General features: G+C 63.9%; 107 protein-coding genes and 2 riboswitches (1 of these 109 only partly in view). Of the genes, 48 read left to right on the top strand and 59 right to left on the bottom strand.

The genetic code is table 11. The features are described from left to right. The 3 genes in view from ACFY68_RS14225 to ACFY68_RS14215 are tightly spaced (at most 16 nt apart) and all read left to right on the top strand, a layout consistent with a single transcriptional unit that may run on beyond the window. Positions 1–504, top strand: partial view of a TolC family protein gene (locus ACFY68_RS14225; RefSeq protein WP_387528261.1) — the 3' portion only. Its footprint begins 750 nt before the window's first position; 504 of the gene's 1,254 nt are visible here — the last part of the coding sequence; its start codon lies beyond the left edge, outside the window; it ends in the stop codon at positions 502–504. Next, a complete protein-coding gene (locus ACFY68_RS14220) occupies positions 497–1,693 on the top strand; it encodes an efflux RND transporter periplasmic adaptor subunit (protein WP_387528259.1) in 1,197 nt (398 codons plus the stop codon). The genes ACFY68_RS14225 and ACFY68_RS14220 overlap by 8 nt, the downstream gene beginning before the upstream one ends. A gap of 16 nt (positions 1,694–1,709) precedes the next feature. After that, positions 1,710–4,856, top strand: a complete 3,147-nt coding sequence (locus tag ACFY68_RS14215) for an efflux RND transporter permease subunit (RefSeq protein ID WP_387528256.1) — start codon at positions 1,710–1,712, stop codon at positions 4,854–4,856. Positions 4,857–4,953: 97 nt separating this feature from the next. Here ACFY68_RS14215 and ACFY68_RS14210 read toward each other — a convergent pair whose 3' ends face one another. Then, the gene (locus ACFY68_RS14210) at positions 4,954–6,291 is read right to left on the bottom strand and encodes an MFS transporter (protein ID WP_387528254.1); all 1,338 of its coding nucleotides are present in this window, start codon (positions 6,289–6,291) and stop codon (positions 4,954–4,956) included. Between the two features lie 235 nt (positions 6,292–6,526). On the opposite strand from ACFY68_RS14210, the gene ACFY68_RS14205 reads away from it, so the two are divergent. After that, the gene (locus ACFY68_RS14205) at positions 6,527–7,255 is read left to right on the top strand and encodes a class I SAM-dependent methyltransferase (protein WP_387528251.1); all 729 of its coding nucleotides are present in this window, start codon (positions 6,527–6,529) and stop codon (positions 7,253–7,255) included. 7 nt (positions 7,256–7,262) lie between these two features. Here the strand turns inward: ACFY68_RS14205 and ACFY68_RS14200 are convergent, their stop codons facing one another. Then, positions 7,263–7,946, bottom strand: coding sequence for a FadR/GntR family transcriptional regulator (locus ACFY68_RS14200; protein WP_346612935.1), 684 nt, complete (start codon positions 7,944–7,946; stop codon positions 7,263–7,265). 278 nt (positions 7,947–8,224) lie between these two features. Here ACFY68_RS14200 and ACFY68_RS14195 point away from each other — a divergent pair, with 278 nt between their 5' ends. The 4 genes from ACFY68_RS14195 to ACFY68_RS14180 are packed head-to-tail and all read left to right on the top strand — an operon-like array spanning position 8,225 to position 11,063. Beyond that, entirely contained in the window at positions 8,225–9,010 is a 786-nt protein-coding gene (locus tag ACFY68_RS14195; protein WP_387528248.1) for a transporter substrate-binding domain-containing protein, read from the top strand. Between the two features lie 19 nt (positions 9,011–9,029). Next, complete coding sequence (locus ACFY68_RS14190) at positions 9,030–9,695, top strand: amino acid ABC transporter permease (protein WP_387528245.1); 666 nt, start codon at positions 9,030–9,032, stop codon at positions 9,693–9,695. Then, positions 9,692–10,342 (top strand): amino acid ABC transporter permease, encoded by a 651-nt coding sequence (locus ACFY68_RS14185; RefSeq protein WP_346613196.1) that lies wholly within the window; start codon positions 9,692–9,694, stop codon positions 10,340–10,342. The genes ACFY68_RS14190 and ACFY68_RS14185 overlap by 4 nt, the downstream gene beginning before the upstream one ends. Beyond that, complete coding sequence (locus ACFY68_RS14180; protein ID WP_387528242.1) at positions 10,329–11,063, top strand: amino acid ABC transporter ATP-binding protein; 735 nt, start codon at positions 10,329–10,331, stop codon at positions 11,061–11,063. The genes ACFY68_RS14185 and ACFY68_RS14180 overlap by 14 nt, the downstream gene beginning before the upstream one ends. Before the next feature lie 168 nt (positions 11,064–11,231). On the opposite strand, the gene ACFY68_RS14175 is transcribed toward ACFY68_RS14180, so the two are convergent. From ACFY68_RS14175 to ACFY68_RS14150, 6 genes are all read right to left on the bottom strand, one after another. Beyond that, on the bottom strand, positions 11,232–13,379 hold the full coding sequence (locus ACFY68_RS14175) for a TonB-dependent receptor (protein ID WP_387528239.1): 2,148 nt from the start codon (positions 13,377–13,379) through the stop codon (positions 11,232–11,234). Between the two features lie 68 nt (positions 13,380–13,447). Continuing rightward, a complete protein-coding gene (locus ACFY68_RS14170) occupies positions 13,448–13,855 on the bottom strand; it encodes a DUF2946 family protein (RefSeq protein WP_346612940.1) in 408 nt (135 codons plus the stop codon). Positions 13,856–13,919: 64 nt separating this feature from the next. Next, positions 13,920–14,696 (bottom strand): ParA family protein, encoded by a 777-nt coding sequence (locus tag ACFY68_RS14165; RefSeq protein WP_346612941.1) that lies wholly within the window; start codon positions 14,694–14,696, stop codon positions 13,920–13,922. 154 nt (positions 14,697–14,850) lie between these two features. Then, positions 14,851–15,270 (bottom strand): hypothetical protein, encoded by a 420-nt coding sequence (locus ACFY68_RS14160; protein ID WP_387528235.1) that lies wholly within the window; start codon positions 15,268–15,270, stop codon positions 14,851–14,853. Between the two features lie 88 nt (positions 15,271–15,358). Then, a complete protein-coding gene (gene uvsE, locus ACFY68_RS14155; protein ID WP_387528232.1) occupies positions 15,359–16,375 on the bottom strand; it encodes a UV DNA damage repair endonuclease UvsE in 1,017 nt (338 codons plus the stop codon). A 105-nt stretch (positions 16,376–16,480) separates the two neighbouring features. Next, positions 16,481–16,960 (bottom strand): hypothetical protein, encoded by a 480-nt coding sequence (locus tag ACFY68_RS14150; protein WP_387528229.1) that lies wholly within the window; start codon positions 16,958–16,960, stop codon positions 16,481–16,483. Positions 16,961–17,100: 140 nt separating this feature from the next. Between ACFY68_RS14150 and ACFY68_RS14145 the strand changes: the two genes are divergently transcribed. Beyond that, positions 17,101–17,601: a GNAT family N-acetyltransferase gene (locus ACFY68_RS14145; RefSeq protein ID WP_387528226.1), complete on the top strand. Its 501-nt coding sequence runs from the start codon at positions 17,101–17,103 to the stop codon at positions 17,599–17,601. A 104-nt stretch (positions 17,602–17,705) separates the two neighbouring features. Further along, entirely contained in the window at positions 17,706–18,008 is a 303-nt protein-coding gene (locus tag ACFY68_RS14140; protein ID WP_387528223.1) for a hypothetical protein, read from the top strand. Positions 18,009–18,137: 129 nt separating this feature from the next. Here ACFY68_RS14140 and ACFY68_RS14135 read toward each other — a convergent pair whose 3' ends face one another. The 7 genes from ACFY68_RS14135 to ACFY68_RS14105 form a co-directional block, all read right to left on the bottom strand. Continuing rightward, positions 18,138–19,475 (bottom strand): OprD family porin, encoded by a 1,338-nt coding sequence (locus tag ACFY68_RS14135; RefSeq protein WP_387528221.1) that lies wholly within the window; start codon positions 19,473–19,475, stop codon positions 18,138–18,140. Continuing rightward, positions 19,472–19,906 (bottom strand): pseudoazurin, encoded by a 435-nt coding sequence (locus ACFY68_RS14130; protein WP_387528218.1) that lies wholly within the window; start codon positions 19,904–19,906, stop codon positions 19,472–19,474. Before ACFY68_RS14130 ends, ACFY68_RS14135 begins: the two co-directional genes overlap by 4 nt. A 17-nt stretch (positions 19,907–19,923) precedes the next feature. Beyond that, positions 19,924–20,712 (bottom strand): ABC transporter ATP-binding protein, encoded by a 789-nt coding sequence (locus ACFY68_RS14125; RefSeq protein WP_387528215.1) that lies wholly within the window; start codon positions 20,710–20,712, stop codon positions 19,924–19,926. Then, positions 20,709–21,725 carry a FecCD family ABC transporter permease gene (locus ACFY68_RS14120; RefSeq protein ID WP_387528212.1) on the bottom strand — a complete coding sequence of 339 codons (1,017 nt, stop codon included), beginning with the start codon at positions 21,723–21,725 and terminating at the stop codon, positions 20,709–20,711. Before ACFY68_RS14120 ends, ACFY68_RS14125 begins: the two co-directional genes overlap by 4 nt. After that, positions 21,725–22,735 carry an ABC transporter substrate-binding protein gene (locus ACFY68_RS14115; protein ID WP_387528209.1) on the bottom strand — a complete coding sequence of 337 codons (1,011 nt, stop codon included), beginning with the start codon at positions 22,733–22,735 and terminating at the stop codon, positions 21,725–21,727. The genes ACFY68_RS14120 and ACFY68_RS14115 overlap by 1 nt, the downstream gene beginning before the upstream one ends. A 110-nt stretch (positions 22,736–22,845) precedes the next feature. After that, positions 22,846–23,044, bottom strand: a riboswitch (cobalamin riboswitch). Positions 23,045–23,072: 28 nt separating this feature from the next. Next, the gene (locus ACFY68_RS14110; protein WP_387528206.1) at positions 23,073–24,239 is read right to left on the bottom strand and encodes a DUF1624 domain-containing protein; all 1,167 of its coding nucleotides are present in this window, start codon (positions 24,237–24,239) and stop codon (positions 23,073–23,075) included. 337 nt (positions 24,240–24,576) lie between these two features. Then, the gene (locus tag ACFY68_RS14105) at positions 24,577–26,703 is read right to left on the bottom strand and encodes a TonB-dependent receptor (RefSeq protein WP_387528203.1); all 2,127 of its coding nucleotides are present in this window, start codon (positions 26,701–26,703) and stop codon (positions 24,577–24,579) included. A 109-nt stretch (positions 26,704–26,812) separates the two neighbouring features. After that, a riboswitch (cobalamin riboswitch) is annotated at positions 26,813–27,019 on the bottom strand. 161 nt (positions 27,020–27,180) lie between these two features. Between ACFY68_RS14105 and ACFY68_RS14100 the strand changes: the two genes are divergently transcribed. After that, positions 27,181–27,927 carry an outer membrane beta-barrel protein gene (locus ACFY68_RS14100; RefSeq protein WP_387528200.1) on the top strand — a complete coding sequence of 249 codons (747 nt, stop codon included), beginning with the start codon at positions 27,181–27,183 and terminating at the stop codon, positions 27,925–27,927. Positions 27,928–28,016: 89 nt separating this feature from the next. On the opposite strand, the gene ACFY68_RS14095 is transcribed toward ACFY68_RS14100, so the two are convergent. From ACFY68_RS14095 to ribBA, 5 genes are all read right to left on the bottom strand, one after another. After that, positions 28,017–29,165 carry an ABC transporter ATP-binding protein gene (locus ACFY68_RS14095; protein ID WP_387528198.1) on the bottom strand — a complete coding sequence of 383 codons (1,149 nt, stop codon included), beginning with the start codon at positions 29,163–29,165 and terminating at the stop codon, positions 28,017–28,019. Positions 29,166–29,184: 19 nt separating this feature from the next. Next, positions 29,185–29,994 (bottom strand): ABC transporter permease, encoded by an 810-nt coding sequence (locus ACFY68_RS14090; RefSeq protein ID WP_387528195.1) that lies wholly within the window; start codon positions 29,992–29,994, stop codon positions 29,185–29,187. 6 nt (positions 29,995–30,000) lie between these two features. Beyond that, entirely contained in the window at positions 30,001–30,918 is a 918-nt protein-coding gene (locus tag ACFY68_RS14085) for an ABC transporter permease (RefSeq protein ID WP_387528192.1), read from the bottom strand. Next, entirely contained in the window at positions 30,915–31,940 is a 1,026-nt protein-coding gene (locus tag ACFY68_RS14080; protein WP_387528189.1) for a polyamine ABC transporter substrate-binding protein, read from the bottom strand. The genes ACFY68_RS14085 and ACFY68_RS14080 overlap by 4 nt, the downstream gene beginning before the upstream one ends. A 240-nt stretch (positions 31,941–32,180) precedes the next feature. Then, positions 32,181–33,302: a bifunctional 3,4-dihydroxy-2-butanone-4-phosphate synthase/GTP cyclohydrolase II gene (gene ribBA, locus ACFY68_RS14075; RefSeq protein ID WP_387528186.1), complete on the bottom strand. Its 1,122-nt coding sequence runs from the start codon at positions 33,300–33,302 to the stop codon at positions 32,181–32,183. Between the two features lie 78 nt (positions 33,303–33,380). Here ribBA and ACFY68_RS14070 point away from each other — a divergent pair, with 78 nt between their 5' ends. Next, a complete protein-coding gene (locus tag ACFY68_RS14070) occupies positions 33,381–33,674 on the top strand; it encodes a DUF1330 domain-containing protein (RefSeq protein WP_346612961.1) in 294 nt (97 codons plus the stop codon). Between the two features lie 74 nt (positions 33,675–33,748). On the opposite strand, the gene ACFY68_RS14065 is transcribed toward ACFY68_RS14070, so the two are convergent. Then, the gene (locus ACFY68_RS14065) at positions 33,749–34,768 is read right to left on the bottom strand and encodes an alpha/beta hydrolase (RefSeq protein ID WP_387528183.1); all 1,020 of its coding nucleotides are present in this window, start codon (positions 34,766–34,768) and stop codon (positions 33,749–33,751) included. 146 nt (positions 34,769–34,914) lie between these two features. On the opposite strand from ACFY68_RS14065, the gene ACFY68_RS14060 reads away from it, so the two are divergent. The 6 genes from ACFY68_RS14060 (at position 34,915) to ACFY68_RS14035 (ending at position 39,015) form a co-directional block, all read left to right on the top strand. Then, positions 34,915–35,799 (top strand): LysR family transcriptional regulator, encoded by an 885-nt coding sequence (locus ACFY68_RS14060; RefSeq protein WP_387528180.1) that lies wholly within the window; start codon positions 34,915–34,917, stop codon positions 35,797–35,799. A gap of 79 nt (positions 35,800–35,878) precedes the next feature. Continuing rightward, the gene (locus ACFY68_RS14055; protein WP_387528178.1) at positions 35,879–36,280 is read left to right on the top strand and encodes a hypothetical protein; all 402 of its coding nucleotides are present in this window, start codon (positions 35,879–35,881) and stop codon (positions 36,278–36,280) included. A gap of 109 nt (positions 36,281–36,389) precedes the next feature. Then, the gene (locus ACFY68_RS14050; RefSeq protein WP_003256222.1) at positions 36,390–36,611 is read left to right on the top strand and encodes an MbtH family protein; all 222 of its coding nucleotides are present in this window, start codon (positions 36,390–36,392) and stop codon (positions 36,609–36,611) included. Further along, positions 36,608–37,327 (top strand): thioesterase II family protein, encoded by a 720-nt coding sequence (locus ACFY68_RS14045; protein ID WP_387528173.1) that lies wholly within the window; start codon positions 36,608–36,610, stop codon positions 37,325–37,327. The genes ACFY68_RS14050 and ACFY68_RS14045 overlap by 4 nt, the downstream gene beginning before the upstream one ends. A gap of 57 nt (positions 37,328–37,384) precedes the next feature. Continuing rightward, the gene (locus ACFY68_RS14040; protein ID WP_387528170.1) at positions 37,385–37,936 is read left to right on the top strand and encodes a hydrolase; all 552 of its coding nucleotides are present in this window, start codon (positions 37,385–37,387) and stop codon (positions 37,934–37,936) included. Between the two features lie 26 nt (positions 37,937–37,962). Beyond that, positions 37,963–39,015: a DUF1615 domain-containing protein gene (locus ACFY68_RS14035; protein WP_387528167.1), complete on the top strand. Its 1,053-nt coding sequence runs from the start codon at positions 37,963–37,965 to the stop codon at positions 39,013–39,015. Between the two features lie 125 nt (positions 39,016–39,140). Here ACFY68_RS14035 and ACFY68_RS14030 read toward each other — a convergent pair whose 3' ends face one another. The 9 genes from ACFY68_RS14030 to ACFY68_RS13990 all read right to left on the bottom strand — a co-directional run bounded on the left by ACFY68_RS14030 (position 39,141) and on the right by ACFY68_RS13990 (position 46,707). Then, a complete protein-coding gene (locus ACFY68_RS14030) occupies positions 39,141–40,010 on the bottom strand; it encodes a metal ABC transporter substrate-binding protein (protein ID WP_387528164.1) in 870 nt (289 codons plus the stop codon). After that, positions 40,007–40,906 carry a metal ABC transporter permease gene (locus ACFY68_RS14025; RefSeq protein WP_346612970.1) on the bottom strand — a complete coding sequence of 300 codons (900 nt, stop codon included), beginning with the start codon at positions 40,904–40,906 and terminating at the stop codon, positions 40,007–40,009. Before ACFY68_RS14025 ends, ACFY68_RS14030 begins: the two co-directional genes overlap by 4 nt. Continuing rightward, a complete protein-coding gene (locus tag ACFY68_RS14020) occupies positions 40,906–41,652 on the bottom strand; it encodes a metal ABC transporter ATP-binding protein (RefSeq protein ID WP_387528160.1) in 747 nt (248 codons plus the stop codon). Before ACFY68_RS14020 ends, ACFY68_RS14025 begins: the two co-directional genes overlap by 1 nt. Next, positions 41,649–42,551, bottom strand: a complete 903-nt coding sequence (locus tag ACFY68_RS14015) for a metal ABC transporter substrate-binding protein (RefSeq protein WP_387528158.1) — start codon at positions 42,549–42,551, stop codon at positions 41,649–41,651. Before ACFY68_RS14015 ends, ACFY68_RS14020 begins: the two co-directional genes overlap by 4 nt. 17 nt (positions 42,552–42,568) lie before the next feature. Continuing rightward, complete coding sequence (locus ACFY68_RS14010) at positions 42,569–43,138, bottom strand: DUF6162 family protein (protein ID WP_387528439.1); 570 nt, start codon at positions 43,136–43,138, stop codon at positions 42,569–42,571. Between the two features lie 11 nt (positions 43,139–43,149). Further along, positions 43,150–43,470, bottom strand: coding sequence for a hypothetical protein (locus ACFY68_RS14005; RefSeq protein ID WP_387528155.1), 321 nt, complete (start codon positions 43,468–43,470; stop codon positions 43,150–43,152). Beyond that, positions 43,467–44,006 carry a thiamine pyrophosphate-binding protein gene (locus tag ACFY68_RS14000; protein WP_387528152.1) on the bottom strand — a complete coding sequence of 180 codons (540 nt, stop codon included), beginning with the start codon at positions 44,004–44,006 and terminating at the stop codon, positions 43,467–43,469. The genes ACFY68_RS14005 and ACFY68_RS14000 overlap by 4 nt, the downstream gene beginning before the upstream one ends. Beyond that, on the bottom strand, positions 44,003–45,196 hold the full coding sequence (locus tag ACFY68_RS13995) for a PepSY-associated TM helix domain-containing protein (protein ID WP_387528149.1): 1,194 nt from the start codon (positions 45,194–45,196) through the stop codon (positions 44,003–44,005). Before ACFY68_RS13995 ends, ACFY68_RS14000 begins: the two co-directional genes overlap by 4 nt. Positions 45,197–45,372: 176 nt before the next feature. Further along, positions 45,373–46,707, bottom strand: coding sequence for a lysine N(6)-hydroxylase/L-ornithine N(5)-oxygenase family protein (locus ACFY68_RS13990; protein ID WP_387528147.1), 1,335 nt, complete (start codon positions 46,705–46,707; stop codon positions 45,373–45,375). A 200-nt stretch (positions 46,708–46,907) separates the two neighbouring features. Between ACFY68_RS13990 and ACFY68_RS13985 the strand changes: the two genes are divergently transcribed. Beyond that, the gene (locus tag ACFY68_RS13985; RefSeq protein ID WP_387528145.1) at positions 46,908–47,357 is read left to right on the top strand and encodes a hypothetical protein; all 450 of its coding nucleotides are present in this window, start codon (positions 46,908–46,910) and stop codon (positions 47,355–47,357) included. Between the two features lie 47 nt (positions 47,358–47,404). On the opposite strand, the gene pbpG is transcribed toward ACFY68_RS13985, so the two are convergent. The 3 genes from pbpG to ACFY68_RS13970 form a co-directional block, all read right to left on the bottom strand. Continuing rightward, entirely contained in the window at positions 47,405–48,331 is a 927-nt protein-coding gene (gene pbpG, locus ACFY68_RS13980; protein ID WP_387528142.1) for a D-alanyl-D-alanine endopeptidase, read from the bottom strand. A gap of 242 nt (positions 48,332–48,573) precedes the next feature. After that, on the bottom strand, positions 48,574–48,756 hold the full coding sequence (locus tag ACFY68_RS13975; protein WP_387528139.1) for a hypothetical protein: 183 nt from the start codon (positions 48,754–48,756) through the stop codon (positions 48,574–48,576). A gap of 94 nt (positions 48,757–48,850) precedes the next feature. Beyond that, positions 48,851–49,186 carry a hypothetical protein gene (locus tag ACFY68_RS13970; protein ID WP_387528136.1) on the bottom strand — a complete coding sequence of 112 codons (336 nt, stop codon included), beginning with the start codon at positions 49,184–49,186 and terminating at the stop codon, positions 48,851–48,853. Positions 49,187–49,347: 161 nt separating this feature from the next. Here ACFY68_RS13970 and ACFY68_RS13965 point away from each other — a divergent pair, with 161 nt between their 5' ends. Then, entirely contained in the window at positions 49,348–50,169 is an 822-nt protein-coding gene (locus ACFY68_RS13965) for a shikimate 5-dehydrogenase (RefSeq protein WP_387528133.1), read from the top strand. A gap of 100 nt (positions 50,170–50,269) precedes the next feature. Here the strand turns inward: ACFY68_RS13965 and ACFY68_RS13960 are convergent, their stop codons facing one another. The 3 genes from ACFY68_RS13960 to ACFY68_RS13950 form a co-directional block, all read right to left on the bottom strand. Beyond that, the gene (locus tag ACFY68_RS13960) at positions 50,270–50,512 is read right to left on the bottom strand and encodes a hypothetical protein (protein ID WP_387528131.1); all 243 of its coding nucleotides are present in this window, start codon (positions 50,510–50,512) and stop codon (positions 50,270–50,272) included. Between the two features lie 109 nt (positions 50,513–50,621). Next, positions 50,622–51,149 (bottom strand): lactoylglutathione lyase, encoded by a 528-nt coding sequence (gene gloA / locus ACFY68_RS13955; RefSeq protein WP_387528128.1) that lies wholly within the window; start codon positions 51,147–51,149, stop codon positions 50,622–50,624. A gap of 221 nt (positions 51,150–51,370) precedes the next feature. Next, the gene (locus ACFY68_RS13950; protein WP_387528125.1) at positions 51,371–51,730 is read right to left on the bottom strand and encodes a histone-like nucleoid-structuring protein, MvaT/MvaU family; all 360 of its coding nucleotides are present in this window, start codon (positions 51,728–51,730) and stop codon (positions 51,371–51,373) included. Positions 51,731–52,085: 355 nt separating this feature from the next. Between ACFY68_RS13950 and ACFY68_RS13945 the strand changes: the two genes are divergently transcribed. Together ACFY68_RS13945 and cobF are read left to right on the top strand one after the other, a co-directional pair. Continuing rightward, positions 52,086–53,375 (top strand): OprD family porin, encoded by a 1,290-nt coding sequence (locus ACFY68_RS13945; RefSeq protein ID WP_387528122.1) that lies wholly within the window; start codon positions 52,086–52,088, stop codon positions 53,373–53,375. A 65-nt stretch (positions 53,376–53,440) separates the two neighbouring features. Beyond that, positions 53,441–54,187: a precorrin-6A synthase (deacetylating) gene (cobF, locus tag ACFY68_RS13940; protein WP_387528119.1), complete on the top strand. Its 747-nt coding sequence runs from the start codon at positions 53,441–53,443 to the stop codon at positions 54,185–54,187. A 52-nt stretch (positions 54,188–54,239) separates the two neighbouring features. On the opposite strand, the gene ACFY68_RS13935 is transcribed toward cobF, so the two are convergent. Further along, complete coding sequence (locus ACFY68_RS13935) at positions 54,240–54,590, bottom strand: response regulator (RefSeq protein WP_387528116.1); 351 nt, start codon at positions 54,588–54,590, stop codon at positions 54,240–54,242. Positions 54,591–54,839: 249 nt separating this feature from the next. Here ACFY68_RS13935 and ACFY68_RS13930 point away from each other — a divergent pair, with 249 nt between their 5' ends. The 5 genes from ACFY68_RS13930 to ACFY68_RS13910 are packed head-to-tail and all read left to right on the top strand — an operon-like array spanning position 54,840 to position 61,342. Continuing rightward, positions 54,840–58,307 (top strand): response regulator, encoded by a 3,468-nt coding sequence (locus ACFY68_RS13930; RefSeq protein ID WP_387528113.1) that lies wholly within the window; start codon positions 54,840–54,842, stop codon positions 58,305–58,307. Then, complete coding sequence (locus tag ACFY68_RS13925; protein WP_346612989.1) at positions 58,304–59,125, top strand: protein-glutamate O-methyltransferase CheR; 822 nt, start codon at positions 58,304–58,306, stop codon at positions 59,123–59,125. The genes ACFY68_RS13930 and ACFY68_RS13925 overlap by 4 nt, the downstream gene beginning before the upstream one ends. Next, positions 59,122–59,697: a chemotaxis protein CheB gene (locus ACFY68_RS13920; protein WP_387528110.1), complete on the top strand. Its 576-nt coding sequence runs from the start codon at positions 59,122–59,124 to the stop codon at positions 59,695–59,697. The genes ACFY68_RS13925 and ACFY68_RS13920 overlap by 4 nt, the downstream gene beginning before the upstream one ends. Next, positions 59,691–60,917: an ATP-binding protein gene (locus ACFY68_RS13915; RefSeq protein ID WP_387528107.1), complete on the top strand. Its 1,227-nt coding sequence runs from the start codon at positions 59,691–59,693 to the stop codon at positions 60,915–60,917. Before ACFY68_RS13920 ends, ACFY68_RS13915 begins: the two co-directional genes overlap by 7 nt. Positions 60,918–60,964: 47 nt before the next feature. Then, positions 60,965–61,342: a response regulator gene (locus ACFY68_RS13910; protein ID WP_176511937.1), complete on the top strand. Its 378-nt coding sequence runs from the start codon at positions 60,965–60,967 to the stop codon at positions 61,340–61,342. 50 nt (positions 61,343–61,392) lie between these two features. Here the strand turns inward: ACFY68_RS13910 and ACFY68_RS13905 are convergent, their stop codons facing one another. From ACFY68_RS13905 to ACFY68_RS13895, 3 genes are read right to left on the bottom strand one after another with little or no spacing between them, the layout of a single operon-like run. Beyond that, on the bottom strand, positions 61,393–61,974 hold the full coding sequence (locus tag ACFY68_RS13905) for a TetR/AcrR family transcriptional regulator (RefSeq protein WP_387528104.1): 582 nt from the start codon (positions 61,972–61,974) through the stop codon (positions 61,393–61,395). 12 nt (positions 61,975–61,986) lie between these two features. After that, on the bottom strand, positions 61,987–62,835 hold the full coding sequence (locus ACFY68_RS13900; protein ID WP_387528101.1) for a 3-hydroxybutyryl-CoA dehydrogenase: 849 nt from the start codon (positions 62,833–62,835) through the stop codon (positions 61,987–61,989). Positions 62,836–62,848: 13 nt separating this feature from the next. After that, on the bottom strand, positions 62,849–64,033 hold the full coding sequence (locus ACFY68_RS13895; protein WP_387528098.1) for an acetyl-CoA C-acyltransferase family protein: 1,185 nt from the start codon (positions 64,031–64,033) through the stop codon (positions 62,849–62,851). Between the two features lie 168 nt (positions 64,034–64,201). Between ACFY68_RS13895 and ACFY68_RS13890 the strand changes: the two genes are divergently transcribed. Continuing rightward, entirely contained in the window at positions 64,202–65,212 is a 1,011-nt protein-coding gene (locus tag ACFY68_RS13890) for an AraC family transcriptional regulator ligand-binding domain-containing protein (protein WP_387528095.1), read from the top strand. Positions 65,213–65,338: 126 nt separating this feature from the next. On the opposite strand, the gene ACFY68_RS13885 is transcribed toward ACFY68_RS13890, so the two are convergent. Continuing rightward, positions 65,339–65,776: a carboxymuconolactone decarboxylase family protein gene (locus ACFY68_RS13885; protein ID WP_387528436.1), complete on the bottom strand. Its 438-nt coding sequence runs from the start codon at positions 65,774–65,776 to the stop codon at positions 65,339–65,341. Between the two features lie 201 nt (positions 65,777–65,977). Here ACFY68_RS13885 and ACFY68_RS13880 point away from each other — a divergent pair, with 201 nt between their 5' ends. Beyond that, positions 65,978–67,174: a cyanate transporter gene (locus tag ACFY68_RS13880; protein ID WP_387528092.1), complete on the top strand. Its 1,197-nt coding sequence runs from the start codon at positions 65,978–65,980 to the stop codon at positions 67,172–67,174. Here ACFY68_RS13880 and ACFY68_RS13875 read toward each other — a convergent pair. Continuing rightward, positions 67,167–68,600: a PLP-dependent aminotransferase family protein gene (locus ACFY68_RS13875; protein ID WP_387528090.1), complete on the bottom strand. Its 1,434-nt coding sequence runs from the start codon at positions 68,598–68,600 to the stop codon at positions 67,167–67,169. The genes ACFY68_RS13880 and ACFY68_RS13875 overlap by 8 nt on opposite strands. 308 nt (positions 68,601–68,908) lie before the next feature. Continuing rightward, complete coding sequence (locus ACFY68_RS13870; protein WP_387528087.1) at positions 68,909–69,247, bottom strand: hypothetical protein; 339 nt, start codon at positions 69,245–69,247, stop codon at positions 68,909–68,911. Between the two features lie 172 nt (positions 69,248–69,419). Here ACFY68_RS13870 and ACFY68_RS13865 point away from each other — a divergent pair, with 172 nt between their 5' ends. After that, positions 69,420–70,001, top strand: coding sequence for a flavin reductase family protein (locus ACFY68_RS13865; RefSeq protein ID WP_387528084.1), 582 nt, complete (start codon positions 69,420–69,422; stop codon positions 69,999–70,001). A 91-nt stretch (positions 70,002–70,092) separates the two neighbouring features. Here ACFY68_RS13865 and ACFY68_RS13860 read toward each other — a convergent pair whose 3' ends face one another. The 5 genes from ACFY68_RS13860 to glcD all read right to left on the bottom strand — a co-directional run bounded on the left by ACFY68_RS13860 (position 70,093) and on the right by glcD (position 76,560). Next, on the bottom strand, positions 70,093–72,261 hold the full coding sequence (locus ACFY68_RS13860) for a malate synthase G (RefSeq protein WP_387528081.1): 2,169 nt from the start codon (positions 72,259–72,261) through the stop codon (positions 70,093–70,095). 111 nt (positions 72,262–72,372) lie between these two features. Next, on the bottom strand, positions 72,373–72,771 hold the full coding sequence (locus tag ACFY68_RS13855) for a heme-binding protein (protein WP_387528078.1): 399 nt from the start codon (positions 72,769–72,771) through the stop codon (positions 72,373–72,375). Continuing rightward, positions 72,764–73,999, bottom strand: coding sequence for a glycolate oxidase subunit GlcF (gene glcF / locus ACFY68_RS13850; RefSeq protein ID WP_387528075.1), 1,236 nt, complete (start codon positions 73,997–73,999; stop codon positions 72,764–72,766). The genes ACFY68_RS13855 and glcF overlap by 8 nt, the downstream gene beginning before the upstream one ends. Positions 74,000–74,008: 9 nt before the next feature. Then, on the bottom strand, positions 74,009–75,061 hold the full coding sequence (glcE, locus tag ACFY68_RS13845) for a glycolate oxidase subunit GlcE (protein WP_387528072.1): 1,053 nt from the start codon (positions 75,059–75,061) through the stop codon (positions 74,009–74,011). After that, positions 75,061–76,560, bottom strand: a complete 1,500-nt coding sequence (glcD, locus tag ACFY68_RS13840) for a glycolate oxidase subunit GlcD (RefSeq protein ID WP_387528069.1) — start codon at positions 76,558–76,560, stop codon at positions 75,061–75,063. The genes glcE and glcD overlap by 1 nt, the downstream gene beginning before the upstream one ends. A 195-nt stretch (positions 76,561–76,755) precedes the next feature. Here glcD and glcC point away from each other — a divergent pair, with 195 nt between their 5' ends. Further along, complete coding sequence (gene glcC, locus ACFY68_RS13835) at positions 76,756–77,523, top strand: transcriptional regulator GlcC (protein WP_346613005.1); 768 nt, start codon at positions 76,756–76,758, stop codon at positions 77,521–77,523. A gap of 123 nt (positions 77,524–77,646) precedes the next feature. Here glcC and ACFY68_RS13830 read toward each other — a convergent pair whose 3' ends face one another. From ACFY68_RS13830 to ACFY68_RS13820, 3 genes are all read right to left on the bottom strand, one after another. Next, complete coding sequence (locus tag ACFY68_RS13830; protein WP_387528065.1) at positions 77,647–78,879, bottom strand: M20/M25/M40 family metallo-hydrolase; 1,233 nt, start codon at positions 78,877–78,879, stop codon at positions 77,647–77,649. 133 nt (positions 78,880–79,012) lie between these two features. Continuing rightward, positions 79,013–79,330, bottom strand: a complete 318-nt coding sequence (locus ACFY68_RS13825; protein WP_346613007.1) for a DUF2388 domain-containing protein — start codon at positions 79,328–79,330, stop codon at positions 79,013–79,015. Positions 79,331–79,419: 89 nt separating this feature from the next. After that, complete coding sequence (locus tag ACFY68_RS13820; RefSeq protein WP_387528061.1) at positions 79,420–79,971, bottom strand: GNAT family N-acetyltransferase; 552 nt, start codon at positions 79,969–79,971, stop codon at positions 79,420–79,422. A gap of 325 nt (positions 79,972–80,296) precedes the next feature. Here ACFY68_RS13820 and codB point away from each other — a divergent pair, with 325 nt between their 5' ends. The 4 genes from codB to ACFY68_RS13800 all read left to right on the top strand — a co-directional run bounded on the left by codB (position 80,297) and on the right by ACFY68_RS13800 (position 84,896). Next, positions 80,297–81,562, top strand: coding sequence for a cytosine permease (gene codB / locus ACFY68_RS13815; protein WP_387528058.1), 1,266 nt, complete (start codon positions 80,297–80,299; stop codon positions 81,560–81,562). Continuing rightward, positions 81,559–82,776, top strand: coding sequence for a PucR family transcriptional regulator (locus tag ACFY68_RS13810; protein ID WP_387528056.1), 1,218 nt, complete (start codon positions 81,559–81,561; stop codon positions 82,774–82,776). The genes codB and ACFY68_RS13810 overlap by 4 nt, the downstream gene beginning before the upstream one ends. A 3-nt stretch (positions 82,777–82,779) precedes the next feature. Further along, positions 82,780–84,021 (top strand): cytosine deaminase, encoded by a 1,242-nt coding sequence (codA, locus tag ACFY68_RS13805; RefSeq protein WP_387528054.1) that lies wholly within the window; start codon positions 82,780–82,782, stop codon positions 84,019–84,021. A gap of 155 nt (positions 84,022–84,176) precedes the next feature. Further along, complete coding sequence (locus tag ACFY68_RS13800) at positions 84,177–84,896, top strand: hypothetical protein (protein WP_387528053.1); 720 nt, start codon at positions 84,177–84,179, stop codon at positions 84,894–84,896. On the opposite strand, the gene ACFY68_RS13795 is transcribed toward ACFY68_RS13800, so the two are convergent. Together ACFY68_RS13795 and ACFY68_RS13790 are read right to left on the bottom strand one after the other, a co-directional pair. Continuing rightward, complete coding sequence (locus tag ACFY68_RS13795) at positions 84,866–85,435, bottom strand: WYL domain-containing protein (RefSeq protein WP_387528050.1); 570 nt, start codon at positions 85,433–85,435, stop codon at positions 84,866–84,868. The two genes, ACFY68_RS13800 and ACFY68_RS13795, sit on opposite strands and share 31 nt — an antisense overlap. Positions 85,436–85,736: 301 nt before the next feature. After that, entirely contained in the window at positions 85,737–86,645 is a 909-nt protein-coding gene (locus ACFY68_RS13790; RefSeq protein ID WP_387528047.1) for a LysR family transcriptional regulator, read from the bottom strand. A gap of 155 nt (positions 86,646–86,800) precedes the next feature. Here ACFY68_RS13790 and ACFY68_RS13785 point away from each other — a divergent pair, with 155 nt between their 5' ends. From ACFY68_RS13785 to ACFY68_RS13775, 3 genes are read left to right on the top strand one after another with little or no spacing between them, the layout of a single operon-like run. Then, positions 86,801–88,105, top strand: a complete 1,305-nt coding sequence (locus ACFY68_RS13785; protein WP_387528044.1) for an MFS transporter — start codon at positions 86,801–86,803, stop codon at positions 88,103–88,105. A gap of 30 nt (positions 88,106–88,135) precedes the next feature. Next, positions 88,136–89,374, top strand: coding sequence for a Zn-dependent hydrolase (locus ACFY68_RS13780; protein ID WP_387528041.1), 1,239 nt, complete (start codon positions 88,136–88,138; stop codon positions 89,372–89,374). Beyond that, the gene (locus ACFY68_RS13775) at positions 89,374–90,396 is read left to right on the top strand and encodes a histone deacetylase family protein (protein WP_387528038.1); all 1,023 of its coding nucleotides are present in this window, start codon (positions 89,374–89,376) and stop codon (positions 90,394–90,396) included. The genes ACFY68_RS13780 and ACFY68_RS13775 overlap by 1 nt, the downstream gene beginning before the upstream one ends. A gap of 110 nt (positions 90,397–90,506) precedes the next feature. On the opposite strand, the gene ACFY68_RS13770 is transcribed toward ACFY68_RS13775, so the two are convergent. From ACFY68_RS13770 to ACFY68_RS13760, 3 genes are all read right to left on the bottom strand, one after another. Beyond that, a complete protein-coding gene (locus tag ACFY68_RS13770) occupies positions 90,507–90,782 on the bottom strand; it encodes a hypothetical protein (protein ID WP_387528035.1) in 276 nt (91 codons plus the stop codon). Beyond that, positions 90,779–92,518: an S-type pyocin domain-containing protein gene (locus ACFY68_RS13765; RefSeq protein ID WP_387528032.1), complete on the bottom strand. Its 1,740-nt coding sequence runs from the start codon at positions 92,516–92,518 to the stop codon at positions 90,779–90,781. Before ACFY68_RS13765 ends, ACFY68_RS13770 begins: the two co-directional genes overlap by 4 nt. A gap of 236 nt (positions 92,519–92,754) precedes the next feature. Next, positions 92,755–94,179: a PLP-dependent aminotransferase family protein gene (locus tag ACFY68_RS13760; protein ID WP_387528029.1), complete on the bottom strand. Its 1,425-nt coding sequence runs from the start codon at positions 94,177–94,179 to the stop codon at positions 92,755–92,757. A 326-nt stretch (positions 94,180–94,505) separates the two neighbouring features. On the opposite strand from ACFY68_RS13760, the gene ACFY68_RS13755 reads away from it, so the two are divergent. After that, on the top strand, positions 94,506–95,915 hold the full coding sequence (locus ACFY68_RS13755) for an amino acid permease (RefSeq protein WP_387528026.1): 1,410 nt from the start codon (positions 94,506–94,508) through the stop codon (positions 95,913–95,915). Between the two features lie 3 nt (positions 95,916–95,918). Here ACFY68_RS13755 and ACFY68_RS13750 read toward each other — a convergent pair whose 3' ends face one another. Then, on the bottom strand, positions 95,919–96,098 hold the full coding sequence (locus ACFY68_RS13750; RefSeq protein ID WP_387528023.1) for a hypothetical protein: 180 nt from the start codon (positions 96,096–96,098) through the stop codon (positions 95,919–95,921). Positions 96,099–96,212: 114 nt separating this feature from the next. Here ACFY68_RS13750 and ACFY68_RS13745 point away from each other — a divergent pair, with 114 nt between their 5' ends. The 4 genes from ACFY68_RS13745 (at position 96,213) to tam (ending at position 101,145) form a co-directional block, all read left to right on the top strand. After that, positions 96,213–96,749, top strand: coding sequence for an RNA polymerase sigma factor (locus ACFY68_RS13745; protein ID WP_387528021.1), 537 nt, complete (start codon positions 96,213–96,215; stop codon positions 96,747–96,749). Beyond that, positions 96,746–97,588 carry a FecR family protein gene (locus tag ACFY68_RS13740; RefSeq protein WP_387528018.1) on the top strand — a complete coding sequence of 281 codons (843 nt, stop codon included), beginning with the start codon at positions 96,746–96,748 and terminating at the stop codon, positions 97,586–97,588. Before ACFY68_RS13745 ends, ACFY68_RS13740 begins: the two co-directional genes overlap by 4 nt. A 287-nt stretch (positions 97,589–97,875) precedes the next feature. Further along, the gene (locus ACFY68_RS13735) at positions 97,876–100,296 is read left to right on the top strand and encodes a TonB-dependent siderophore receptor (RefSeq protein ID WP_387528015.1); all 2,421 of its coding nucleotides are present in this window, start codon (positions 97,876–97,878) and stop codon (positions 100,294–100,296) included. A 72-nt stretch (positions 100,297–100,368) separates the two neighbouring features. Continuing rightward, positions 100,369–101,145 (top strand): trans-aconitate 2-methyltransferase, encoded by a 777-nt coding sequence (gene tam, locus ACFY68_RS13730; RefSeq protein WP_387528012.1) that lies wholly within the window; start codon positions 100,369–100,371, stop codon positions 101,143–101,145. On the opposite strand, the gene ACFY68_RS13725 is transcribed toward tam, so the two are convergent. Both ACFY68_RS13725 and ACFY68_RS13720 read right to left on the bottom strand, forming a co-directional pair. Beyond that, entirely contained in the window at positions 101,142–101,507 is a 366-nt protein-coding gene (locus ACFY68_RS13725; RefSeq protein ID WP_346613026.1) for a DUF2784 domain-containing protein, read from the bottom strand. The two genes, tam and ACFY68_RS13725, sit on opposite strands and share 4 nt — an antisense overlap. Before the next feature lie 93 nt (positions 101,508–101,600). Next, the gene (locus tag ACFY68_RS13720; RefSeq protein ID WP_387528009.1) at positions 101,601–102,470 is read right to left on the bottom strand and encodes a LysR substrate-binding domain-containing protein; all 870 of its coding nucleotides are present in this window, start codon (positions 102,468–102,470) and stop codon (positions 101,601–101,603) included. Positions 102,471–102,710: 240 nt separating this feature from the next. Between ACFY68_RS13720 and ACFY68_RS13715 the strand changes: the two genes are divergently transcribed. From ACFY68_RS13715 to ACFY68_RS13695, 5 genes are all read left to right on the top strand, one after another. After that, positions 102,711–104,027 carry an MFS transporter gene (locus ACFY68_RS13715; RefSeq protein WP_387528006.1) on the top strand — a complete coding sequence of 439 codons (1,317 nt, stop codon included), beginning with the start codon at positions 102,711–102,713 and terminating at the stop codon, positions 104,025–104,027. Between the two features lie 14 nt (positions 104,028–104,041). After that, positions 104,042–105,433: an FAD-dependent oxidoreductase gene (locus ACFY68_RS13710; RefSeq protein WP_387528003.1), complete on the top strand. Its 1,392-nt coding sequence runs from the start codon at positions 104,042–104,044 to the stop codon at positions 105,431–105,433. A 94-nt stretch (positions 105,434–105,527) separates the two neighbouring features. Then, positions 105,528–106,241 carry a YebC/PmpR family DNA-binding transcriptional regulator gene (locus ACFY68_RS13705; protein WP_387528001.1) on the top strand — a complete coding sequence of 238 codons (714 nt, stop codon included), beginning with the start codon at positions 105,528–105,530 and terminating at the stop codon, positions 106,239–106,241. Between the two features lie 138 nt (positions 106,242–106,379). Next, the gene (locus tag ACFY68_RS13700) at positions 106,380–107,324 is read left to right on the top strand and encodes a LysR family transcriptional regulator (RefSeq protein ID WP_387527998.1); all 945 of its coding nucleotides are present in this window, start codon (positions 106,380–106,382) and stop codon (positions 107,322–107,324) included. An 81-nt stretch (positions 107,325–107,405) separates the two neighbouring features. Then, positions 107,406–108,818 carry a DOPA decarboxylase gene (locus ACFY68_RS13695; protein WP_387527995.1) on the top strand — a complete coding sequence of 471 codons (1,413 nt, stop codon included), beginning with the start codon at positions 107,406–107,408 and terminating at the stop codon, positions 108,816–108,818. Positions 108,819–108,939 lie beyond the last annotated feature (121 nt).

Below are 108,939 nucleotides of genomic sequence, written 5' to 3'. Positions count from 1 at the left end.
TTGGGTTCGGCAAAAGCCCAGCGTATTCCGGACCTGACCGTGAGCATCGGCAGCCAGTACAGCCGCGAAGATCGCGAACAGGTCAACGTGGTGGGGTTATCCATGCCGCTGCCGTTGTTCGACCGCAACCAAGGCAATGTGCTGGCCGCAGCCCGCCGTGCCGACCAGGCCCGCGACCTGCGCAATGCCGTCGAGCTGCGCGTGCGCAGCGAAACCCGCAGCGCCGTCAGCCAGTGGCACACGGCAATGCAGGAGGTTGACGCCTATGACCGGACCATCCTGCCCTCGGCGCAACAAGCCGTGGACACCGCCACCCGTGGTTTCGAGATGGGCAAGTTTGCCTTCCTCGACGTGCTCGATGCCCAACGCACGCTGATCGAGGCGCGCGGGCTGTATCTCGAGGCGCTGGCTATGGCGACCGACGCGCGTGCACAGGTCGAGCGCATTTACGGCGACCTTGAGGGTTTGAGCAAAACACCGAACAGCAGGAGCAACCATGAATAACCCACGCAAGCTGGCCCTTCTGGCCGCCGCCATCGCCGTGCTCGGCCTCGGCGGCCTGGCCTGGACCGGCAACCTCGGCCAAGCCCGCAGTGGCGAGGCCAGCCATGACGACCACGGTGAAGGCAGCCACGCCCACGCTGAAGAAGCGGGTGAAGCGCATGAGGAAGAAGAAGGCCAGTTGCACTTGAGCAGCGCCCAGATCGAGGCCGCCGGCATCCAGCTGGCTGCTGCCGCACCGCGCGAACTGGGCACCGCGATCAGTTTCCCCGGCGAAATCCGCTTTGACGAAGATCGCACCGCGCACGTGGTCCCCCGAGTGCCCGGCGTGGTCGAGGCGGTGCACGCCGACCTCGGCCAGGCGGTCAAGCGTGGCCAGGTTCTGGCCGTGATCGCCAGCCAGCAGATTTCCGACCTGCGCAGCGAGCAGCAGGCCGCCCAGCGCCGCCTCGAGCTGGCGCGCCTGACCTTTCAGCGCGAGCAGCAACTGTGGCAGGAGCGCATCAGTGCCGAGCAGGACTATCAGCAGGCCCGTCAGGCCCTGCAGGAGGCCGAGATCGCCTTGGCCAATGCCCGGCAGAAAGTCGCCGCAGTCGGCCCGGCCGGGGCGGGCAACCGGTACGAGCTGCGGGCGCCTTTTGATGCGGTGGTGGTGGAGAAGCACCTGACCGTGGGTGAAGTGGTCGATGAGACCAGCAACGCGTTCACCCTTTCTGACCTGAGCAGGGTCTGGGCCACGTTCGCCGTGGCCCCACGCGACTTGCTCAAGGTCACCACCGGGCGCAGCGTCACCGTCAGCGCACCGGACCTCGGCGCCGAGGTCGAGGGCAAGGTCAACTACGTCGGCAGCCTGCTCGGCGAGCAGAACCGCGCCGCCACCGTCCGCGCCACCCTGGCCAACCCCAACGGCGCCTGGCGCCCCGGGCTGTTCGTCAACATCGCTGTCAGCGTCGAGCGCTTCAACGCCGCCGTGGTGGTACCAGAAAGCGCACTGCAGACCTGGGAGCAGCAGACCGTGGTGTTTGCCCGCACCGAAGAGGGCTTCGAGGCTCGCCCGGTGAAGGCCGGGCGGCGTGACGCAGGCCAGGTGGAAATCACCGAAGGCCTTGCGGCCGGTACCCAGGTGGCTGCTGCCGGCAGCTTCGTCCTCAAGTCGGAGCTCGGCAAGGGCTCCGCCGAGCACAGTCATTGATCATGGGGATGCTTGCATGTTCGAACGCCTGATCCAATTCGCCATCGAGCAGCGCCTGGTGGTGATACTTGCCGTGGTGCTGATGGCCGCCGTGGGTATCCACAGCTACCAGAAACTACCGATCGATGCGGTACCTGATATCACCAACGTCCAGGTGCAGATCAACACTGCCGCGCCCGGCTACTCGCCGCTGGAAACCGAGCAGCGCATCACCTTCGCCATTGAAACCGCCATGGCCGGCCTGCCCGGGCTCAAGCAGACCCGCTCGCTGTCGCGCTCCGGCCTATCACAGGTGACGGTCATCTTCGACGATGGCACCGACCTGTTCTTTGCCCGGCAACTGGTCAACGAGCGCCTGCAGGTGGCTCGCGAGCAGTTGCCCGCAGGTATCGAGGCCAGCATGGGGCCGATCTCCACCGGGCTGGGGGAAATCTTCCTGTGGACGGTGGAAGCCGAGGAGGGCGCGCTCAAGGACGACGGGACGCCCTACACAGCCACCGACCTGCGGGTGATCCAGGACTGGATCATCAAGCCGCAGTTGCGCAACGTGCCGGGGGTGGCTGAGGTCAACAGCATCGGTGGCCACGCCAAGCAATACCTGATCGCCCCAGAGCCCAAGCGCCTGTCGGCGTACAAACTCACCCTCAACGACCTGATCGCCGCCCTGGAACGCAACAACGCCAACGTCGGGGCGGGCTACATCGAGCGCAACGGCGAGCAGTTGCTGATCCGTGCCCCGGGCCAGTTGGCCTCGGCCGATGACATCGCCAATATCGTCATCTCCAGCGCCGACGGCACGCCCATCCGTGTCAGCCATGTCGCGCAGGTCGGCCTGGGCGAGGAGCTGCGCTCCGGTGCTGCCACCGAAAACGGCCGTGAAGTGGTGCTGGGCACGGTGTTTATGTTGGTCGGTGAAAACAGCCGCACGGTGGCCCAGGCGGTTGCGGCCAAGCTCGTCGAGATCAACCGTAACCTGCCAAAGGGCGTGGTCGCGGTGACGGTGTATGACCGCACAAACCTGGTCGAGAAGGCTATCGCCACGGTCAAGAAGAACCTCATCGAGGGCGCGATCCTGGTGGTCGCCGTGCTGTTCCTGTTCCTGGGCAATATTCGCGCCGCGCTCATCACTGCCATGGTGATCCCGTTGTCGATGCTGTTCACCTTCACCGGCATGTTCAGCAACAAGGTCAGCGCCAACCTCATGAGCCTTGGCGCCCTGGACTTCGGCATCATCGTCGACGGCGCGGTGGTGATCGTCGAAAACGCCATCCGCCGCCTCGCCCATGCCCAGCAACGCCACGGCCGAATGCTGACCCGTGGCGAACGTTTTCACGAGGTATTTGCCGCCGCCCGTGAAGCGCGCCGGCCGCTGATCTACGGCCAGTTGATCATCATGGTGGTGTACCTGCCGATCTTTGCCCTGACCGGGGTCGAAGGCAAGATGTTCCACCCCATGGCCTTCACCGTGGTGATGGCCCTGCTGGGCGCCATGATCCTCTCGGTGACCTTCGTGCCGGCCGCCATCGCGCTGTTCGTCACCGGCAAGGTCAAGGAGGAAGAGGGCGTGCTGATGCGCACTGCGCGCAAACGTTATGCCCCTGTGCTGGCCTGGGTGCTGGGCCGGCGCAAGCTGGCGTTTACCGGCGCCGCGTTACTGGTGCTGCTGTCCGGCATCATGGCCAGCCGCATGGGCAGCGAGTTCATCCCCAGCCTCAGCGAGGGCGACTTTGCCTTGCAGGCGCTGCGTGTACCGGGCACCAGCCTGTCGCAGTCGGTGGACATGCAACAGCGCCTAGAGCGCGCGATCATCAGCCAGGTCCCGGAAGTGCAACGGGTGTTTGCCCGTACCGGCACGGCCGAAATTGCCTCCGACCCGATGCCGCCGAACATCTCCGACGCCTACGTGATGCTGCACCCGCGCGAGCAATGGGCCGACCCTGGCAAGCCGCGTGAGGCGCTGATTGCCCAGGTGCAACGCGCCGCCGCCAGCGTGCCGGGCAGCAACTATGAGATGTCGCAACCGATCCAGCTGCGCTTCAACGAGCTGATCTCCGGTGTGCGCAGCGACGTGGCGGTGAAGGTATTCGGTGACGACATGGAGGTGCTCAACCGCACCGCCTCGCAGATCGCCGCCAGCCTGCAGCAGGTGCCGGGTGCGTCGGAAGTGAAGGTGGAACAGACCACCGGCCTGCCAGTGCTGACCATCGACATCGACCGCGACAAGGCCGCCCGCCATGGCTTGAACGTGGGTGATGTGCAGGACGCCATCGCCATTGCCGTGGGCGGGCGCACGGCGGGCACGCTGTATGAAGGCGATCGCCGCTTCGACATGGTGGTGCGCCTTGCCGAGACGCTGCGCACCGATGTCGATGGCTTGGCCAGCCTGTTGATTCCAGTGCCTGCAAACGCGGCAGGTGGGGCTGGGCAAATCGGTTTCATCCCCCTGTCGCAAGTGGCGACACTGAACCTGCAACTAGGGCCGAACCAGGTCAGCCGCGAAGACGGCAAGCGTGTGGTGGTGGTCAGCGCCAACGTGCGCGGACGTGACTTGGGCTCGTTTGTCGAAGAGGCCGAGCAGACCCTGCTGCAGCAAGTGCCGATTCCACCCGGCTACTGGACCCGTTGGGGCGGCCAGTTCGAGCAGTTGCAATCGGCCGCCGAGCGCCTGCAGGTAGTGGTGCCGGTAGCATTGCTGCTGGTGATGGGCTTGCTGCTGATGATGTTCAACAACCTGCGCGATGGCCTGCTGGTGTTCACCGGCATTCCTTTTGCCTTGACCGGCGGTGTGCTGGCGCTGTGGCTGCGGGATATTCCGCTGTCGATTTCGGCCGGCGTTGGTTTTATCGCGTTGTCTGGCGTGGCGGTGCTCAATGGCCTGGTGATGATTGCTTTTATCCGTAGCTTGCGCGAAGAAGGGCGCAGCTTGCGCGTTGCAGTTGAGGAGGGGGCGCTGACGCGCTTGCGGCCCGTGCTGATGACGGCGCTGGTGGCATCGCTCGGGTTCATCCCGATGGCATTGGCCACGGGCACCGGGGCTGAAGTGCAGCGGCCGCTGGCGACGGTGGTGATTGGCGGGATTCTCTCATCCACGGCGCTGACCTTGCTGGTGTTGCCGGCGCTTTACCAGTGGGCGTATCGGCGGGAAGAGGCTGAGGAGGGTTGAGATGGCCGGGGCTGCTGCGCAGCCCTTTCGCAACACAAGGCCGCTCCCACAGCTACAGCGTTGGGGGCGGGCTTGCCCGCGAATGGGCCGCAAATGCTCAAAGGGCGCTACCGGCTGCTCGCCGTTGGCCGTCTGCAGCCGGCTCTTCATGCAACGAAATCCGTGAAGTCTCCGGCAACGCCAACCCGCCCACCAACGCCACCAGTGCGATCACCACCAGGTAAAACGCCGGTGCCAGGCTGCTGCCGGTCTGCCCGATCAGCCAGGTCGCCACCAGCGGCGCGGTACCGCCAAACAGGGTATAGGCCACGTTGTAGGTAATCGCCGAGGCGGTATAGCGGGTGCGGGTGGGGAAGCTCTCCGACAACAGCGCCGCGGTCACCACGCCACTGCTCAATGCCCCCACCGCTAGCAGCATCACCCCCAGCAGCGCGCCCGACATCGAGCCGGAGCTGGCCAGCCAGTAGGCCGGGAACACGCAGACCATCACCCACAGGCACGTGAAGCCGATGGTCTTGCGCCGCCCCACCCGGTCCGAGAACGCGCCGGCCAACGGGCAACCGATGGCGGCGAATAGCAGCGCCACGGTGGTGACCAGCAACGATTGCGCGCGGGTCAGGTTGCCGACCAGTTGCAGGTAGGTGGCGAAGTAAGTGGTGAACATGTAGAACGACAGCGCCGTGAGCGAAATGAACGCCCCCAGGTTGCGAATGGCCCGGCCATGGTGGCGCAGGGTGTCCTTGAGCGGCGAATGCTCATGCACCTTGCCTTGGGCGATGGCCTCGCGGAATGCTGGGGTTTCCTCCATGCGCCAGCGCAAGTACAGGCCCACCAGGCCCAGCGGCGCCGCGACCAGGAAGGGTATGCGCCAGCCCCAGGCCGCCATTGCCTCCGCCGACAGGCTGGCTTCCAGGCCGTAGGCGATCACGGCCGCGCAGGCAAACGCCGAGAAGGTCGACACGGGCACGAAGCTGCCGTAGAACGCGCGCTTGTTCTGTGGCGCATGTTCCATCAGGTAAGCGCATGCCCCAGCGTACTCGCCGCCGGCCGAGAACCCTTGCAGGCAGCGCGCCAGGGTCAGCAGCGCCGGGGCGGCGAGGCCGATGCTGGCGTAGGTCGGCAACAGGCCGATCAGCGTGGTGGAGCCGGCCATCAGCAGGATGGTCAGCGACAGGATGCGCTTGCGCCCGAGCCGGTCGCCCAAGGCGCCGAAGACGATCCCGCCGAGCGGCCGCAAGGCAAACGCCACGGCAAACACCGCGAAGGTCTTGAGCAAGGCCACGCTGGCATCACCGCTGGCGAAGAACTGGCTGGCGATAAGGGTGGCGAGGAAGCCGTAGACGGCAAAGTCGAACCACTCGACGAAATTGCCGATCGCCGAGGCGGCGATCACCCGGCGCAGGGTGGCGGGGGATACCTCATGAGTTGCGGACATGTGGGAACGCTCCGGTTTCCAAAGGCAGCCTGGAGGGAAAGTGAGGCGGTCCGGGCCGCTTCATCATTTTTGTTACAGCCAGTAGACCGGCGCAGGTGGGAGGGCGCTTTGTCGAGGGCGACACCGGGATATCTTTTTTGACCACTCCAAAGCGGGCTTGCCCGCGAACAGGCCGGAGCAAACGATAGCGGCAATGGATTAAAGTCTGGGTCTACCGCCTTTTCCAGGAGCCCCCATGGCCCAGAACATCTACGACAACCCCGCCTTTTTCGCCGGCTACAGCCAGCTCCCCCGCCAGGTGCTGGGCCTGGACGGCGCACCCGAGTGGCCGGCAATCCGTGCCATGCTGCCCGACCTGCACGACAAACGCGTGGTCGACCTGGGCTGCGGCTTTGGCTGGGCCTCGCGCTGGATGCGTGAGCAGGGCGCAGCTTCGGTGCTGGGCCTGGACCTGTCACAGAACATGATCGAACGCGCCCGTCGCGATACCCCCGACCCTGCCATCGAATACTGCATCGCCGACCTCGACAACCTGCAGTTGCCCCCGGCGGCCTTCGACCTGGCCTACAGCGCGCTGACCTTCCACTATGTCGAGGATTTCGCTCGCCTGATCGCGACGCTGGTCCAATCACTGGCACCCGGCGGCCACCTGGTGTTCACCATCGAGCACCCCATCTACATGGCGGCTGCCAAACCGGACTGGCTCAGGGATGCGGACGGTCGCCTGACCTGGCCGGTCAATGGTTACTCGGTGGAAGGCGAGCGGCGCACCGACTGGTTCGCCAAGGGCGTGCTCAAGCATCACCGCACCCTTGCAACCACGCTCAACACCCTGATCGAGGCAGGCCTGCGGATCGACCGCATCGAAGAATTCGCCCCCACTGCAGCGCAGATTGCAGCGCTACCGGCACTGGCCGAAGAACTGGAGCGGCCAATGATGCTGCTGGTGTCGGCACAGCGCTGAGCCACTGCTAAACCGAAAACACCACCCCGGTGCGCGACGCCGCGTTGCGGATGTGCTCCTGCATCGCCTTCTGCGCCGAGGCCTGCGAACGGCGGGCGAGGGCGCGGAGGATCTTGCGGTGCTCCTGCCAGGTTTCCATGGCCCGTTCGGGGCGGATGAAGGGCAGCTTCTGGCTTTCCAGGAAGATCTCCTGGCTGGCGGTGATGACTTGCAGCATGGCGTGGTTGCCGCAGGCTTGCAGCAACTGCTGGTGAAAGGCGAAGTCGAGGCGGGCAGCGGCTTCAAAGCGGCCCGCGCGCAGCTCCTGGCGCATCGCTTCGACGTTCTCTTCCAGGCGATCGATATCATCGGCGGTCAGCGCCAGTGCGGCCTGCCCGGCGGCAAAGCCCTCCAGGGCATAACGCAGCTGAAAGGTATCGGTGGCAGAAACCTGCTCGGCATACGGCCAGGCGAACGCCGAGGGTGCTGGCGCTTGCACGAACACCCCTCTGCCTGGTTGCACGCTGACCAGGCCCAGCGCGCTGAGCGACGACAGCGCTTCACGCAGTGACGCGCGGCTCACCCCCAACTGCTCCGCCAGGTCGCGCTGCGAGGGCAACGCGTCGCCCGGTTGATAGCCGCCTTCATCAATCAGCTTGCGGATGCTGTGCAGGGCCTGTTCGGGGACGGCGCGGGGGAGGGTGTCGAGCATGCTGTTCAGACCAGTCGGAGGGCGATGACCTTGGCTTTTTACGGCCATTGCCGCGCGCTGGCAAGCTTTGCTCCGCACTGGCGCAGGTGACGCAGGGCTTGCACGAAAGCGGGGCGTGGCAGCTCAAGCATGAAGGGGCGGCCGTTAACTGTTCAGACCAGTAAGACCGTTCAGCGCCGGGCCTCGGCGGCTGTCGAGCAGGGTTTGCGAGCATTCTGGCATGCCCCGTGCACTGCCCAGCCAGCACTCAATCCCCTGGTAACCTGCGAGGCCATCCCATGAAGACATTCCGCACCTTGTTCCTGGCCAGCCTGTGCTGCAGCGGCGCCCTGATGCTGCCAACCGCCCAGGCTGACGCGCTGGCCGACATCAGCGCCCGTGGCGTGCTCAAGGTGGCCGTGCCGCAGGACTTCCCGCCTTTCGGTTCGGTCGGCCCCGACCTCAAACCCCGTGGCCTGGACATCGACACCGCACAGTTGCTGGCGGACAAGCTGGGCGTGAAGCTGGCCCTGACCCCGGTCAACAGCACCAACCGCATTCCGTTTCTCACCACCGGCAAGGTCGACCTGGTGATCTCCAGCCTGGGCAAGAACCCCGAGCGCGCCGCGGTGATTGATTTCTCCCGGCCATATGCACCGTTCTACCTCGCCGTGTTCGGCCCGGCCGAGGCCGACATTGCCGGCATCGATGCGGTCGCTGGCAAAACCATCAGCGTGACCCGCGGCTCGATCGAGGACATGGAGCTGAGCGCCGTAGCGCCCAAGGGCGCGGTGATCAAACGCTTCGAAGACAACAACTCAACCATCGCCGCTTACCTGTCGGGCCAGGTCGAGCTGATCGCCAGTGGCAGTGTGGTGATGGCGGCCATCGCCGAGAAAAACCCGGCCAAGGTGCCGGTGGTCAAGGTCAAGCTCAAGGATTCGCCGGTCTATGTTGGCCTGGCCAAGAACGAGCCGGCACTGCTGGACAAGGTCAACACCACCCTGGAAGCCGCCAAGGCCGACGGCAGCCTGAACCGCAACGCCGAAAAATGGCTGAAGCAGCCGCTGCCGGCCGACCTCTGAGCGGCCTGGAGCCTGAATCATGGCCTATGCATTCGACTTCGCCCCCGTACTCGCCCAGGCCGACCTGCTGGTCAAGGGCGCCTGGTTCACCCTGCACCTGACGGCAGTCGGCACGCTGCTGGGCGTGGCTATCGGCGTGCTCGGCGCCGGTGTGCGCGCCTGGCGGGTGCGGCCGTTCGATGCGCTGTTCGGCCTGTACGTGGAGCTGATCCGCAACACGCCTTTCATCGTTCAGCTGTTTTTCATTTTCTTCGGCCTGCCGGCTTTGGGCATTCGCCTGAGCGAATGGCAGGCGGCGGTGTTGGCCATGGTGGTCAACCTCGGCGCCTACTCCACCGAAATCATCCGCGCCGGTATTCAGGCCATCCCCAAGGGCCAGCTGGAGGCAGCTGCAGCCTTGGCCATGAGCCGCTTCGAAGCGTTCCGCCATGTAGTGTTGCAGCCGGCGCTGGCCAAGGTCTGGCCGGCGCTGACGAGCCAGATCGTGATCGTCATGCTCGGCTCGGCGGTGTGCTCGCAGATCGCCACCGAGGAGTTGTCGTTCGCCGCCAACTTCATCCAGTCGCGCAACTTTCGGGCCTTCGAAACCTACCTGCTGACCACCGTGCTGTACCTGCTGATGGCCATTGTGCTGCGCCAGTTGCTGGCCTGGCTGGGGCAACGCCTGCTGATGGGGAAACGCTGATGGACTTCACCTTCTGGGACATCCTGCGCAACCTGTTGCTGGGGTTGCAATGGACCTTGCTGCTGTCGCTGGTGGCATTCGTGTTTGGCGGCCTGGCGGGCCTGCTGGTGCTGGTCGCTCGAATTGCCCAATGGCCCGTGCTGCGCGGCCTGGCGCGGGGCTACATCGAGCTGTTCCAAGGCACGCCGCTGCTGATGCAGCTGTTCATGGTGTTCTTCGGCATCGCCTTGCTGGGCCTGGATGTGTCCGCCTGGATGGCGGCCGCCATTGCCCTGACCTTGTTCACCAGCGCGTTCCTTGCCGAGATCTGGCGCGGCTGCGTCGAGTCCATCCCGCGTGGCCAGTGGGAGGCGTCCGGCAGCCTGGCGCTGAGCCGCATGGAGCAGCTGCGCCATGTGATCCTGCCGCAGGCGCTACGCATCGCCGTGGCGCCGACCGTGGGGTTTTCCGTGCAGGTGGTCAAGGGCACGGCGGTGACTTCGATCATCGGTTTTACCGAGCTGACCAAAACCGGCGGCATGCTGGCCAACGCCACCTTCGAGCCGTTCATGGTCTATGGCCTGGTCGCGCTGGGCTATTTCATCCTTTGCTACCCGCTCTCGCTGAGCGCCCGTTATTTGGAGAGGAGGCTGCATGCCCCTGCTTAGAGTGTCTGCGCTGCACAAGTACTACGGCGACAACCACGTGCTCAAGGGTGTCGACCTGAGCATCGAAGAAGGCGAGGTGGTGGCGATCATCGGCCGCAGCGGCTCGGGCAAGAGCACCTTGCTGCGTGCCCTCAACGGCCTGGAGTCGATCAGCGACGGGGTGATCGAGGTGGACGGTGAATACCTCGATGCCGGCCGCGCCGACTTGCGTGCCCTGCGCCAGAAGGTGGGCATGGTGTTCCAGCAGTTCAATCTGTTCCCCCACCTGAGTGTGGGCGAAAACGTGATGCTAGCGCCGCAAGTGGTGAAAAAGGCCAGCAGGGCTGAAGCGCGCGAGCTGGCCGAGCAAATGCTGGCGCGGGTGGGCCTTGCGGAAAAATTCGATGCTTACCCGGACCGGCTTTCAGGGGGCCAGCAGCAGCGGGTGGCGATCGCCCGGGCGCTGGCCATGTCACCCAAAGTGTTGCTGTGCGACGAGATCACCTCGGCGCTCGACCCTGAGCTGGTCAATGAAGTGCTGGGGGTGGTGCGCCAGCTGGCCAGCGAGGGCATGACCCTGATCATGGTTACCCATGAAATGCGCTTTGCCCGCGAGGTCGGCGACAAGCTGGTGTTCATGCACCATGGCAAGGTGCATGAGGTGGGGCACCCCCGCGAAGTATTCGCCGCGCCAAGGACTGCGGAGCTGGCCAACTTCATTGGTGCGGTGGCTTCAGCTTAAGGATCGCAATCATTTGTAGGAGCTGGCTTGCCTGCGATCGGCTGCGAAGCAGTCGTAAAATCAGTATCTGCGCAGTGTCAGACAAAACCCGGATACCGAATTTACGACTGCTTCGCAGCCGATCGCAGGCAAGCCAGCTCCTACAGGGCACCGCCTGGGCTCAAGGGGTTAGAAGCGCATATCCACCGCCACCTCGAACGTCCTCGGCGCGCCCATGTAGTACTGCAGCCCATATGCCTGCTTGGCATACACCTCGTCGGTCAGGTTGCGCACCCGGCCGGTGACCGTGGTGTGCTCGTCCAGGCGGTAGCGGGCGAAGGCCCCGAACAAGGTGTAGGCCGGCGCCTTCAGGGTGTTGGCGTTATCCGCATACACCGACCCGACATAGCGCCCGTCCACCCCCGCCGACCATGCTGGGGTAAAGCTGTAGGTCAGCCACAGGTTGCCGACATTGGCGGGCACGTTGACCGGCGCATTGCCCTTGCGCGAGACAGATACGCCATTGACCGCTTCGTTGAATTCATCGTACTCGGCATCGACGTACGCATAGTTGGCCTCGGCCAGCAGCTTGGCGGTGACCTGCAGGCGCCCGGACAGCTCGATACCACGCGAAGTCTGTTGGCCGGCCTGCACCGTCAGGTTCGGGTTGGCCGAATCGCGCACGGCAAAGTCCTTGCGCACGATCTGGTACACCGCCACCGTTGCCGCGCCCCGGCCGTCGAGGAAGTCGACCTTGCTGCCGACTTCCCACTGCTCGCCCTTGGACAGATCGAACAGGCCCACGTTGGAGTACGTGGCCGCCGCCAGTGACCCGGCAGGCAGGTCGGCCGAGCTGCTGTATTGCGCGTACACGCTGGCCGACGGGGTCAGCGCGTAGGTCAGGCCGATGCGCCCGGACAGCGGCTCCCAACGTCGTTCGAAGTAGGCCGGGGACGTGGGCGTGACAGCGCCGTAGTTGGTCACTTGCATGTCCAGGTAGTCGTAGCGCAAGGCCGTCAGCAGGGCCAGGCGATCGGTCAACTGCAAGCGGTTCTCGGCGAACACGGCGCGGTTGGTGACCTCATGGCGCCGCTGTTTGGTCAGCCCCGCGTTCACCACCGGGATGTCATCGAAGCTGCCCGGGTCGAAATGGTCAGGGTCGACCACATCGCTCCAGTTGCCCGAGGTCGGGTACAGCGTCTGGCGCATGCGCGAGTAGTCCAAGCCCAGTGACCACTGGCTGGCCAGGCCGAACAGCTGGTTGTCATGACGCAGTTCAAGGCGGTCCCCCAGCACATTCTGGTCGTGGCGCTGCAGGTAGGGGCTGGCGCGCAGCACGTTGCCGTCGCTGGTGTAGCTGTAGCGCTCGACGTTGCGGTAATCGCGCTGGGCGTTGTAGTGGTACAGCGTGTTCTGCACGCTGGTGCTGTCGCTGACCTGGTAATCGAGGATCGAGCGCAGCCAGCGCACGCGCTGCTCGTAACGGCCGTCGGCGACGTTGTAGTTTTCGAAGCGGCGGCTGTTGTCGATCTTCATGGTGCTGCGCCCGGGCAGTATCGGCGAACCCCAGTACGGGCTGTCCTCGGTGTCTTCCTGGTATTCCAGCGCCAGGGTGTGCGTGAGGTTGGGCGCCAGGTCGCTGAGCAGCGAAAACGCCAGGCTGTCGGTCTGGCGCTTGTTGCGGTCGATGTAGCCGTTGCCCTGGCCGTGGCTGAAGTCCAGGCGCATGAAGTGGCGGGCGTCGCCCGGGTTGCTGGCCAGGGCCTGGTTGATGCCGAAGGCGACTTCCGAATCGTCGAAGCTGCCATAGCGAATGCGCCCATCGATCACCTGCTGATCCCGGCTGGCAAGCTTGGTGATGTAGTTGATCGAGCCACCCACGGCACCTGCGCCGTGCAGGAACGAGGACGGGCCGCCGATCAACTCGACCCGGTCCAGCACCCACGCATCAATCGGCCGGGTGGCACTGCTGTAGCCAAGGTTGATGCCGTTGTACAACTGCGTCACCTGGTTCTGGGTGAAGCCGCGGTAGCTGACGTAGCCGCCATAGCCTGGGTTGGCCGAAGCGTTCACGCCGGTCATGGCGTTGATCACGTCCTGGCTGTCCTTATCGCCGCGCTCTTCGATGACGCGGCGGTCGGACACGCTCACCGAGGCGGGCGTTTCCCGTGCAGTCAGGCCCAGCCGCGAACCGGTGCGGATCGGCTCGTCCAGCTGCACGCCGGAAGGCGCCTCGCGCTGGCCATCGATGGTGGTGGCGGTGAGTTCGACGGCGTCGTCCGCCCAGGCGAGGGTGCAGGTGCTCATCAGGAGCACCAGGGAGGTAGTGCGGAACATGTTGTTGTGTCTTCCACGCAAAGGTCATGGCTGACCCTTAGCGTGCGCACAGGCGCGCCCGGTCGGGGTCAGGCGAAATGATTGGCAGCTGCGGGAGAGGCGACGGGGGGCGCGCGGGGGTTGAGGGTAGGGCGCAGATAGCGTGGGGGCGGTTGCGCCCAGCTGCGCACGACGATGGGCGAGGTGGCGCCGGCGTGTGCGGGGGTGAACGACCAGCCGCTGCTTAGCGGCACCGCCATGCCGAACGATGAGCACACCGGGCAATCGAGCTGGGCCATGTGCTGGTCGCCGCCGGCGCCATCCAGGTCGATGGCCACGCCGTGCTCGCTGTTGATCGAGCAAAAACCACCTTCCAGCCCGGCCAGGCGCAGGCCGCCCATCTGGCCGTGGTGCAGGCCACACAGCAACAGGCTGAACAGGACGCTGGCGTAGAGCGTCCATGCAGTCAGCATGCGGGTGTGCCGGGTGGTTTTCATGGCGGCGAATCTATCACCCGGACGAACGGTCGGGTAGTGCTTTGGCGCGGCAGGATGTCGCAGGTCAGGCCGCCCGCTCCAGCACATCCAGCAACTCGACGAATTCCTGCGCCAGTTTGTGCCGTGGCGCCAGGTGCACCAGCGGCACCGAAGCCTGGTGCGATTCGCGCATCTTGATCGAGCTGCTCAGGTACACCGGCAGCACCGGCATGCCTTCGGCGCGCAACTGATCGACCAAGGTCTGGTGCAGTGCCGTGCGGTTGGCGAACTGATTGACCACCACGCCTTCCACCCGCAGCGCCGGGTTGTGGTCCTGGCGCAGTTCCTCGACTTCGGCCATCACACAATGCAGCGCCTGACGCGAGAAACTGTCGCAGTCGAACGGGATCAACAGGCGCTCGGCGGCCACCAGGGCGCTGAAGGTGTAGAAGTTGAGTGCAGGTGGGGTGTCGATGTAGATCCGCTCGTAATCTTCGCCCAGCTCCACCAGCAGCTTGCGCAGCTTGTTGATCTTGAACTTGCTCTCCAGCTTGCTTTGCAGGTCGCTGAGGTCGGGGCTGGCGGTAACCATGTGCAGGTTGCGGTAGCGGGTTTCGGTAATCGCCACGCGGTGCTTCTTGCCCGCTGCGGTTACGGGGGACAAGGTCTGGCGAAAGAAGTCGGCGATGCCGGCGGGGATGGCGTCGTTGGTCAGCCCGGTGAGGTAGTAGGTGGCGTTGGCTTGCGGGTCGAGGTCGACCAGCAATGTGCGATAACCCTCGGCGGCACTGGCGGCGGCGAGGTTGCAAGCGATGCTCGACTTGCCGACGCCACCTTTCTGATTGAAAACCACACGACGCATGAGACGTTCATCCATGAAGAAGGGAAATGTCAGGTTGGGGTCAATCCTATGACCGAAAGACGACAGTTTTATGACAAGGCTTGTTACATTCGCTGAATTCCAACCGGCCTCTGCACGCGTTCCAGCCACGCAGAGGCCGTCAACGTCACAGCTATCAGCTGCCACCGCCGCCGCCACCACCTGAGCCTCCCGCGCCACCGCCGCCGGCGCCACCAGATCCCCCGGAACCGCCCGAGCCGCTGCCTGCGCCACCTGAGCCTGCGCCAGAGCCTGTGCCTGAGCCGCTGCCCATGCCACCTGAACCATTGGTCCCCGGCCCATTGGTGCCTGAGCCATTGGTGCCAGAACCTGCGCCGTTGCTGGTGCCGTCGCCGCCTGTATTGTCGGTGCCGTTGCTGCCGGTGCTACTGCCGGTGGCATCGCCCGGCGTACCGGAGCCGCTCGCACCTGCGCCATTCATGGTGCCTGAGCCAGGGTCAGTGGTGCTGTTCATGTCGGTCGCTGCAAAGGCCAGCGGTACGCTGGCGCCCAGGCAGAGGGCAAGCAGCACTGCATGTGAGGTCATCCGCTTCATGGTGAATCTCCTAAAGGGTGATTACCTTTCTTTCGGCTGTTGTCACACGCCCAGGGTGCACTCGTACCGACGGATGGCCGCCGTATGTTCAGCTGTGGAGGTAGCGCTGGTAGAAAGCCTGCGTGGCGAGGTTCTTGTCCTTGGCCTCGAACATGATGTCGAAGCGCTCGACGAACTGCAGGGCATAGCGGTTGGTCCAGTCGTTCCACATCTGCGCGCTGTGCGCGTACAGGTCGCGCTTGTTGACCTTCTCCAGCAGGGCCGGGATGGTCATCTTGGCTTCGGCAGCGAAGCCCAGCGCTTGCAGGTGCTCAGGTGGTTGCGAGTAATGCATGGTCGGGCGCACGCCGCGCCAGCTGTCGATGATCCTGGCGATGCGCGGGTCGTCGGGGGCGATGTAGTCGCCTTCGTGAATCCAGCAGTGGTGAATATCCAGCACCACCGGCGCCAGGTCTGCCAGCGCCAGGCAGTCATCGACGCCATAGGTCTTCTCGTCGTTTTCCAGGGTGATCACGTTGCGTGCTACTGGCGACAGCCTTGGCCACACCTGGCGCATGCCTTCAACCCCCAGGCGCCCGGCGATATGGATGTTGCATTTGAAATCCTGAAAACGTTGGCCGAAACCCATCATGCGGATCATGTCGGCGTGGTACTCGAATTCGGCCAGGCTGTTTTTCACGACCTCAGGGCGATCGGAGCCCAGCACACAGTACTGGCCAGGGTGCATCGACAGGCGGATGTCTGCGCGGCGAGCCAGGTCGCCGATGGCGGCGAAGCGTTCGGCCATCAGCGCCTGGAATTCGCGGTCGCGGTACAAGGGGGCAACGCCGGGATGGCTGTACAGCGGCAGCAGGTCGCTGCTCAGGCGCACCATGCGCAGCATGGGGGGCAGCGCTGCCACATAGCCCAGCAGCCGTAGTTGCGCGTCCAGGTTGTGCTGCACCAGCTCGAACAATTTGGCCCGGGCTGCTTCGGGGCTTGCCCCGCTCAACCAGCGCAAGGTGGTGGTGCGCGGGTTGAATGTGCGCTCGATGGTCTCCAGCGCCTTGATCGAAAGGCTGCGGTGCGGGTGGCGGTACATGCAGGCAAAGCCCAGGCGGGGCATGGTGATCTCCAAAAGTGGCGGGTATGCGCGTTGGACTGTGCGGGCTAACGAACGATCAATGCTGAATGCTTGGCGTGCACACGCGATTGCGCCCGTCGCCAAGCATCAGGTACCGGCGTTTTCTAGCGCATTCAGCTCGTCTTCCACTTGTTGCAGGCGCTGTTTGGCCAAGGCCTGGGCCTTCTCGTCGCGCGCCGTCTCGCGCATCAGGCGGGTGAGTTTGGCGCTTAGTTGCTGGCCGTCTTCGGTCTCTTCCAGCGCCTTGGCCTTGGCCGGGTCGCGAGTGACCTCCACGATGGTGGCGAATTCGGTGTCGCTGAAGTTCTTCTCGCTGTAGAGCTTGAACAGGTCCTGGCGCTGGTCCTCGACCGTGAGGTGCTTGCGCAGCACGCCGCGGATGGTGTCCTCGGCCAGCTGCGGGTGGGTGCGGGTCAGCAGCGACGCCATGCGTTCGATGTTGTGCTCGTAGGCTTCCTGCAAGGGCAGGTTGGCGAGGATCTGTTCCTCGCGGGTGGGCTTCTGGTCGCAGGCGGTGAGGGCGGCGATGAACAGCAGGGGCAGCAGCAACGTGGGGATGCGGGGCATGGGGTGGCCTTGGGCGCGCGTTTCAGACGGTGGATTATAGCGGGGCCGGCCAGGCGCCGACGAGCCATACTGGCACTGCATTGCGGCGTTTTCTACGGTAGGGTGGTAACCCTTTTGCCAAGCCGTCTTCTTTCGCCACCATGCCAAACTGGATCATCCAATCGCCCAGCCGCACTGCCGTCGGCGAAGTCGTCGCCTTCGTCGACAACGCTCGGCGCGAACTTTTCCCCGTGCTCGCCAATGCGCCCTTGCCCAACGACCTCGCCCATTTCGAGGCCACCTATCTGGACGGCGAAGAGTGCTTTCTGGAAGCCCGTGATCAAGGCCGATTGATCGCGGCCATCGGTTACCTGCCTTATGACCATCGCTTCAAGCAACTCGATTACCAAGGCAAGCACGTGGTCGAAGTGGTGCGGCTGTTCGTGCTGCCCGAGTACCGCCGTCACGGCCTGGCAGCCGCCCTGTTCGCAGCCTTGCGCGACCAGGCCATCGACGCCGGTGTCGAGTGCCTGTATCTGCATACCCACCCGTTTCTGCCCGGGGCCATCCGCTTCTGGGAGCGTCAAGGGTTTGCGGTGATCGATGTAGAGGACGACCCGGTGTGGCAGACGACGCACATGGAGCAATCGCTGGCTGGCTAGGATTTTTCCTACTTGTCGGCGGCGAGTGTGGACACCTGGTTCATTTCAAACGCGCGGTGATTTCCTTACCGTCGGGTCACTGACATGACGAAGGGAGAGCACCCATGGCACACCTTGCGCTGTACAAACTCGAACTACTCGACGAGTTCGAGAACCGCCCCGATGCGTGGACCTTTGCCGATTTTGAAAGGCGGCTCTCGCAATTGCGGCCCACGACCAATTATCAAGATGCCAAGGGCATCATCAATGCAGCGCACAAGGAGGGCGGGTGGCCGAAGACGGTGAAGCAGTATTTGCTGACCAATTACAAGGTGCACGGCAATGTAAGCTCGGAATTCAACGACACTTTTGCTGATGTGGTGGCAGCGATGACTGACGCGGAGAAACAGGCTTGGGGCGTTGCCTGAGCGTTTCAGGCGGTCGGCTTGAGTGCCAGGGTGATGCGCAAACCGAGCGCCGCCCGCGCGGCGCTCGATCTGCGGAACGCCGCAAAACCCACGGCGTGCACCTGCCAGCCATGACGCGACCAGACCAAATCACAACCCGCCCGTCAACGGCCACTCCACCGCCAACCGAATCTGATCCCCATCCAGCTCCGCCTGCGCCGTATCCCCCCGGTGCACGTTATGCCTCACCGAAAACGTCGTACCCTTGGCTTTGCCGCTCTGCACCACATACCGTGCCTCCAGGTCCCGCTCCCAATGCTTGCCGCCCTTGCCATAGCCCAGGTACGCATACCCGCCATTGGGGTCTACATGCGTGCCATCGACATCGAACCCGCGCACGTACAACGCGGTCAGGTTCAACCCCGGCACACCATACGCGCCCATGTTCAGGTCATAGCGCGCCTGCCAGGACTTCTCGTTCGGGGCGTTGAAGTCGGACATCTGCACGGCGTTGGCAATGTAGATCGCGCCGCGGGTCACGTAGTCGAACGGCGTGTTGCCATCTACCTGTTGCCAGCCCAGGCTGAAGCTGTGCGGCCCTTGGCTGTAGCGCGAGATCAAGCTCCAGGTGGTGTTGTCGATACGCCCGGACAGGGCTTTACCGGTGTCGGTGGTGCGGTACAGGTTGAGGTCCAGGCTCAGGCTGCGGCGGTCGTCCAGGGCGTGGGTGATCGTGCTGCCGAGGTAGTGCTGGTTCCAGGTGTCCTCGTAGCGGGAGGTGTACAGGCTGCCGCTGAATGCCGCGCTGGGGTTCCACACCACCCCGGCGAGGTCAAAGCTGTTGCCCTTCTGGCCGTTGGAATAGTTGACCACGAAGCCCTGGTCGTGGCTTGAGGCGTTACGGTCGGTACTCTCGTTGAAGTGCCCGGCGACCAGCTTGACCTTGTCGATTTCATTGCTGGTGAGGAAAAAGCCGGTGGCGGTTTCGGGCAGCAAGCGGCTGTCGGACGAACTGAACACCGGCGTTTTTACCCGCTGCTCGCCATAGGCAAGCACGGTGTTGGACAGGCGTAGTTTCAACGCGGCACCACCGCGGCTGTATTCGTTTTTCGGGTGGCCATCGTTGTCCACGCCAAGCAAGCGGGCCTTGCCGACGCGCCCGCCGCCGCTGTCGAGCTGGACGCCGAGGTAGGCGTGGGCATCGACGCCTACGCCGATCAGGCCTTGGGTAAAGCCTGACTGGAATGTGCCCATCAAACCGTAGGCCCATTCTTCTGCCAGGCCGTTACGTTCGCTGCGAGGCTTGTAGGCATTGCGCCCAGCGCTGTTGCGGCCACCGTGCTTGTAGTCACGCTGGTCGTAGACCGTGCGGTTGAGCAGGCTCCAGGTACTGTCCTCGACAAGGCCGTTGCTCTGTGATTGTGCAGATTCAGCCAGCGCCAAAGGCGCAAGGCCAATCAGCGGCAGGGCCAGCAGCAACCGGCTCATTGCCCGCCCTCCAGCTGCTGCAGTTGCGCCGCCAAGCGCGTTTGCGCCCGTGCCGGCAGCGTGGCGGGCAATTGGCCAGGGCCGGTGTCGCCCACCTGAATCAGCATTACCATGCCCATGGCCAGGTGCGGTATGCACTGGATGCCGTACAGCCCAGGTACCGTGAAAGTCTGCTCGAACGGCTGGTTCAGCTTGCTCTTGAACGCCTCGGCACCGGCTGGCAGCAACCCCGGCAGGCTGGCCGCGTTATGGCCGCTCTGGGTCGGCAGAAAGCGCACGGTGTCGCCCGGCGCGATGCGCAGGTGGTCCGGCTCGTAGACCATGGCGCCCGCCGGCCCGCGGTTGAGCATCTTCACTTCGTGCACTTCGGCAAGCGCGGTAAAAGGCAGCAGGGCGCTGGCGAGCAGCAGGGCGGTGGGGCGCAGCAGCATGGCAGGAACTTCCTGGTTCAGGGGGCGCGAAAGCGCAGGATGCGCGCGCCGTCGAAGGGGTCGGTGAGGTAGTGGGCGTGTACGCCGAAGGTGCTCAGCAGGCGCTCGGGGGTGAGTACCTCCAGCGGCTTGCCGAGGGCGACCAGGCAGCCCTGTTCGAGTACCGCCACGCGGTCGCAGGTGAGGGCCTGGTTCAAGTCGTGCAGGGCCACCAGGGTGGTGACCGGCAGTGCCTGCACCTGCTGCAACAGGCTCAGCTGGTGCTGGATGTCGAGGTGGTTGGTCGGCTCGTCGAGCAGCAGCACCTGGGGGCGCTGGGCCAGGGCGCGAGCGATGTGCACACGCTGGCGTTCGCCGCCCGACAGTGAGCCCCAGATACGCGTGCGCAGGTGCGTGGCATCGAGGTCGGCAAGCGCCTGCTCGACAATGGCGCGGTCCTCGTTGGAGAACGGCGCCAGGGCCGATAGCCACGGGGTGCGCCCCAGTGCCACGGCGTCGAACACGCTGATCGCGTCGAGGGTGTCGGCCTGTTGCTCGACCAGCGCCAGGGCCTGGGCGATACGCCGGCGCGGCAGGCGCGCGAGGGGCTCGCCAAGCAGCTGCACGCTGCCGCTGTGCGGTGGACGCAAGCCGGCCAGCAGCTTGAGCAGGGATGATTTGCCGGAGCCGTTGGGGCCGACGATGCCAAGGGTTTCGCCTGCCGTCACGGTGAGGTTGATATCGCGCAGCACGCGGTTGCCCGACAGTTGCAGGCTCAGGCCCTGGCAGGTGAGTGGGGCGATGTGCAGCGCCGTCATGACCGTCATGCGCGCCCCCGGCGGCTGACCAGGATCAGCGCAAACACCGGGGCGCCGATCAGCGCCGTGACCACGCCCACCGGGATCACCTGGCCAGGGATCAACGTGCGCGACAGCATGTCGGCGGCGATCAGGAACAATGCACCGCCCAACGCACTGGCCGGCAGCAGCCGGCTGTGGCCCGGGCCAAGCAGCAGGCGCAAGGCATGCGGAATGACCAGCCCGACGAAGCCGATGGCGCCGACAATCGAAACCATCACCGCCGTCACCAGCGCCGCGCAGCTGATCAACAGCAATTGGCTGCGGCGCACCGCGATGCCCAGCGATGCCGCTGAATCGGCACCGAAGGTGAAGGCATCGAGCGTGCGCCGGTGCCACAGGCACACCACCAGCCCGAACAGTGCCACCGGCACCGCCAGCCCTACCGATGGCCAGCGCACGCCGCTGAGGTTGCCCAGCAGCCAGAACAGGATACCGCGCGCCTGCTCGGCGGTGGCCGACTTGGTGATGAGGAATGCGGTCAGTGCGTTGAACAGTTGCGAGCCGGCGATGCCGGCCAGGATGACCTGTGCGTTGTTGCTGCTCGGCCCGGCCGCGCGGGCCAGCATCAGCACCAGGGCGAATGCCGCCACGGCGCCAACGAATGCGCCGCCGGACATGCTCAGGGCCGCGCCGCCCAAGCCCAGCAGGCCGACCAGCACGGCCCCGGTCGAGGCACCCGCCGACAGGCCCAGCAAGTAGGGTTCAGCCAGCGGGTTGCGCAGCAGCGCCTGCAGGATCACCCCGCAGGTCGCCAACCCTGCACCGCAGGCCGCAGCGACCAAGGTGCGGGGCAGGCGGTAGTTCCAGATGATGCCGGCGTCGATCGGGTCGACCGGGTAACCGGCCTGCCACAAGTGGTTGGCCAGCACCTGGTAGACCACGCTGGGCGACACGCTGGTTTCGCCAATGGCGGTGCCTGCAAACAGGGCTGCAAGCAGGGCGGCCAAGGCCAGGGCAGTGCAGGGCAACAGGCGCTTCATCACTGTGCCGCTTTACCGCTGGCGAAGGCCGCCGACAAGGTCTGCAGGCCGCGGAACAGGCGGATGCCAGCCTGCATGGCGTCGGCGTCGAGGATGATGATGCGGTTGTTCTTCACGGCGTCCATGTGCTGGGTGACCGGGTCGCTGTGGAGGAACTCGAGTTTTTTCTGGTAGTCGTCGGCGGGGAAGCGGCGGCGGTCCATGCGGGCGATGATCAACCAGGTCGGGTTGGCCTTGGCGATGGTTTCCCAGCCCACGGTCGGCCATTCTTCGGTGGACTCGACCACGTTGCGCACGCCCAAGGTGCGCAGCATGAAATCGGCCACACCTTGGCGGCCGGCGACGTAGGGGTCGATGTCCAGGTCTGCGCTGGAGAACCAGAACAGTGCCGACGTGTTGCGCAGATCCTTGCCGGCCAGTTGCTGCCTGGCGCTGTCCAGGCGCGCCTTGAGGTCGGCATTCAGCGCCTCGCCGCGGTCCTGCACGTCGAAGATTTCGGCCAGTTGGCTGACGCTCTTGTAGATGCTGTCGACCTGAAACGCCTGCAGCCGGGTGCCGTCGGCACCCACCAGGTTGTCCTTGCCTTCGCAGTCCGAGGGCAGCAGGTAAGTGGGGATCTTCAGTTCGTTGAACTGTTCGCGGGTAGCGACCACGCCTTGGGCGCCGACCATCCACTCGAACTGCACCGCCACCAGCTCAGGGCGCTTGCCGACCACCGCTTCAAAGCTTGGGTCGTTGTCGGCCAGGCGCGGTACCTTGTCGTTCAACGCCTTGTACTCCGGCAGCACATTGTTGAACCACAGCGAAGTGCCGGCCAGCTTTTCACCCAACCCCAAGGCATAGAGCATTTCGGTGCCGGCCTGGCCGATGGTCACCGCGCGCGCGGGGGCATGCGCGAAGGTCTGCGGCATGCCGCAGTTGTCCACGGTCAGCGGGTAATGCGTGGCGGCGGCATGGGCCACGCCGGTGAGGCTCAGGCCGGCGAGCAAGGTGGCGAAACGAGGCAGCATGCTGGGCGATCTCCTATCGGACAGTTCACGGAAGGAACGCACGGACAGGCATCGCCGAGCCCCTGCAGGCGGCAGGGGCAACACTGATGGCCAATCCCGGACACCCCGCCGGTTGGTGAATGTAAGCCGGCAGGTCTCCTGACTGGTGCTTCATCACCCGGCTCCGGCCTTCCCGGATCATGGGACCCAGTGGCATTCATGGAGCGGGCTCGGCACCTACAGTTGCGGGGGCAGTTCCGTTTGGCGCGCCTGGGCGGCCTGGGATTCCCTATTAATTCCGTGGTGGAAACCGGCGGCCCGCATGGTAGACCATCGGGCGCCGGGTGAAAACGCTAAATCAGAAGTACTTGAGCCAGGCGATGTCGCGCCGGCGGCCCTTGAGCCGGGCGAACCAGCGCACCGGCACGTACAGCGCCGCTGCCAGCAACACAGCACCCAGCCATACCGCGCCAATGCCGTCGAAGCCGAAGTAGTCGCCGTGGTTCAAACCGAACAGCGCGACGCAGGCCAGGTACAGCAGCTTCAGCACGTACAGGTGCAGCAGGTAGAAGAACATCGGCGCCGCGCCGAATACCGCCAGGGCACTTATCCAGCGTGCCTGGCCGGCGCGTTCGAAAGCGCGCAGCAACAGCAGGCCGCAACCAAGTGTCAGCGCCAGGAACAGCAGTGAAGGCGGGTATTTGGTGATGTTGAAGAAGCTCATCAGCGTTTGGGTCAGCGTCGGGTAGCCACTCCACGGCGCTTCGCCGTAGCCGTTGAGCATGCGTAGCACGACGAACCCCAGTACGGCGATCACGCCCGCCAGCAGCAGCTGATGCTGACGCTGGTGCGCCTGCGCACCACGGCCGAACCATGGGCCAAGGCCATAGCCCAGGGCGATCACGCCGATCCACGGCAGCACCGGGTAGGAGGTCCGCAGGCGCAGGCTGTCGGAAACCTCCAGCCAGCCACGGTCATGCAGGATCGCCCAAGGCACGTGCATCGCCGAACCGCTGCCAAAGTGCAGGCCATCGAGCAGGTTGTGGCCGGCGATGAGCACGCCAGCCAAGCCCAGCAGCGCGGGGCGCGGCAGCCACACCAGCAGCGACAGGGCGATCATGCTGACGCCGATGGCCCAGATCACCTGCAGGTAGATGACGCTGGGCGGCAGCTGGAAGGTCCAGGCGAAGTTGACCAGGGTGAACTCCAGCACCACCAGGAACAGGCCCCGCTTGAACAGGAATGCCGAGACATCGCTGCGGCCCTGGTACTTTTCGCCGTACAGCCAGGCCGACAGGCCGGTGAGCAGTACGAACACCGGCGCGCACAGGTGGGCCAGGGTGCGGCTGGCGAACAGCGACGGGTCGGTAGCGTCAATGGCCATCGGGTCGCTGACCTGACGGTGCAGGAAGAACGTTTCGCGAACATGGTCGAGCAGCATGAACAGGATCACCAGGCCGCGCAGGGCGTCGATGCTCTGCAGGCGCTGGGTGAGCAGGGTGGGGGTGGCGGCGGCACTTGTCATGGAAGAGGGTCGCAGGCAGGAATGGATGTCAAATGAAACGTTATCTTATAACTATTTAGTAACTGCCTGGTAGTGGTTTTGTGCTGTTCATGCAGGCCTCATCGCCGGCAAGCCGGCTCCCACACGGTACGGCGGCGCTGCTGTACCTGTGGGAGCGGCTTCAGCCGCGAAGCAGGCGCCGCGGTAGATGGCACTATTCCATGACTGCCTGGTAGTGGTTTTTGTGATGTTCATGCGGGCCTCATCGCCGGCAAGCCGGCTCCCACACGGTACGGCGGCGCTGCTGTACCTGTAGGAGCCGGCTTGCCGGCGATGAGGCCGGTACAGCCAACTCAGATCAGAAGCTGTAATCCACGGTAGCAAAGTACGACCGCGGCGCGCCCATGATCCATTGCGTGCCACTGAAGGCCGAGGCCACGTACTCCCGGTCGAACAGGTTGTTCATCTGCAACCCGAGCCGTACGTCCGGCAACAGCTGCCAGCCGATGTTGGCATCGACCACGGTGTAGCCCGGTGCGCGCTGGGTGTTGGCAGTGTCGGCGTAGCGCTCATCCACATAGCGCGCGCCAATGCCGGCTTCCACCTGCTGGCCAAACCCCTTGGTCAGCCACAGGTTGGCGGTACGCCGTGGCACATTGGCCGGGCGGTTGCCGCTGCGGTCCTGGGGCACACCGCCGGCCGTCTCGTCGAAAACGTCATACCTGGCGCGCAACAGCGAGGCATTGGCAGAAACCTGCCATTGCTGCGGCAAGGCCAGCTCCAGCGTCGCCTCCAGGCCATCGGAGGTCTGTTGCCCGGCCTGCTGCTTTTCGTGGGTGAGCGGGTCATCGACCAGCAGCTTTTTCTTGACGATGTGGAAGGCCGCCAGCGTCCACTCCCCGCGACCTTCCCAGAAGCGTTGCTTGAGGCCCAGCTCGGTTTGCTTCGACTCGGTCAAGTCGTAGTTCATCTGCGTCGGGCTCAGGCTGATCAGGTTGTTCACCCCGTCCTCGCTGGTGGAATACTGGCCGTACAGCGACAGGTTGTCGGTGGCTGCGAACACCAGCCCGGCGCGCCAGTTGCCGCCTTGCAGGCTGCGGTCGCTGCGCGTGTTGTTGGTGAGGTTGTCGCGGTCGATGTGGTTCTGGTCGCGGCGCACGCCGGTCACCATCGACAGGCGCTCGGTCAGTTGCAGGCGGTTCTCGGCAAGCAGGGCGAAGGTGTGGGTGGTGGAAAGGGTTTGCGGGCGGGTGGGCGAACCGCTGTGGAACCCGCCCGGGGTCGGTTGCCATGGGTCGATGTAGTCGCCGCCGACGTCGTTGTACGGCGCGTTGCTGTCGACGTTGAAACGCACCTTGTTGTACTCGGCACCGACCAGGGTCCTGCTTGCCAGGCCAAACAACGAATGGTCGAAGGTGAAGGTCTGGCGGTCACCTATCTGCTCCTGGTTGTGCTTGATCTGCAGGTAGCTCTGGCGCAGCAGCTGCCCACGGTCGGCATCCCAGCTGTAGTCCTCGGCATTGCGCCAGTGGCGGCGGCTTTTGATGTAGTAGAGCTGGTTGCTGGCGCTGAGCTGGTCGTTGATGGCCCAGTCGGTAGTGAGGCGGGTCCACTCGTCGTGGTAGCGCTGCACGTCATTCTGGATGTTGTAGTTCTTCTTGCGCAGGCTGCTGCGGTAGTGCCCGTCGATCAGCGGCGTGCCGTAGTAGTTCGCCGGCTGCGCGTCGCCACGTTCATGGGCCAGGGTGAAACTCAAATCGTCGCTGGCGTCGAAGCGCAGCGCCGCGCTAAGTGCCAGGCTGCGCGACTCGGTGCGGTCGACCCAGCCGTTGCCCGCCTGCTGGTTGAGGGTGAGGCGGTAGCTCAGGCGCTCGCTGAGGCTGCCGCCGCTGTCCAGGCCGAGTTGTTGGCGGTCCCAGGAGCCATAGCCCAGGCGCAGGTGGTTGTGAATGTCGCCGGTCACGGGCTTTTTCGGGATGACATTGATCACCGCACCGGTGGCGCCTTCGCCATACAGCACCGAGGCCGGGCCGCGAATCACATCGATGCGCTCGACCATCCACGGGTCGACCGGGAACGTCTGGGTGCCAGCACCGGTGTACAGGCGCGCGCCGTCGAACAAAGTCATCACCGAACCTTGCCCGGTGAAGCCGCGGGCCGACAGGCCAGTGCCGCCATCACCCGGGCTGCCGACGAAGGTGATGCCCGGCGAGCGGGTCACGGCGTCCTGCACGGTGAGGTTGTTGCGTTGCTGGATCTGTTCGGCGGTGATGCTGCTGGTACTGGCTGGGGTTTCCAGGGCGCTGAGGTTCAGGCGTGAACCGGCCTGGGTCGGCGTGGCGAGGTCGACGTGCTGGTCATCGCGGGTGTCGGTGACGGCCGTGGAGGGCAGCGCCAGCACGGCTGAGCCTTGGTCATCGGCCAGGGCTGGCAGGGCGACGGCCAGGCAGGCCGCCAGAGGGTGAAGCTTGAAGAAACGGGACATGTCTTTCCACTGCTGCAGGAATGAATGGATCCCGGTGGAAAACACGCAAAGGCGCAACCGCACACGCAGGCGCGCACGCGGATACCGGCCTGCGCCCGCCCACCGCGGGTTGCCAAGTGAAGCCTCAGGCCGGTCTCCGGGCTTGCGAGGGTCATGACGCCTTCACCTTCCCATGCAGGTGCACAGTGGTGTGTCGAAGGTATCGCTCGCTTACCGTTGCGGGGGCAGCGCCGGACTTGTCGTGGAACACGACGCACCGGCTTCCCGTTTCACCCTGCGCACGGCGGCGCAGGACACCTGAAACTGGCGCGCATATGACCACTCGCTGGCACGCACGTCAATCATCTGGATGGTTGGCAATAGTGTGACGAAACACAGAGTTGGGCGAATTTGATGATTTTTTTCCGAACTTTCGCGGCGGGGCTATTCTCGTAATGAGGGTTCGCCATTCGTTTCGCTGTCATGGAGACTTCACGCATGCGTACTCGTTATCTGTTACGTCATACCTGCATTCTTGCCCTGATGGGTTCACCTCTGGCGGCCACTGCCGCACCCAGCACCGATCCATTGTTCACCCTTGGCCTGTTAGGCGCTTACGACGAATTCAACTTTCATGGGGGGCAGCAAAGCCAGTCGGAACACGTGGGTGAGGGTGGCGTTTTCGCCAACTTCGGTAACAAGATGACGGCCGAATCCGGGTTCATCTACCAGGTCGGTGCAGAAGGCAAATACACCAAGCAGAAGGACAACAAGCTCAAGGAAGCCCAGGCTAACCTCGACTTGGGTTGGCGGGCGGCACTGGATGCGCGCAACTTTGTCGATGTGATCGTGGGCGCGGGCTATGCCTGGACGCGGTTCGAAATCGAGGGCCGCAGGCTGGACAGCGACTTGACCTACAAAGGGCCCTACGCCAAGGCGGCGCTCGGTTACAACCATCAGTTCGATGCGGCAACGCTGCGGGTGGAGGCTGGCGTGCGGCGCAGTATCGATGGCAGGGTGAAGCTCGATGTGGAACGTCTTGGCAGCGACAGGGCGGACATGAGGGACCGCACCAACCCTTATGCCGAGATCAGCCTGCTGATGAACCAGCAGGGCGACTTCCCGATTTACGCCGGGGTGTATTACACCCGCACCAACTATGAACTGGACGAAGACACCTTGCTGGCAGACAACACCGAACTCAAGCGTGACGAGTACGGGGTCAAACTGGGTCTATCGTTCTGAACCTGGAAGGTTGAACGTAGCGGCCCCTTCGCGGCGCAAGCCGTGAAGAGGCCGGTACATTCATAGTGGCTTGCAGAGTGGCTTGCCGATCAATGCGCCCCTGCCGATTTGCTCAGGTCGCTTTGCGCCCACTCGGTGTAAATGCACGCATCCGCTACCGCCCAACGCACCTTCACGGTATCGCCCGGCTGCATTGGCATGCCAGCGGCAGACAACGCTTTCACGGTCATCTCCGTGCCGCCTGGGGTCATCACGTGGCAGGTCTGGCTTTCGCCAAGGAACAGCACTTCGCCGACTTTCGCGATGACCTCGTTCCAGCCCGTGGGCAACGGTTCGCGCGCCGCTTGTTCAGTGGTCAGGGCCAGGGCTTTTTCCGGGCGCACCATGATCAGTGCGTCCTGCCCGGCGGCCAGGCCAGGTGTCAGGCGGATCGCCAGCGGCTGGCCCTCGAAACTGCCGGCGCCATGGCCGCTGGCCTTGATCTGCAGGAAGTTCGAGTTGCCCAGGAACGAGGCGACGAAGGCATTCGGCGGGTTCTGGTACAGGTCGTAACCGGTGCCCAGGCCGACGATCTTGCCGTGGCTGAAGATGGCGATGCGCTGGGACAGGCGCATGGCTTCTTCCTGGTCATGGGTCACATAGACGATGGTGATGCCCAGGCGCCGGTGCAACTGGCGCAGTTCATCCTGCAGGTCTTCGCGCAGCTTCTTGTCCAGCGCGCCAAGCGGCTCGTCCATCAGCAGGATGCGCGGCTCGTACACCAGCGCGCGGGCAATCGCCACGCGCTGTTGCTGCCCGCCCGACATCTGCGAGGGCTTGCGATGCGCGAATTTCTCCAGCTGCACCAGTTTGAGCATGGCGTCGACCCGCTTGCTGGTTTCTGCAGCGCCAAGCTTGCGGATGGCCAGCGGGAAGGCGATGTTGTCGCGCACGTTCAGGTGCGGGAACAGCGAGTAGCGCTGGAACACCATGCCGATGTCGCGCTTGTGCGGCGGCACGTTCACCAGCGACTGGCCTTCGACCAGAATTTCGCCGCTGCTGGGTGTCTCGAAGCCGGCCAGCATCGACAGGGTGGTGGACTTGCCAGAACCGCTGGAGCCAAGGAAGGTGAGAAACTCGCCGTCCTGGATTTCCAGGTCGAGGTTATCTACGGCGGTGAAGTCGCCGTAGTGCTTGTTCAGGCCGCGCAGGCTGACCAGGGTCTTGCTGTGCGCGTTGTCTTTGATCACTGCACTCATTGTTGTTTTCTCCGCGCGCTCAGGCGTTGACTTCGGTGCGCCGGCGCAAGGCGGCGGCAATGACCATGACCAGCAGCGACAGGCCGATCAGCAGCGTCGAGGCGACGGCGATCACCGGGCTGAGGTCCTGGCGCAGGGTGGTCCACATTTTCACGGGCAAGGTCTGCAGGTCGGGGCTGGCCATCATCACGCTCAGCACCACCTCGTCCCACGACACCAGAAAGGCGAACAGGCCGCCGGCGATCATCCCCGGGCGAATCGCCGGGAAGGTCACCTTGAAGATCGCCTGCAGGCGCGAGGCCCCGCAGATCACCGCGGCGTCCTCGATCGACTGGTCGAACAGCTTCAGCGAGTTGATGATGGAGATGATGGTAAAGGGCAGGGCGACGATCACATGGCTGACCACGAAGGCGAACAGCGTGCCGGTGTAGCCCAGCTTGAGAAACAGCGCGTACACCGCCACCGCGATGATCACCAGCGGCACGATCATCGGCATGGTGAACAACCCGTAGAGCATCTCGCGGCCGGGGAAGCGGCCACGCACCAGGGCGAACGCCGTGGGCAAGCCCAGCAGCACGGCAGCGATGGTGGTCAGCACGGCCACCTTGAGGCTGGCCAGGGCGGCATCCATCCACTCCGGGTTGGCGAAGAACTGCACGTACCATTTGAAGGTCCAGCCCGGCGGCGGGAACACCAGCCACTGCGATGAGCCGAACGACAGCAGGATGATGAACACCACCGGCAGCAGCAGGAAGGCCGCGATGACCCCGGTGGTCAGGTACAGCCCCGTGCGCAGCGGGCGCCCCATGGCGTTGGGAGACAGAAGCATGGCGTATTACCTCGCATTGCCGACCGGGGACTCCGGCTGCAGCTTCAGGTACAGGTAGAAGAGCACCAGGGTGATCACCACCAGCAGCGCGGCGGCGGCGCTGGCCAGGCCCCAGTTAAGGAACGACTGCACCTGCTGGATGATGAATTCGGGCAGCATCATGTTCTGCGCACCGCCAAGCAACGCCGGGGTGACGTAGTAACCGAGCGACATCACGAATACCATCAGCGCCCCCGAGAACAAGCCCGAACGGCACAGCGGCAAGAACACCTTCCAGAAGTTGGTCCACGGGCTGGCGCCGCAAATGGAGCCTGCCTGCAGGACCATCGGGTCGATGGCATGCATGGTCGCCTGCAGCGGCAGCACGATGAATGGGATCATGATGTAACTCATGCCGATCACCACACCGGTCAGGTTGTGGACCATTTCCAGCGGCGCATCGATGATGCCCATCGCCATCAACGCCTTGTTGATCACGCCCGAGCTTTGCAGCAGCACCAGCCACGAGTAGGTGCGCGCCAGCAGGCTGGTCCACATCGACAGCAGCACGATGTTCAGCAGCCAGCGGCCCCAGCCATTGGGCACCAAGGTGATCGCCCAAGCCAGCGGAAAGCCCAGCAGCACGCTGATCAGGGTGACCACACCGGCGACCGAGAAGGTGTTGAACAGTACCCGTGCATACGCCGAGTTGGCGAACAGCTGCTCGTAGTTGCCCAGGCCCGGCACTGGCTCCAGCACACCGCGCAGCAGCAGGCCGATCAGCGGGGCGAAGAAGAACAGCCCCAGGAACAGCAGGGCCGGCAGCAGGTTACGGCTGCCTTTCCAGCGCTGGCCCAGGCTTACCCGGCGTGGGGCCGTTCCCGGGGCGCCGGTGCCCGTGGGGGCACCTTGCGCGTTGTGCAGGGCATTGATGGCGACTTTCATTTGACCAACCACTCATTCCAGCGCGCGGCGATGGTTTGACCGTTCTTCGCCCAGTAGGCGAAGTCCAGCGTGACTTGATCCTGGGCATAGGCGGTCGGCAGGTTCTGCGCGAGGTCCTTGTCGAGCTTGGCGATGCTGTCGACGTTGACCGGCGCGTAGGCGGTCTTGTTGGCGAAGTCGGCCTGGCCTTCGGCGCTGCTGGCGTTGGCCAGGAACTTCATGGCCGCGTCCTTGTTCTTGGCACCCTTGGGAATGACCAGAAAGTCGGCCATGACCAGGTTCTGCTTCCAGCTCACGCCAACCGGTGCACCGTCTTGCTGCAGCGCATAGACGCGGCCGTTCCAGAACTGGCCGAGCGAGGCTTCACCCGAGGCCAGCAACTGCTGGGACTGGGCGCCGCCACCCCACCAGACGATGTCTTTCTTGATGGTGTCGAGCTTTTTGAAGGCGCGGTCCAGGTCCAGCGGGTAGAGCTTGTCGGGTGCCACGCCGTCTGCGAGCAGGGCCAGCTCCAGCACGCCGGGGCTCGGCCACTTGTACAGGGCGCGCTTGCCAGGGTAGGTCTTGGTATCGAACAGGGCGGTCCAGTCCACCGGCTTGTTGGCGCCCAGTTTGCCTTCGTTGTAGCCCAGCACGAACGAGAAGAAGAACGAGCCAACGCCGTGATCGGAGACGAAGCGTGGGTCGATCTTGTCGCGCTGGATGGTGTTGAAATCGAGGGGTTCGAGCAGGCCTTCGCTGGCGGCGCGCAGGGCAAAGTCGGCTTCCACGTCGACCACGTCCCACTGCACGTTGCCGCTCTCGACCATGGCCTTGAGCTTGCCGTAGTCGGTGGGCCCGTCCTGGACGACCTTGATGTTGGTCGATTTGCTGAACGGCACCGCCCAGGCTTCTTTCTGGGCGTCCTGGGTGGTGCCGCCCCAGCTGACGAAGTTGAGGCTGTCGGCGGCCTGGACGGCCTGACAGGCCAGGGTCAGCAGGCTGGCGGACAGCACTGCGGTTACACGTTTGCTCAACAGCATGGTTACGCCCTCGTTGCTTTTGTTATTCGAGGCGGGGCTGGTAGTGCGCCCGCCAACAGTATTCGGGGAGCAGCTAAAACAAAGTGTCGGTGGCCGTTTGTAATTGTAGATGCCGGCCTGCGATTTTAAGGTCTACGGGATATCATATTATGGTATTCCAAGCTTTTGGCAAGAGGCATCAGGCTACCGGCCATCACTCCGCCTCCGTCAGGCTCCACAGCCCACTGTAGGAGGCCTGCTTCAGCTGACCAACACCGGCTCGAACGGAATGCTCTGCACCACTTCCAGCTCATACCCGGCCAGCCCGGCATATTTCAACGGCGGGCCCAAGTGGCGCAGCTTGCCGACACCCAAGTCCTGCAGAATCTGTGCACCGGTACCCACCTCCGAGTACACCTTCGACTGCCCACGCTGGTAAGGCCGCACCGGCTGGGTCAGCTGCGGTACACGTTCCAGCAGCGCCTGGGAGGATTCATGGTTGGCCAGGATCACCACCACGCCGGTGCCTTCCTCGGCAACCTTCTGCAGCGCCGCCCACAATGTCCAGTTGGCCGGCCCGGCGTATTCAGCGCCAACCAGGTCGCGCAGCGGGTCGATCACATGCACGCGCACCAGCGTCGGCTGCTCGCGGCGGATATCGCCCATCACCATGGCCATGTGCACACCGCCTTCGATACGGTCCTCGTAGGTGACCAGGCGGAAGGTGCCATGCACGGTCGGCAGTTCGCGCTCGCCGATGCGTTTGATGGTCTGCTCGGTGCTCAGCCGGTAATGGATCAGGTCGGCGATGGTGCCGATCTTGATGCCGTGCCGGGCGGCGAACACTTCCAGGTCGGGGCGCCGGGCCATGGTGCCGTCGTCGTTGAGCACTTCGACGATCACCGAGGCAGGGGCAAAGCCGGCCAGGCGCGCCAGGTCGCAACCTGCTTCGGTGTGGCCAGCGCGGTTCAGCACACCGCCTTCGCGGGCGCGCAGGGGGAAGATATGGCCAGGCTGTACCAGGTCTTCGGGGCGGGCGTCGGCGGCCATGGCGGCGGCGACGGTACGCGCGCGGTCGGCGGCGGAAATGCCGGTGGTGACGCCCGTGGCGGCCTCGATCGACACGGTAAAGGCGGTGCTGAAAGCGCTGCCGTTGGCCGGTACCATCTGCTCCAGGCCCAGGCGCTGGCAATGCTCGTCGGTCAGCGTCAGGCAGATCAGGCCGCGCGCTTCGCGGGCCATGAAGTTGATGGCCTGGGCGTCACAGCGCTCGGCGGCGATCAGCAGGTCGCCCTCGTTTTCCCGATCCTCGTCGTCCACCAGCAGGACCATCTTGCCTTGCCGGTAGTCCTCGAGGAGTTCTTCGATGCTGTTGAAGGGCATGCTGCACGCTCACTGTTGTAGGGTGATTATTATGGTATACCATCATACATAAATATTTTTGCAACAGGAGATCAGCGGATGAAAGCGTACTGGATCGCCCACGTGGACGTGACCGACCTCGAGCAGTACCAGCAGTACACCCAACGGGCGCCTGCGGCCTTTGCTGCGTTTGGCGGGCGGTTTCTGGCGCGGGGAGGGCGCAGCGAAGCGATGGAGGGGCGGCCGACGCCGCAGCGCAGTGTGGTGATCGAGTTCGAGTCGTACGAGCAGGCGGTGGCCTGTTACCGCTCTGAGCTGTATCAGGACGCCTGCAGCCATCGCCAGGGGGTAGCCAAGGCTGAGGTCATCATCGTCGAAGGGTTCGAGCCCTGAGTTGACCTGTGCCGGTCTGCCCGGCAATTGCAAAGCCCAAAAGACCCGCTCACGCGGGTCTTTTTTCTAGCGCATTACTGTAAATGCACTTTCAACTCTCCAGCCGCCTGGCGCATCGCCGCCTTCACCTCAGGCACCTGGCTCAGCGGGTTCAACAGCCCGTAGTCATGAATCATCCCGTTGTAGCGCACCGAGGTCACCGCCACCCCAGCTGCATCCAGCTTGCGCGCGTAAGCCTCGCCTTCGTCGCGCAACACATCGAACTCGGCCGTTTGCACCAGCGCCGGTGGCAAGCCTTTGAGCTGCTCGCTGCTGGCCCGCAGCGGCGAGGCGTAGATCTGTTCACGTGCCTTGGTATCAAGGGTGTAGTTGTCCCAGAACCATTTCATCATCCCGGTGGTCAGGAAATGCCCTTCGGCAAACTGCTTGTACGACCCGGTCTCGAAGCTGGCATCGGTCACCGGCCACAGCAGCAGCTGGAAGCGCAGCTTCGGGGTACCCGCCTGCTTGGCCTTGAGCGCTACCACTGCGGCCATGTTGCCGCCGACGCTGTTGCCGGCCACCGCCAGGCGCTTGCCGTCCACGCCGATCTCCTTGCCATGCTCGGCCACCCAGCGGGTGGCAGCATAGGCTTGGTTGATCGCGGTGGGGTAGTGCGCTTCGGGTGACGGCGTGTAGTCCACATAAACCGCCACTGCGCCGGAGCCGACCACCAGGTCGCGGATCAGCCGCTGGTGGGTCGGGAAGTCGCCCAGCACCCAGCCGCCACCGTGGAAGAACATGAACACCGGCAGTTCGCCCTTGGCGTTGGCTGGCCGCACAATCTGCAGCTTGATCGACTCGCCGTTGGCCTGGAGGGTGCGTTCTTTCACTTCGATGCCCGACAGGTCGACCTTGACCGAGGCCTGGGCGCCGGTCAGCACGGCGCGGGCGTCTTTCGGGCTGAGTTGCTCGAGCGGCTTGCCGCCGCCTTTTTCCAGGGCTTCGAGGAAGGCCTGGGTGTGTTGCTCGACGCCTGGGCTGCCTGCAGCGAAAGCGCTGGAGACGGACAGGGCAAGCAGGCTGGCGGTGAGGGTTTTGTGGACAATGTTCATGCGCGAATCCTTTTCTGTGCAAATGCTGTGGGTGGGCGTCTTGCCTGGCCTTCAGGGCCATCGCTGCGACTTGTGAGTAGATTAGGCAGATGCACGGATGGGAAAAAGCCGTTATAAAGCGTTTTACTGTCACCAAGAGCGAGACAATGAACCCTTACGAAGACATGCGGATCTTTGCCCAGGTCATGGAAGCCGGCAGCTTTACTGCGGCCGCAGACCGCCTGGGCATGTCCAAGCAATCAGTCAGCCGACGCCTGATGCAACTCGAAGACCGCCTTGGCGTGCGCTTGCTCAACCGCTCTACCCGGCGCCTTGACGCTACGCCGCTGGGCCACCACTACTACCAGTCGGCGCTGCGCCTGCTGGGTGAAGTGCAGCAGGTGGAGCACGACATCAGCGGCCAGGATCAGGCCCTGCGCGGCACTTTGCGGCTGAGTGCGCCCCTGTCGTTTGCCATCGCGCACCTGGGTTGCCTGCTGACCGAGTTCCTGCGTTTGCACCCGCTGGTAGATGTGGAAGTGGACCTTAGCGACCGGGCCGTGGACCTGATCGGTGAAGGCTATGACCTGGCCTTGCGCATTGGTGCGCTGGAAGATTCCAGCTTGATCGCGCGGCGCATCGCCAGTGTCGAACGGGTGTATTGCGCGAGCCCAGGCTATCTCGACGCGCGGGGTACCCCAGAGCTGCCAGAAGCACTGGCCGGGCACGATTGCCTGCCCTACGGGCATTCACGGCAGGTGCAGTGGCAGTTCAAGCACAGCGGCAAGGCGCAGGCGATTGCGGTGGCCGGGCGGATGCGCGCCAACAATGGCGAGTTGCTGCGGGATGCGGCGATAGCCGGCATGGGGGTGACTTACCTACCGACGTTCATTGTCGGGCAGGCGCTGGCCGATGGGCGCCTGGTGCGCGTGCTGGACGCCTGGACGCCGCCGGCGCTGCAGTTGTCGGCGGTGTACCCGCAGCACCGGCAGGTAGCGAGGCCGGTGCAAGGGTTCGTGGCGTTCTTGCGCGAGCGCTTGGTGCAGTTATAACGCTGGAGCTGACTCTCAGGATCCGCCTCCGCGCATTGGCAGAGGCGCAAATGGGCGCGTTCAGGCTATGCTTGGGCCCATGAGCACAGCACCTTCCCTACGCCAACCGTGCCCGCCTGGCGCCTGTGACTGCGGCCGCGAACGGTTGGACGAGCACCCGTCGGCGGCGCAGCGCATCCTCTTGCTCACCCGGCAGGAGGAGAAGCGGCTGCTCGAACGCCTGGAAAACCTCAAAGACCTGGAAGACCTGCAGCGGCTGCAGAAACGGATGTACGAGAACTTGGGTATCCGCGTGCACATTGCGCCTGGGTTCAACGAAGTGCGCACGATGCGCGGTATTGTCATTGAGTTGGATCAGCAGACGGGGTTGTGTCGCAAGACCCGGCAGTCAATTCCTGCGGCGATTCGGCGGGGGCTGGAGCGCAACCCCGAGGTGGCGTACCGGTTGCTGGATGCGCATGACTTGCTTGGCGGGGCTTGAGCCGCTACGCCAAAAAACAGCCCCTAATTTTCCGGAAGCTTCCTACGTCTATCTGAGAGCCGCCCTACGCCAAGCGCACTCGGGCATCTATCACTCAAGGAGACAGGCAATGACTTCCGTTTTCGACCGCGACGATATCCAGTTCCAGGTAGTGGTCAACCACGAAGAGCAGTATTCCATCTGGCCCGACTACAAGGCGATCCCCAACGGCTGGCGTGCTGTGGGCAAGAGCGGCCTGAAGAAGGACTGCCTGGCTTACATCGACGAGGTCTGGACCGACATGCGCCCGCTGAGCCTGCGTCAGAAGATGGCTGAAGCCGCTGCACAGTGACCGTACTCAACCTGCTGTGCTTGCCGTATTCAGGCGCCAGCGCCATGGTCTACAGTCGCTGGCGGCGCAAGCTGCCGGCCTGGATTCAGCTGCGCCCGGTCGAATTGCCCGGGCGCGGTGCGCGCATGGGCGAGCCGCTGCACACCGACATGCAGGCCCTTGCCAGGCAACTGGCAGCCGAACAACGCCTGGCCGCTGCGGCGCCGTATGCACTGCTGGGCCATAGCCTGGGCGCGTTGCTGGCCTTCGAGCTGGCCCACGAGCTGCAGGCGCTGGGCTGCCCGCCGCCACGGGCGTTGTTCGCCTGCGGTACTGCAGCGCCGACCCGGCGTGAGGATTACGACGGCAAGAATTGGCGCGACCCGAAATCTGACGATGAGCTGAGGAACGAGCTGCGCGAGCTCAATGGCACCCCGGAAGAAGTGTTGGCCAACGCCGAGCTGATGAGCCTGACGTTGCCGATCCTGCGCGCCGACTTTCTGCTCTGTGGCCGTTACGCCTACCGCCAGCGGCCCGCCTTGGCGTGCCCGCTGCACGTGTTAGGCGGCGAAGATGACCGGGCCAGCGAGGAGCAGTTGCTGGCCTGGGGGCAAGAAACCCACGGTGAATTCACCTTGCGGATGTTCCCTGGCAGCCACTTCTTCATCCATGAGCACGAGGACCGCGTACTCGCTGCGCTGGCTGCGTCGCTGGAGCCGCTCAGGCGTTCGGCCTGATTGACGCCGCCGCTTGCCTGGGGGAGGCTAGGGCTTTTCCCAGGCAAGAGGCAGACCATGCTGATCGACCCTCACAAGGCCACGCTGTTGGCCGTCGACATCCAGGAAAAACTCATCGGCGCCATGAGCGACCCCGAGGGCACCCGCGCACGTGCGCGCTGGTTGCTGGCCGCGAGTGCCGACCTGGAGCTGCCGATCGTGATCTCGGAGCAGTATCCCAAAGGCCTGGGCCACACCCTGCCTGAGCTCATTGCCGCAGCCCCGGCGGCCGAGGTGGTGGAAAAGAGCCACTTTTCCTGCGTCGCGGCGCAGTGCCTGCCCGCCAGCCTGATGGCCCGTGAGCACGTGATCGTCTGTGGCATGGAAACCCACGTCTGCGTGCTGCAGACCGTCCTTGGCCTGCTGGGCCTGGGCAAGCAGGTATTCGTGGTCGAAGATGCCTGCGACAGCCGTACCGCAGCGAACAAGGCGGCGGGGCTTGCGCGCATGCGCCAGGCCGGGGCGCACATCGTCACCCGTGAAATGGTCCTGTTCGAGCTGATGGGCAGCGCCAGCCACCCTCGGTTCCGCCACATCAGCAAGACCTACATGGTCGGTGATCAGCCCTGAACGGGCGGCTGTTGGCAGCGGGGCTGATGGCCCTGGCGCTGCTGCAGGGCTGCGCCGGGCGGCGCGAGGAAGAGCCCGAAGCCGACCCTGCCAAGGTGCGCGCCCAGCTCATGCGCTTGCTGCCCCCCCAGGCCAAGGACCGCGAAGGCTGGGCCAAGGATATCCAGGTGGCGTTCCAAGCCCAGCGCATCGCGCCGAGCAAGAGCAACCTGTGCGCGGTGCTGGCGGTGACCGAACAGGAGTCGACCTTCAATGCCGACCCGCAGGTGCCAAACCTGGGGCGCATCGCACGTGCAGAAATCGACCGCCGTGCAGCCAGCCTGCATATTCCGGGCTTGCTGGTCGACGGCGCGTTGAAGACACCGTCGGGCAATGGCAAGACCTACCAGCAGCGGCTGCTCGCGGTGCGCAGTGAGCGGCAGCTGAGTGCCCTGTACGACGAGTTCATCGCCGGCCTGCCGCTGGGCAAGACGTTGCTCGGCGGCCTCAACCCGGTGCACACCGGTGGCCCGATGCAGGTCAGTGTCGAGTTTGCCGAGCAGCACGCCAAGGATTATCCGTACACCTACGACGGCACGATTCGCCAGGAAGTCTTCAGTCGGCGAGGCGGTATGTACTTCGGCATCGGCCATTTGCTCGGCTACCCCGCCCACTACGATCACCAGCTTTATCGCTTTGCCGATTTCAACGCGGGTTGGTACGCCAGCCGCAATGCGGCGTTTCAAGCTGCCTTGAGCTCGGTGACAGGGGTGGCGTTGGCACTGGATGGCGACCTGATTGCCCCGGGCGCGATCATGCCAGGTACCACCGAGCAGGCGGCGCGCAAGCTGGGTGCGAAGCTGGGGCTGCGCAACCCGCAGATCCGCAGCCAGCTGGCGCTGGGCGACAGCCTGGCGTTCGAGGACAGCAAGCTGTACAGCGGGGTGTTTGCGCTGGCTGATGCCGCGGCGGGCAAGCCGGTGGCGCGGGCGAGGCTGCCGGGGATCGAATTGAAGAGCCCGAAGATTACCCGCAAGCTGACCACGGCGTGGTTTGCAGGGCGGGTGGATGAGCGGTATCAGCGGTGCATGAAGCGTTAGATCTGCTGTGCCAGTGCCGGCCCTTTCGCGGGGCAAGCCCGCTCCCACAGAGTGTGCGCAGCTTCAAGCCTTGCATGTACTTGTGGGAGCGGGCTTGCCCCGCGAAAGGGCCAGACCAGGCAGCATCATCCTTTGCTCAGTGCCCCGACCACCTGATCGACACTGGCCTTGAGCCCGCCCACCGCATCTTCGGGGTCGCTTTCGACCACCAGCAGTTTGGCCCCGCTAGCCTTGATCACCTCGGCCACCTGCGCATCCGGTTGCCGGTGGTCCAGCACCAGCGCCACGTCCTGCTCCTTGAGGTTCTCGGCCAGCGCCTTGAGCGCCGCGTCATCCCATTTGCCGTCGGCCGGCAGCGCCTGCTCCACCACATCCAGGTTCAGGCCGCTGGCCAGGTAACCCAGCCGCTCGGACAGGCTGACCACGGTCAGGTTGTCAGCCTTGGCCAACTGGGTCTGGCTGTTGGCTGTCAGCTCCAGCAACTGGCGCTTGAGCCCCGCCAGGTTGCCCTGGATCTTCGCCTTGTCGGCAGGCGCCAGGCGCTCCAGGTCATTGGCCAATACGTCGGCCATGCGCCCCAGGTTGGTCGGGTTCAGCCAGGGGTAGGCGCCGTAGGCGTCGTCGCCACTCACCGCGATACCCGGCAGGGCGCCGTCAACCGGCCGCGCGGCATCGATCTCGACGATGCGGATATTGCTGCGCCGGGCCATCGGGTACAGCGGGTCGTCGCGCCAGATCGAGCGCACACCGATCACCGCATCCGCCTGTTGCGCAGCTTTGGCCAGGCCTTCACCGCCACGGCTGCTGAAGTAGGAAGGCTGGCGGCTGGCCGGCAGGTTGGCCGGGGCGGCGCGTTTGAGTTGCACCGAGGTGCCGTCGAGCAAGGCGCTGGCCAGGCTGTGGGTGACCGGCAGGGTGGTGAGCACTTGCGTGGCAGATGAGAGCGCAGGCAGGCCGGCCAGGGCCAGTGCCAAAGTCAACTGTTTCAGGTTCATGCCGGGTTTCCTTGCAGGCGTGGGACGAGGGCGCGGGCGAGGGCTGCGAGGGCGAAGCAGATACCGGCGACCAGGATGATCGCCGCGCCCGAGGGCACTGGCAGGTCGAAGACGATCGGCAGCAGGATGCCCAGCAGCGTGCTCAGTGTGGCAATCAGCACCGAGATGAAGAAGAAGCCCTTGAGCGACTGGCTGACCAGGCGCGCGGCTGCCGCCGGGATCACCAGCAGCGCACCGACCAGGATCGCCCCGATCACCTTCACTGACGCAACCGTGACCAGCGTTACCAGCACCACGAAAAGGTAGTCCAGAGTCTTCACCGCCACGCCACGTACTGCCGCCAATTGCGGGTTGAAGCTGGCCAGGATGATGCGGTTATACAGTGGCAGGGCCAGCGCCAGTACCAGGGTTGCAACCACCCCAAGCACCACCAGGTCGTGGGCGCTGACGGTCAGTACCGAGCCGAACAGCACGTTCTCGAGGATATGCACGTTGATCTTGCCGGCCAGCATCAGCAAAAGGCTCGCACCCAGCGCCAACGACACCGACAAAAATACCCCGATCAGCGTGTCGGGCGACAGCCCGGTGCGGTTGCGCAGGAAGTTCAGCAAGATGCCGAACAGCAGGCAGTAGCCGAACAGACTGCCATAGGGGCCGGTGTAGGGTTCGCCAAGCAGGATGCCGATGGCCACGCCGGTCAGGGCGGCATGGCCGACCGCTTCGGAGAAGAAGGCAAAGCGCTTGACCACCACCAGGGTGCCGAGGCCACCCAGTACCGGCCCGATCATCAGCCCAGCGACCAGTGCGTTGATCACGAAACCGTAGGCCAGCGCCTCCGGCAGGAAGCCAGCGCTGGCCCATTCCTGGACCAGTTGGCGAAATGCTTCATAGCTCATCAGGCGACGCTCTCGCTGCGCGGGTGGACGGAGAACAGGCTCAGCAGCCGCTCCGGGGTCAGGGCTTGTGCCGGTGGGGCGTCGAACAACACTTGGCGGCTCAGGCCGGTGACCCGGTCAGCCAGGCGCAGCACCGCCTGCAGGTCGTGTTCGATCCACAGCACGGTGGTGCCGGCCTGGCGCCAGCTTTGCAGCAACTGTTCGAACACCTGAATGCCGGCTTCGTCCAGCGCCGACATGGGTTCGTCGAGCACCAGCAACTGCGGTTCGGGGATCAGGCCCTGGGCCAGCAGCACACGCTGGCGCTCGCCGCCCGACAGCGCGCCCATGCGCCGTTTGCGCTTGTCGAGCATGCCCACCCGTGCCAGCGCCGCATCGATGGCCGGCTGCACGCGGCGCGACAGGCCGAGGAAGGCCGGCCGCCGCTGGCACATCGCGGCCATGAAGTCGTCGACGGTCATCGGCAGGCCACGGTCGAACTCCAGCGCCTGCGGCACGTAACCGATCACCTGCTGCTCACCCGGCCAGTGCAGGGTCAGCTGGCCCTGGTGGGGCATCTGGCCGAGCAGGGTCTTGATCAGCGAACTCTTGCCGCCGCCGTTGGGCCCGACGATGGCGTGCACGCTGCCAGCGGTGACGCTGAAAGCGACCTGTTCGAGGATGCGTGTGCGGCCGAGTGTCAGCTCGATGCCGGCGAACTCGATGCGTGGCCCGCCGTGTACCTGGAGATTGGCGGCAGCGGTCATGCGCGGTTCTCCTGGATGGCGCGTACCACAGTGTCGAGGTTGCGCTTCATTTCCACTTCGTATTTTTCCTGGGTGTATTCGCCGTAGGAAATGTGCGTAAGCGGGTACAGGCGCACGCCCGACTCGCGCTGAATGGTCTCGACATAGGCCGACGGGAAGTCCATCTCCGAGAAGATCACCTTGACGTCCAGCGCCTTGAGCTGGTCGATGGTTTTCTTCAGTTGCGCCGGGCTCGGCTCGATGCCGTGGGCAGGCTCGACCACGGCAGTGACTTCCAGGCCAAAGTCGCGCACCAGGTAGTCGTAGGCGGCGTGAATGGTGGCAACGCGGAAGTTGGCGCCCGGGGCCTCGGTGACCTTGGCCAGCGCCTCGGCGCGTAAGGTGCGCAGGCGCTTGGCGTAGGCGCGGGCGTTCTGGGTGTAGAACTTGGCGTTGTCGGGGTCGAGCTTGCCAAGTTCGCGGGCGATGTTGTTGACCTGGGCGATGGTGGTGCTGATCGACAGGAAGGTATGCGGGTTGACCACCTTGCCCGCACCGCGGGCAGCGATGCCGGTGGCTGCCAGCAACGGTACGTTCTGGTTCGCTTCGATGGTCTTGATGTCTGGCTTTTCGCTGGCGGCGATCATGCGGTCGGCGAAATCGTCATGGCCTACACCGTTGAGCACCACCACATCCAGGCTGCCGATGCGCTTGATGTCCTCAGCCCGTGGCTCATAGGCATGCGGGTTGAAGCCTGCTGGAATCAGCGGCACCACCTCGGCCTTGTCACCGACGATGTTGCTCACGTAGCTGTAATACGGGTGCAGAGTGATGCCGATGCGCAGGGGCTTGCCGGTGTCGGCCAGGGCCAGGGCCGGCAGGGCCAAGGCCAGGAGCAGGGCGAATGCAGAGCGGAACATGGGGAAATTCCTTGGGTTCAGTGACGGTGTTCGCGGGTGACACCAGCGTCGTAATGGCTGACCACTTGCTGCCAGCCGGCGGCGATCAGCGCGGCCTGGCCGAGGTCGTCCGGCACCACGGCGGCGCTGTCGCGGCGCAGCCAGACATCGGCCGGGCCGTTGCTGTCGCCCGGCAAAATCAGCAGGAAGCTGCCTGCCACCTGTGGCGCCTGGCTGCGGCCCAGATAAGCGCCGGCCTGCAGCCATTGCCACTGGTGGCTGCCACGGCTCTGGCTACCCGCGTCCATCACGAACGGTGGCAGGCCTTCTTCGGCCAAGGCTTCTATGCCAGGGGCCGCAGCGGTTTCTTCGCGCAGCAGTTGGACCTCATCGAACGCTACCAGCAGGTCGGTGTAGATGCCTTGCTCGGCGGCCGTCAGGTCGCGGCGGGCGTCGATCTGGTGGCTGGCGATGGCTTGCTCGTCTTCGCGCTCACCCCGCAGCAGCACCACCGTGGCGGCGACGATCACGATCAGCAGGCTGACCAGCAGCACATACAGGGTTTCATGCCCGGCACCGGCGGGGCGCACCACCTGGGTGCGGCTCAGGGTCGGGCCGCTCATGGTTGCGCGATGTCGGCGTAGTCGACTTCCACCACGTGGCCGGGGCCGGCGTCGAACAGCACGTAGAACTCCCCGTCCGGGCGCTTGAAGGTAAGCGTCGAATCCTCGCCGAGCTTGCCGCCGACGAGTACCTGCTCGTCGTAGCCGATCACGTCCAGGGTCACCCCCGGTGCGCCGCTGCCGTCGGAAAAGCCGCCGGTGCATTTCACCTGGCCGGCGTCGACCGCTTCACATTCGCACATCGGGTTGTGGGCCAGAGCAGGGCCAGCGGCCAGTACCAGCAAGGGCAGGGCGAGCCTGCGTATCAGGTGTTTCATGGTTTGCCTCCTTGTTTCTCGAGCCAGGCCACGGTGGCCGGCGAAGCCTTGGCTAGCGGGACCGCCGCCTGGTGCATGCTGCCGTCCCAGCCTTCGATGGTGACCCACACCTGCGCGTCGGGCCTGGTGCGTGGTGGTACCGGCAGGTTGGTGCCCATGCGGTACGGCGCGCCGAAGAAGATGGTGCCGGCTGCACGCAGGCTGCGGGGTTTGCCGATGCGCAGGTAGACGGCCTTCACCTCATTAGTGCAGGCCTTGCACAACGCAGCGTTGAAGGCTTTGAAATGGCCTGCCGGGCCGTCGGCGCGGGGCGCCTCGTCACGCAATTCGGCAAGGTCGAGGCTGTAGGGGCCGACCTGGATATCGCTGATCTGGTTCACGCCCAGCCCGGCATCGCCGCGGAACATTCTGGCGTCGGCGAAGTACTTGGGCATGAAGCCCAGCGGGATGAGGATCAGCAGGATGTTCAGGTGGAAGCGCCACTTCAGCCAGAACTGTTTCAACGGGGTGGCGGGTAGGGCTCGGGCCTGGCTCATGGTTGAATCTCCGCGGTGATGTCGCTGGCCCGCGCGCGGGGTGCCCGTTCGCTGCGCTTGAGCGCAGCAGCGGTGGCCTGTGCGGTGCGTTTGGTCCAGATCAGCAGGCCGCTCAAGACCATCAGCGTCAGAACCAGGCCGAAGAAGAACCACACCAGCTTGATCGCAAGGCCGCCGAAGTCTCCGGTGTGCAAAGGCCGCATCGATTCGGTGACGAACTCCAGGGCGCTGCGGTCGCCGAGCAGGAACTGGCTGTCGACGACGCGGGTGTAGGGGTTGATCGCGGCGCTTTGGAACATCAGCGGGTACCAGCCGCGCCCACCCAAGTCGATGTGACTGTAGGCGGTGGCAGGCAGCGAGACGAAGCTGATGTCCAGGCCCGGAATGGCCAGGCCGGCGATGCGCGCCGCCTCGTCCAGGTCGATGCGTGGCGCGGGGCTGCCGTCGTTGGTCTGCGGCACCTGCTCACGGGCAATCACCGGTACCACCGGTTCGCTGGAAATGGTGATGTGATTGTCGCCGAGGATGGCCTGGATCAGGAACCATATGCCGGTTATCGAAATGACCGCGATGAACCAGATGGACCAGACGCCGGCCAGGCGATGCAGGTCGCCCCAGAAGATGCGCGAACCATGGCCGGTGCGCACGGGTTTGAAAAAGCCTTTCCAGAACTTCTTGTACACCACCAGGCCGGTGACCAGCGATGCCAGCATCGGCAAACCAAGCAGCGACACCAGGTACCAGCCCCAGCTGTACCCGTTGGTGAATGGCACCAACCACCAGCCATGCAGGGCACGAGTGAAGGCTTCGAAGTTGAAGTCAGGCATCTTGCCCTGGATCGCCCCGGTGTACGGGTTGACGTAGAGCGTCGGGGTGGTGCCATCGGCGAGGGTTACGCGTGCATTGAGGGCGAAATGCGCCCCGTCCGGCTGGCTCAGCGAGCGCACGGACATGTCGGGTTCGGCCTTGTTCAGAGCGTCCAGTACTTGCTGGAAACTCAGGCGTTCGGCGCTGTCGGCAGGCTTGCTGGCACGCACATCGGGGTTGGCCAGCCAGACGATTTCCTGACTCACCACGGCAAGCATCCCGGTGAAGCAGACGATCAGGACGAAAAACCAGATCGGCAGGGCGAGCCAGCTGTGGACCAGGAACCACAGCTTGGACTTGGATTTTTTCGGTGATTTGGCCATCAGTCGGTCTTCTGAAAATGAGGGTCGAGCTTATGCCCAACCACTGGGGCTGCATTTATAAAGACGAATGAGAATGGAAATCCTGCCGATTTAAATGCAAGCAAATGTTTCGGAAAGCACAAAGCCGGCAGGTGACCGAGGCACCGTGCCGGCTTTTGCGGGGCTACGCGGGGGGATCAGGCGCTGGTCAGGGCGGCCACGGGTTGCGCTTTGCCTTGTTGACGAGCCAGGTCGTGGTACAGGGCCTGGCCGATTTCGGCTGCACGCGATGGCAGCACCGACAGCAGGGTATCGCTCAGGCCATGGCTGTTTTCGCAGAACCCTTGCAGGTAAACCGAGGCTTGCAGGTCCTGGCTCGCTAGCACCCGGTAGTTGCGGTCGACGGCAAAGTCTTCCAGGTAGCCTGCCAGCGGAGCGAGCAGGTCGCGGTGCGAACGGCGTTCGTAGCCGGTTGCAAGAATGATCGCGTCGTAACGGTGAGTCAGCTGTTGGCCGGTGGCCAGGTCGCGCAGGGTCAGCTCGATGCCCTCGCGGGTGGCGACTACAGCCTCCACGTGCCGACGGCACAGCACATTGTGGCGGAACTGATGGGACACCTTCTGGCGGTAGAGGATGCCGTAAATGCGCTCGATCAGGTCCAGGTCGACCACCGAGTAGTTGGTGTTGTGGTATTCACCCAGCAGCTTGGCGCGCTGGTCAGCGGGTTCGTTGTAGACCAGGTCGGTGTAGTCCGGCGAGAAGATCTCGTTGACGAATGGGCTGTCGTCAGCAGGTTTGAGCGCGGACCCGCGCAGCACCATGTCGACCTTCACCGACGGGTAGCTGTCGTTGAGGTCGATGAATGCTTCGGCGGCACTCTGGCCGGAGCCGATCACGGCAATACGCATCGGCTTGCCTTCGGCACACGGCAGTTTGTTGAGGCTGCTCAAATACTGCGAGTGGTGAAAGACCCGAGGGTCATCCTTGAACGCACCGAACTTTTCCGGAATTTTCGGCGTGCCGCCGCTGCCGACCACAACCGAGCGGGTGCGTCGGCTGTATTCGCGGCCTTGTACATCGCGCGATACCAGGCGCAGATGCTCGACCCGGCCGGCTTTGACTTCCGGCTCGATACGCAGCACCTCTTCGCCATAGACCGCCTGGGTGGCGAAATGCTCGGCAGCCCAGCGCAGATAGTCGTTGTACTCCAGGCGGCAGGGATAGAAGGTACCGAGGTTGATGAAGTCGGCCAGGCGTTGCTTCTGATGCAGGTAATTGACGAAGCTGTAGGGGCTGGTGGGGTTGCGCAGCGAGACCAGGTCCTTGAGGAAGGAGATCTGCAGCTCACTCTGGGTGGCCAGGGTTTCGCCGTGCCAGCGGTATTCCTTCTGCTTGTCAATGAACAGTGCGTCGAGGGCATGGCCTTGGGTCTGCGCGAGCTCTTCCAGGGCGATGGCCAAGGCCAGGTTGGACGGGCCGAAGCCCACGCCGATCAGATCCTTGATGGTTTCCGTGTTTGAAGACTGGCTCATGGCTGCGATTCCATAATGGTCGAATGTGTGCGCCCGCCGGTGCTCCGGCTCCTGCGCGAGTACATTGGTTGGAACGAGCCACGTGGTGGGGAATTTACTGAGGCGCCGCGCAGGCGAGGACCTGGGGGGCCTAAAGAATTGCGCAGCCCTGCCGATAGTGGGGTCAACGCAAGGACCTATTTGAAGGCAGGGGCTCGAACATGACAGGCATCTCAGCGGTCACCATCAACTCGGCATCGGTGCAGGCTGCAAGTACGGCCCAGGCTGCCAGCGGTAGTGAAACCGAAAAAACCGATGACGCACAGAAGAGCGGCGCTCAGGCCGCGTCAACGGAAACCTCGAAGGCTCAGGGCGGCGGCGGCGCGCAAGGGGCGCAGCAAAGCGACGAGAGTTCGGAGCCCGCACACATCAAGCAACTGCGCGAGATGATCAAGAAGCTGCAGAAGCAGCTGGCCGATGAACAGAAGCAACTGGCCAATCTGATGGCGCAGAAGATGGACGAGACGGCCAAGTTGGCCGCAGTGACTGGCAAGCAGGCGAGTATTGCCACGATCAATGGCGAGATCATGACTGCCACGGCACAACTGCTCGAAGCGTTGCAGACGACCGGCGGCAGCAGTGCAGGCGGGATGGTCAGCACGCAGGCGTAAGGGGGTGCATGGGCCATTCGCGACTAACCGCGAATGGCCCGCAGCCGTTACTCCGAAGCCAACCGGCCTTTGGTCTGCCGGTCCGACTTGTACTGCATGGCCACTGCAGGTGCCGGCTTGGCTGCGCCGGTTTCCAGCCATTGGCGCATGCGGCTGGCATCGGCAAAGTGGGTGTACTTGCCGAAGGCGTCAAGGATCACCATGGCCACCGGGCGATTATCCATGCGGGTCAGCAGTACCAGGCAATGGCCGGCCTCATTGGTAAAGCCGGTCTTGGTCAGCTTGATGTCCCAATTACTCTTGTTCACCAGGTGGTCGGTATTGCGGAAGCCCAGCGTGTAGTTGGGCTTGCGGAACGCCACGGTTTTTTCGCGGGTGGTCGACAGCTCGCTCAGCATCGGGTACTTGCGCGATGCCATCAGCAGCTTGGCGAGGTCGCGGGCGCTGGAAACGTTCTGCGTCGACAGGCCGGTCGGCTCCACGTAACGGGTATGCGCCATGCCCAGGCTGCGGGCCTTCGCATTCATCGCCTTGATGAACGCTGGGTAACCACCGGGGTAGTGGTTGGCCAGCGTGGTGGCGGCGCGGTTTTCCGACGACATCAAGGTGATCAGCAGGGTTTCGCGGCGGTTCAGCTCACTGCCCAGGCGCACGCGCGAGTAGACGCCTTTCATGTCCGGGTTGTTGGCGATGGTCATGGTGAGCATCTCATCCATGGGCAGCTTGGCGTCCAGCACCACCATCGCCGTCATCAGTTTGGTCACCGAGGCGATCGGCACCACGCGGTCGGCGTGGCTCGAATACAGTTCCTGGTTGGTGTTCAGGTCGATCAGCAGGGCGCTGCCGGAAGCCAGATGCAGCTTGGAAGGGTCACGTTGAACCTGGGCAGGGGGTTGTGCAGCAGCGGTCGACGGGAGGGTCGCGGTACCTGTGAGCAACAGCAGCAGGCTGAGGATGGACAGGGATGTTTTCACGTTGAGGCTCACTAAAAGTTGGTATGTCGTTGGCTGTGCAAGGGTTTTCCCCCAAAAAACGCTCGCATTGTGGAGTATGGCTGAACGGCTGTCGATTGCTCGTTACACCACCCCATCGATATGAAAAAAGCTTCATGCTGTAACGGTTTTGCCGCATCCGTTCGTCGGTTTGTCCGGGCAAAAAAAGACCCGCCAAGAGGCGGGTCAGAACAGGCGTAGGGAGCAACGCACAACAAATTCGGTCAAGCGATCAGGCAGTCGGCCTTGAGCTGTTCGGCAAGGGCCTGGGCAGAGGCGCGAGTGGCCAGTGGGCCGCTCACTGGTTCGCCATTGCTAACCAGGTACCAGCAAGCCAGCAGGCCCTTTTCACGCAGGGTAGAAGGGACGGCGCTGCCGACAACGGACATGATATGGATAGTGGCCATGTGGACCTCCTGTAAAACATGGCCCTACCTTACGCAGCAGCCGGTCCGGTTTGAAATCAACTTGCTCAATAGTGCTCATTAGCTTTATCAACAGTTACCAGCGTGGCGGGCCGTAGTACACCGGTGGCGGGCCATAGGTGCGGTAGGCCGGCGGCGGCGGAGCGGGCACGTAATAGGGCTGGTAGTACACCGGCGGCGGTGGTGCCTGCACGTATATCGGGGGTGGCGGATAGTAAGCGGGCTGGCGCTCGACATATACGGTACGGTCGTGGCCGCCGGAAACCGTCGCCCCGACCACTGCCCCAACCACAGCAGCACCCAGCAGGGGGCCTGGGCCATACCAGCCACCGCCGCCACCGTGGGCGGATGCTTGCCCACTGATGGCCAGGGCACCGACCAGCAGGGCGATTCCAGGGATAAGACGGTTCATGTGACTACCTCGTGATAAAGCCCCGCGCTTGGGGCCTTATTACTATGACTCTGGAGTCTGTCAGCTGAGCGCAGGGAAACGGTAAAGGTTGTGTAAGGGACGACCAGTGGCGGCCTCTGTTAGGCTGAATAATCGTTTCAGTTACGAATAAGGAGCAGGTTATGACGGTAACTCCCAGCAGAGACACGCTACTGTGCATTTCCCTGGCCGGCAGGCCGGGTACCTTCGGGGTGCGCTTTCATAATCATCTCTACCAGCAGTTGGGCCTGGATTATTACTACAAGGCGATGAGCACCTCGGACTTGCCCGCTGCTGTGGCGGGCATCCGGGCGCTGGGCATTCGGGGGTGCGGGGTCTCGATGCCGTACAAGGAGGCCTGCCTGGCGTTGGTCGATGAGGTTGACCCGTCAGCCGCAGCCATCGAATCGGTCAACACGCTGGTCAATTGCGACGGCCACCTCAAGGCCTATAACACCGACTACCTTGCGGTGCGGCAACTGCTCGAGCAGCATCGTGTCGACCCGCACACTGCCTTTGCCCTGCGCGGCAGTGGCGGCATGGCCAAGGCGGTTGCCAGCGCGCTGCGCGATGCGGGGTTCAAGGAGGGACTCATCGTGGCGCGCAACGAGCAGGCCGGGCGGCAACTGGCGGATGTGTGTGGTTATCGCTGGGTGGCTGAGCTGGGTGATCGTTGCCCGCCAATGTTGGTGAACGTGACGCCAATTGGCATGTCTGGCGGCCCGCAAGCGCAGGAGCTGGCCTTCAGCGAGGCCGCCATAGCAGCAGCCGAACGGGTGTTCGATGTGGTGGCGATGCCGGCCCTGACGCCTCTGATTCGCCGGGCCCAGGCGTTGGGCAAGCCGGTGATCACCGGCTTGGAGGTAATTGCACTTCAGGCGCTGGAGCAGTTTGTGTTGTACACCGGGGTGCGACCGACGCCGGAGCAGGTTGAAGCTGCCGTGGCTTACGCGCGGGATATCTAGGTCGCCTGCGCCAGTCTCTTCGCGGGGCAAGCCCGCTGGGGTTCCCACTTCCTGTGGGAGCGGGCTTGCCCCGCGAAGAGGCCAGTACCGCCAGTGCCCCTCAGAACGCTTTATGCCCTTCGTCCAGCCGTTGATCCACCAAGGCCCTGCCATGCGCCAAGGACACATGCTGAGCGTGCTCAAGGTCTGAGAAGAACTTCATCGGCATCGACAATCGCTTGCTGGTATGCCCTTCAGGGTCGGTGATAAGGCAACCGGCCGCATAGGGCAGAGGAGAGTCGGGGTGAGGCATCACGCTGGCGGTGATGGTGTGGTCGCGGTATTCACAGTGAAGAGATTGCATCGTCCTTACCTCGCTGTGGCTAGTGAAGCGCTTACCTTCATATACCACAGCAAGGGGCCGGGAGTTCCCGGCCCGACGAGCGCGAGCCGACGAGGCTCGCAACGCGTACTCAGCCTTTGAGTTCGGTTGGCTGGATCACTTCGACCCAGTAACCGTCCGGGTCCTTGACGAACGCCAGGTGGTTCATGCGGCCATCGGCCAGGCGCTTCTGGAACGGTACATCCAGTGCCTCGAAGCGTGCACAGGCAACGCGCACATCCGGCACCGAAATGCAGATGTGGCCAAAGCCGCGTGGGTCGGTGTTGCCGTTGTGGTAGGCGAACTCCGGGTCGTTCTCGGTGCCGTGGTTGTGGGTCAGCTCCAGCACGCCAGGGATAGATTTCATCCACTGGTGGCGTGCGGCGTCATCGGCAGGGATTTGCGCCGGGTCGACCAGCGCCAGGAAGTACAGGCTGAAGGCCGCTTCCGGGAAGTCACGTTTATCGACGAGGCGGAAGCCCAGCACGCGGGTGTAGAAATCCAACGATTTCTCGATGTCCTTGACCCGCAGCATGGTGTGGTTGAAGACGAAGTTGGCGGTAGCGGCGTCAGGCTGTGCGGTGACACCTGGCAGGGTTTGCAGATCGTGCAGGCTCATGGGTACTCCAGAGACGAGGCTGGCAGCGGGGCCAGCGGAACAGACAGGGGGCCATGATACGGCAGTGAAGCGATTGCGCAAATGAAAGCGCCCTGCACAAGGCAGGGCGCTGGAAGAGAGGCCCGCATGTGCGGGCGCGTGATGGGGTCGCTAGTCCTTTAGCTGTCTCGATACTGAGCCAGCCCTTGTGAAAAAAGTGTGAAGCAAGTGTTGACGTTTCATCAGCGTAGCCAACTTTCCACCGTGCCGGCGCCATACTGTTCTTTCCACGCCTTGAGGCCTCGGTGGTTACCACCTTTGGTCTCGATCAGCTCGCCGGTGTGCGGGTTTTCATACACTTTCACCACGCGCGGACGGCGTTGCTGTTTGGGGGCGCTGGCTGCGCCGCGGGTCACGGCCTTAGGGTCGAGGATGGCGATGATATCGCGCAGACCTTTGTCATAGCTTTTCATCAGGCCGACTAGTTTCTGCTCGAATTCGATTTCGCGTTTTAGGCCGGCATCCTTTTTCAGCGCCTCCAGTTGAGCCATCTGTTCCTGGAGCGCTTTTTCGGCAGCACGAAACTCTGCAAGTCTGGACACTGTAATCACTCCTGTACGTCATCCGTGGCAGGCGCGACGAACATTGAAGAGAATTAACGCCGGCCACGCGGGTGGGTAAAACTGTTCGCTGATATCGAGTGTAGACATTAGTAGCAGTTGGGTAAACCGCAAACTTTTCCAAGTAAGACGGGAACTTTACAAGTTTTCCGAGCGGTGGCTTCGAGCGTTTCTCGCTGCCCACTCCAGTGCCTGTAGACCATGGTCCAATGGTGCATTCCAGAGCTTGTGCGCGATCATTTCAGATGATGGTCGAATGCTCTTCGGCCGCGTCGCATCAGCGTGGCACAGCGTTGCCGCGTATTGTTTTTTCGCCTGACTTTGGATCTTCCCTCGCATGTTTGCCCCCCTTCCTCTCGCCCCCGGGCGCCGTGTTGCCGGCCTGTTGCTGTTGTGTGCTGGCGCGCCTGCCCAGGCCGCCGGTTTTCTAGAAGACAGCAGTGCCAAGGTTGAAGCGCGCAATGTCTATTTCAACCGGGACTTCCGTGACGGCCACAGCAGTTCCAGCCAGGGTGCGTCCAAGCGCGAAGAATGGGCGCAAGGTTTCATTCTCAATGTCCAGTCAGGTTATACCCAAGGCCCGGTAGGCGTTGGCGTGGATGCGCTGGGCATGTTCGGTTTCAAGCTCGACTCCAGCCCGGCGGACAGTAACAGCGGCTTGCTGCCGTCTACAGGTCATGACCCACGGCACTCTGCCGACCAGTATGCGAAGATGGGCCTGGCAGCCAAGGTCAAGGTGTCCAACACCGTGCTCAAGTACGGTTCGATGATGCCGGATGTGCCGCTATTGAAATACAACGATGGCCGCCTGTTGCCGACTATGTTCCACGGCGCCATGCTCACATCCGAAGAACTCCATGACCTGAAGTTCACCCTGGCCCGCCTGAACAAATACACCGCGCGTGATTCCACTGATCGCCAGGACATTCGCGTGCATTGCAAGAACAAGCGTTATGCCTGCGATATCGAAGCCGACCACTTCGATTTGGCCGGCCTGGATTACCGCTTCAATGACCGGCTCAGCGCCCAGTACCAGGTGGCCAAGCTGGAAAACATCTACCGCCAGCACTTTCTTGGCCTGGTGGCCAGCCAGCCGCTCGCGCTCGGGAGCCTTTCGGCCGACCTGCGCCTGATCAAAAGTGACGACATCGGCAGCGCCCGCGCCGGCGAAATCGACCATCGCGCCTTCAGCGGCATGCTCGGCTACAGCCTGGGCGGGCACAAGATCAGCGCCGGCTGGCAACGCATGTATGGCGAAAGTGCCATGCCGTACCTCGATGGCAGCAACCCGTACCTGGTCAACTATGCGCAGGTCAACGACTTCGCCGCCGCCCAGGAGCGCTCCTGGCAGCTGCGTTACGACTACGACTTCAAGGCCCTCGGCGTGCCCGGCCTGACGTTCTTCACCCGCTATATCAACGGCGACCACATCAAGGTCCCGGGCAGTAACGCCGAAGGCAAGGAGTGGGAACGCGATACCGAGTTCAAGTACCAGGTGCAAACCGGCACCTTCAAGGATGTCAGCGTGCGCCTGCGTAATTCCACGTACCGCAGCAACTATGAGAAGTGGGCACGCGACATGGATGAAACGCGGGTGATCGTCAGCTACAACTTCTCGATCTTCTAAGCGCGCTTTGCCAAACACCCGTAGCCGGCCGACAATGGCGGCTGGTTATTGTCCAGGGCGCTGTGATGAAAGACCTGTTGCTGATCGGTATCGGCCCGGGCGACCCTCGCCAGGTTACCTATGAGGCGGTCGAGGCGCTGCGCCGCGCCACGCTGTTCTTCGTGCTCGACAAGGGTACTGACAAGGACGAACTGGTGCGGCTGCGCAAGGCCATCCTGGAACGCTACCGGCCCGAAGGCGGCTATCGCCTGGTGCAGGTAGCGGACCCGCAGCGCGAGGGCGAGGCCAGTGATTATGTGGCGTCGGTTGAGGATTGGCACCGTCAGCGTGCCGCGCTGTATGCCCGGCTGATCACAGATGAAATGGGCAGCGGCGACATTGGCGCCTTTCTGCTCTGGGGCGAGCCGGGCCTGTATGACAGTACCTTGCGCGTCCTGCAACGGGTGCGCGAACGCGGCCTGTCGCTGCGTTTGCAGGTGATCCCCGGCATCAGCAGTGTTCAGGCGCTAGCGGCGCGCCATCAGGTGCCGCTCAACCGCATCGGCGAACCGTTGGTCGTGATGCCAGGGCGCCGCCTGGCGGAGCAGGGCGGCCTGGACAATGTGGTGGTGATGCTCGATGGGCAGTGCGCGTTTGCCGCGCTCGATGACCCTGGGCTGGTGATCTACTGGGGGGCTTACTTGGGCACGGACGACGAGGTGCTGATTGCCGGGCCATTGCAGGTGGTCAAGGCACGAATCCTTGAAGTGCGGGAGGAGGCGAGGGCGCGCAAGGGGTGGATCATGGATACTTACCTGTTGCGGCGAGAATAGAGCTGCGTGGGCCCTTCGCGGGCTTGCCCGCGAAGAATCCACTGCTGACTTTTCAGGCCTCGCCCAAAATGGCGACCACCTTGTCACGCAGCTGATCAATGCTGAACGGCTTGCCAATCATGTGCATGCCCTCCGGCACGTTGAGGCTTTCGGCGTAACCGCTGGCAAACAGCACCGGCAACACCGGCCGCAGTGCACGGGCCTTGGCGGCCAGCTCTTCGCCGCGCATGTCCGGCAGGCCCACGTCAGTCATCAGCAGCGCCAGCGGCTGTTGCGGGTCTTCAAGGATTTTGAGCGCGGCACTGGCGCAGTCCGCCTCGATCGCCGCATAGCCCAGTTCGTCGAGCACTTCGACCATCAGCATACGGACGATGTCGTCATCTTCGACTACCAAGAGGTGCATTGTTTGATCCTGTACCAGAAGAATGTCTTTATTCTGTGCGCCGGGTGGCGGCAGAAGTTCCCTGAGGATACCGATCGTTGCAATTGGAGGGAACGATTGGCCAACGCAGTCTTCAAATACTGGCTAAATGCCCTGCCTCAGCCGCTAAAGCTGGTTAGAATCGCTGATAATCGGTGAGTGCGGCGGCAGGTAAATCTGGCTTTTTCGCCACACCGTTCAATGGACTTTTTTTCGCTCGGGCGTTTTCACATGATTCAAGCTGCCTCGATGGACCAGCAAAGCTTTCGCAAGCTGTTGAGCCGCAACGTTGGCCTGCCTTTGGGGGTAGGCTTGCTGGGCGCCGTGGCCTTTGTCGCGGTGATCAGCTACCTGCTGTCGGCCATGCAATGGGTCGAGCACACCGATCGGGTGATCGGCAATGCCAACGAAACGGTCAAGCTGTCGATCGACATGGAAACCGGCATGCGCGGCTTCCTGATCACCGGCGACGAGCGCTTCCTCGACCCCTACGAGGTGGCCAAGCCGAAGATCATCGGCAGCCTGCAGAGCCTGCGCGGCATGGTCGAGGACAACCCGCAGCAGGTTGACCGCATCGACCGGCTGGTGGCCCTGCAGCAGGCCTGGAACGAGTTCGGCAACGAAATGATCAACCAGCGCCGCGCCGGCGGCGACTACCGCGAGTCGGTCGGCAATGGCCGCGGCAAGCGCATTACCGATGAAATCCGCAAGGAGTTCGACGACCTGGTCGGCACCGAGCAGCAACTGCGCATGGCCCGCAACGAAAAGGTCAGCAGCGTCACGGTAACGGCCATTTCCGCCTTCGTGCTGTTGATCGTCGGCCTCAGCGCACTGCTGGCCTACCTGGGCCGCCGTGACCTGCTGGCACTGTCGAACAGTTATGACGACAACCTCAAGGCCCAGCAGCGCTCGGCCGAACGCCTGGAGCACCAAGCCTGGCTGCGCAACGGCCAGACCCAACTGGCCGAACAGGTGTTGGGGCAACTGACCCTGCCGATGCTGGGTGACAACATCCTGCGCTTCTTCGCCAGCTACCTGGGCAGTGTGGTAGGTGCCCTGTACGTGCGTGATGGCCATGGCCGCCTGGTGCGCGTGGCCAGCTATGGCCTGGACGCCGAGGAACAGGCCCGCGAACAGGTGCTGGCCGCCCACGACGGGCTGCTGGCCCAGGCGGTTCGTGAAGGCCGCCTGCTGCGCCTGGATGACTTGCCGCAAGACTACTACCGCCTGAGTTCCGGCCTGGGCAGCGGCCTGCCGCGCAGCGCTTTGCTGATGCCGGCCAGCGAGGATGGCCAGATCAACGGCGTGATCGAACTGGGCTTCCTGCGCCCGCTGCAGGAGCGTGACGACGAGCTGCTGGAGCGGGTCGGCGGCAACCTCGGCATGTCCATCGAAAGCGCCCGTTACCGCCAGCGCCTGCAGGAAGTGCTGGCTGAAACCCAGCAGCTCAACGAAGAGCTGCAGGTGCAGCAGGAAGAGCTCAAGACCGCCAACGAAGAGCTCGAAGAGCAATCGCGCGTGCTCAAAGAGTCCCAGGCGCACCTGGAAACCCAGCAGGCCGAGCTTGAGCAGACCAACGAGCAGCTGTCCGAACGCACCGATGCCCTTGACCGCAAGAACGACGAACTGAGCCAGGCCCAGGAAGAACTGCAGGCCCGTGCCGACGACCTGCAGCGCTCAAGCAAGTACAAGTCCGAGTTCCTCGCCAACATGTCCCACGAGCTGCGCACGCCGCTCAACAGCTCGCTGATCCTGGCCAAGTTGCTGGCCGAGAACGGCGAGGGCAACCTCAGTGCCGAACAGATCAAGTTTGCCGAGTCGATCTATTCGGCCGGCAACGACCTGTTGAACTTGATCAACGACATCCTCGACATCGCCAAGGTCGAAGCCGGCAAGCTCGAAATGCGCCCCGAAACCACTCGGCTGGAGCGCCTGGTCGAAGGCCTGCGCGGCATGTTCCTGCCGCTGGCCGAGCACAAGGGCCTGGCCTTCGAGGTCAAGGTCGAGCCGCAGGTACCGGTCACGCTGTTCACCGACCGCCAGCGCCTGGAACAGATCCTCAAGAACCTGCTGTCCAACGCCATCAAGTTCACCGACCACGGCCAGGTCACCATGACCATCAGCTACCAGGCGGGCACCGGCATCGTGTTCGCCGTACGCGATTCGGGCATCGGTATCGCAGCCGACCAGCAGCAGGCGATCTTCGGTGCGTTCCACCAGGTCGACGGCAGCAGCAACCGTCGCTATGGCGGCACCGGCCTTGGCCTGTCCATTTCCCGCGACCTGGCGCACTTGCTGGGCGGGCAGATCAGCGTCGACAGCAGCCCTGGCCAGGGCAGCGTGTTCAGCCTGATCGTGCCGGAGCGTTACGAGGCCGAGGCAGAAGAGGTCGAGGCCCTCAGCCTTCGGCCTGCGGTCGACAGCCTGCCGCCGGCACCCCAGATCGCCAGCGCTGTGGCGCCTAAACTGCTGGCACCGGCCTTTGCCGATGACCGCGACCGGGCACCGTTCAGCAACCGCTGCATCCTGGTCATCGAAGACGAACCGAACTTTGCCCGCATCCTCTTCGACCTGGCCCATGAACTGGGCTACAGCTGCCTGGTCGCCCAGGGCGCCGACGAAGGCTTTGCGCTGGCCGCGCAGTACATCCCCGATGCGATCCTGCTGGACATGCGCCTGCCCGACCATTCAGGCCTGACCGTGCTGCAGCGCTTGAAGGAGTTGGCCAGCACCCGGCACATTCCGGTGCACATCATTTCGGTCGAAGACCGCGTCGAGGCGGCCATGCACATGGGCGCAGTGGGTTACGCGGTCAAACCAACCAGCCGCGAAGAGCTCAAGGAGGTGTTCGGCCGCCTGGAAGCGAAGCTTACGCAGAAGCTCAAGCACATCCTGCTGGTAGAAGATGACGACCTGCAGCGCGAGAGCATCGCCCGCCTGATCGGCGATGATGATATCGAGATCACCGCCGTGGCCATGGCCCAGGATGCCCTGGCGCTGCTGCGCGAGAACATCTACGACTGCATGATCATCGACCTCAAACTGCCAGACATGCTCGGCAACGAACTGCTCAAGCGCATGACCGCCGAGGACATCCGTTCATTCCCGCCGGTTATTGTCTACACCGGTCGCAACCTCACCCGCGAAGAAGAAACCGAACTGCTCAAGTACTCGCGCTCGATCATTATCAAGGGCGCCCGCTCGCCAGAGCGCCTGCTCGACGAAGTGACGCTGTTCCTGCACAAAGTCGAATCGCAGTTGTCCCATGAACGCCAGCGCATGCTCAAGACCGCACGCAGCCGCGACAAGGTGTTCGAGGGCCGCAAGATACTGCTGGTGGATGACGATGTGCGTAACATCTTCGCCCTGACCAGTGCCCTGGAGCACAAGGGCGCCATCGTCGAGATCGGCCGCAACGGGCGCGAGGCCATTGAGCGCCTGGAGCAGCATGACGACATCGACCTGGTGCTGATGGATGTGATGATGCCGGAGATGGACGGCTTCGAGGCTACCCGGCTGATCCGCCAGCAACCGCGCTGGCGCAAGCTGCCGATCATCGCCGTGACCGCCAAGGCGATGAAGGATGACCAGCAGCGATGCCTGCAGGCTGGCGCCAATGATTACCTGGCCAAACCGATCGACCTGGACCGCTTGTTCTCGTTGATCCGCGTATGGCTGCCGCAACTGGAGCGAATTTGACTAGCGAGCGCAACACCGACATCGAGATCCGGCTGCTGATCGAGGCGATCTACCTCAAGTACAGCTACGATTTTCGCAACTACTCCGGCGCTTCGATCAAGCGCCGCATCTTGCACGCCCTGCGCCAGTTCGACTGCCTGACAGTGTCGGCGCTGCAGGAGCGGGTGCTGCACGACCCGGGCATGTTCATGCAGTTGCTGCAGTTCCTGACGATCCCGGTCAGCGAGATGTTCCGCGACCCGAGCCACTTCCTTGCCCTGCGCAACGAAGTGGTGCCGCTGCTGCGCACCTGGCCTTCGATCAAGATCTGGATCGCTGGCTGCAGCACCGGCGAGGAGGTGTACTCGATGGCTATCCTCTTGCGTGAGGAAGGCCTGCTCGAGCGCACCATCATCTATGCCACCGACATCAACCCGCGCTCGCTGGACAAGGCCAAGCAGGGCATCTACTCGATGCAGAGCATGCGCGAGTATGAGGAAAACTACCGCCTGGCCGGCGGCCGCCGTGATTTCACCGAGTACTACACCGCCGCCTACGGCAACGCCATCATGGACAGCACCCTGCGCGACAACGTGACCTTCGCCGACCACAGCCTGGCCACCGACAGCGTGTTCTCAGAAACGCAATTGGTGTCGTGCCGCAACGTGCTGATCTATTTCAACAAGGACCTGCAGGACCGGGCCTTGGGCCTGTTTCATGAGTCCTTGTGCCACCGCGGTTTTCTGGTGTTAGGCAGCAAGGAATCGGTGGATTTCTCCGCTTACAGCGATCGCTTCGAGCCGTTGGTCAAGCCCGAACGGATCTTCCGCAAATCATGAACGGCATACGTGCGGTGGTGATCGGTGCCTCGGCAGGCGGCGTGCAGGCGTTGTTTCAGGTACTTGGCGGCTTGCCGCCGGGCTTTGTCACGCCGATATTGTGCGTGCTGCACTTGCCCGACGACCGTCACAGCCAGCTGGCCGAAGTGCTGCAGCGGCGCCTGAACAGGCCGGTGCGTGAGGCCTGTGACAAGCAGGCCATCGAGGCAGGGCTGATCTACGTGGCCACGCCCGGTTACCACCTGTCGGTGGAAAACGACTTCAGCCTGTCGCTGAGCCAGGAGGACCCGGTGCACTTCTCCCGCCCGGCGATTGATTTCCTGTTCTTCTCGGCGGCCGACGCTTACGGCGATGGCCTGCTCGGCATCCTGCTGACCGGGGCCAATGAGGATGGCGCCAAAGGCCTTGCCCATATCAAGAACAGCGGCGGCCGGACTGTGGTCCAGGACCCCCGCGACGCCCAGGTGGCGCTGATGCCGGAGGCCGCACTGGCCCTGCACCAGCCTGACCATATTCTTACTCTGAGCGGTATCGGGCAGTTGCTCGCTACCCTGGAAGCCAGCGCATGTTAAGCCTCACCACCGCCAAACTGCTGATCGTCGATGACCTGCCGGAAAACCTGCTGGCCCTCGACGCCCTGATCAAGGGCGAGGACCGCGAGGTGCACCAGGCGCAGTCTGCCGAAGACGCATTGTCGTTGCTGCTGGAGCACGAGTTCGCCCTGGCCATCCTCGACGTGCAGATGCCGGGCATGAACGGCTTCGAGCTGGCCGAGTTGATGCGCGGCACGGAAAAGACCCGCAATATTCCGATCGTCTTCGTCACCGCGGCCGGGCGTGAGTTGAACTACGCCTTCAAGGGCTACGAAAGCGGCGCGGTGGACTTTCTGCACAAGCCGCTCGACACCTTGGCGGTGAAGAGCAAGGTGTCGGTGTTCGTCGACCTGTACCGCCAGCGCAAGGTGCTCGACCGGCAGTTGCAGGCCCTGGAGCGCAGCCGCCAGGAGCAGGAACTGCTGCTGACCCAGTTGCAGGTGGCGCGCGGCGAGCTGGAGCACGCGGTGCGCATGCGCGATGACTTCATGTCGATTGTCTCGCACGAGGTGCGCACGCCGCTCAATGGCCTGATCCTCGAAACCCAGTTGCGCAAGATGCACCTGAGCCGTGGCAACCACGACGCGTTCAGCGCCGACAAACTGCAGGCCATGGTCGAGCGTGACGAGCGGCAGATCAACAGCCTGATTCGGTTGATCGAAGACATGCTCGATGTCTCGCGCATCCGTACGGGTAAACTGTCGCTGCGGCCCAAGCTGTTCGACCTCGCCACCCTGGTGCGTGGCCTGGTAGAGAATTTCGGTGCTCAGGCCGCGGCGCTGGGCACGCACATCGACCTGCAGCGCTGCGAGGCACTGCAAGGTGAGTGGGATGAATTCCGGATTGAACAAGTGGTGGTCAACCTGTTGTCCAATGCGTTGCGGTATGGCGAACGCCAACCCGTCGAGGTGCGGGTGTTCGAGCAGGGGGGGTGTGCCTGGGTGCAGGTGCAGGACCACGGCATTGGGATCAGCGGGGCCAACCAGCAGCGGATCTTCCAGCAGTTCGAGCGTGTGGCCACGCAACAGGCCAGCGGTGGGCTGGGGTTGGGGTTGTACATCTCGGAGCAGATCGTGCAGGCCCACGGTGGGCGGATTCAGGTGGAGAGTGAAGAGGGCAAGGGTGCCACGTTCAGCCTGCAATTGCCGCTGATGCGGCAGACAGAACAAAACGACCAGGTGCGGGCAACCTCTGCCTGAGCCTGGGGTCAGATGGCCAACTGTATGAATTTCAAGGCGTTGTTGTCATGAGTGAAGATGCACAAGATGTGGTGCTGGTGGTCGAGGACGAACCGGCGATTCGCATGATCCTGCGGGATTATCTGGCAGGCGAGGGCTACCACGTGCTGGTAGCCGAAGACGGTGAGCAGGCATTCGCGATCCTGGCGAGCAAGCCGCACCTGGACCTGATGGTGACCGATTTTCGATTGCCCGGCGGTATTTCCGGGGTGGAGATCGCCGAGCCTGCGGTGAAGTTGCGACCGGACCTGAAGGTGATCTTCATCAGCGGGTATCCGGCGGAGATCCTCGAGTCGGGCAGCCCGATTGCGCGCAAGGCGCCGATCCTGGCCAAACCGTTCGACCTGGATACCTTGCACCAGCAGATCCAGACACTGCTGCGTTGAAGCTTCAGGGCCTCTTCGCGGGGCTTGCCCCGCGAAGAGGCCCTGAAGGGCTATCGAAGCGTTCGCTCGATCCCACCGACCAGCAAGTTCTCCATCAGCGCCAAGCCCTGCTTTTGAGGCAATGCCTTGAGCATCCTCGGCAGCTGGTTCAGTAACGTCGCCACTACATGCGCCGTCGCCACCAACGCGTCCCCCGGCAACGTCGCCTGCGGCGCAATCAAGCGCAGCAACCCCGCTTCATAGCGCTTGCGCAACGAAACCAGGCGCCCTTGCTGCTCCTCGCTCAGGCAGCAGAAATCCCGCTCCGCCAGGCGAAACTGCAGCGGCCGCTCGGCATGCAATTGCCAATGCGCAGCAATCAGGCAGGACAACGCCGAACCGCCACGGGCCATCGCCCTGCGGCCAAGCTCCAGGGTGGCCTGCAACTCCTCGTACAACTCCTCGATCAAGTCGTACAGCAGGTCCTGCTTGCTGGGAAAGTGGTGGTACAGCGAACCTGCAGTCAACCCAACATGCGCCGCCAGTTCGCGCATGCTCACCTGGCCGAAGCCTTTCTCGGCGAACAGCGCCAGGGCCAGATCACGCCGCTCTTCAAAGCTGGCACAGCGCATCGCGGCGTTGACTGGGGGCATGCTGGTCGCTCCTCAGTAGGTGAAGAAACCGCGGCCGGTCTTGCGCCCCAGCCAACCGGCCGCGACCATTTCCTTGAGCAGCGGGGCAGGGCGGTATTTGCTGTCGCTGAAGCCCTCGTGGAAGGCCTCCATGATCGCCAGCAAGGTGTCCAGGCCAATCAGGTCGGCCAGCGCCAGCGGGCCGATCGGCTGGTTGCAGCCCAGGCGCATGCCGGTGTCGATGTCCTCGGCACTGGCCAGGCCTTCCTGGCGCACGAAGATCGCTTCGTTGATCATCGGTACCAGAATGCGGTTGACCACGAAACCCGGGCGGTTGCCGGCGGTGATCGGCGTCTTGCCCAGCTTCTCGGTGACCAGCAGTGCCTGGGCGTAGGTGCTGTCGCTGGTCTGCAGGCCGCGGATGATCTCCACCAGCGCCATCATCGGCACCGGGTTGAAGAAGTGCACACCGATGAACCGCTCGGGGTGCTCGATGCTGGCCGCCAGCTGGGTGACCGACAGCGACGAGGTGTTGGTGGCGATCAGGCAATCGGCCGCCACGTTGGAGGCTACCTGTTGCAGGATGCGCTGCTTGAGTTGCAGGTTTTCGGTGGCCGCCTCGATCACCAGTTGCGCAGTACTCAACTGCGCGTAGTCGGTGGTGGTGCGGATGCGTGCTTTCGCTGCCGTGGCGCGCTCGGCATCGAGGGTGCCTTTGTTGACCTGGCGCTCCAGGTTCTTGGCCAGGGTGGCCACGCCCCGCTCCAGCGCGGCGTCGGACACATCCACCAGCAGCACCGGGTAGCCGGCCACCGCGCACACCTGCGCGATGCCGTTGCCCATGGTGCCGGCGCCGATCACGGCGATCTGTTCAATGCTCATGGTGCCCATTCCCTCAAACGCGCTCGAAGACAACGGCGATGCCCTGGCCGCCGCCAATGCACATGGTGGCCAGCGCGTAGCGGCCCTGGATGCGCTGCAGTTCATGGATGGCCTTGGTGGCGATGATCGCCCCGGTGGCGCCGACCGGGTGGCCCAGGGAAATGCCCGAGCCGTTCGGGTTGACCTTTTCCGGGTCGAAGTCCAGTGCGCGGGCCACGGCGCAGGCCTGTGCGGCGAACGCTTCGTTGGACTCGATCACGTCCAGGTCGCTGAGCTTCAGGCCGGTTTTCTCCAGCACCTTGCGCGTGGCCGGGATCGGGCCCAGGCCCATCAGTTCCGGTTCGACACCGGCGTGGGCATAACCCACCAGGCGTGCCAGCGGCTTGAGCCCCAGGCGGCGCACGGCGTCACCGGTGGCCAACACCAGGCCGGCCGCACCGTCGTTGATGCCGCTGGCGTTGCCGGCGGTCACCGTACCGTCTTTCTTGAACACGGTCTTCATGCCGGCCAGCTGCTCGGCGGTCACATCGCCGCGCACGTGCTCGTCCACGGCGAACTGCACCGTGCCTTTGCGGGTTTTCAGCTCCACCGGGACGATCTGGCTGTCGAAACGGCCCTCGGCAATGGCGCGCGCCGCGCGGCGCTGGCTGGTCAGGGCCAGTTCATCCTGCATTTCGCGGGTGATGCCGTGCTTGGCGGCGACGTTTTCTGCAGTGATGCCCATGTGGAAGTGTTCGAAGGGGTCCTGCAGCACACCAACGGTGTAGTCGATGCCTTGCAGGTCGCCCATGCGTGCGCCCCAGCGGGCTTGCGGCAGCAGGTAGGGGCCGCGGCTCATGGACTCGGCCCCGGCGGCCAGGGCCACGTCGGCATCACCGAGCAGCAGGCACTGGGTGGCTGAAACGATCGCCTGCAGGCCCGAGCCGCACAGGCGGTTGACGTTGAAGGCCGGTGTTTCCTTGGGGATGCCGGCGTTCATCGCGGCGACCCGCGACAGGTAAGCATCCCGCGGTTCGGTAGGGATCACGGTGCCCATGACCACGTGGCCGATCTGCTCGGCGGCCACGCCCGAACGCTCGATGGCGGCGCGGCTGATGGAGGTGGCCAGGTCGGCCAGGGGCAGGTCCTTGAGCGAACCGCCAAAACCACCGATGGCGGAACGGACGGCACTGACCACGTAGATTTCTGCGCTGCTCATAGAGGCTCCGATTGCGTAGGCATGGCGGGAGCGGGCCAGGCTCTGCGAGAATGGCCGGCGATCCCGGATGGGGTCCGAGTCTAGGCAAAGGCGCTGTTGCAGCCTATGCCGGATCTGTTCAGTCAACCTGGCACTTTTTGCCACTCAGCATAGACAGTGAATACCGCCATGCGCGATAGCGACACGGTCGCCGTGTACTTCCTCAACGCCATGCTCCATGCCCTGCGGGGTCAGCCCGAGGTCCGCGATGCGCACCTGCGCGCGGTGGGCATCGACCCGGCGCTGCTTGCGCAGGCCCAGGCCCGCGTGCCTGCCAAGGCGTTCGCTCAGCTGTGGCTGACACTGATTCACGTACTGGACGATGAGTTCTTTCGCCTCGACAGCCATGGCATGCCGCTGGGCAGCTTTGCACTGATCTGCCGCGGCCTGATCCAGGAGCCGAACCTGGAGAAGGCCCTGCGCCAGTGCATGGGCAATTTTGCCCTGTTCCTGCGTGACCTGCGTGGCAGCCTGACGGTGCGTGCCGGGCGGGCGGTAATCAGCGTGCAGTCGCAGATTGCCGACCCGTCGACCCGGGTCTACGCCGAAGAAACCTACCTGGTGCTGGTGATCGGCCTGTTGTGCTGGCTGGCTGGGCGGCGCATTGCCATCCACCGCACCGAGCTTGCGGTCGCGCGCCCGGGCCAGGACGACGACCTGCTGTTGTGGGGGCCCGACCTGCGGATGGGCAGCGGGCGTACCGAGGTCGAATTCGACAGCGCCTGCCTGCGCCTGCCGGTGGTGCAGGACCTGAGCAGCCTCAAGACCTTCCTGCGCAGCGCACCCCAGGGGTTGGTGATCCGCTTTCGCAACCAGAACGGCCTGGTCGCCGAGGTGTATCGGCACCTGCGTGCACGGCGTTACGGGCAATGGCCCACCCTGGAGGCGCTTGCCAGGCAACAGGGCATCAGTGCCAGCACGTTCCGCCGGCAACTGGAGCGCGAAGGGCGTTCGTATCAGCAGATCAAGGATGAGGTACGCCGGGCGATGGCGTTCGAGCACTTGCGTGAGGGGGTGATGAGCATTGCTGAAATTGCCGAGCAGGCAGGGTTTCAGGAACCCAGTGCGTTTCACCGGGCGTTCAAGAAGTGGACAGGGCAGAGCCCGGGGAGCTACCGGGCCAGGTTGGCGAGGCGATAGCCACTGATGTTCCCGGTGTGCATGTCATGAGTGTGCGGGGGGCGCAAATCGAGCGCCGCCCGCGCGGCGCTCGATTTCGACAGCGCAGGCGAACTCATGCCGAGCCGCTAAAAGTCCTTCACAATCTCACGCCGGAACCATCGCAAACCCTACACCAAACCGGTTCCAGGCATTGATGGTAGCGATGGCCAACGTCAGGTTCACGACCTCGGCCGGCTCAAAATGGTGCTGCAGTGCCTCATACTCTGGCTGTGGCGCACCGCGCTCAGGCAGCCGGGTAAGGCTCTCGACCCACGCCAGCGCCGCCCGCTCACGCGGCGTGAAGTACTGGGTTTCCTGCCACACGGTCAAGGTCTGCAAGCGCGCCTCGGTCTCGCCGGCCTTGCGGGCGTCATTGGCATGCATGTTGACGCAGTAGGCGCAGCCGTTGATTTGCGAAGCGCGCAGGCGCACAAGCTCCAGCAGTGAATTTTCCAGGCCGCTTTTGGCCAGGGCCTGTTCCAGGCCGATCATGGCTTTGTAGGCTTCAGGTGAGTGCTTGGCCCATTCGATACGGTTATGCATGGCGATCTCCAAGAAATGTGGGTTGGACATGGCGCTACCTTAGCGCCGCCAGCTCATCGGCCCGATAGCCAATCCTGCGCATTGCCAGGAGGCCAATTGCACCATTCAGGTGCCCACTGATGTGCATCCAATCTCTTCATTTCTGCCCCGCTTGGCGAAGCGGGATAATCGCCCCTGACTAGGGAAACAGGCGATCACGTAATGAGAGGTGCTTTGAATTTGTTGTTGGTGCTGCTGTTGGCGCTGAACTTGCGGCCAATCCTGACCAGCATCGGCCCGCTGCTCGAACCGATGCGCGCCAGTACCGGCCTGGGTTACCAGCAAGCCGCACTGCTGACTGCGCTGCCGGTGCTATGCATGGGCCTGGTACCGTTGCTGCAGCCTTGGCTGCGCCGCTGGGTCAGTGAGCACGGCGGCATGCTCGGCGGGCTGGCGGCTATCAGCCTGGCCTGCCTGTGGCGGCTGCAGCTGGACAGCGCCTGGGCGCTGATTGCCAGTGCGGTGCTGGCCGGGCTGGGTGTGGCGGTAGTGCAGGGCATGATGCCGGGGCTGGTCAACCGCTGGTTCCCCACTCGCCTGGCAGGGACCATGGGCCTGTATTCGGCGGCATTGATGAGCGGCGGTGGGCTGGCTGCGGTGCTGGGCCCACACCTCAGTGGCTATTTCGGCCATTGGCAGGCAGGCCTTGGCTTGTGGGCGATTCCCGCTGTGCTGGCCGTGCTTGCCTGGGCAGTGCTGCGCCCGCGTGAAGCGGCGCCCAAGCTGGCAGGGGCTGCCGAGGGGCATTGGTTCGGAACGCGCCGGGCATGGCTGCTGGCGCTTTACTTCGGCTTGATCAACGGCGGTTACACCAGCATGGTCGCCTGGCTGCCGGCCTATCACCTGGAACATGGCGGCACGGCCCAGGGCGGTGGTGACCTGGTGGGCCTGATGACCCTCTTCCAGGTCGCAGGCGCGCTCGGCTTGCCGTTGCTGCTGCGGCGGTTAGCGGACCGTCGGCCCGGGCTTTGGCTAGCATTGTCGGTGCAGCTGGTGGGCTTTCTGGGGTTGTTGCTGGCGCCGGCAGCGGCAATGGGCGTGTGGGTGGCGATGATCGGTTTTGGCCTGGGTGCGTGCTTCAGCCTGAGTCTGACCTTGACGCTCGAGCACCTGAAAACACCCGGTGGGGCGGGTAGCCTGGCGGCGTTCGTGCAGGGGATCGGCTTCATCATCACAGGCACCGTGCCGTACATCACCGGTTGGTTGCGTGACGTCAGTGGTGACTTCCAGGCCTCATGGACGCTATTGACCGTCACGGTGCTGGCGATGCTGCTGGTGACCGCGTGTTTCGCACCACGCGGCTATGCCGCCGCGATTGCGCGGCCACGCCAGGGCGGCCAGGCCACCGCCGTCAACTGAGGCGCTGCAACGTATCGCGCACGCGGTCCAGCGCCGGGTCGATATCCAGCAGTTCGATCGCGCCAAAGCCGAACACCAGGCCAGGCCGCACTGGCACTTCGCTGAAGAAAGGCGCCAGCGAGTACAGGCCGACCTCGACCTTGCGGGCGAGGTTGGCCAGCAGCTCGATATCCACGCCGGCTTGTGCCAGGGCGCTGAGGTGGAACCCGGCACTGGCCGGCACGGCCTCGAACCACGGCGCCAGGTCGCCCTCCAGTCGCGCCAGGATGCGTGCGCGGCGGGCACTGTAGATGTCGTGGCAGCGGCGGATGTGCTTGCTCAGGTGCCCTTCGCTGATAAACCGCGCCAGCGCCCACTGCAGCAGCGTCGGGCTGTGCCAGTCGCTCAGGTGCTTGGCCACGCAGGCAGCGCCGAGCACGGCCGGTGGCAGCACCGCGTAGCCCAGGCGCAGTTCTGGCAGCAGGGTCTTGGAGAACGTGCCGACGTAGGCCACCAGGCCATGCTGGTCGAGGCGCTGCAGGGCTTCGGAAGGCGGGCCGTGGTAGCGGAACTCACAGTCGTAGTCGTCTTCAATGATCAGCGCGCCGAGCTCGGCGGCCCTGGCCAGCAACGCTTGGCGGCGTGGTTCGCTCATGGGCATGCCGAGCGGGAACTGGTGCGAGGGGGTCACGTAGATCAGCCGGGTGCCGTCGGCGATCTGCTCCACGCACATACCTTGATCGTCCACGGGTACTGATTGCAGGCGTGCACCGAGGGCCAGGAACAGCTGGCGTGCGGGCGGGTAGCCGGGGTCTTCCATGGCCACCGGGCAGCCGGGTTCGATCAGCACCCGGGCAATCAGGTCCAGCGCTTGTTGGGCGCCGTTGCACACCAGGATATCGGCGGCGCTGCAATGCACGCCCCGGGCGAAGGCGATGTGGTGGGCGATGGCTTCGCGCAGCTCGGGCAGGCCTTGGGCCTGGAACTGTCGTTCGGGGTGGCGCTGGCTGCGGCGCAGGGCGTAGTTCAGGCAGCTGCGCCAGTGGTCGAACGGGAATTGCGACTTGATCGAGGCGCCGCCCACGAAGTCATACCGTGAGGGTGCTTCATGGGTGCGTCTGGCGAGTACGGTGGCGCGTTGTTGCCAGCGGTCCAGCGAGGCTGCGGCGGCGAGGGGCACGGTTTGTGATTCGTTGCTGTGCACTGGTTGGCGTGGGGTGATGAAGGTGCCGCGGCCGACTACGCCACTGAGGAGGTTGTCATAGGTCAGGCGCGAATAGGCTTCGGCCACGGTTTTGCGTGACACGCCGAGTTGTTCGGCCAGCAGGCGGGTGGGTGGCAGCTGGGTGCCGGCGGCTAGGTGGCCACTGTCGATGCCGGCGCGCAATTGTTGGTAGAGCTGGTCGGCCAAGCCTTTTCGGCCTTCCAGGCGAATGTGCAGTTCCATGATCGTGTCCGGGGCGCGAGAGTGCTGAGGATAGCGGAACTTTGCAAAATTCTGGTGCTGCCCTCAAGCCCGCAGTCGGTATGACCCACCCACATGGGTTACAGGTTAGTGCACGTACATAGGACCGCGCCCACGGCCCATCCATGGGCCGAAGCGCTTGACGGGCATCCATGCCCGTCACCTCCCTCCGCAAGACCTCCGCTCGGCCTCCTGAAGTCGCAATCTGTGTCGTCTGGGCTATTGCGCGCTTAGAAGCAGAAGCACGGCAACGGCAACAGCAACGGCAACGGCTGGGGGCGTTGTTGGTTTCAGAACCGGGCCGTGCTCACGGTGATATAGCCCTTGTCCACCAGTGCAATGCGGATCACCGTCTCGTCCGCCTGCGCCTTGTGCTTCTGCTTGATAGAGACGCCGTCAACCGCTACAGCACGCATACGATGGGCGATGGCGCGGCCGTAGGCGTCGAAAAACACCTCGCTGGCCAGCAACTCGATGCGCTCGATCAGCTGCCGTGTTCGTTCGTCGGTGGCACAGAAGAACAACACCCCCGACAGGTGCGGGTCTTCATCCGGGTTGTCGACCTCGTGGGCCAACAGTTCGCGCAGCGTGCTGCGCAACTCGGCCGTGGTTTGGGCGTGTGGATGCATAGGGCAGCTTCCTCTGATCGCAAGTGCCGATGATGTTTTCGCCGGGCGAGCGCGACAAGTAGGGCGTTTCCGAGAGGGTGGGTAGGAATTTTCCGAAGATACAGGATGGATGCCGTGGGTTTATTGATGCTGCACAATTACGCATCTGATTGCGCGCTTACCGAGGACATCGATGAACAGCCATTTTCAAGCCGTCGACCTGCAAAAGGCCTACCGCCTGCTCAACCACGGGCCGACCGTGCTGGTGTCGGCCAGCCACCAAGGCGTGGACAACGTCATGGCCGCCGCCTGGGCCTGTGCGCTGGACTTTGACCCACCCAAGGTCACCGTTGTGCTGGACAAGATCGCCCGCACCCGGCAATTGATCGAAGGCAGTGGCTGGTTCGTGATCCAGGTACCGACCGCCGCGCAAGCGCAACTGACCCATCAGGTCGGTACCCGCAGCCTCTTTGATCACCCCGACAAACTAGCCAGCATCGGCGTTGAACTGGAACGCGTCGAAGGGCATGCAGCGCCGCTGGTCAAAGGCTGCTCGGCCTGGTTGATGTGCCGGGTGATCGACGAGCCGCACAACCAGAGCACCTATGACCTGTTCATCGGCGAAGTGGTGGCCGCCTGGGCCGATGACCGGGTGTTCCGTGACGGGCACTGGGCCTATGAGCAGGCCGACCCGCAGTGGCGCAGCCTGCACTATGTGGCGGGTGGGCATTTCTATGCCATTGGTGAGCCGGTGGTGGTCAGGCAGCAGGATTGATGTAGACAGTGCTGCTCCATTCGCGGATACAACGCCGGCCTGTAGGCGCGGGTCTACCCGCGAATGGGCCGCACAGCGGCCCCTCGCACAATCAACCCATGACCTCCTGCTTGAACCGCAACCGCCAACCATGCAGCAACGGTTCGGTATACCCGCTCGGCTGCTCACGCCCCTTGAACACCAACTCCCGCGCCGCGCAGAAGGCATGCGACCCTGCAAAGTCAGCCGCCATCGGCCGATACGCCGCATCGCCGGCATTCTGCTGATCGACCACCTTGGCCATCCGCTGCAGCGTCCGCTCCACCTGTTCGGCGCCAACCACGCCATGGTGCAGCCAGTTGGCAATATGCTGGGCCGAGATGCGCAGGGTGGCGCGGTCTTCCATGAGGCCGACATCATGGATGTCCGGCACTTTGGAACAGCCCACACCTTGCTCGACCCAACGCACCACATAGCCCAGGATGCCTTGGCAGTTGTTGTCCAATTCGGCCTGGATGTCCTCTGCGCGCCATGGCGTGTCGGGGCTGACCGGAATGCTCAGCAGGTCGCGCAACAACGGCGCGTGCTCGCGGGCCAGGTCGGCTTGTTCCAGTTGCTGTTGCACCGCCGCCACATCGACCTGGTGATAATGCAGGGCATGCAGGGTCGCGGCAGTGGGTGAGGGCACCCAGGCGGTATTGGCGCCAGCGCGAGGCTGGGCAATTTTCTGCTCGAGCATCGCCGCCATCAAGTCGGGCATCGCCCACATGCCTTTGCCGATCTGCGCCTTACCGCGCAGGCCGCAGGCCAGGCCAACCAGAACGTTGCTGCGCTCATAAGCCTGAATCCAGGCGCTGCCTTTCATGTCGCCTTTGCGCAGCATGGCGCCGGCCTCCATGGCTGTGTGCATCTCGTCGCCGGTGCGGTCGAGGAAGCCCGTGTTGATGAACACCACCCGCGCCGCCGCGCTGGCGATGCAGGCCTTGAGGTTGACGCTGGTGCGCCGCTCCTCGTCCATGATGCCCATCTTCAGCGTATTACGTGGTACGCCCAGCAGGTCTTCGACACGGCTGAACAGCTGATCGGCGAAGGCGACTTCGGCCGGCCCGTGCATCTTTGGTTTGACGATGTACAGGCTGCCCTCGCGGGAGTTGCCGCGGCGTTTGAGGTCGTGCAGGCCGATCAGGCTGGTCACCACCGCGTCGAGGATGCCCTCGGGAATCTCGCGGCCGTCTCGGTCATGGATCGCCGGGTTGGTCATCAAGTGGCCGACATTGCGGATGAACAGCAGCGAACGGCCCGGCAGGGTCAGCGGCTTGCCATCTGCCCCTTGGTACTCGCGGTCTTTTGCCAATGCGCGGGTGAAGGTCTTGCCACCCTTGCTGACCTGCTCGCTCAGGTCGCCTTTCATCAGGCCCAGCCAGTTGCGATAGACGTTGACCTTGTCCTCGGCGTCCACGGCTGCCACCGAGTCCTCGCAGTCGATGATGGTGGTCAGCGCAGCCTCCACAAGGATGTCCTTGACCCCTGCGAGGTCAGCCTGGCCGATGGTGCTGCTCGGGTCGATCTGGATTTCCAGATGCAGACGGTGGTGCTGCAGGACGATCGCCGAAGGCTTGCCCGGCTCGCCCTGATAACCGCGCAGTTGGTTGGCCTGCTTGAGGCCAACCTGGCGGCCATCTTTCAAGGTGACGAGCAGCGCGCCTTGGCTGATTGCGTAACCCGTTGCCTCGCTATGCGAGGCGCCTTCGAGCGGCGTGGCCTGGTCGAGCAGGCTTCGGCCGAAGGCAATGACCCGTGCACCCCGCGTGGGGTTGTAACCCTGGCCGCGCTGGGCGCCGTCGCTGTCGGCAATCGCATCGGTGCCATACAGCGCGTCATACAGCGAACCCCAGCGGGCGTTGGCGGCGTTGAGGGCATAGCGGGCGTTGCTCAGTGGAACTACCAGCTGCGGGCCGGCTTGCTCGGCGATTTCGCGGTCAACGTGGGTGGTGGTGATGCTGACCTGCTCGGGGCTTTCGACAAGGTAGCCAATGCCGCGCAAGAACGACTGGTACGCCGCCATGTCCGTGATTGGGCCAGGGTGTTGGCGGTGCCAGGTGTCCAGTTCGGTTTGCAGGCGGTCGCGTTCGGCGAGCAGTTCGCGGTTGCGCGGCGCGAGGTCGTGGACCAGCGTGCTGAAGCCCTGCCAGAACGCGGTGGCGTCGATGCCGGTGCCGGGGAGGACTTCGTCCTCAATGAAGCGCTGCAGGAGGGGGGCGACCTGAAGATGATTGGGCATGGTAGTTTTGCTCTTAGTCATACTTTGAGAAATCCGTTGTGGGTGATGGCCTCTGGCGGGTGAACCCGCTCCTACAGGTGCAGCGTCGGGCCTGAGAAGCGGGTTTTCCGACTACAGCGCCCCGGCACCCGCTTTGGCCACTTGCGCATCTTGTTCGGGCTTGACCCCGGAAACGCCGATGGCACCCACCACCTGACCCTCCACCAGCAAGGGCACCCCACCTTCCAGGCTGGTCAACAGTGGCGCGGTGACGAACGCCGTGCGCCCGCCGTTGACCATCTGCTCGTAGTCGCGCGTTTCCTTGCGCCCAAGCGCCGCGCTGCGGGCCTTTTCCATGGCGATGTAGGCACTGGCCGGCGCGCAGCCATCCATGCGCTCCAGGCCCAGCGGATGGCCGCCGTCGTCGACCACCGCGATGGTCACGTTCCACTGTTGCGCCTGGGCTTCCTGGCGGGCGGCGGCGAGCAGGCGGGTTACTTCGGCCTGGCCGATCACAGACTTGCTATGCATGGCGGTTCTCCGGGTCAAGGGCGGCTTCGACGATTTCGATCCAGTGGCGCACCGGCGTGCGCCCGGCACCGTCAAGGTGGGTCTGGCAGCCGATGTTGGCGGTGGCGATGACTTGTGGCTTGCCGCTTTCCAGCGCGTTAAGGCGATTGTCGCGCAGTTGCCGCGACAGCTCGGGCTGGGTCAGCGAGTAGGTCCCGGCCGAGCCGCAGCACAGGTGGCCGTCCGGTACCGCAGTCAGGGTGAAGCCCAGGCGGGTAAGCAGGGCTTCAACCTGGCCACCGAGCTTGAGTGCATGCTGAAGGGTGCAGGGGCAATGGAAGGCCAGGCGCTGGTCCGCGCACAGCCCCAGCTGCTCGACCGGTTCGTCGCGCAGCACTTGCACCAGGTCACGCGACAACGCGCTGACCCGGGCGGCCTTGGCGGCATAGTGCGGGTCCTTTTCCAGCAGGTGGCCGTAATCGTGTACGAAAGCACCGCAGCCGCTGGCGGTCTGCACAATGGCTTCGGCGCCGGCCTCGATGGCCGGCCACCAGGCATCGATGTTGCGTCGGGCACGCTCAAGGCCGCGCGGCTGTGCATTGAGGTGGTAATCCACCGCGCCACAGCAGGCGGCTTCGAATGCGGGCACCACGCTGATGCCCAGCCGGTCGAGCAGGCGCGCGGCGGCGGCGTTGGTGTTGGGCGACAGCGCCGGTTGCACGCACCCTTCGAGCAGCAGCACCCGACGGGCGTGGCGCACCGGCGGGCGCTCGCCGGGCGCGGCTATCTGTGCTGGCAACTTGCTCTTCAGTGTGGCCGGCAGCAGCGGGCGCAGGGCCTGGCCGGTGCGGGTCAACGCCTTGAACAGCGCCGGGCGCGGCACCACCGTGCGCAGGCCTTGGCGCAACAGGCGCTGGCCGAGCGGGCGGGGCACCTGCTGCTCGACCACGGCGCGGCCGATGTCCAGCAGGTCATGGTATTTCACCCCGGACGGGCAGGTGGTCTCGCAGTTGCGGCAGGTCAGGCAGCGGTCCAGGTGCAGCTGCGTGCTGGCCGTCACCGGCTCGCCTTCGAGCACCTGTTTGATCAGGTAGATACGCCCACGCGGGCCGTCCAGCTCATCGCCGAGCAGCTGGTAGGTGGGGCAGGTGGCCGTGCAGAAGCCACAGTGCACGCACGAGCGCAGGATGCTTTCGGCCTCTTCGGCGCGGGCCAGGCGCTTGGCGGTGTCGCTCAGGTTGGTTTGCATGGCGTGGCCTCACAGGTCAGGGTACAGGCGGCCAGGGTTGAACACACCCTGGGGGTCGAGTTGCTGCTTGAGGGCGCGGTGGTAGCGCAGCAACCCAGCGGGCAGCGGTGCAGTGCTGTCTTCACCTGTGGCGTAACCGGTGACGTGGCCGCCGGCCTTGGCGGCCTGTTCGCGGATCTGCCGTGCGGGGGCAGTCGATTTCAGCCAGCGCTGGGCGCCGCCCCAGTCGATGAGCTGGCGCCCAGGCAGGTCGAGCTCACCGGCGGCAAGCGGCACCGACACACGCCACAGCGGTTCAGGGCCCTCGAAGAAGGCCATGCGCAGCTCGCGCAGGTCGCCCCAGAAACGGCTGTCGAGCTCATCGCCGCCCAGGCGCTGGCGGGCCGATTGCACCGAGCCTTCACCGCCTTCCAGGCGCAGGTACAGTGCGTCGCCATCGTGGCAGGCGGCGCTGATCGGCAACGGTTGCTGGCCCCATTCGGCCAGCTCGGCCACGGCGAGATGACGGTCCATTGGCAGGCGCAGGCTCAGGCACTGGCGTGGGCGCGGGAGCACTTTCAATGACACCTCGGTCAGTACACCCAGGCAACCGAAACTGCCCGCCATCAACCGCGACACGTCGTAACCGGCCACGTTCTTCATCACCTCGCCGCCAAACCGCAGCAGCTTGCCGTGGCCGGTGATGACGCGCGTGCCGAGTACGTAATCACGTACCGACCCCGCCCAGGGCCGGCGCGGCCCGGACAGCCCAGCCGCGACCATGCCGCCGAGGGTCGCGCCGGTGCCCAGATGCGGCGGCTCGCAGGGCAGCATCTGCCCGGCCTCGAACAATGCCGCCTCGATCTCCACCAGCGGCGTGCCGGCGCGGGCGGTGAGCACCAGCTCGGTCGGGTCGTAGCTGACGATGCCGCGGTGGTTGCGGGTGTCGATGATCTCCCCGCCAATCGGGCGGCCGAGCATGGCTTTGCTGTTGCTGCCCTGGATGCGCAGCGGGGTGTTCAGGTTCAAGGCCTGGTTGACCTGCTCGAGCAGGTCCAGGCTGATGTCGCGGTCCATGCTCATCAGAAGCGCTCCAGCTCAGGGAAGGGCAGTTGCCCGCGGTGCACGTGCATCGCGCCGAACTCGGCGCAGCGGTGCAGGGTGGGGATGTTCTTGCCGGGGTTGAGCAACCCTTGGGGGTCGAACGCCGCCTTGACCGCATGGAACAGGGTGATTTCGTCGCTGTTGAACTGCGCGCACATCTGGTTGATCTTTTCCCGCCCGACACCGTGTTCACCGGTGATGCTGCCGCCCACGGCCACGCACAGTTCCAGGATGCGCCCGCCGATGGCCTCGGCGCGTTCCAGTTCGCCCGGCAGGTTGGCATCGAACAGGATCAGCGGATGCATGTTGCCGTCGCCGGCATGGAACACGTTGGCCACACGCAGGCCGTACTCCTCGGACAGGTCGCTGATGCCTTTGAGCACCCGTGGCAGCTCGCGCCGCGGGATGGTGCCGTCCATGCAGTAGTAGTCCGGCGAGATCCGCCCCACGGCCGGGAAGGCGTTCTTGCGCCCGGCCCAGAAGCGCACGCGCTCGGCCTCGTCGCAGGCCAGGCGCACTTCGCGGGCGCCGGCTTGCTGCAGCACGGCCGCCACCCGCTCGCAGTCATCCTGCACATCGGCCTCCACGCCATCCAGTTCGCACAGCAGGATGGCCGCCGCGTCTACCGGGTAGCCGGCGTGGATAAAGTCCTCGGCGGCGCGGATCGCCAGGTTGTCCATCATTTCCAGGCCACCGGGGATGATGCCGGCGGCGATGATCTCGGCCACGGCACGGCCGGCGTCCTCCACACTGTCGAAACTGGCCAGCAACACCCGCGCCACCTGGGGTTTGGGTAGCAGCTTGACGGTCACTTCGGTGACGATGCCGAGCATGCCTTCGGAGCCGGTGAACAAGGCCAGCAGGTCGAAACCCGGGCTGTCGAGGGCGTCGCTGCCCAGGGTCAGGTGTTCGCCTTCGACGGTGAGGATCTCGACCTTGAGCAGGTTGTGCACGGTCAGGCCGTATTTCAGGCAATGCACGCCGCCGGCGTTTTCGGCCACGTTGCCACCGATGGAGCAGGCAATCTGCGAGGACGGGTCGGGTGCGTAATACAGGCCATATGGCGCAGCCGCCTGGGAGATCGCCAGGTTGCGAACACCCGGCTGAACCCGCGCGAAACGCCCTTGCGAGTTGACCTCCAGAATGCGGTTGAAGCGTGCCATCACCAGCAGGATGCCCTTGGCCAACGGCAATGCGCCGCCCGACAGCCCGGTACCCGCGCCGCGTGCAACCACCGGCACGCCACGCTGGTGGCACAGCTTCAGCAGGGTCTGCACCTGTTCCAGACGTTCGGGCAGCACCACCAGTAGCGGCACCGTGCGGTAGGCCGAAAGGCCGTCGCATTCGTAAGGTTTGAGGTCCTCAGCGCGGTGCAGGATTTCGAGATCGGGCAGTGACTCGCGCAAGGCCTTTAGCAGGTCAGGCAGGTCTACGGCAGGCAGCGCGCCATCGACCCGTTCGTCGTAGAGAATGTTCATCAGGCTCACTCACCGGCAATTTTTGTTGTTGTGGGTAGACCGTTCACCTTTGCAGCCTGCGCGCGCTGGCGGGTGTGGTCGAGCCGCTCGCGCACTGGTCCTACCAGTTTTTGCGAGATGCACTGGTTATTTGCAGGTTCGGCCGGCTAAATTGGCGCAAGCTATAGCAGTGGTCCTACCAGTTGGAGTGCGCGCATGGGTGCTGAAGGCAAGGCCAAGATCGCCGATCAGGTGGCAGAGCGGGTCGAGCGGCTGATCGTGGAAGGTGTGCTGAAGGTCGGTCAGGCCTTGCCATCAGAGCGGCGCCTGGTGGAAAAGCTCGGCTGCTCGCGCTCGGCGCTGCGCGAAGGCCTGCGCATCCTGCGTGGGCGCGGGATCATCGACACTGAGCAGGGGCGCGGCTCGTTCGTGGCCGACCTGACCGGGCAGCAGGCAGGGGCCACGCCCTTGATGCACCTGTTCAGCTCGCAGCCACGCACCTTGTTCGACCTGCTCGAAGTACGTGCCTTGCTGGAGGCCGAATCCGCTCGCTTGGCGGCGTTGCGGGCCACCGAGGTCGACCGCCTGCTGATCCGCCGCCGTTACGAAGACATGCTCGCGGCCCACGCTTCGCCAGATGGGCTCGATGCTCGCGAGCATGCGCGGCGCGACCATGCCTTCCACCGCGCAATCAGCGAGGCCTCGCACAACCCCGTACTGGTGCATACCCTGCAGTCGCTCAGCGACCTGACCTTGAGCACGGTGTTTGCTTCGGTCAACAACCTGTACTGCCGGCCGGCGCAGAAGCGCCAGATCGACCGCCAGCATGCACGGCTGTATCAGGCGGTGATGGAACAGTTGCCGGAGCAGGCGCAGCGGGCGGCGCGCGAGCATATCAACGGGATTCGCGACAGTTTGCGCGAGATCGAGCAGGAAGAGCAGCGCCTGGTGCGTGCGACGATGCGCATGGATGGGTGGGGGTGAGGCCACCGGTGCCGGCCGCTTCGCGGGGCAAGCCCGCTGCCACAAGTACACTGCAAGGCTTGGAACTGCGCATATCCTGTGGGAGCGGGCTTGCCCCGCGAAAGGGCCATCGCAGACGCTACATTACTGTGCCAGGTGCCTGATCATCGCCACCGTCAAGTACAACCGCGGCGCGACGCTGCTCAGCTCGATGTATTCATCATCGCCATGCAACCCCGCCCCGACCACACCCAGCGTTTCCAGCACCGCCGGCTTGTCGCTGCCCGGCACGTAGGCATAACCGGCATCAGTACCGAAGCGCATGGCAATCGGCTCGATCTTGTGGCCGACCTCGCCGTACAGCTGTTGCGCGGTCTGTGCCAATTTCGCCGAAGCGTCATTGCGCGCCAGGGGCGGCCGGCCCTTTTCCACGGTGACGGTGGCTTGGGTGTCTGCCACCAGCTGCGTTTTCACGATGCGCTGGGCATCAGCCTGCACGCGGTCGGTTTCGGTCAGGTCCGAATAGCGCATGTCCGCTTCGGCCGTGGCCAGCGCCGGGATGATATTGGCTTTTTCACCGGCCTTGGCCAGGGTCCAGTTTACCGTGGTGCCTTTGCCCGCATCACCCAGGTCCTTGAGCTGAAGCAGCTGGTGGGCCAGTTCGGTCAGCGCGTTGCGCCCTTGCTCGGGCGCGGAGCCTGCGTGCGAGGCACGGCCCTTGACCTCAAGCTTGAGGCGGTTGATACCGTTGGTGGCCACCGTGACGGCGTCCTTGTCCGGCGGCTCGTAGGAGAATACGTAATCATGCTTGCGGGCCAGCTCGGCGATGATCTGCCTGGAGCCGGCCGAGCCCATTTCCTCGTCTGGGTTGAACAGCACCGTAAGCGTGCGGTAGCCCTTGAATTCCTGCTGCTGCAGCAGCTTGAGCGCATGCAGGATCATCGCCACACCGCCCTTGGCATCGGCAACCCCGGGGCCGTAGGCGCGCGGGCCGTCAACGCGGAATGGGCGTTTGGCCACGGTGCCGGGCACGAACACGGTGTCGTAGTGGACCATCAGCAGGAAGTCCTTGCTGCCGGTGCCTTTGAAGGTGCCGACGATGTTGTCGCCCACGGAGGGTGTTGCGGGGTGGGTCTGGACGTCGGCGCCCAATGCCTTGAGGCGTTTGACCAATTCGGCGCTGATTTGCGTAAGGCCAGCTTCGGTGCCGGTGCCGGTATCGACCGAAACCAAGGTCTTGAGGGTTTCAAGGTAGGCCGGTTGTTCGCCCTGGGCCTGTTTGAGCAGGTCCTGGGGAGAGGGATCGGCGGCGGTGGCGTGTGTGCAGGCGATCAGTAGCGCCAGGGCGATGGCGTGGGGAGGGCGGGGCAAAGGCATCGGTTCTTCCTTGTTGTGGTGAACCGTTGAGCCTAGTCCCTGAGCTGTTAGCCTGCAGCGCTAATTGTGGCCCTATCGCGGGCAAGCCCGCTCCTACAGGGGCGGGCTGGCGCGCGATAGGGCCTTAGGGGCATCAATGGTGCGCGACTGGGTCATCCTGGGACAGTATCGCCCGGGCCAGTTCTTCGTCACTGGCCTGCAGGCCAGGGTTGTCCTTGCGGGCCTGTTCCAGCGCCGACTCCACATAGGCGCCACGGATCGCACCACCACTGGCGACGAATGCAGATAGCTCGTCACGGGCGGGGATGATCCGTTTGTCATCCTTGAAGGTCGAGTACAACGAGGCCGAGACACCGGCCGAGGTGGCGACGTCGCCCGCATCGACGCGGGCCAGGGCGGCACCGGCAGGCAGCAGGAGCAGCAGCGCAGGGGCGAGGAATAGGTGGCGCATATCGTGATCTCCAGTAGCGTGAAGCCCAAGGGAATTACCACTCAGTGTTTAAGATGGCGGAACACGGGCGGTAGTTCCCTTGCTGCTGATCAGGCCAACGGGTTTGAGGCAGCCGGCCGCTTCGCGGGCGCACGCCGATAGAGGGGCCGCGGCGTGCTGGGGTCCAGTTCTGTGAGCGTGCTGCCAGCTGCCTTGAACCCGGCGCGCTCGGCCAGGCGCTGGCTGGCCTTGTTGTCGATATCGGTGGTCAGCCACACAGCACTGTCGACGGCGTCCAGCAGACCAATCAGCGCCTCACGCATGAGCCCATGGCCGCTGAAGGCCTGGTTGGCCCAGTAGCCCACTTCATATTCATCATTGCCCGGGCGCAGGCCGATGCAGCCGATCACGGCCTCGCCGCCTGGTTGCAGCACGAAAAAGCGCTTTTCGGCGGCTGGGTCAAGGAACTCGCTGGCGCTCAGCTGCAGGCTTTCGCGTACCTCTTCCAGCGTCCAGTCGGGCTTGGCCCAAGCCAGGAAGGGGGCGTGCAGGTCATAGCTGCCTAGCAAAGCCTGGCGCAATTGCTCGGCAAATGCCGTGTCCGGGCGGACCAGGCGCGTGCGCGGGGTGGACAGGGTATGGGGCAGAGCGGGGTAGGGCATGGGGGCCATCCTGGCGAGGTTGTTGGGGGCATCTAAGCACATTCTGCCGGCGAACAGGTTCACGTTGAAGCCACGGGCCTGCATCGCCCTTCTGGATCGATCCAATGGGCTGGGTTAAAACTACCCAGCCGCGTTCTGCTTTGGTGCACAATGGCGTCAAATTGAGTCATCAAGCACATAAAAATCCAATCAAAATGCTTAATTCCGTTCACTTTGCACACTGTTTCATATGCTGTCCGCCCGCTTTTGCGCAGCGGCACACACCGCCCAAAGCGGCCCGCATATTGCTCTTGCTGCTCCAACTTCAACCCGGAGCACCCGAACAATGAGCTCACCCTCCGAATTCCCGCTGTGCGAGGCGCCGCAGCACGCCCGCAAAGGCCTGTTGCCGATCGCCATGGTGCTGTTCAGCTTTACCTTCTTTACCGGGACGATGTTCGCCGGGGGCAAGTTGGGCATGGCCTTCAATTTCGTCGACATGCTGTGGATTGCCACCATTGGCAACACGCTGCTGGCACTTTACGCCGCCGCCCTGGCATTCATCGCTTCGCGTAGCGGCCTCAATACCGTGCTGATGGGGCGCTTCTGCTTCGGAGAGGCCGGTAGCCGGCTTTCGGACTTTCTGCTGGGCTTCGCCGAACTGGGCTGGTACGCCTGGGGCACCGCCACCGTGGCGATCGTGCTGGTCAAGTTGCTGGGGTTGGCGGAAGGCTACACGGTGCCGTTGATGGTGCTGTTCGGGCTTGGCTTCAGCATCACGGCAATCGTCGGCTTCAAGGGGCTGGACCTGCTGTCGCGGGTCTCGGTGCCGCTGATGTTCGCGCTGCTGATCATCTCGATGGTCATCGCCACACGCGACGTGGGTGGGCTGCAACAGCTGGCGGCGCTGGTGCCACACGAAACCATGACCTTCTCGGCGGCGGTGACCATGGTCTTCGGCACCTTCGCCAGCGGCGCCACCCAGGCCACCAACTGGACGCGCCTGTCGCGCAGTGGGCGGGTGGCGGTGACGGCCAGCGTGGTGGCGTTCTTGCTTGGCAACGGGCTGATGGTGGTGGCAGGCGCCTGGTGCGCGATGGTGTACCAGCAGGCCGATATCGTCGAGGTAATGATGCTGCAAGGGCTGTCGTTCGCGGCGGTGGTGATGCTCTGCCTGAACTTGTGGACGATCCAGGGGCCGACCATCTATAACGTCGCCGCCGCGGCCTGCCACCTGCTGCGCAGCGAGCGCCGGCGCACGGCGACGCTGGTGGCAGCCGGCGTCGGTATCGTGCTGGCGATCGGCGGTATGTACGAATTGCTGATCCCGTTCCTGGTGCTGCTCGGCTCGATCATTCCGCCGGTGGGCGGGGTGATCATGGCGGATTTCTGGTACCGGCACCGTGGCAAATACCCGGCGCTGGCCACGGTCACCCTGCCGCGCTATAACCTGAAGGGGCTTTGCGCCTACGCCGTGGGTGCGGTGGCGGCCTATGCCTCGCCCTGGGTGGCGCCCCTGGTGGGCATCGGTGCCTCGGCGCTGTGCTACATCCTGCTGGTTGAACTGAGTGGCCGGCGCCGTGCGCTGGGCCAGGCCCGGGCCGAGCCGTGAGCCTGGCGCTTGAAGAAATCCTCCACCTGCCGGGGCTTGAAGACATGGCCGTGCGGGCCGGCGCGCGCAACCTGCAGCGGCGGGTGCGCTGGCCCTATGTGGCAGAAAACGAAGGCATCGCAGAATGGGTGATGGGCGGCGAGCTGGTGTTCGTCACCGGCATCAACCACCCGCGCGGCGAGGGCAACCTGCTGAGCCTGGTCGAGGATGGCGACGCGGTAGGCATCGCTGGCCTGGTGATCCTCACTGGCGGCAGTTTCATCCAGGGCATTCCACTGGGGGTGATCGAGCGTGCCGAGCAATTGGGGTTGCCGCTGATCGAGCAGCCCTATGCGCTGAAAATGGTCGTGGTTACCCACCTGATCGGCACGGCGCTGGTGCAGATGGCCCAGGTGCGCCGCTCGCGCAATGACATCCTCGGCCAGCTGCTGACCGGTGACTACCCCAGCCTGGCCATCGCCCGCCAACGTGCAGCGCATCTGCACCTTGAACTGGACGGGCCGCAGCGCCTGGTGGCGTTGCGCCTGTCGGCAGTGGACGGGTTGTTCGAGCGGCATGGGCTGGCCCAGGGTGAGCGCCTGTGGCAAAGCACCCGGCAGGCGCTGGAAGACCAACTGGAAGCCTGGTGCCGGGGCCACCCTGGGGCGGTGACGGCGCAACTGGCAGGCGACCTGTTCGTGCTGCTTTTGCCGGATACGCCCGGCCTGCGTGCGGCCCTGGCCGGGCTGCACCAACAGCTGGCCGCAGTGGCAGGGGAGATGGGCCTGTTCATGGGGCTGTCGAACCCGGCCGAAGATTGCGGCCACTATCGTCAGGCCCTCAACCAGGCACGCCAGGCCCTGGAGGTGGCGCAGAACCTGCGCCCGGCTGCCGGCCTGTGCGACTTCAGCGAACTTGGCGTGCTAAGGCTGCTGCAAGGTATCGTCGACCGCTCGCTGATCGACGACTTCGTCACCCAGACCCTTGGCCCGCTTCGCGCACCCGGGCGCAAGCAGCCCAACGCTCTGCTGCACACCCTCGACGCGCTGCTCAAGGAAAACGGCAACGGCCTCAAGGCCGGGCAGCGCCTGGGCGTGCACCGCAACACCATCAATCAACGGATGCAACGCATCGAACAATTGAGCGGGCAGTCCCTCGACGACCCGCTTTTTCGCATGAATGCTGCGGTCGCTATGCTGATATGGCGCATGACCGAAGCCCAAGGCAAGGAGTAACCCATGAACATCATCAACGCACGCCTGCGCGGCAAGGCCGGCCTGTTCCGTATCGAGCTGGACGGTGATCGCATCGCCGCCATTGCGCCCCAGGCGCAAGTGGTATCGCTCGTCAACCCCGATGACCTGGACGCCCAGCAGAACCTGGTGGTGCCGCCCTTCGTCGAGCCGCACATTCACCTGGACGCCACCCTGACCGCCGGCGAACCGAACTGGAACATGAGCGGCACGCTGTTCGAAGGCATCGAGCGCTGGGCAGAACGCAAGGCCATCACCACCCACGACGACATCAAGACCCGCTCGAAGAAGACCATCGGCATGCTGGTGGAGCACGGCATCCAGCATGTACGCACCCATGTCGACGTGACCGACCCCAAGCTCACCGCACTCAAGGCAATGGTCGAGGTGCGTGAGGAGGTGCGCGACCTGATCGACCTGCAGATTGTCGCCTTCCCTCAGGAGGGTATCGAGTCGTACGCCAATGGCCGGGCGCTGATGACCGAAGCGGTGGCCATGGGCGCCGATGTGGTGGGCGGCATTCCGCACTTTGAAAACACCCGTGATCAGGGCGTGTCGTCGGTGAAGTTCCTGATGGAGCTGGCCGAGCGCACCGGTTGCCTGGTGGACGTGCACTGCGACGAGACCGACGACCCGCAATCGCGTTTCCTCGAAGTGCTGGCCGAAGAGGCGCGGGTGCGCGGCATGGGCGCGCGGGTCACGGCCAGCCATACCACGGCCATGGGTTCCTATGACAATGCCTACTGCTCCAAGCTGTTCCGCCTGCTGAAGATGTCGGGCATCCACTTCGTCTCCTGCCCGACCGAGAGCATCCACCTGCAGGGCCGCTTCGACACCTACCCGAAACGCCGCGGGCTGACCCGCGTGGCCGAGATCGACCGGGCGGGGATGAACGTGTGTTTCGGCCAGGACTCGATCGTCGACCCGTGGTACCCGCTTGGCAACGGCAATATCCTGCGCATCCTCGAGGCCGGGCTGCACATCTGCCACATGTTGGGCTACGAGGACCTGCAGCGCTGCCTGGACCTGATTACCGACAACAGTGCGCGCACGCTCAACCTGGGCGAGCGCTACGGCATCGAGGTGGGGCGCCCGGCGAACCTGCTGCTGCTGTCGGCACCGGATGACTACGAGATGGTCCGCAGCCAGGGGCATGCGCTGGTGTCGGTGCGCCACGGCAAGGTGCTGATGCGCCGCACACCGGCGCAGGTCGAGCGGTTCTGCTGAAAGCGTCGAGGCAGACAACCCTGATCAGCTCTGGCAGGGCGGCCAGCTGATCGGGGTTAGCGTTGCGGTGCGTCTGAGCGCTTGCCTGGCGGCGTTTAACTTGGCACCCTTTGGGGCCCTTGAACCGTGCATGCCGTGACAGAAGGAACACACCGTTGAGTTGGGACAAAATCGGGAAACTCCTCGTAGCCCTGTTGCTTGGCCTGATGGTCATGCTGGTGGCCTATGTGGCGCTCAAGGGCAACGCACGCCTTGAGGCTTCCCTGACCTACGCCTACCTCACCTACCCAAGCCAGTTCAGCGAGCGCATCAGCAAGGCCAACGAGCAGCTCAAATACGAGCGCTTGCAGCCGCGCATCAACAGCATCGGCCAGGGTGCGTTGAACCAGGAGCAGGTGGATCGGCTGATCGATCTGGCCCAGGCACCCTATGCCCAGTTGTTCGCCAAACCGTTCGAGGCCGGGTTGGTGGACCACCGCACCGGCTTGCTCATCGAGTTGCGCAACACAGGTGACGTGCAGGTACGCGAGGTCAAGATACGCCTGCCGGCCAAAGGCCTGGTGCAGGTGCGCGATGCCGCTGGCAACGACACCATCATCGAAGCCGCGACACCCATGGTCGAGATCCCCGCCATCGAGCCGGGTGGGGCCTGTAAGGTCTGGGTCTACTTCGATGCCGATTACTCGCAGATTCGGCAGAGCGGTATCAGCATCAGCCATGCCGATGGCGTGGCCAATGTGCAGGTCTATCGCGAATTCATTGGCTTGCCGGCATGGGCGGCACGCTACAGCCGCGAGCTCATGGTGTTGCTCGGCGTGCTGGTGCTCGGTGTACTGGGCCTGGGTTACGCCTGTTTGGCCCGCCGCGGCAGCTGAACACCGACGTCGTGCAGGGCCAGGCTCTGGCGCAGTTGTTCGACCATGGCCGTGCGCAAGTCTTCAGGTGCCTGCACGCGGATGGACCCGGCCTGGGACAACAACCAGCCCATCAGCGCGCGGCTGTCGTCGACCGTGGCATCCAGCGTCGCGCCACCTGCACCATGCGGGGCAAGGCGCATGTCATCGGACAACGGCTGATCTTCCAGGCGCCGTGCGAGGGCGTCGTCAACCCAGGCGCGCAGTTCGATCTGCTGCGTAGGGGACAGCACGTCCGGCTGCAGCTCTTGGGCCTCTCCCAGGCTCAGGCCCGGTTGCCAGTACCAGCCGTAAGGCATGCCCTTGTTGTTGCAGCGCAGAGGGAACAGCGTCGCGAGTTCGTTGAGGTCGCGCTCGACCGTACGTTTGCTGGTTCTGTGGCCAACGTTGGCCAGTGCTGACTGCAGCTGCGTCGAACTCAAGCCGGGGTGGCGGTCGGGCAGCAGCTTGAGCAGTTGCCACTGGCGGGCAATGGTGTGGCGGGTAGTGTGGCTGGGCAAAGGGCTCGTCCTTGAAGTCCAGGCGGGTTGCACCTGGATGATGGCATATGGCTATTGCCGCGAGCATACCCCTTAAGTTGATGGGATCCAAGTTTCAGGCGACAGAAGCGCAGCCTGCAAGGCTTGGCTATGTCGCCGCTTGCAGGGTCAGGATCTTGTAGCAGGCTTTGCCCGTCACCAGCGTCTGTCCTAGTACGTCCTTCAACTCACCTCGGGCATAGCAGTATTTCCCGCGTCGTCTATAAAACGTGGCACCTTGGAGGTGATCCTGGGTGACAAGGGGAAGCGCTGAATAGGCTGCTCACTCCAGGCAGTTCTGCAGCGCTTCGATAAACACCTCTTCAGCTCGGCTCAGGCGCTGCTCCCTGTTCCACAGCAGGTGAATATCCACATCCGCGATGCCTTCCTGCGGCGGCAGTTTCCACAGCAACCCTGCCGCCACATCCACCGCCACCACATGCTCCGGCAGGCAGCCGATGCCAAACCCGGCGATCACCAGCCGGCGCACCTCCTCAAGGCTCGGCGACGACGCGACGATGCGGCCGGAAAACCCCTGCTGGTCGCGAAAGATGGTCAACGGCGAGAGCATTCCACCAATCTGGTCGCTGGTGAAGCTGACGAAATTCTCCCGCTGCAAATCCCCCTCGGCCTGGCCGAACAGGGCATGGTGCTTGCCACAGAAAAACGCATAGCGCTGGCGCAGGAACAAGCGTTGCTCCAGCCGCGGTTGTGCCCGACGGTTCAGGCTCAGGCCGGCCGTGGCGGTCTTCTCCTGTAACGCGGCGACAATATCGGAGCTGCGCATCACGTCGATTTCCACATCCACCCGTGGGTGTTGGCGGTGGAAGTCGGCGAGAAAATCGTCGAAACGCTCACTGACGATACGGCTGATCATCAGCAACCTGACCTTGCCCACCAATTCGTCCGCTGGCTGTTCCAGCAGTCCGCCGATCTGCGACATCTGCCCATACACCTCGCCAGCCAGCAGGAACAGCTGCTCACCCATGTCGGTGAGGACGAAGCGTGGCCCACGGCGGGCAATCAGCTGCCGGCCCAGTTGTTCCTCCAGGCGCTTGAGCGCCTGGCTCACGGCCGGCTGGGTCAGGTGCAGGCGCGCTGCGGCGCGGCTGATTGACAGCTCCTGGCCGATCACCCGGAAGGTGCGCAGCAGGTTCCAGTCGAGGCGGTCGTTGAGCAGGCGGTCGGACATGGCGGGGCTCGATGATAAGCGTGGCTAATAGTGCGAATAATAAATAGAAAATTGACTAATCATAGCCCCGGGACGATAAATCGCAGTCAAGCGCCCACAGAGCGCTACCGTGACCCGATCAACTCCTGCCAGAAAAACAAACAAAGGAGCCCCCCATGCAGCCCACTGCTTCGCCCCAGCCGCGCCGTGCCGCCGCGGCCGCGTTCATCGGCACCATGATCGAATGGTACGATTTCTACATTTACGCCACCGCTGCCGCGCTGGTGTTCGGCGCCTTGTTCTTCCCTTCCGACAACAGCCTGTTCAGCACCATGGCTGCCTTTGGCACCTTCGCTGTCGGCTTTTTCGCCCGGCCGTTGGGTGGCATCGTCTTCGGCCACGTGGGCGACCGCATCGGCCGCAAGAAATCGCTGGTCATCACCTTGCTGATGATGGGCATCGTGACCGTCTGTATCGGCCTGCTGCCGACCCATGCACAGATCGGTGCCGCCGCACCGGTGCTGTTGATCATCCTGCGCGTCATCCAGGGCATTGCCGTCGGTGGTGAATGGGGCGGAGCCGTGCTGATGGCCGGCGAGCATGCGCCCAAGGGCCGGCGCAACTTCTTTGCCTCGTTCGCCCAGTTGGGCAGCCCGGCGGGTTTGATCCTTTCCTTGCTGGCGTTCGGCGCTGTCACCCGGCTGCCCGAAGAGGACCTGATGAGCTGGGGCTGGCGCGTGCCGTTCTTGGCCAGTGCACTGTTGCTGCTGGTGGGCCTGGCGATCCGTCTGGGGGTCAACGAGTCGCCTGAATTTATTGCCAGCCGCGAGCAGGCGGCCAAGGCCCAGCGCAAGGAGCAGGCGCCGGTGCTGGAAGTGCTGCGCACCGCCTGGCGCCCGCTGCTGCTGTGCATCGGCGCCAATACCCTGGGCATTGCGGGGGTCTACTTCACCAACACCTTCATGATCAGCTATACCACCCAGCAACTGCACCTGGAGCGTTCGCTGATCCTTGAATGCCTGTTCTTCGTGGCGATCATCCAGTTCTGCGTGCAGCCGCTGGCCGCGTGGCTATCGGAAAAGATCGGCGCCACGCGCTTTCTGGCCTTGGTTGCCGTGCTGGCGATGGCCTCGCCGTACCCGATGTTCGTGCTGGTCAGCTCGGGCCAAGGCCCGCTGATCGTGCTCGGCATCGCCCTGGCGGCAGCCTGCATGGCCTCGTTCTATGCGGTGATCGCCGGCTACGTCAGCGGCATGTTCGAAACCCGGGTGCGCTATACCGCGATTTCCATGGCCTACCAGGTGTGCGGCGCCATCGCCGGCGGCCTGACGCCATTGATCGGCACCTGGCTGGCGCACACCTTCACAGGCCTTTGGTGGCCGATGGCGGTGTTCTACACCCTGATCGCCGCCATTTCCCTGGTGTGCGTGCTGGCCCTGGCGCGCCAGTACGCGCATAGCCAGCGCTTGGAACTGGCCTGATTCATCTTCTTGTTTTTGGAGTATCCGCACATGTTGAAAAGCAATGGCGAACGCCTGTGGGCGAGCCTGATGGCCATGGCCGAAGTCGGCGCCACCGCCCGCGGCGGCAGCTGCCGCCTGGCCCTGAGCGACGAAGACAAGGCTGGCCGTGAACTGTTCAGCCATTGGTGCCGCGAGGCCGGCCTGAGCCTGAGCGTGGATGCCATCGGTAACCTGTTCGCCCGCCGCGCCGGCAGCGACCCAAGCGCCGCCCCGGTGATGATGGGCAGCCACCTCGACACCCAGCCCGAGGGCGGCCGCTTCGATGGCGTCTACGGTGTGCTGGCGGGCCTTGAGGTCGTGCGCCGCCTCAACGACCTGAACATCCAGACCCGCAAACCGCTGGAAATCGCCGTCTGGACCAACGAGGAGGGCGCCCGCTTCACCCCGGCCATGTTCGGCTCGGCGGTGTTCACCGGCACCCTCGCGCTGGACCAGGCCTGGGACATCCGCGATGCCGACGGCATCAGCGTGGCGGATGAGCTGAAACGCACCGGTTACGCCGGCCAGCGCCCGTTGGGCGGCGAGGTCGATGCCTACTTCGAAGCGCATATCGAGCAAGGCCCGATTCTGGAAGACAACGCCAAGGCCATCGGTGTGGTCAGCGGTGGCCAGGCCATCCGCTGGCTGGACGTGACCGTCGAAGGCATGGCGGCGCACGCCGGCACCACGCCGATGCCGCTGCGCAAGGACGCCCTGTACGGCGCCGCGCGGATGATCCAGGCCGTCGAACAATTGGCCGCCGACTTTGCCCCCGAAGGCCTGACCACCGTGGGTGAACTGTCGATCGCCAAGTCCTCGCGCAACACCATCCCCGGTGTGCTGCGCTTTACCGTCGACCTGCGCCACCACCGCGATGAAGCCATCGAAGCCATGGAGCGCGACCTCGGCCAGAAACTGCAGGCCATCGCCACCCAGCGCGGCTTGCAGGTGCGCATCGACCGCCACTGGGTGAGCCCGGCGACGCCGTTCGACGCCGACTGCGTGGCGGCCGTGCAGCAGGCGGTGGATGGCCTTGGCTATGCCCAGCAATCCATCGTCAGCGGCGCCGGCCACGACGCCATTCTGCTTGCCCGTTACTGCCCGACGGCCATGGTGTTCATCCCCTGCGTCGGTGGCCTGAGCCACAACGAGGCCGAAGACGTACTGCCCGAGGACGCTCGCCAGGGCGTCGATGTATTGCTCAACGCCGTGCTGGCCCGCGCCGGCCGTGCAGAAGGAGAAGCCTGATGCGTTGCTACTTCCACCCCCAACAACTGCTGCACCACCCGCGCAGCTACTACTCGCGCGGCGCCATGCGCACCCCGCAGGAAGTCCCCGAGCGCGCCCAGCGCCTGCTGCAGGCCGCCAAGAGCCTCGGCTTCGACATCCGCCAACCTGCCGACGCCGGCCTCGACCCGCTCAAGGCCGTGCACGGCGAAGCCTACCTGGCGTTCCTCGAAGAAGCCCATGCGCGCTGGAAAGAAGTACCCGAAGACTGGGGCGACGAAGTCATGTCGAACATCTTCGTCCGTGAACCCAACGCACTGCGCGGCATCCTCGCCCAGGCCGGCCGCTACCTGGCCGACGGCAGCTGCCCGGTGGGCGAGCACACCTGGCACTCGGCCTACTGGTCGGCACAGAGCGCCGTGGCTGCCGCCAAGGCCATCCTCGACGGCGAGCCCGCCGCCTACGCCCTGTGCCGCCCACCGGGTCACCATGCACGCTTCGATGCCGCCGGCGGCTTCTGCTACATCAACAACGCCGCCGTCGCCGCCCAGGCCCTGCGCAGCGGCTACCGCCGGGTGGCCATCCTTGACACCGACATGCACCACGGGCAGGGCATTCAGGAGATCTTCTACGAGCGCAACGATGTCCTGTACGTCTCCACCCATGGCGACCCGACCAATTTCTATCCAGGCGTTGCCGGGTTCGAGGACGAACGCGGCAGCGGCGCGGGGGAGGGCTACAACCTCAACCTACCGATGGCCCATGGCGCCAGCGAGGCGGACTTCATGAGCCAGCTGGAGATTGCGCTGAGTGCGGTGAAGGACTTTGGCGCCGAGGTACTGGTGTTGTCGCTGGGGTTCGATATCTACGAACTCGACCCGCAAAGCAAGGTGGCGGTGACGACCGAAGGGTTTGCGGCGTTGGGTGAGCGGATTCGGGCGTTGCGGTTGCCGTGTGTGATTGTGCAGGAAGGGGGGTATCACCTGGAAAGTCTGGAGGCGAATGCGCGGGCGTTTTTTGCAGATAAAGCAGGTTGGCAATAAATACAAGGTGCCGGCAGCATCTGATGATGCAGTCGGCACCCTGTTGTGACGTCTAGCTGCCCAATTACACTGGTTAGATACAGGGCAGTCGCATCCATAAGTGGTCGCACTCAAGGTTGGTTGAGTTTGTATTTTTTCTCAAGAAGGAATTGGGGGGGGGTCCATTTGGGCCCTTTCGAATACCCGCCGCCTTTTTGTTCTATTAGTCCATCCGAACGCATTTTTTTTATCAGGTCTATCAGGCCGAGGCAGTTGCCAAGAAAGACCCATTTATTACGCTCATATAATCTGTCTAGTTGCGGGTGAGAGATGCTGGCGCCTCTAGTAAGGAACAAAATGACATCCTTAGGTTCCTCGTTTTGTACTATGTGGTCGATAGTGTTCATTGGTAATCTCGTTGAAGTTGTTTCAATTCAGCTTCCAAAGCCTTGGGGGTATATAGCAGTTCGGCTTCTGAGCTAAGTTGGTAGTCTTCTAAAGTGGCGGCGTGAGTGTTGTTCCACGCCTCTCCATCATCAATTGGCAGAATTCTATCAGCGATTCCGAGGGCACGAAAGCGCTCAAGTTCCCTCAGTTCATGGGTGATAAATCGCTTGTCTATGTCAGTAGGTTCTATCTTCCCGTGTAAGATTTTTTCAAGCCGATCAATCATGACGACATTAGCGTCAGATGGATCGAAGCGGCTTATGTGTAATTTCACAAGGTCGACTCCCGCTTGGGTGAACGTGGCATCTCGCCAATCCAGGCGTTCGACAGGCCCTCCCGCTTTATCCGGATTGTAGGCCCTGCCGCTGTAGGTGCCTACCGTCGTAGCGCCAGGGTACGGCGAATTGAATACGATATATAACGGCGGCAGGCCAGACTCTGCCGGGAAGCAGTAGATACAATCTTTGGGGTTTTGAGGTTCGATTGCGGGGAACGGTGTCGACGCTCCAAAGGGGGTGTCGAGATTCACACCCTCATATGGGCTGGGCACGACTGGTATGCCTGGAGATGTAGTCGAGAAATCAGTAGCGGCATGTATGGGGAATGTAAGCCGTATCGGGAAGTCCCTTGATGGGACCGAGACGTAGCTATTGCTCGCTTCATCATAGATGAGGGCGCGCACGGGTATCTGATTACCTGCGTTTGCTGTCTTCAGGTGTCTTGAAAGAATGTAGGCGTCGAGTTCGGTGTGGATTCGAAGCGGGGAATCCAGAGAACCTTGGGTTGCTGCAAGCTCTTGAATGTTATCGGGTAAGTCAGGAATTAGCAGCTCCGCCGGGATGCTCAGAGCCGAGTCATGATACAGATCAGCGTTCCCTAATTCAGGTGAGTAAAAGACTCCGCCAATACCCAATCTGAAAATTCGTAATGCTGCGGCTTGGGCCATTTTGAGGAGTTTAAGCCCTTCGTATCGCAGTTTGAATTCGAAACGGTGTGTTAATGTTATAGGGCCTTGGGTTGTGCCTAGTTGAATGGTGGGGTTCAGTGAAAAGGTGATCGAATTGCTCTGAAGGTTTTGCTGATTTCGGTTTGCTAAGGCTGTTATTGCTTCGTGGTGATGTTTTTCTAGCTCTATCTGGGTCTTTTTCAGGCAGCGCGTAAGTACGATTTCGACTTGTGCTGCGGTGATGCTGGTCACGAGTTGGTAAATGTCTTGCTCAATAATCCAGAAGTCACTATCAATGCCGAAGTGTGTCTGTACTTGGTGAAAAAAGCGTTCCGCCGGGTTTAGATCGTCTGGGGTGTAGATGTGTGATCCTGAATATAGGTCGGTGTAGCGGCCTGCTTGCCTCTTGATTGTGTTGTAAAGAATAAGTGTGAAGGCTTTTTTTGCGTACAGTTTGTTAAGGTTTTTGGAGTGTCTTTGTTCAATAGCTAAGTAATGTGCTTCAAGATAGTCATCAAAACCAGGCGTGTCGGGTGGGCAGCTCGCTTCGACTCTGTTGATTATATCTTGCGCTAGCGCCTTGGCATTATCAAAAAGCGCTTCATTAGTAAGTGCTGTTATGTCTGGCGGAACGATAGGGGCCGAAAATGGACTGTTCCATGCGAGCAATGCTTCAAAGTTATAATCAAAAGGTACGTTGGAATAGAGTTCATCGAGCTCTGGGCGTGTCAAGGTTATCCGGGCGATCATCTCTCTTTCCTGGTGGTCAGGTATGGAGTGATGAATGCTGTAGGGTCAATAGATGAGGAGTAACATGGAATTAATGCGTGATGAGTAAATTTATCCATCTCATGGCGCTGGACTTCAATAGAAGCTAGGGGGTAATGCGAATTCTGTAAATGCTATTACAGGTGAAACGTTCGTCCCCATGCATGCCGTTAGATATTCAGCGCCTGTAGCGAGCCCCTTCTCAGAAGCACCGCCCCCTATATTCCACCTCGCCGCACATGCTTCACCAACACCTTCTCCAGCAACTCCCACATCGCCGGGTCCGTACTGAACGCCACATTGAACCGCATCCACCCGGTCGGCTTGGCATCCACCATGAACAACTGCCCGGGCCCGAGCATGATGCCTTTCTCCAGCGCATCGTCCAGCAGCGCGGCGCTGTCGGGGATGGCCGGGTGGCGGGTCCAGATGTACATGCCTTCGTCCGACTCGGTGAACAGCTCGAAGCCGAGACGATGCAGGTGGCGGCCAACTTCCTGGTGCGCCTCGGCCAGGCGCTGGCGCAGGCGTTTGAGGTGCTTGCGCCAGCGGCCGTCGATGATCGCGGCGTACACCACGCGCTCCATCACCTGCGAGGTGGTCAGGCCCGAGCGCATCTTCAGGTGCAACAGCTTCTGCGAAAGCGCCGGGTTGGCCAGCAGGTAACCGACCCGTACGTTGGGCGAGATGCTCTTGGAATAGCTGCCCACATACACCACCTGCTGCAGATGGTCGAGGCTGGCCAGGCACGGCTGCGGCTCGGCGACCATGTCGGCGTACAGGTTGTTCTCCACCAGCCGGAAGCCGTGCTGGCTGGCCAGTTGCAGCAGGCGGTGCAGCTGCGGCAGCGGGGTACGCGAGCAGGTCGGGCTGTGCAGGTGCGGCTGGGTGAAAAAGGCGGTCGGGCGGTGATGCGCCAGCAGTTGCTCCAAATGGTTGAGGTCGTAGCCGTTCGGGGTGCGCGGCACGCCGATCAGGGTGGCGCCCTGGGTACGCAGGATGCTCATCAGGTTGGGGTAACCGGGGTCGTCCACCAGCACCACGTCACCTGGGCGCACCAGCGTGCGCACGGCGAGGTCGAGTGCCTGGCTGGCGCCGTGGGTCAGCATCAACTGCGCCGTATTGGCGACGATCGACAACTCTTGCTGCAGGTTCTGCGCAGTCAGCGCGCGCAGCTCCGGCAGGCCCATGGGGTCGCCGTAGCCGGAAAGCTCCAGCGGGCTGCCGGCCACCTGGCGCAAACCACGGCGCAGGCCTTCTTCGTACATCCAGTCGTTGGGCAGCCAGCCACAACCTGGCTTGAACGGCAGTTGGCGGGTTTCGAAGATCTGCTGCAGGTACCATTCGGAGTTGAACGATGGTCGACTGGCGTCGGCCTCGGCGGTGTGCGTGTCCAGCAACTCGGCCACCGCGCGGTTGACGAAGAACCCGGCATTGCCCTTGCTCACCAGCAGCCCCTGAGCCACCAGGCGATCGTAAGCCTCGACCACGGTGAAGGTGCTCACCGAATAGGTCGCGGCGAACGCGCGGATCGACGGGACCTTGGCGCCTGGCTTGAGGGTCTGGTTGTCGATCAGCTCGCGCAGCCCGTCGATGATCTGGTTGACCAACGGGGTTGAGGAGTCTGGATGTAATTCGAGCATTCGGGGGCCTTGAGGGTGCGTATCGCCTGGCGCCTGCAGGGTGTATTGCATTGGCGGCCTGTACAGTGCAGTGCGAGATTCATGCCACTGTGCATGGCTCTATCTGTCGGACATTTTTACATTAGGTGTCAGATATCGCCAGATAAAGCATGTTCAGTTCGCCCGAAGGGCAAACCTTCGGGTGTGCAAGCAGGCCGCCAGGGATGGCCTGCGTGTGTTTGCGCACACCTTCCTGCCCGCATTAGCGCTGATGTACAGGTGAAGCCGATCGCCATCATGGCTTCACGCATTTCCTTGGATAAAAAGAAGCACGGGGTACACAACTGATGGGAGCAACATCCACAACCACCACCGCGAAAGGTGAGCACGAGAGCAAGCTCAGTGCCTCGCTCAAGTCGCGCCACCTGACGATGATGTCGATCGCCGGGGTTATCGGCGGCGCCTTGTTCGTCGGTTCCGGCAGCGTGATCCACAGCGCCGGCCCGGCTGCTGTCCTGGCCTACCTTGCCGGCGGCATCCTGGTGGTACTGATCATGCGCATGCTCGGTGAGATGGCGACGTCCTCGCCCGACACCGGCTCGTTCTCCACCTACGCCGACCGCGCGATTGGCCGTTGGGCCGGTTTCACCATCGGCTGGCTGTACTGGTGGTACTGGGTCATCCTGATGGCCTGGGAAGCGTACGTGGCGGGCAAGATCCTGCATGGTTTCTTCCCGGACGTGAGCGTCAACGTGTTCGTGCTGGCCACGACCCTGTTGCTGATCACCGTGAACTTCTTCAACGTCAAGCACTACGGTGAGTTCGAATTCTGGTTCGCGCTGATCAAGGTGATTGCGATTGTCTGCTTCCTGATCGTGTGTACCGCGGCGGTCATGAACGTCTGGCAGTTCGGTGAAGTGCGGGGCATCACCCACCTGACCGCCGAAGGCTTCATGCCCAATGGCATTACCACGGTCATTGGTGCGTTGCTTGGGGTGATGTTCGCCTTCCTCGGCGCCGAAATCGTCACCATCGCGGCTTCCGAAGCCAAAGACCCGGCCACCCAGATCGTCAAGGCCACCAACTCGGTGGTATGGCGTGTGTGCCTGTTCTACGTCGGTTCGATCTTCCTGATCGTCTGCCTGGTACCGTGGAACGACCCGCAGCTTGGCGTCTCCGGCTATGGCGCCTACCGCCGTACCCTGGAACTGCTGGGCGTGCCGTATGCCGAGCTGCTGATGAACTTCGTGGTACTGACCTCGGTGAGCAGCTGCCTGATCTCCGGCCATTACACCGCTTCGCGCATGCTGTTCTCGCTGGCCCAGCGTGGCGATGCACCGTCGTTCTTCAAAATCACCCGCGCCGGCACCGGCGTACCGGTGTACGCCATCATCGGTTCGTGCGCGGTGGCCGTGGTTTGCGCGCTGATCAACTTCAGCGAAACCCTGCGCCCGAAAGACGTGCTGGACACCCTGATGAACACCACCGGCATGATCGCCCTGCTGGTGTACCTGGTGATCGCCTTCTCGCAGTTGCGCATGCGCCGCAAGCTGATCGCCGAGGGCAAGGAAGTACGTCTGAAGATGTGGCTGTTCCCGTGGCTCACCTACCTGGTGATCGCCTTCATCGTCGCCGCGCTGGTCACCATGGCCTTCATGCCTGACTACCAGATCCTGGTGATCTCCACCGGCATCGCCGCGGCCATCGTGGTGGCCATGGGTGTGGTGCATCAGGTTCGTAGCGCCAAGCAACACTAAGCACTAGTGCTGCTTCGAAACGGCCGGCTCCCTTGGGAACCCGGCCGTTTCGCGTTGCTGGGCCGGGGTTTTGTCTGAAGGCATGTGAAAGCGCCCGTTCATCCACGGCGAGCCGAGGAGGGCGGCGGCGGCGATCAGGGCCAGCAGGGCGAGGGCCAGGAATGTTTTCATGGGCATGCGCATAGTTGAACTGACTCGAAGGATAGCCAGTCAGTTCCGGCCCTGATGCCGGTGAAGACAACACGGGTAATCTCACACTACAATGCGAAGCATTATCACCTGGACGTTTGTGCTGTCATGTCCGATACCCCGCCCAATCAGCAATTGCTCGACACCCTGGCACTGCATTACGACGACCTGGTCAAGTTCATCAGGCAGCGTTTTCGCGATCGTCATTTTGCCCGTGATCTGGTCCACGACGTATACCTGCAGATCCTCGACAAGCCTCCCCGCGAACGGGTGTCGTTGCCCTTGGCTTTTCTGCGCAAGGTCACCTTCAACCGTGCCATCGACCGCGTCCGCGCCGAGTCGATTCGCGCCGCACACCTGGCTACCGCCAGCACTGAAGAGCCTGCGCTGGATACCTGGGACGGCGCACAGGCATTGGATTTCGAGCAGCAATTGCATGCCTTGCTGGCGATCATCGAAGCGCTGCCGTCGCGCCAGCGTCAGGTGTTCCTGCTGCACCGCATCCACGGCATGGCCCAGCGTGACATTGCCGAGGAACTGGAGATCTCGACCAACATGGTGACCCAGCACTTCAACCGCGCAATGCGCGCCATCATCAGCCGTTGGGAGCCCGCGCGCCGCCTGCGTGGCGAGGCCCAGGCATGAGCCAGGACAAAACAGCCGCGAAACGGCAGGCCGACCTGCTGGAGCCCTTCAGCGCAGCGTTGCGCGAGCGAGTGGCTTCACGCGAGGTGCTGCTGGCCGAGGCCAAAGCCATGACCGCGCGGCAGCGCAAAGGGCGCAAGGCCGCAGGCTCGACCGCCCTGGCCTTGCTGCTGGCAGGTACTGTGTGGTGGCTGGACCCGGCTTGGCGCACCGAGCAGGTGCAGGTGGCCATTGGCGCGCAGCGTGAAATCCAACTGGCCGATGGCAGCCAGGTGCTGCTCGATTCCGGCAGCCACCTGCGTATAGAGCGCCGCCTGCGCAGCCGTCAGCTGGAGCTGGTGGATGGGCAGGCCAGGTTCATTGTGGTGCATGCCGATGCGCCGTTCATTGTGCGTAGCCAGGGCGTAAGCGTGCGCGACATCGGTACAGTGTTCGATGTACGCAGCGATGTGCGCGGGGTGCAGGTGGGGGTGCTGCAAGGGGAGGTCGAAGTCAGTAACGGTCGCGGGGAGGTGCAGCCGCTGCAGGCTAACCAGCAGGTGCTGGCTACGGTTGCCGAGTTGAGTGAAGTGCAGCAGGTGGACAGCGTAGCCCTGGACGGCTGGCGGCAGTCGGTGCTGCGCTTCGATGGCACGCCGCTGCGCGAAGCGGTCGTCGACTTGCAGCGCTACAGTGAACAGCCGTTGCGGTTGGCGGATGAGCGTACCGGCGGGCTGCGGCTGTCGGGTGAGTTCGATAGTCGGCAGGTGCGGGCATTGCTCGAGCAGTTGCCGGCCGTGTTGCCGGTGACCACGGTGCGCGGTGTCGACGGCGGTCTGACAATCGGCCGGAAAGATTGATCGCCTGTACCGGCCCCATGCCGGCAAGCCGGTTACTGTAGGAGCGGCTTCAGCCGCGAAGCAGGCGCCGCGGTGGATGGCACCGGCTTCGCCGGTGTTCGCGGCTGAAGCCGCTCCTACAGGATCCCCGCCAAATCAGTAAGTTAGCGTTTAGTCTATGAGAGCCGGCTTGCCGGCGCTAGGGCCAGCACAGGCAACCAATAATTATTTGCAAATGCACATCAACTTTTCTCCATGGCCAACCGCCATCCCCATGAAGTCACTCGAATCGTTGGTATGGGGAACACATGAACAACGCTTTTTCACCGTTGGCGCTGTTGGTCGGATGCCTGATGGCCAGTGCTGTCGTGCAGGCGCAGGATGCCACCTTCACCGTTGATATCCCGGCGCAACGCCTGGACCGCTCGCTCAATGAACTGGCGCGGCAGACGGGCACGCGCATCCTGTTTGCCACCGACGCCGCTGAAGCCCTCCAGGCCCGTGCCGTACAAGGGCGTATGACCGTCGAGCAGGCCCTGCAGCGGCTGCTGACGGGTAGCACACTGCAGGTGCAGCGTGCCGGTGACGGCTACTTGATCGGCAGCGCTGCCAGCGGCACTGCGCTGGAGCTTGGCGCCACCAACGTCGACGGCCAGTTGTTCGGCAACAGCACGGAGGGTAGCGGTGCCTATACCCTGGGTTCGACCCGCAGCGGTACCGGCCTGGACCTCTCGCTGCGCGAAACGCCGCAGTCCATCAGTGTGGTCACCCGTCAACGTATGGACGATCAGGGCCTCAACGGCCTGACCGAGGTGTTGCAACAAACACCCGGCTTGTCGGTGCAGAGCCTGGGCAGCGAGCGCTTCAATATTTATTCGCGGGGGTATTCGGTTGATAATTTCCAGTTCGACGGTATCCCGACCACCCTCGACATCGTCAGCCAGGTGTCGGCCCAGAGCCTGGCCGACATGGCCGTTTACGACCACGTTGAAGTGCTGCGCGGTGCAACCGGCCTGCTGACCGGCGCCGGCGATCCGTCGGCCACCATCAATTTGGTACGCAAACGCCCGACTGCAGAATTCAGGGGGCATGTCAGTGCCGGGCTGGGCTCGTGGAACAAATACCGTACCGAAGTCGATCTTTCCGGGCCGCTGACACCAACGGGCAATGTGCGTGGGCGGATGGTCGCGGCCTACCAGCAGAGCGACAGCTTCGTCGACCACTATCACCAGGAAAAACAGGTGTTCTACGGCATCCTCGAAGCCGACCTGAGCGACACCACCTTGCTCACCGTGGGCGCCGACTACCAGAAGAACGAGCCCCAGGGTTCGTCATCTGTGGCGTTTCCACTGTTCTACAGCAACGGCGAGCAGACCGATTTTTCGCGCTCGACCAACAGCGCTGCGCGCTGGAGCAGCAACCCGCAGGACGTGCTGAATACCTTCGCCAGCCTCGAGCAGCAACTGGGCCATGACTGGAGCCTGCGCGTTGCCGTCAACCAGATGTACATCAATCGCGAGGACTACCGCCTGGCCACCGCCAGTTGGGGCTTCCCTGACAAGCAGACCGGGCAGGGCGTGCGCTTGTATGGCGGTGCGGGCAGCACCTGGCAGAAACAGGTCGGCGTCGATGCCCAGCTCAAAGGGCCGTTCCAGGCCTTTGGCCGTGAACATGAGCTGGTACTGGGTTACAACTTCTCCCGTTATGAGAATCACCACGACCCGTTGCGCGGTACGTCGATCGAAGGCAATCGCGTCAACTTCTTCACCTGGGATAACTACACCACCGAGCCAAACACCGGCGTCGGCAAGCTGTACGACGGTGATACCAGCATTTATCAGACCGGCACCTACCTGGCCACTCGATTACGGCCTACCGATGACCTGTCGGTAATACTCGGCACCCGCGTCAGCAACTACCGTTACCGTTACGATCTCGAATACGTGGTCAGCCCTGCGTTGAACCGGGTTACAGCCAACCGTGAGAGCGGGGTGGTCACGCCCTATGCCGGCATCGTCTATGACCTCAACGATATCCACTCGGTCTACGCCAGCTATACCAGCATCTTCAAACCGCAGACGGTGCGTGATGCCACCGGCAGTACCCTCGACCCGCGTGAGGGGGACAACTACGAGGTCGGCCTGAAAAGTGCATACTTCGGCGGGCGCCTCGACACCAGCATTGCCGCCTTCGAGATCAAGCAGGACAACCTGGCCGAAGTCGACCCGGGCAAAGTCGTGCCCGGCACCACCACCTCGGCCTATCGGGCGATTTCCGGCGCCACCACTCGCGGCTTCGAAGTAGAAGCCACCGGCGAGTTGCAACCAGGTTGGAACCTGAGCGCCAGTTACAACCACAGCATCACCAAGGACGCTGATGGTGAGCGGGTGAACACGGTATCGCCGGCCAACATGGTCAAGCTGTGGACCACCTACCGCCTACCGGGCGAGCTGGAGCGGCTGACCGTAGGTGGCGGCATGAACTGGCAGAGCGGCACCCACTTCACGGCGGCGCCGGTGGACCTGGGCAAGACGGTCAAGGCCAGCCAAGGGCAGTTCGCGGTGTTCAACCTGATGGGGCGCTACCAGTTCACCGAGCAGCTCTCGAGCACCCTCAACGTCAACAACCTGTTCGACAAGAAGTACCTGAGTGCGCTGGATACCACGTTCTACAGCGGCTACTACGGTGAGCCGCGCAACGTCATGGTGACCACGCGCTGGGATTTCTGATTGTGGCAAACGGCCCCTGATGGCTGGCACATGGCTTATGCTGAGCACATTGCCCGCCAAAAGGAGCCCCCCATGGCCTGGTCCGCCACCCAGTATTCCCTGTTCGAAGATGAACGCACGCGCGCCGTGCGCGATTTGCTGGCCGCTGTGCCGCCGCGCCCCGTGCGCCATGCCACCGACCTGGGCTGTGGCCCGGGCAATTCCACCGAGGTGCTGCTGCAGCGCCACCCGGATGCCCAGGTGACTGCGCTGGACAGCGACCCGGACATGATCGACAAGGCGCGTGCGCGGCAGCGCCTGCGTATCCCGCGGGTGCGCTGCGACATCGCCGATATCGCCAGCTGGACCGCGCCCGAAGCGCAAGACCTGATCCTCGCCAATGCCTCGCTGCAGTGGGTGCCCGACCACGGCTCGCTGTACCCGCACCTGGTGCGCCAGCTAAGCGAAGGGGGAAGCCTGGCCGTGCAAACCCCGGACAACCTCGACGAACCGGCCCACCGGCAACTGCGCGAGATAGCCGGTCGCGGCCGCTGGGCCGACAAGTTTGCCGACTTCAGCTTGCCGCCGCGGCATAACGCGGCGTTCTACTACGACCTGCTCAGCCCGCTGTGCACGCGGGTGGATGTGTGGCGCACCACTTATCACCACCCGCTGCCGGGCGGCGCCGAGGCAGTGGTGGAGTGGTTCAAGGGCTCGGCCCTGCGGCCGTATCTGGCCAGGCTGGACGAAGATGAGCAGGCGGACTTCCTGCAGATGTACCTGCAGGCCATGCAGCACGACTACCCGCCGGCCACCGATGGCAAGGTGCTGCTGCCGTTCCCGCGGCTGTTCGTGATTGCTACCCGCTAGTTGCGACGCCAGCGCCAGATCACGTAACCGTAGACGCCGAGGTTGACCAGCAGCACGACGCCGCCCAGCAGCCATTGGATCTGCGGCGTCAGCCCGGCCGGGTAGATCAGCGGCCAGATGTAGTGCTCGACGAAGCCGCCGTGGTAGCCGGCATCGCCTGCGGCGAAGCGCATGCGGTTTTCCCAGTCGGTCAGCGGGCACTCCAGGTGCAGGCCCTCCACCGCCAGGCCCCAGGCCAGGGCGGGCAGGTGGACGAGCAGGGCGGGGCGCCATCTGAGCACCAGCAGGCCACCGAACAGCACCAGCAGGATGAAGGCCAGGTGTAGCAGGACCAGGGCGTCGGCGGCTAGGCGAGAGAGCATGGGGTGCGCATCTGAGGTTGGGATATTCCCAGCATACCTGTGTTGGCAGTGCTGGCCGCTTCGCGGGCAAGTCGGATCGCCGCACCGCCGCTCTTACAATTCCTCCTGGACCATCTGCAAAAACGTCGCCACCACCCGCCGCGTCCGCTGCTCGGTCAGGCACACCAGCGTCTCGGTCAGGTGCCGTTGGCAATCGACAATTGGCAGCGCACACACCCGGGCATCCGCGCCGAACTCGGCCGCCGACACCACCCCCACGCCAATCCCCACCACCACGGCCTCGCGCGCAGCCTCGCGGCCCTCAACCTGGATCGCCGGGCGAATCCGTAGCCCGGCACGCTGCATCTCTTCCTCTAGCGTCTGCCGCGTCACCGAGCCCGGTTCGCGCAGCACCAGCGGTGTGTCGTCCAGGTCTGCCAGGCTGATCGAGCCCCGGCTGGCCCAAGGATGGCTGTGCGAAACGAACGCCACCATCGGGTCGCGGCGCAAGGGTACGCAGTACAGACGCTCGTCATCCACATCGCGCCCCAGCAGGGCGAGGTCGGCCTGGTAACTGAACAGCCGGGCCAGGGATTCATCAGTGTTGCCGGTCTCGACCTTGACCTGGACGCCCGGGTAGCGCTGGCAAAAGCGCGCGATCTGGGGCAGCACGTGCACTGGCGCATCCACCGCCAGCACCAGGCTGCCGGTGTGCAGGGCACGGGAGTCGTGCAACAGTTCCTGGGCTTCGGCTTCGCAGGCGAACAGGCGTTGGCTGATGCCCAGCAGCCGTTCACCGAGGTCGGTCAATTGCACCGAACGTTTGTTGCGTTGGAACAGCAATACGCCAAAGCGCTCCTCAAGCTTGCGCACCTGGTCAGACACCGCCGGCTGGGTGAGAAACAGTTTTTGCGCGGCGCGGGTGAAGCTGCCGTGCACGGCCACCGCGTGGAAGGCCTTCAATTGAGCATGGGACACCGACATGACGACTCCAGTAACAAGCTGAGCTTATGTGTGTAATACGATAAATCGATTTTATTTATCAGTCTGCAACTGTTTCCATAGCTCTCAACCCAACACCGCCCAAGCGGCCCCGGGCCATGGCGCATGCAAGTGCGCCATCTGACCAATGACGAGCCCACGTCATGCAGTGCGCAACACAAGAACAAGACAGGCGTTTTTTAACAATCTGCCGGCACACTTGAGCAAGAGGTCAGAGTCAACATGAACCAATCCCTAGCCGCGTTCAAACGCTGGCGTATCCAGATTTTCGCTATTACCTGGCTGGCCTACGCCGCCTTCTACTTCACCCGCAAGGCGTTTTCGGTCGCCAAGCTCGGTATCGGTGAAGACCCGACATTCATGCTCGACAAGGCCGCCATGGCCAACCTCGACGCCATCTACCTGGCTGCCTACGCCGTGGGCCAGTTCACCTGGGGCATGCTTGCCGACCGCTTCGGCCCGCGCGTGGTGGTGCTGGGCGGGCTGCTGATTTCGGCAGTAGCGGCGGTAGTGATGGGCAGCTATGCGACCTTCCCGATTTTCGCAACCTGCATGCTGATCCAGGGCCTGGCGCAGTCCACCGGCTGGGCCGGGCTGTGCAAGAACATCGGCAGCTTCTTCCCGGCCTCGCAGCGCGGGCGGGTGTTGGGGTTGTGGAGTTCGTGCTACGCCTTCGGTGGCCTGGTCGCCTCGCCGTTTGCCGGCTGGTGGGCCTATACCCTGGTCGGTACCTGGCACGCGGCGTTCTTCTCCAGTGCCGTGGTCGTGGCCGCGGTGGCGGTGCTGTTCTTCTTCCTGCAGCGCAACAAACCCGAGGACGTCGGGTTGCCAGCAGTTGAGCCCGAGCCGCAGAGCATGGCCCCGGCCGGCAACCTATGTAGCGTCTGGGCGCCGCTGCGCGAGATCCTGCGCAACCGCACGGTGCTCACCCTGGGCCTGGCGTACTTCCTGCTCAAGCCGGCGCGCTACGCCATCCTGCTGTGGGGCCCGGTGATCGTCTTCGAGCAGATGCCCTCGGTGGGCAAGGTGGGCGCGGCGATCATCCCCACCGCCTTCGAGCTGGCCGGCTTGCTGGGCCCGATCATCATCGGCCTGGCCTCGGACAAGCTGTTCGGCGCCCGGCGTATGCCGGCCTGCGTGATCAGCCTGCTGCTGCTGACCGTGACCTTGGCGCTGTTCATGGCCGCCATGCAGTCCGGCAGCATCGTCATGGTAGTGGGCCTGCTGTTCGTCATGGGCCTGACCCTGTACGGGCCGGACTCGATGATCAGCGGTGCGGCGGCGATCGATTTCGGCACGGCCAAGGCCGGCGCTACGGCAGCCGGTTTCGTCAACGGCTGCGGTTCGGTAGGCGCGGTGCTCGGCGGCTTGCTGCCCGGCTACTTCGACAGCGTCACGGTGTTCATCGTGTTCGCTGGCTGCGCGTTGTTCTCGGCCCTGGTGCTGCTGCCGCACTGGAACAGCCGCCCGGCCAGCGTCGCCCAGGCCAATGACGTGGCACCCAATACCAGCATGGCGATCAAGCCACTGCGCACTTAAAGGAACGCGAGCGAATGAGACCCTTCTGGCTGCAACAGGCCCTGGCTTCGGAACAGGACGCGGTGTGCCCGCCACTGCACGGCGATGCCCGCTGCGACGTGTGCATCGTCGGCGGTGGCTACACTGGCCTGTGGACCGCGCTGATGCTCAAGGAGGCAGTGCCGGCACTGGACGTGCTGCTGATCGAGGCCGACATCTGCGGCGCGGGTGCCAGCGGGCGCAATGGCGGCTGTGCGTTGTCCTGGTCGGCCAAGTATTTCACCCTTGAACGCTTGTTCGGGGCGGCCGAAGCGGTGCGCCTGGTGCGTGAGTCAGAGCGCAGCATCGGCGCCATCGGCGAGTTTTGCGCCGCCAATGGCATCGACTGCGATTACCGCCTGGACGGCACCCTGTATACCGCCACCAACCAAGCGCAGGTCGGTGCCACCGATGCGGTGATCGCGGCGCTGGCGCAGAAGGGGATCAATTCGTTCGAGCGCCTGGCGCTGGACGAGGTGCAGCGCCTGGCAGGTTCGGCGCGGCACCTGGAAGGCTGGTTCTCACCCGCGGCTGCCACCGTGCAGCCCGGGCGGCTGGTGCGCGGCCTGCGCCGCGTAGCGCTGCAGCGCGGGGTGCGTATTCATGAAGGTACCGCGATGACCGGCCTTGAGCACGGCGCGCCGGTGCAGGTGCGCACGGCCCATGGCACGGTGCGCGCCGACCGCGTGGTGCTGGGCCTGAATGCCTGGATGGCACGCGCCTTCCCGCAGTTCGAGCGCAGTGTGGCGATCGTCTCCAGCGACATGGTCATCACCGAGCCGTGCCCCGAGCTGTTGCGCGAGATTGGCCTGAACAACGGCATCAGCGTGCTCGACTCGCGGATCTTCGTGCACTACTACCACAACACCTCCGATGGGCGCCTGATGCTCGGCAAAGGCGGCAACACCTTCGCCTATGGCGGGCGCATGCTGCCGGTGTTCGACCAGCCCTCGCCATACCGGCCGCTGCTGCGCGAAACCCTGGGTGAGTTTTTCCCGGCATTGGCCGATGTGCCGCTGGCGGCCAGCTGGAACGGCCCGTCGGACCGCTCGGTGACAGGCTTGCCGTTCTTTGGCCGGCTGGACGGGCAGGGCAATGTGTTTTACGGCTTTGGCTACTCCGGCAGTGGGGTAGGGCCGTGCCACATGGGCGGCCAGATCCTATCGTCGCTGGCGCTGGGCCTGGACAACCCATGGAGCCGCTCGCCGCTGGTCAAGGGCCCGCTCGGGCTGTTCCCGCCGGAGCCGATCCGTTACCTGGGGTCGCTGATGGTGCGCAACGCCATCCGCCGCAAGGAGCGGGCCGAAGACCGCGGGCTGCGGCCGCGCCACCTGGACGTGCGCCTGGCGCGCTTCGCGGCGGCTGCGGGCAAGGCCGACAAGGCGTGAGATTTCTTGTCGATCACAGGCGCGAGGGCGTATAAACTGCTCCCACTTTTGGCCGGTCGCTTCCTGAACCGGCCGCTGAAACAAGAGAGTCGACATGGGCGCACAGTGGAAAGCCAAACATAGAGAAACAGCTGCCAATGCCAAGGGCAAGATCATGGGCAAGCTGTCCAAGGAAATCCAGATCGCAGCCAAGTCGGGCGCCGATCCCGACATGAACCCGCGCCTGCGCCTGGCCATCGTGCAGGCCAAGAAGGCCTCGATGACCCGCGAGACCCTGGACCGTGCGATCCGCAAGGGTGCTGGCCTGGACGGCGATGCCGTGCAGTACCACGCGGTGAGCTACGAAGGCTTCGCGCCGCACCAGGTGCCGCTGATCGTCGAGTGCCTGACCGACAACGTAAACCGCACCGTTGCGCAAATTCGTGTGCTGTTCCGCAAGGGCCAGCTGGGTGCCAGCGGTTCGGTGGCGTGGGACTTCAACCACGTCGGCCTGATCGAAGCTACCCCGGCAAGCGCCGATGCCGATCCAGAAATGGCGGCAATCGAAGCAGGTGCTCAGGACTTCGAAGAAGGTGAAGAAGAGGGCTCGACCCTGTTCATCACCGACACCACCGACCTCGATGCTGTGCAGAAGGCCCTGCCAGAGCACGGCTTTACCGTCACTGCGGCGAAAATCGGTTACACCCCGAAAAACCCGGTGAGCGCTGCCAGCCTGAGTGCTGAAGCACTGGCTGAGGTCGAGGCGTTCCTGGAGGCGATCGACGAGAACGATGACGTGCAGAACGTCTATGTGGGTTTGACCGACTAAACGCCGGGGCCGCTTTGCCGCCCAATCGCCGGCAAGCCGGCTCCCACAGGTACCCCGCAGCGCTCAAGCATAGCGGGGGCCCTGTGGGAGCCGGCTTGCCGGCGATTGGGTCAGCCAGTGCAATACAGGGATGCCTGCATGAACCCAACCTTCGCCTCCCTGAGCCTCGCCCACCTGCGCACCCTCGATTGCCTGCTGCAGCTCAAGAACCTCAGCCACGCCGCCGAGCGCCTGGGCGTCAGCCAGTCGGCCCTGAGCCGGCAACTCGCTCACCTGCGCGAAGGCTTCGACGACCCGCTGCTGGTACGCCAAGGCCGCGGTTACGTGCTCAGCGAATACGCCGAAGCCCTGGTCGAACCGCTGCGCCAGGTGCTCGAGGAACTCCAGGCCCTGCGCCAACCCGCCGCCTTCGACCCGGCCCGCTGCGAGCGGCGCTTCTGCCTGGCGGCTTCCGATTATGTTGCCGAACACATGCTGCCGCTGCTCGTGGCCGCGCTGGAGCAGGAAGCCCCCGGCGTCTGCATCGAATACCGCACCTGGCAGGCGGGCCAGTACGCCTTGCTCGCCAGTGGCGAGATCGACCTCGCCACCACCCTGTTCGACGAGTCGCCGCCCAACCTGCACGGTCGCCTGCTCGGCGAAGACCGTGCGGTATGCCTGATGCGACGGGAGCACCCGCTGGCAGGCTGTGAAGCCCTGAGCCAGGGCGATTACCTGGCCTTCAAGCACGTGCGCATCTCCGGCGGTGGCGACAAGGATAGTTTCATCGACCGCCACCTGCGCGCCCAGGGCCTGCAGCGTCGGGTCAGCTTGGAGGTGCCGTTCTTTTCCGCCACCGTGCAGGTGATCGCCAACAGCCAGGCGCTGGCCACCGTGCCAGAGCACATCGCCCGCCAGCTGTGCCGCCTGAATGACCTGGCCTGGCGGCCGCTGGGCTTTGTCGAGCACACCCAGCGCTATTGGGTGGTATGGCACCAGCGCCTGCAGGCGTCGGCCGAGCACCGCTGGCTGCGCAACCGGGTGTTCGAGCTGTGGCGCCAATCGCAATTTGGTGTGCAGGGCGGGCATGCGGGTTTGCCATAGCAGGTATGCGCGAAGCGGGGTTATTCGGCGGGTAGCAGGCGCCTAGACTGTGGCCACAAGCCCGCCTACAGGAGACCGCGCGTGACCCCAGAACAATTTCGCCAGTACGGCCACCAACTGATCGACCTGATCGCCGACTACCGCCAGACAGTCGGCGAGCGCCCGGTCATGGCCCAAGTCGAACCCGGCTACCTGAAGGCCGCCTTGCCGGCAGGTGCCCCGCAGCAGGGCGAGCCGTTCGAAGCAATTCTCGATGACGTCAACACGCTGGTCATGCCTGGCCTGTCGCACTGGCAGCACCCGGACTTCTACGGCTACTTCCCCTCCAACGGCACCTTGTCGTCAGTGCTCGGCGATTTCCTCAGCACCGGGCTGGGGGTACTCGGCCTGTCGTGGCAATCCAGCCCAGCGCTGAGCGAACTGGAGGAAACGACCCTCGATTGGCTGCGCCAGCTGCTGGGCCTGTCTGCACAGTGGAGCGGGGTAATCCAGGACACCGCCTCCACCAGTACCTTGGTGGCGCTCATCAGTGCCCGTGAACGCACCAGCGATTACGCGCTGGTGCGCGGTGGCCTGCAGGCAGAGGCTAAACCGCTGATCGTATATGTCAGCGCCCACGCCCACAGCTCGGTAGACAAGGCGGCTCTGCTGGCCGGCTTCGGCCGGGCGAACATCCGCCTGATTGCCACGGACGAGCAATTCGCCATGTGCCCGGACGCGCTGCAGGCCGCCATCGAGCAGGACATTGCCGCCGGCAACCAGCCCTGCGCGGTGGTCGCCACCACCGGCACCACGACCACGACGGCGCTGGACCCACTGCGCCCGATCGGCGAAATCGCCCAGGCCCAGGGGCTGTGGCTGCACGTCGACTCGGCCATGGCCGGTTCGGCGATGATCCTGCCCGAGTGCCGCTGGATGTGGGACGGCATCGAGCTGGCCGATTCGGTAGTGGTCAACGCGCATAAGTGGTTGGGCGTGGCCTTCGATTGCTCGATCTACTACGTGCGCGACCCGCAGCACTTGATCCGGGTGATGAGTACCAATCCCAGCTACCTGCAGTCGGCGGTGGATGGCGAGGTGAAGAACCTGCGTGACTGGGGCATTCCGCTGGGCCGCCGTTTCCGGGCCTTGAAGTTGTGGTTCATGTTGCGTAGCGAGGGGGTAGAGGCGTTGCAGCAACGACTGCGTCGTGACCTGGACAATGCCCGCTGGCTGGCCGAGCAGGTCGAGGGGGCGGCAGAGTGGGTGCTTTTGGCGCCGGTTCAGCTGCAAACGTTGTGCATTCAGCATCGGCCTGCGGGGCTGGAAGGGGAAGCGCTGGATGCGCATACCAAGGGCTGGGCGGAGCGGCTCAACGCTTCGGGTGACGCGTATGTCACGCCGGCGACCTTGAATGGGCGGTGGATGGTGCGGGTGTCGGTAGGCGCGCTGCCCACCGAGCGTGAGCATGCCGAGAAACTGTGGTTGCGGTTGCAGGAAGTGATCAAAGGTTGAAACAGCTGGGGCCGCCATGCGGCCCATTCGCGGGTGTACGACCGGAGACATCGTTTACATAGTAAACCGGGGACATGGTTTACACATTTGAGGCTTGGACGCGGTTTTCGCCTCGTCCAAG

Origin of the sequence: Pseudomonas sp. NPDC012596 (genome assembly GCF_042902325.1) — a bacterium.
In the GTDB taxonomy this organism is placed as follows: Bacteria; Pseudomonadota; Gammaproteobacteria; order Pseudomonadales; family Pseudomonadaceae; genus Aquipseudomonas.
This window is presented reverse-complemented; position numbering and strand designations above follow the sequence as displayed.

What these genes read in the sequence shown, in the direction of transcription:
- ACFY68_RS14145 (WP_387528226.1), top strand. Translation starts at nt 17,101, where the DNA reads ATGCCAAACTGGATCATCCAATCGCCCAGCCGCACTGCCGTCGGCGAA.
- ACFY68_RS13930 (WP_387528113.1), top strand. Translation starts at nt 54,840, where the DNA reads ATGATTCAAGCTGCCTCGATGGACCAGCAAAGCTTTCGCAAGCTGTTG.
- ACFY68_RS13715 (WP_387528006.1), top strand. Translation starts at nt 102,711, where the DNA reads ATGAACCAATCCCTAGCCGCGTTCAAACGCTGGCGTATCCAGATTTTC.
- ACFY68_RS14095 (WP_387528198.1), bottom strand. Translation starts at nt 29,165, where the DNA reads ATGAGTGCAGTGATCAAAGACAACGCGCACAGCAAGACCCTGGTCAGC.
- ACFY68_RS14000 (WP_387528152.1), bottom strand. Translation starts at nt 44,006, where the DNA reads ATGAGCCAGGCCCGAGCCCTACCCGCCACCCCGTTGAAACAGTTCTGG.
- ACFY68_RS13775 (WP_387528038.1), top strand. Translation starts at nt 89,374, where the DNA reads ATGCGTTGCTACTTCCACCCCCAACAACTGCTGCACCACCCGCGCAGC.
- ACFY68_RS13935 (WP_387528116.1), bottom strand. Translation starts at nt 54,590, where the DNA reads ATGCACCTCTTGGTAGTCGAAGATGACGACATCGTCCGTATGCTGATG.
- ACFY68_RS14025 (WP_346612970.1), bottom strand. Translation starts at nt 40,906, where the DNA reads ATGAGCTATGAAGCATTTCGCCAACTGGTCCAGGAATGGGCCAGCGCT.
- ACFY68_RS14140 (WP_387528223.1), top strand. Translation starts at nt 17,706, where the DNA reads ATGGCACACCTTGCGCTGTACAAACTCGAACTACTCGACGAGTTCGAG.
- ACFY68_RS14115 (WP_387528209.1), bottom strand. Translation starts at nt 22,735, where the DNA reads ATGCTGCCTCGTTTCGCCACCTTGCTCGCCGGCCTGAGCCTCACCGGC.
- ACFY68_RS14135 (WP_387528221.1), bottom strand. Translation starts at nt 19,475, where the DNA reads ATGAGCCGGTTGCTGCTGGCCCTGCCGCTGATTGGCCTTGCGCCTTTG.
- ACFY68_RS14065 (WP_387528183.1), bottom strand. Translation starts at nt 34,768, where the DNA reads ATGAACATTGTCCACAAAACCCTCACCGCCAGCCTGCTTGCCCTGTCC.
- ACFY68_RS13900 (WP_387528101.1), bottom strand. Translation starts at nt 62,835, where the DNA reads ATGAGCATTGAACAGATCGCCGTGATCGGCGCCGGCACCATGGGCAAC.
- ACFY68_RS13970 (WP_387528136.1), bottom strand. Translation starts at nt 49,186, where the DNA reads ATGAACCGTCTTATCCCTGGAATCGCCCTGCTGGTCGGTGCCCTGGCC.
- ACFY68_RS13880 (WP_387528092.1), top strand. Translation starts at nt 65,978, where the DNA reads ATGAGAGGTGCTTTGAATTTGTTGTTGGTGCTGCTGTTGGCGCTGAAC.
- ACFY68_RS13945 (WP_387528122.1), top strand. Translation starts at nt 52,086, where the DNA reads ATGTTTGCCCCCCTTCCTCTCGCCCCCGGGCGCCGTGTTGCCGGCCTG.
- ACFY68_RS13820 (WP_387528061.1), bottom strand. Translation starts at nt 79,971, where the DNA reads ATGCCCTACCCCGCTCTGCCCCATACCCTGTCCACCCCGCGCACGCGC.
- ACFY68_RS13700 (WP_387527998.1), top strand. Translation starts at nt 106,380, where the DNA reads ATGAACCCAACCTTCGCCTCCCTGAGCCTCGCCCACCTGCGCACCCTC.
- ACFY68_RS14165 (WP_346612941.1), bottom strand. Translation starts at nt 14,696, where the DNA reads ATGCGTCGTGTGGTTTTCAATCAGAAAGGTGGCGTCGGCAAGTCGAGC.
- ACFY68_RS14180 (WP_387528242.1), top strand. Translation starts at nt 10,329, where the DNA reads ATGCCCCTGCTTAGAGTGTCTGCGCTGCACAAGTACTACGGCGACAAC.
- ACFY68_RS14200 (WP_346612935.1), bottom strand. Translation starts at nt 7,946, where the DNA reads ATGCTCGACACCCTCCCCCGCGCCGTCCCCGAACAGGCCCTGCACAGC.
- ACFY68_RS14150 (WP_387528229.1), bottom strand. Translation starts at nt 16,960, where the DNA reads ATGCCCCGCATCCCCACGTTGCTGCTGCCCCTGCTGTTCATCGCCGCC.
- ACFY68_RS14220 (WP_387528259.1), top strand. Translation starts at nt 497, where the DNA reads ATGAATAACCCACGCAAGCTGGCCCTTCTGGCCGCCGCCATCGCCGTG.
- ACFY68_RS13965 (WP_387528133.1), top strand. Translation starts at nt 49,348, where the DNA reads ATGACGGTAACTCCCAGCAGAGACACGCTACTGTGCATTTCCCTGGCC.
- ACFY68_RS13920 (WP_387528110.1), top strand. Translation starts at nt 59,122, where the DNA reads ATGAACGGCATACGTGCGGTGGTGATCGGTGCCTCGGCAGGCGGCGTG.
- ACFY68_RS14215 (WP_387528256.1), top strand. Translation starts at nt 1,710, where the DNA reads ATGTTCGAACGCCTGATCCAATTCGCCATCGAGCAGCGCCTGGTGGTG.
- ACFY68_RS13750 (WP_387528023.1), bottom strand. Translation starts at nt 96,098, where the DNA reads ATGCGCATGCCCATGAAAACATTCCTGGCCCTCGCCCTGCTGGCCCTG.
- ACFY68_RS14105 (WP_387528203.1), bottom strand. Translation starts at nt 26,703, where the DNA reads ATGTCCCGTTTCTTCAAGCTTCACCCTCTGGCGGCCTGCCTGGCCGTC.
- glcF (WP_387528075.1), bottom strand. Translation starts at nt 73,999, where the DNA reads ATGCAAACCAACCTGAGCGACACCGCCAAGCGCCTGGCCCGCGCCGAA.
- ACFY68_RS14205 (WP_387528251.1), top strand. Translation starts at nt 6,527, where the DNA reads ATGGCCCAGAACATCTACGACAACCCCGCCTTTTTCGCCGGCTACAGC.
- ACFY68_RS13895 (WP_387528098.1), bottom strand. Translation starts at nt 64,033, where the DNA reads ATGAGCAGCGCAGAAATCTACGTGGTCAGTGCCGTCCGTTCCGCCATC.
- ACFY68_RS13780 (WP_387528041.1), top strand. Translation starts at nt 88,136, where the DNA reads ATGTTGAAAAGCAATGGCGAACGCCTGTGGGCGAGCCTGATGGCCATG.
- ACFY68_RS14210 (WP_387528254.1), bottom strand. Translation starts at nt 6,291, where the DNA reads ATGTCCGCAACTCATGAGGTATCCCCCGCCACCCTGCGCCGGGTGATC.
- ACFY68_RS13915 (WP_387528107.1), top strand. Translation starts at nt 59,691, where the DNA reads ATGTTAAGCCTCACCACCGCCAAACTGCTGATCGTCGATGACCTGCCG.
- ACFY68_RS14020 (WP_387528160.1), bottom strand. Translation starts at nt 41,652, where the DNA reads ATGACCGCTGCCGCCAATCTCCAGGTACACGGCGGGCCACGCATCGAG.
- ACFY68_RS13890 (WP_387528095.1), top strand. Translation starts at nt 64,202, where the DNA reads ATGCGCGATAGCGACACGGTCGCCGTGTACTTCCTCAACGCCATGCTC.
- ACFY68_RS14175 (WP_387528239.1), bottom strand. Translation starts at nt 13,379, where the DNA reads ATGTTCCGCACTACCTCCCTGGTGCTCCTGATGAGCACCTGCACCCTC.
- ACFY68_RS13910 (WP_176511937.1), top strand. Translation starts at nt 60,965, where the DNA reads ATGAGTGAAGATGCACAAGATGTGGTGCTGGTGGTCGAGGACGAACCG.
- ACFY68_RS14100 (WP_387528200.1), top strand. Translation starts at nt 27,181, where the DNA reads ATGCGTACTCGTTATCTGTTACGTCATACCTGCATTCTTGCCCTGATG.
- ACFY68_RS13975 (WP_387528139.1), bottom strand. Translation starts at nt 48,756, where the DNA reads ATGGCCACTATCCATATCATGTCCGTTGTCGGCAGCGCCGTCCCTTCT.
- ACFY68_RS14170 (WP_346612940.1), bottom strand. Translation starts at nt 13,855, where the DNA reads ATGAAAACCACCCGGCACACCCGCATGCTGACTGCATGGACGCTCTAC.
- ACFY68_RS13765 (WP_387528032.1), bottom strand. Translation starts at nt 92,518, where the DNA reads ATGATCGCCCGGATAACCTTGACACGCCCAGAGCTCGATGAACTCTAT.
- ACFY68_RS13745 (WP_387528021.1), top strand. Translation starts at nt 96,213, where the DNA reads ATGTCCGATACCCCGCCCAATCAGCAATTGCTCGACACCCTGGCACTG.
- ACFY68_RS13760 (WP_387528029.1), bottom strand. Translation starts at nt 94,179, where the DNA reads ATGCTCGAATTACATCCAGACTCCTCAACCCCGTTGGTCAACCAGATC.
- uvsE (WP_387528232.1), bottom strand. Translation starts at nt 16,375, where the DNA reads ATGCCCCGCCTGGGCTTTGCCTGCATGTACCGCCACCCGCACCGCAGC.
- ACFY68_RS14030 (WP_387528164.1), bottom strand. Translation starts at nt 40,010, where the DNA reads ATGAACCTGAAACAGTTGACTTTGGCACTGGCCCTGGCCGGCCTGCCT.
- ACFY68_RS13985 (WP_387528145.1), top strand. Translation starts at nt 46,908, where the DNA reads ATGACAGGCATCTCAGCGGTCACCATCAACTCGGCATCGGTGCAGGCT.
- ACFY68_RS14080 (WP_387528189.1), bottom strand. Translation starts at nt 31,940, where the DNA reads ATGCTGTTGAGCAAACGTGTAACCGCAGTGCTGTCCGCCAGCCTGCTG.
- ACFY68_RS14120 (WP_387528212.1), bottom strand. Translation starts at nt 21,725, where the DNA reads ATGAAGCGCCTGTTGCCCTGCACTGCCCTGGCCTTGGCCGCCCTGCTT.
- ACFY68_RS13960 (WP_387528131.1), bottom strand. Translation starts at nt 50,512, where the DNA reads ATGCAATCTCTTCACTGTGAATACCGCGACCACACCATCACCGCCAGC.
- ACFY68_RS14085 (WP_387528192.1), bottom strand. Translation starts at nt 30,918, where the DNA reads ATGAAAGTCGCCATCAATGCCCTGCACAACGCGCAAGGTGCCCCCACG.
- ACFY68_RS13825 (WP_346613007.1), bottom strand. Translation starts at nt 79,330, where the DNA reads ATGCGCCACCTATTCCTCGCCCCTGCGCTGCTGCTCCTGCTGCCTGCC.
- ACFY68_RS13740 (WP_387528018.1), top strand. Translation starts at nt 96,746, where the DNA reads ATGAGCCAGGACAAAACAGCCGCGAAACGGCAGGCCGACCTGCTGGAG.
- ACFY68_RS14070 (WP_346612961.1), top strand. Translation starts at nt 33,381, where the DNA reads ATGAAAGCGTACTGGATCGCCCACGTGGACGTGACCGACCTCGAGCAG.
- cobF (WP_387528119.1), top strand. Translation starts at nt 53,441, where the DNA reads ATGAAAGACCTGTTGCTGATCGGTATCGGCCCGGGCGACCCTCGCCAG.
- ACFY68_RS14130 (WP_387528218.1), bottom strand. Translation starts at nt 19,906, where the DNA reads ATGCTGCTGCGCCCCACCGCCCTGCTGCTCGCCAGCGCCCTGCTGCCT.
- ACFY68_RS13755 (WP_387528026.1), top strand. Translation starts at nt 94,506, where the DNA reads ATGGGAGCAACATCCACAACCACCACCGCGAAAGGTGAGCACGAGAGC.
- ACFY68_RS13830 (WP_387528065.1), bottom strand. Translation starts at nt 78,879, where the DNA reads ATGCCTTTGCCCCGCCCTCCCCACGCCATCGCCCTGGCGCTACTGATC.
- ACFY68_RS13995 (WP_387528149.1), bottom strand. Translation starts at nt 45,196, where the DNA reads ATGGCCAAATCACCGAAAAAATCCAAGTCCAAGCTGTGGTTCCTGGTC.
- ACFY68_RS13710 (WP_387528003.1), top strand. Translation starts at nt 104,042, where the DNA reads ATGAGACCCTTCTGGCTGCAACAGGCCCTGGCTTCGGAACAGGACGCG.
- codA (WP_387528054.1), top strand. Translation starts at nt 82,780, where the DNA reads ATGAACATCATCAACGCACGCCTGCGCGGCAAGGCCGGCCTGTTCCGT.
- ACFY68_RS14035 (WP_387528167.1), top strand. Translation starts at nt 37,963, where the DNA reads ATGGCCCTGGCGCTGCTGCAGGGCTGCGCCGGGCGGCGCGAGGAAGAG.
- ACFY68_RS13990 (WP_387528147.1), bottom strand. Translation starts at nt 46,707, where the DNA reads ATGAGCCAGTCTTCAAACACGGAAACCATCAAGGATCTGATCGGCGTG.
- ACFY68_RS13735 (WP_387528015.1), top strand. Translation starts at nt 97,876, where the DNA reads ATGAACAACGCTTTTTCACCGTTGGCGCTGTTGGTCGGATGCCTGATG.
- glcD (WP_387528069.1), bottom strand. Translation starts at nt 76,560, where the DNA reads ATGAACATTCTCTACGACGAACGGGTCGATGGCGCGCTGCCTGCCGTA.
- ACFY68_RS14110 (WP_387528206.1), bottom strand. Translation starts at nt 24,239, where the DNA reads ATGACAAGTGCCGCCGCCACCCCCACCCTGCTCACCCAGCGCCTGCAG.
- tam (WP_387528012.1), top strand. Translation starts at nt 100,369, where the DNA reads ATGGCCTGGTCCGCCACCCAGTATTCCCTGTTCGAAGATGAACGCACG.
- ACFY68_RS13855 (WP_387528078.1), bottom strand. Translation starts at nt 72,771, where the DNA reads ATGCATAGCAAGTCTGTGATCGGCCAGGCCGAAGTAACCCGCCTGCTC.
- ACFY68_RS14160 (WP_387528235.1), bottom strand. Translation starts at nt 15,270, where the DNA reads ATGAAGCGGATGACCTCACATGCAGTGCTGCTTGCCCTCTGCCTGGGC.
- ACFY68_RS14195 (WP_387528248.1), top strand. Translation starts at nt 8,225, where the DNA reads ATGAAGACATTCCGCACCTTGTTCCTGGCCAGCCTGTGCTGCAGCGGC.
- glcC (WP_346613005.1), top strand. Translation starts at nt 76,756, where the DNA reads ATGGGTGCTGAAGGCAAGGCCAAGATCGCCGATCAGGTGGCAGAGCGG.
- ACFY68_RS13865 (WP_387528084.1), top strand. Translation starts at nt 69,420, where the DNA reads ATGAACAGCCATTTTCAAGCCGTCGACCTGCAAAAGGCCTACCGCCTG.
- ACFY68_RS14015 (WP_387528158.1), bottom strand. Translation starts at nt 42,551, where the DNA reads ATGTTCCGCTCTGCATTCGCCCTGCTCCTGGCCTTGGCCCTGCCGGCC.
- glcE (WP_387528072.1), bottom strand. Translation starts at nt 75,061, where the DNA reads ATGAGCATGGACCGCGACATCAGCCTGGACCTGCTCGAGCAGGTCAAC.
- ACFY68_RS14125 (WP_387528215.1), bottom strand. Translation starts at nt 20,712, where the DNA reads ATGACGGTCATGACGGCGCTGCACATCGCCCCACTCACCTGCCAGGGC.
- codB (WP_387528058.1), top strand. Translation starts at nt 80,297, where the DNA reads ATGAGCTCACCCTCCGAATTCCCGCTGTGCGAGGCGCCGCAGCACGCC.
- ACFY68_RS14005 (WP_387528155.1), bottom strand. Translation starts at nt 43,470, where the DNA reads ATGAAACACCTGATACGCAGGCTCGCCCTGCCCTTGCTGGTACTGGCC.
- ACFY68_RS14090 (WP_387528195.1), bottom strand. Translation starts at nt 29,994, where the DNA reads ATGCTTCTGTCTCCCAACGCCATGGGGCGCCCGCTGCGCACGGGGCTG.
- ACFY68_RS13785 (WP_387528044.1), top strand. Translation starts at nt 86,801, where the DNA reads ATGCAGCCCACTGCTTCGCCCCAGCCGCGCCGTGCCGCCGCGGCCGCG.
- ACFY68_RS14055 (WP_387528178.1), top strand. Translation starts at nt 35,879, where the DNA reads ATGAGCACAGCACCTTCCCTACGCCAACCGTGCCCGCCTGGCGCCTGT.
- ribBA (WP_387528186.1), bottom strand. Translation starts at nt 33,302, where the DNA reads ATGCCCTTCAACAGCATCGAAGAACTCCTCGAGGACTACCGGCAAGGC.
- ACFY68_RS13790 (WP_387528047.1), bottom strand. Translation starts at nt 86,645, where the DNA reads ATGTCCGACCGCCTGCTCAACGACCGCCTCGACTGGAACCTGCTGCGC.
- ACFY68_RS13905 (WP_387528104.1), bottom strand. Translation starts at nt 61,974, where the DNA reads ATGCCCCCAGTCAACGCCGCGATGCGCTGTGCCAGCTTTGAAGAGCGG.
- ACFY68_RS14060 (WP_387528180.1), top strand. Translation starts at nt 34,915, where the DNA reads ATGAACCCTTACGAAGACATGCGGATCTTTGCCCAGGTCATGGAAGCC.
- ACFY68_RS14040 (WP_387528170.1), top strand. Translation starts at nt 37,385, where the DNA reads ATGCTGATCGACCCTCACAAGGCCACGCTGTTGGCCGTCGACATCCAG.
- ACFY68_RS13875 (WP_387528090.1), bottom strand. Translation starts at nt 68,600, where the DNA reads ATGGAACTGCACATTCGCCTGGAAGGCCGAAAAGGCTTGGCCGACCAG.
- ACFY68_RS13885 (WP_387528436.1), bottom strand. Translation starts at nt 65,776, where the DNA reads ATGCATAACCGTATCGAATGGGCCAAGCACTCACCTGAAGCCTACAAA.
- ACFY68_RS13860 (WP_387528081.1), bottom strand. Translation starts at nt 72,261, where the DNA reads ATGCCCAATCATCTTCAGGTCGCCCCCCTCCTGCAGCGCTTCATTGAG.
- ACFY68_RS13770 (WP_387528035.1), bottom strand. Translation starts at nt 90,782, where the DNA reads ATGAACACTATCGACCACATAGTACAAAACGAGGAACCTAAGGATGTC.
- ACFY68_RS13725 (WP_346613026.1), bottom strand. Translation starts at nt 101,507, where the DNA reads ATGCTCTCTCGCCTAGCCGCCGACGCCCTGGTCCTGCTACACCTGGCC.
- ACFY68_RS13705 (WP_387528001.1), top strand. Translation starts at nt 105,528, where the DNA reads ATGGGCGCACAGTGGAAAGCCAAACATAGAGAAACAGCTGCCAATGCC.
- ACFY68_RS14190 (WP_387528245.1), top strand. Translation starts at nt 9,030, where the DNA reads ATGGCCTATGCATTCGACTTCGCCCCCGTACTCGCCCAGGCCGACCTG.
- gloA (WP_387528128.1), bottom strand. Translation starts at nt 51,149, where the DNA reads ATGAGCCTGCACGATCTGCAAACCCTGCCAGGTGTCACCGCACAGCCT.
- ACFY68_RS13720 (WP_387528009.1), bottom strand. Translation starts at nt 102,470, where the DNA reads ATGTCGGTGTCCCATGCTCAATTGAAGGCCTTCCACGCGGTGGCCGTG.
- ACFY68_RS13870 (WP_387528087.1), bottom strand. Translation starts at nt 69,247, where the DNA reads ATGCATCCACACGCCCAAACCACGGCCGAGTTGCGCAGCACGCTGCGC.
- ACFY68_RS14050 (WP_003256222.1), top strand. Translation starts at nt 36,390, where the DNA reads ATGACTTCCGTTTTCGACCGCGACGATATCCAGTTCCAGGTAGTGGTC.